Source organism: Pseudoalteromonas shioyasakiensis, assembly GCA_013391845.1.
GTDB lineage: Bacteria > Pseudomonadota > Gammaproteobacteria > Enterobacterales > Alteromonadaceae > Pseudoalteromonas > Pseudoalteromonas apostichopi.
On sequence record CP058414.1, the window covers coordinates 1,160,172 to 1,275,514 of the forward strand.

Below are 115,343 nucleotides of genomic sequence, written 5' to 3' on the forward strand. Positions count from 1 at the left end.
TATCATTTGTGACCAAGCTTGACCAAGGCGTCGGTTTGATAAAGTCGGCTGCATTCACGCTGCTAATCAACGCAAAACAGGCTGCGTAAACTAAGCGATGTGAGGGTTTTAAATTCATGCCGATATTACCTGAGTCATTAATTAAATCAGTGATTAACTAGGTTATCGGCAGTGTTTATTAAATATTTAGCGAATTGTCTTAAAACTCAGGAGCAGCTTCAAAAATCAGTGTTTCACCGCTGGCTGGGTGAGCTAAGGTTAGCATTTCGGCATGCAGTTGTAAGCGAGGAGCCATGGCGAATGCCTCGGGGTGAGCATACAACTTATCGCCTAAAATAGGGTGACCTAATGACAGCATATGCACACGCAGTTGGTGAGAACGCCCTGTAATTGGGGTCAGCTCAACACGAGTTGCATTACCTTCATATTCAAGCACTTTAAAATGGGTTAATGACGGTTTGCCATTGTCGTGATCAACCATTTGCTTTGGTCGGTTCGGCCAATCACAAATAAGTGGTAAATCTACCGATCCAGTTTCTTGCTCAAGCTTACCAAATACACGAGCAATGTAGCGTTTCGCGGTTTTTCTATCTTGAAACTGAATGCTTAAATTACGATGCGCTTCTTTGTGCATAGCTAAACAAATAATGCCAGAGGTAGCCATATCAAGGCGGTGAACAATTTTCGCCGTTGGAAAAACGCGATTAATGCGAGCAATAAGGCAGTCAGCGTGTTTTGGGTCTTTTCCCGGCACAGTAAGTAAACCACTTGGTTTATTCACAATAAGTAAGTCATCATCTTGATAAACAATACTTAAATAAGGTGTCATTGGGGGATTATAATTGAGTAACACAGCCAGCCTCGATGATATGCAAGGGCGCTATTTTAAAGGAGTATGAGCGCATACACAATGCCAGTGCTGGTTTTTGAGTAGTAGCTAAGATACAGTAAATTAAGGTATGGAGTTTAAAGAAAAGGACAAATGAATGTTTCGCCTTGGTTTAATTCGCTGTAAGCCTTGTACACGTTGTGGCTTAGAAGTAAATGACCGTGAGCCAGAGTGTCCGCATTGTAAAGGCTCTTCAGACCTACAAGCAGTATATTTGAAGCAAGCTTACAAAGACGATTTAATACAAAGAAATAAAAGCTTAGCTAAGTTATTTTGTAAGCTAGCGGCAGTGGCCGTAATTATTACCCTTGTGGTGTTTTTTGTATAAAAAAACGCGATGTGAAAGCACATCGCGTTTGTAGTTTTGAGTTTAGCTATTTAACGTTAGTGTGAAACGACAATTAAACGAATTGCATCCAGTTTAACTTGGGCTTTTTCGATGTAAGTCGTGAGTTCGCTACGCTGTTTATCAAAGAAGCTAAGCTCTTCATCACGAATATTCGGGTTGATCTGTTTAAGTGCCGTTAAACGAGCTTGCTCTTCACCCAGTGCAGTTTGCATTTTCTCTAGTGATTCAGCACGCAGTGCTTCTAGCTTGGTTTGTGCCATGCCTTGTGCGCTGGTGATCATTGGGTGAATGGCACTTTGTAGCGCGCTGGCTAATTTACTTGCAGTTTGGCGACCAACCGCAGACAACTGCTGATTGAAAGCGTCAAAAGCAACATTATCAGCCAGATTGTTACTGCCCTTATCTAATAAGATACGGATAGGCGTTGGTGGCAAGAAGCGGCCAACCTGAAGTGCTTTAGGCGCCATCGCCTCAGCAATGAAAATGAGCTCTACAAAGAAGGTACCAGCAGGTAGCTTTTTGTTTTTCAGTAACGCCACAGAGGCAGTACCAAAGTCATCATCACAAATCATGTCTAAGCTGCCTTGCACCATTGGGTGGTCCCAGCTGATGAAATGGGCGTCTTCTTGCGAAAGCGAGGTGCTGCGATCAAACGTTACTGTGATGCCATCATCTTTTAAACATGGGAAAGATGGATTTAGCATGTGCTCAGTTGGTTTTAAGATAATGGTATTTTCACCTTTATCTTCTTGGCTTACACCAAAGGTGTCGAACACATTGATCATATAACTTGGTAGCGTGAATTGATCGTCTAATTCTTCGATATCAGCAACAAGACTTTCGGCTCGGCCTTGGCCACTTGAATGCAGCTCTAGTAAGCGGTCACGACCACTTTCCATTTGCTTACGAAGCTTGGCATTTTGACCTGCCACTTGTTCTAGCAGTGGGTCTAGTTCTTCTTCGTCGCAATTGTGTGCACCAATAAACTCAAGTAGTTCTTCGCCATACTCTTTATACAGCATTTGCCCTGTTGTCGATGTCGTTTCAAACGCATCTAAGCCTTCGTTGTACCAACGTAATAACACTTCCTGTGCGGTGTTTTCAAAATACGGCACATGAATGTTTACGTCTTGAGTTTGACCAATACGGTCAAGACGACCAATGCGTTGCTCAAGTAAGTCAGGGTTGAGCGGTAAATCAAACAATACTAAGTGATGCGAGAATTGGAAGTTACGACCTTCAGAGCCAATTTCAGAGCAAAGTAGAATTTGTGCGCTGTCGTACTCGTCGGCAAAGTAAGCGGCTGCACGGTCACGTTCAACAATCGACATACCTTCGTGGAAAACAGAGGCTTTAATCGCTTCACGCTCACGTAGAATCTGTTCTAGGCTAAGTGCGGTTTCGGCTTTAGCACAGATAAGCAGTACTTTTTCGTGTTTAAGGGTTTTTAACGTTTCGATTAACCAATCAACACGTGGGTCAAATGCGCCCCAGCTAGCATTTTCACCTTCAAACTCTTGGAAGATCTTTTCAGGAAATAAAGCTCGAAGGGCTGTTAGCTCAGCATTTTGAATGCCGCCCATGTTACCCAGTACCGACATCGCCGTTTTATATTGTTTAGGCATTGCCATAGGGTATGCATGAAGCTTACGGCTTGGGTACCCATCAATACCGCTACGGCTATTTCTAAATAAAATGCGACCCGTACCATGGCGGTCTAACAACATTGATAAAATTTCGTTGCGCGCCGTTTCATCACCTTTCTCTGCTTCGGCTAAAAGATCAGTGATATCGGTTTCTTTTAATAGCTCTTTTAATGTTGCACGAGACGCATCATCAAGGCCTTTTTCACCGAGTAATTGGTTGGCTGCTTCGGCAACCTCTTTGTAGTTACTTTCTTCTTCAACAAACGCATCGTAGTCGTAGAAACGATCTGGGTCGAGTAATTGCAGGCGTGCGAAGTGGCTGCGATGGCCTAGTTGATCTGGCGTTGCAGTTAATAAGATAAGGCCTGGAATGTCTTGGCTTAACTCCGCTATACGTTGGTATTCAGTGCTTGGTTTACCATTATTGATACTTAAATGGTGTGCTTCATCAACAACCAGTAAATCCCAATCAGCCAGAGTTGCTTGCTCAAACCAGCGTTTTTTCTTACTTAAAAATTCAAGGCTAGTAAGTACTAACTGTTCTGTTTCAAATACGTTTGGTGAGTCAGCAAAGGCTTCATCGCAACGCTCTTCATCAAAAATAGAAAAATGTAAGTTAAAGCGGCGTAGCATTTCTACTAACCACTGATGTTGAAGGTTTTCAGGCACAACAATCAGTACGCGACTAGCGCGGCCACTGATGATTTGTTGATGTAAAATCATACCAGCTTCAATGGTTTTACCTAAACCCACTTCATCAGAAAGTAATACGCGTGGCGCAAAACGTTTACCGACTTCTTGTGCGATATAAAGCTGATGCGGAATAAGGTTTGCTCGCTGACCAATTAAACCTTTTAAAGGTGATTGTTGGCGCTCAAACTGATGCTGCCAAGTTTGGTAACGTAGAGTGTAGCGGTCAAAGCGGTCCACTTGGCCTGCAAATAAACGGTCTTGTGGTTTATTGAATTTGATAAAGTGATCTAAAAAAGTTTCTTTTAACTGTGCTTTTTCACCGTTATCAACGCGTGTGCCATGATAGCATAGTAACTCGCCTTGCTCTTCAACTGACTCAACTTCTAATTCCCACTCTTCAACGCTGCGAATAACATCACCTGGATTAAATGCGACACGAGTAACAGGTGCTTCTGTTAAAGAATAAACTCTGTTTTCTCCACTGGCTGGAAATAAAATGCTGACCTGGCGGCCTTCAAGGGCAACTACGGTGCCTAATCCTAAATCTGACTCAGTATCACTGATCCAACGCTGACCTAAGGAAAAATTCATGTATGTCTCGTCTATGAAGAAAAAAGGCGGCTATGTTACCTGTAACGCCATGCTACTTCAAGGCAGTAAACTCGCCGCACACAATTAAATTTAGTCAACCTTTTTAAGTCATTATTAAAGGTAAAAATTGTATGTATTCTAACCGGTTAAATAATTATATATTTGTTTGTCATAAAAAGGACTTTTGTCGTAAATAGACTAAACTGAGTATATACCTGACGAATAAACCATAGCTTCATCCGCCGCTTGTTTAGTTTATTGGGTATAGCATAAAAATCATAAAACGTAAGGAAAGTGCTATGGAAAAAGCTTCGAACCTTGATAGTAAAATGTATGTGCTTGATACCAATGTGTTACTCCACGAACCCCTCGCTTATTTATCTTTCCAAGAACACGATGTTGTTATCCCCATGACAGTATTAGAAGAGCTCGACCACATTAAAGATAGAAAACATGACGTTAGCCGTGACGCCCGTGTTGCTATTCGTGGTTTAGATGAAGTGCTAAAGGACGCTTCGCCAGAGCAAATGTTGCAGGGTGTCGCGCTCCCTAGTAACAAAAAGGCTAAAACAGATTCTCGTGGCCGCTTAATTATCGTTAATGACCATTTATTTGCAGACAGTATTTCAGGTTTACCAGGCAACGAAAATGACCACCGAATTATCAATTGTGCTGTGCATTTACAAAAGCAACATAGCGACAGCAAAGTGGTGCTTGTAACTAAAGACATCAATATGCGCCTCAAAGCGAAAGGGGCCGGGCTTAAATTTGTTGAAGATTACAGAACTGACCAATTAATTGATGACATAGCGTTGCTTACTAGTGGCTATAAAAAAATTGAAGGCGACTTTTGGCAACATGTTGGTGAGTGCGAAACAGAACAACAAGGCCGAGATACCTATCACCATGTTGCAAAAAGCACGATTAGCGATGTGTTCTGTAATGAATATATTTTAGATGAAAGCGACCACTTTGCGGCTCGAGTAACAAGCTACGATGATAAACAAATTACTTTAAAAGATATCAGTGTTGAACGTTTGATGAGTCATACTGCTTGGGGCGTTAAACCAAAGAATGTGTATCAAGGAATGGCACTTGATGCATTGCTTGACCCAAGTATTGAACTAGTGATCTTAACCGGCCCCGCTGGTTGTGGTAAAACCTTACTCGCGCTTGCCAGCGCCCTTGAAATGATTATAGAAAAAGGCATTTACGATAAAGTTATTGTTACCCGTAATACTCCTGAAATTGCTGAATCAATCGGCTTTTTACCTGGCACGGAAGAAGAGAAAATGGCGCCTTGGTTGGCTGCGATCACCGATACCTTAGAGGTACTACATAAAGGCGATGAAAACCCAATTTCGAGTCGCAATTACATTATGGAAAAAGCCAACGTACAGTTTAAATCAGTAAACTTTATGCGTGGTCGCAGCATTCAAAATGCCGTTGTTATTTTACAACCCCGAATTGGAAAGATTTTAAAGTTTTTACCCCCTTGTTTTTATTGGCCTGTAGAAAAAGTAAAAAGAATTTCTCTAAACATGGATTTTTGTAACGACTTTAAGCATTCCCACAATAGCCAATCTTTACAGAGTATTTGTTATTTGGGATGTAAGTACAACACGCATTCTAGCAACGATGCAAACTTTTGGAGGGCTGCGTCATGAAAAGCTCTGTTGAAAACCGAAACCCTCGTGTTCTTGACACGTCTGCGTTGGTTCATGATCCAAAAAGTATCCTGTCATATCAAGATGATATTTACATCTGTCTAACAGTTCTAGAAGAATTAGATAACTTAAAAGAAAGAACTAACAAATCGGTTAGTGCTGATGCTCGTGTATGTATTCGTATGCTTGAAGATATAATAAATGGGCACAGTGCAGAAGAGATGGAAGCTGGTATTCCACTGCCTTCTACTGAAACAGCTAAACGAGGAAAACTGTTTATTGGAATTGATACCCAGCTCGATATGGCTAAAGAGTTAAAGCACGGTATTGGAAGTGACGCTGACAATAGAATAATTAACTATGCACTGTATCTTCAGAAGGACTTAGATAAAGACGTAGTAATTGTTAGCCGTGACATTAATATGCGCTTGAAAGCTCGAACCGTAGGGGTCATGGCAGAAGACGTTGCCGTAGATAATCAAATATCAGATATTGATCTTTTATACACAGGGGTACAAGCCTTTAAAGGAGATCTTTTTGATCGAATTAAATCAGACAAAGACTTCAAGGTTTCAGGAGAAGTTTATACTTTCCCAATAAGTCTATTTAATGATGAAGTTCAGCCAAACATGTATTGGTACGATGAAGCTGGACACATTGGGCGAATTTCAGAAGTAACAGATACTGAGGTATTCACAAAGTTATTGCCTCGTAAACAAGAAAAAGTATGGGGCATTTTGCCTAAAAATCAGCGTCAGGCAGTAGCTTTAAGCCAATTAACAGATCCATATTATGACTTAAATATCATCCTTGGCCCTGCTGGCTCCGGAAAAACTTTTTTAGCAGTTGCTTCGGCGCTGCATCAAGTATTGGAGTTAAAAAAGTACAAAAAAATCGTTGTGGTGCGCTCCAGAGACTTTATGGACGATGATCCGGGGTTTTTACCCGGTGACCTGACAGAGAAATCAATGCCGTTATTAGCAGGTATAACAGATGCGCTTATATCAATGCATTCAGGTGATAACAATGAAGGTAATATTAGTGCAACTGTTGAGCATGTGATCGAAAAAGCCAATATAGAATTTACTAGTATGGCTTACTTCCGAGGTCGTTCAATAGACGATGCTGTTTTAATCATTGATGAAGCTCAAAACATGACTAGAGCGCAAATTAAGGGCATGTTAAGCCGTGGTGGCAAAAATTGTCGCACAATCGTGTTGGGCAACTTAGCCCAGATTGATGATAAGTTTGTCACACCCGCATCTTCAGGTGCTAGCGCGGCTGTTAACGTGTATAGAAACTATGAAAAAGGCTCAGTATTGATATTTGATGAAGTAGAGCGTAGTAGCTTGGCTGAATTCACTGAAAAGAACATGTAGGCATCAAACTACAATTCACATTTCCTTATAATATTGCGACAATAGCCACTGCTTTTTGCAGTGGCTTTTCAGAGAAGCCCGTTCCCACGAAAACAGGACGAAATGGATTTACTCTGAACTAAAAGATTAAATATTCACAAAAACTGAGTGACATAGGTGCGTGGCCTAGCGTTGCCGTTTTTTGGTGTATTGATGTCTTTTAATAAAGAAGACCTGCTAGTAAATATAAAAAGGCAGGCAAAACGATTATCTAAATTATTAACTATTCCCCTTGGACAAGCCCAAGAAGCCCTAGCTATTTGTCTGTATGACTGTAACAGTTACAGCGATTTACTAGTAAAAATAAAAGCTGAATCCTTTGACAACCCATTGATAGCACTGTCTGCTCTCTCACCAAACTCGGAAATATTTTTAGTAAAAATATTAGCTAGCCACCTAGATAGCATCATTGGAAATTTTGAAAAAAAATTTCCCGGTTCCAATATAAATGAAGAATTAGTCATATCCCTTTTCGGACTTAGCTTTGATGAGTTCAAAGCCAAAATTTCTGACTGATTTTGTACAAATCCGTAAGTTGCCATTTAAAAATTTAGCGATATTATGAGTGAAAGGTTGTGCGGACAGCCTACGCCTACACATGTTTTTCGCCTTGAAAAACGTGAACAGTGAAGCGGAGCATCCGTAAAAATTTGGTTATTTGAACAATAAATAAAGCAATGTGTTGGTAGGCCATTGTTTATTGGAAAGTTGTTTGGAGAACTAAGTGATCTCACTTTATCAATTAAAGAATAAGCTCAATAAACAAGCAAAAGAGTTTGCTGAGTTATTAGAGTTTCCTGATCTTTACGCCCAAGGCCTGTGGGCTAGAGGTGTTTATAACTGCCCTCATTTTTCTGATACCCATAAATATCTCTCTGAAGTATTTGAAAAGAAAAAGCTGGACTCAATTCTAAAGCACGATTCCCTGAAATATTTAATGATCAACGAATACGATGATCAAGAAATTATTGAATCGCTTCATAAAGAAATTGAGTCAATGGCAAACCGTATTGAAAGCCTGATGCTGGTAGATATCGAAACATTAGAGTTAGTTTCAGTGATATACCAAGTTTTAGGGTTGCCTGAAAATGCCAAGTTTATTGTAAATACAGGTGCAGACTTCCGCTTAGAGTGGCGACCATACTTTGATGCCTTTGATGATCCGTTGATAGTTCAATATGCAGATTTAAAAGTTCATGGTTGTTATTTCAGGCTAATCGCTTGCAAGTTTCCGTTTGAAAAGCTTTCCTTGGATGACATTAGAAAATACATGTACATCAATCATGTAAACCATAATGGTGAGTTTGAAGGCTGTATTTCTGAAGGAAATACATTTTCTAAGCATGTGCACTGGCTGGTGTTGACACTTGAATTATTCAGTAGCGGCAAAGTAAATAAGGCTCAGTTCAATCCAACAACCTTCAAAATCGAAGGTATGCGCTATTTGGTATATGGCTTCCCATTGATTCCTTCCTTTGTATCTGATTGGCACAAACCTGATTTATGTCTACGAGTCAAAAATCTAGATGGCGATCAGAAGTTCATTGTTCGTATCGAACAGCAAGATCTTGTTTTTTATGCGAGGCGCGTTGATACCAACTTTTTTAACACAATCGATTATGAAAAATACATTTCGTTGTATCAATCTAGTGTTCTGTCACATTTTGATGCTGACAACAATTTGCTTAAAGTTGATGGGGTTAAATATCTAAGTTTTTTTCGTCCTTTTTCTGTAGAAGATATGAAAGGAGTTCAAGCATGAGACCTAGAGTAAAACTAACCAACGCAAAACTTATCTCAATTCAATCTGATACAGAGGAAAAAGTTGAACGGGTGCTTTACGGCACATTTGCTGACGAAAATGAAAATGGTAAAGAAGGAGATGCTTTATTCACGATAAAGGTTTTGGAAATCAATGGTCTAGAAAGTAAGTGCTTTGGTGTTGACTTTTATATCTTAGATGCTGAATCTAAAGAGTTTGATGTAAATGCATTTGAGTTTAATTTAATGCATGAGTGTATGTATTCTCCTAATGAGTTATTAGAGCTGCGAGATATGCTCCCGGCTAGTTATTAGTAAGGGAATACGTTGGATAGAATATATTTAAAGGATGCCTACATAGTATCTGTTTACGACTATAAAGAATTTGAAAAAATATTTCTTGGCGAGTTTTTATCAGGGGGGGTTATTGAAGATGAAACATTCAGGTTTCGGCCATTTCAGCAAATCGTGACTTCAAAGATTGTTAGCAAATCTGCTGATGAGGATAAGTTAGAAATATACACACATAGTGGGAGTTGTTATGTGATTGATGCTGACCATAAGTTAATTGATATTTCATTTGTTGAACTGGTTGTTATGAGAGCAGGAGCTTATTCGGCAGATCGAGTTTTAGAAATGAGAGAGCAACTTAAGTCTCAAAATAAAAGCCATTGAATAGCGAAGATAAGAAGTCTGATGAGATTATTATTTGTCACTTACCTCTTTGAAAAATTTGACGATAATCAAATATTCATAAATGTTTATACAGCATCAATTGACTTAGTCAAAAATTTGCATTAGTATTAGAGATGTATATTTGTAAGAGAATTTTATGTCTAAAGCATTTTCAAAAGTCTTAGTAATGACGCTTATGCTGGTTGCCTTTGTAGGGCAAGCATTTGCGTATTCTGCTATGCCTTGCGAAATGTCATCAGGTTCTCACGAATCACACATGAACATGAACATGAACATGAACATGGATCATGGTGATATGAATAAAAGCAGTAATGGTCAATCAGAAGATTGTTGTGACGTTGAATGTATTTGTCCTGCAAATGCTTGCTCATCTACGACAGTCCTAAATTCCAGTATTGATTCGACAGATATTCAAATATTCAGTGAATCTGTAGCTGCTCTGCAATCTAAACAACCTCATTCAATTTCCACTTCCCTTTATCGTCCACCAATTTTTGCCTAATACAGGATTAGTGCGTCCAAATTTCTCGCACATGTAATTAATTTTTCTGTTAGTCAATATAGCGTCGTAGCGCTATAGATATTTTCCAGCGATGTCTGGGGGCAAAAATGATCAATAAGTATTTAAAAATAGCAGTAGTAATGCTGCTTTCACCTGCGTTTGCAAACGCCAACGAACATAACCATGCACACAATAACGACGTAACACCTTTGGAGTTAATCGTTTATAAAACCCCTACTTGTGGGTGTTGTAAAAAATGGATAACTCATATTGAAGACAAAGGGATCGTTGCGCATTCCAAAGATTTCCGAAACATCGGCAACATCAAAACTAAGTATGGTATCAAACCTAATTACCGTTCATGCCACACGGCAGTGAGTAGAAATGGATTTGCCTTTGAAGGTCATATACCTGCTAAATTTATTCAGCAGTTCTTATCAGAAGAACATCCCAATGCGATTGGGCTTTCAGTTCCAGCAATGCCAGTTGGCTCTCCCGGTATGGAAGTCGATGACCGCTTTATGCCATACAACGTGTTAATTCTATTTAAAGATGGAACGAGCAAAGTCTATGCAAAAGTTAAGACATACGAGGAGCAATTCTAATGAAATTGAACTCTTCAAACCTTACTTCACTTTCAACTGCATTAATACTCGGCTTATCTGTATTCTCAGCTCAAGCTGAGAAAGTAGTGTCGCTTGAACAAGCTATCACCTTAGCTCAGCAAAATGATCCTTGGCTTCATGGTAGCCGATTGAAACAAAGTGCAGTTGAAAATAGAAGTATTGCTTCAGGTACTTTGCCTGATCCGAAAGTATCGCTAGGGATAATGAATTTACCAACAGATACTTGGGATTTAGATCAGGAAGGAATGACTCAGCTAAAGGTTGGCGTCTCTCAAATGTTTCCGAGAGGCGACAGTCTAGAGATCAAGAAAGACCAGTTACAAATTGAGTCCACGAAATTTCCACTGTTACGAGAGGATCGTAAAGCTAAGTTGAAAAGCCAAGTGTCACAACTTTGGTTAGATGCTTACTTAGCCCAACAAACTATTAAATTGATTGAAGATGATTGGTCTCTCTTTGAGCAGATGGCGGAAGTGGCTAAAGCTAGCTATTCAAACGTTGTTGGTAAAACTAGACAGCAAGATGTTATTCGTGCTCAGTTGGAAATCGTGCAGTTAGATGACAGATTAACTTCGCAAAAGCAGAAACTAGAAACGACAATCGCTCGTCTCAATGAGTGGCTTCATATTTACGATGCGGATCGTTTGAATGAATCATTCAACTTTGACGCGCAACCATTAGAGTTTAGCGTCTCAAAAGAATTGCCTTCGATTCAATTGAATAATCCAACAGTCCTAAAAGCATCTAATTACTCAAGAAATCTATTGGCTCAGGAGCTTTCGAATCACCCAGCCATACTTGCGATTGATATAAAACGCAAAGCTTCAGAAAAAGGAATTGAGTTAGCCAAACAGCAATATGAGCCGCAATGGGGTGTTAATGCTAGTTATGCCTATCGCGACAATATGCCCTCTGGTGATAGCCGAGCTGATTTATTTTCTGTTGGGGTAACGTTTGATTTACCCTTGTTTACCGAGAACAGACAAGATAAGCAAGTTGCAGCTTCTATTGCAGATTCAGAGACTATTAAAACCGAGAAACTATTACTGACAAAGCAAATGATCAGTGTTTTAGAAAAAGAACTAAGACAGCTTAAACGCTTATCAGATAGACAATCTATCTATCAAGAACAACTCCTTAAACAAACTCATGACCAAGCAGAAGCGTCATTGACAGCCTACACAAATGATGATGGCGATTTTGCCGAAGTTGTTCGAGCAAGAATTGCCGAATTAAATACCAGAATATCAGCTTTAAGAATTGATGTTGACGCACTTAAAACAGTTGCTCGTATCAACTATTTCTTTGCGCATTCTCAATCTAACTCAAATGCTGAACATAAGTCGATGCAAACTTCACACAAAACTAATCAGCACTTATCCAGTCAGCAATTTGGAGAAAAATAATGTCAACGAATACAAAAACAATTATTGCCATCATCATTGGGGCAGCACTTGGTGCTGGAGCATTGAGTTTATATCAAGGTACTGGCTCAAACAGTAATAGTAATGAAGCAACATCAGGAGAAAAAAAGCCTCTGTATTGGGTTGCACCGATGGATTCTAATTACCGCCGGGACAAGCCCGGTAAGTCGCCTATGGGGATGGATCTAATTCCAGTGTATGAGGAAGGATCATCTGGTGATGACTTTGGCCCCGGAGCAGTAAAAATTGCGCCTCATGTAGTGAATAACCTTGGGGTTCGCACTGCACCTGTTGAACTGAAAAATATGCATACTGAAATCTCAACGGTAGGTTATGTTCAATATGATGAAGATAAGCTAATTCATATCCACCCACGGGTTGATGGCTGGATTGATAAACTTTACATCAAAGCAGCAGGTAACCCTGTAGAGAAAGGGCAGCCTCTTTATACACTATATTCTCCTCAGTTAGTTAATGCTCAGGAAGAGCTGTTAATAGCGTTAAAGCGCAACAATAGTTCTTTAATTTCAGCAGCCAAAGATCGCCTAAAAGCGTTACAGCTTTCAGCAGACTTTGTTCAAAAGCTAGAAAAGACACGAAAGGTTCAGCAAACAATTACCTTTTATTCACCACAAGCAGGTGTTGTCGATGGTTTGAAGGTTAGAGAAGGTTTTTATGTAAAGCCGGGAAACACCTTATTAAGCATTGGCCAGCTAGATCAAGTTTGGGTTGAAGCAGAAGTGTTTGAACGTGACGCAGCCTTAATTAAAAAAGGACTTCCTGTATCAATGACACTGGATTATTTACCCGGTGAGGACTGGGCTGGTGTCGTTGATTATGTTTATCCAACATTGAACAGTAAAACACGCACACTCCGAGTGAGATTGAAATTTGATAACACAGACTATCAATTAAAACCAAATATGTTTGCACAAGTCTCTATTCACGCTAATCAAGCTGATAGCACCATCCTCGTGCCTAAAGAAGCCGTTATTAGAACAGGTAAACAGGACAGAGTAGTACTTGCGTTAGGTGATGGGCAATTTAAATCTATTGAAGTGACTATTGGCCGGGTTGATATCGACAGCATCGAAATATTAGACGGCTTAAATGAAGATGACGTTGTGGTGACATCTGCCCAATTCTTGATTGATTCTGAATCAAGTAAAAGCTCTGACTTTAAACGAATGACTCATGATGAAGTGCCTAACTCTGTTTGGATGCAAGGGGATGTTAATAGTGTTATGGCAGGGCACCGCATGGTTAATATTTCACATGGCCCTGCTGAAGCTTGGGATTGGCCTGAAATGGTTATGGATTTTACTGTGGCTGAAAAAGTCGATATTGACTCATTAAAGTCAGGTCAATCTTTGCACTTTGAAGTGAGCAAAACCGAAGACGGTGGATATGAAATTACTGGAATTCATATCATGAGTGAGCCTGAAGTATCATCAGCAACAGTATCTGGTTTGATTAATGCGATTGATATTGATACACGGATTCTAAATATTAGCAGAGGCCCAATAGAGAAATGGGATAGACCTGCTGCGACGATGGATTTTATCGTCGCGGACAATATAGAAATGGTTGATTTCAATGTCGGTGATAATGTCACTTTCACTTTTGAGGTTAGAGATGACTTAGTTATCACTGACATTTCTCTTGAATCAGATGAACAACACGGCAAGGAAAATAAAGCTGCTGTTGATCATTCTAATCATTAAGTGGGAGAAAAATAATGATTGAATCAATTATTAGATGGTCTATCGGCAATCGTTTCTTTGTTTTGTTGATTACCTTAATTATCGCGTTTGGTGGTTTGTATTCATTACAAAAAACACCAGTAGATGCACTCCCCGATCTTTCTGATGTGCAGGTGATAATTAAGACGAGCTATCCGGGACAGGCACCACAAGTAGTGCAGGATCAAGTGACATTTCCTCTTACTACAGCGATGTTATCAGTGCCGGGGGCGCAAACTGTTCGTGGTTACTCATTTTTTGGTGATTCCTACGTCTACATTATTTTTGATGACGATACTGATTTGTATTGGGCTAGAAGCAGAGTACTTGAATACTTAAGCCAAGTAGCATCAAGCCTGCCTGATTCGGCAAAACCTCAATTAGGACCTGATGCAACAGGTGTGGGTTGGGTATACATTTACGCTTTAACAGATAAGTCTGGAAACCATGATCTAAGCCAATTAAGAAGCATTCAAGACTGGTTCTTAAAGTATGAACTACAAACTGTTCCGGGCGTGTCCGAAGTTGCCGCCGTTGGTGGTATGGTTAAGCAGTATCAAGTGCAAGTAGATCCTGATAAATTGAGAGCTTACGATATTCCTCTAAGTTTAATACAAATAGCCTTACAAAAAGGGAACAAAGAAACTGGCGCATCCGTTGTGGAAATGGCTGAAGCTGAATATATGGTTACCGCAACGGGGTATATTCAATCAGTTAGTGATATAGAGAAAATCCCACTTGGTATTAACGAACAAGGCACGCCATTGCGTATTGGTGATGTTGCTACCGTTAATTTAGGGCCTCAAATGCGCCGTGGTATCGCAGAGCTTAATGGTGAAGGCGAAGTTGTTGGTGGTGTTGTCGTTATGCGCTTTGGTGAAAACGCTCAACAAACCATAAACGGGGTAAAAGAAAAACTTGAATCGCTTAAATCTTCTCTACCAGAGGGGGTGGAGATTGTCCCTGTTTATGACAGATCGAAGTTAATAGATCGTGCTGTTGATAATCTTTGGAGCAAGTTGCTAGAGGAGCTTGCAGTCGTTGCTATTGTCTGTGTGGCTTTCCTATTTCATCTTCGCTCATCTATTGTGGCAGTTGTTACTCTGCCATTAGGTATCTTGGTGTCGTTCATTATCATGTATATGCAAGGCATCAATGCCAACATTATGTCTTTAGGCGGTATCGCTATTGCGATTGGTGCGATGACTGATGGTGCAATAGTGATGATTGAAAATATGCACAAGCATATGGAGAAAACACCACTAACAGATGAAAATCGCTGGCAAATTGTTGCTAAGGCTGCGAGTGAAGTAGGCCCTGCACTATTTTTTAGCTTACTGATCATTACAGTCTCATTCTTACCTGTATTTATCTTGGAAGCGCAAGAAGGAAGAATGTTCTCTCCGCTCGCCTATACAAAAACCTATGCAATGGCGGCATCAGCAGGTTTGGCGATCACATTGGTGCCTGTTTTGATGGGCTACTTTATTCGAGGCAAAGTTGTTTCTGAAAAGAAAAACCCGTTAAACCGATTATTGATTGCTATCTACATGCCTGTTTTAAAGCAAGTCATGAAGTTTCCAAAATCGACAATAGTAGCAGCAATATTAGTGACTATCGTTGGCTTTTGGCCTGTCGATAAAATTGGTAGTGAATTCATTCCGCCATTGGATGAAGGCGATCTCATGTATATGCCTACTACCTATCCCGGTATTTCAATTGGTAAAGCAAGGGAGTTATTGCAGCAAACAGACAAGCTTATTCGCACTGTGCCAGAAGTTGAAACTGTATTTGGTAAAGTAGGAAGAGCTGAAACTGCAACCGATCCTGCACCTTTAACCATGATTGAAACCTTTATTCAATTGAAGCCACGAGAGCAGTGGCGAGAGGGTGTGACTACTGAATCGTTAAAAGCTGAGTTTGATAAATTGGTTAAGTTTCCGGGCTTAACGAATGCTTGGGTTATGCCAATCAAGACCCGAATCGACATGTTAGCAACAGGCATAAAAACGCCTGTGGGTATTAAAGTCGCCGGACCAGAGCTTGATGTGATTCAGGAAATCGGCCAACAAATAGAGCAAATTTTACCCGAAGTTACAGGCACAGCATCAGTTTACTCAGAGCGAGTTGCAGGTGGACGATATATCAAGGTTGATATTTCACGCGATAAGGCAAGTCGCTTTGGGTTAAACATCGAAGATGTTCAACAAGTGGTTTCTACAGCTATTGGTGGTATGAACGTTACCCAAACGGTAGAAGGTCAAGAGCGTTACCCTGTTAACTTACGCTATCCGCAAGACTATCGAGACTCTCCTGAGCAGCTATCACGATTACCTGTTGTAACACCAAGTGGTCAACGCATTGCACTAGGTGATGTCGCAGATATTCGAGTTGAGAACGGTCCGCCGGGAATTAAGAGTGAAAATGCTCGTTTAAATGGCTGGACGTTTATCGATATAGACGGTGTTGACGTAGGTACTTATGTTGAAAGTGCAAAAATACACTTGGCTAATAATCTAAAACTACCAGCAGGTTATTCAATTACTTGGGCTGGGCAATACGAATATATGGAAAGAGCGAAAGAAAAGCTCACCTATGTATTGCCTTTAACACTCGCCATTATTGTTATTCTACTTTACTTAAACTTCAGAGCGTTTAGTGAGGTGGCTATCATTATCGTTACCTTGCCGATGGCGATGATTGGTGGCTTATGGTTGATGTATCTGGAAGGGTTTAACTTCTCTGTGGCTGTTGGCGTGGGCTTTATTGCTCTAGCTGGGGTAGCGGTTGAGATTGGTGTGATAATGTTGGTCTATCTCAATCAGGCACTTGCTGAGCTTAAGGAAAAAGCTGAAGAGCGAGCTGAACCTATCTCTGATGATGCATATCAAGATGCATTATTGCACGGTGCAGGCTTACGAGTTCGTCCAGTAATGATGACAGTTGCAACAATCATTATCGGCTTGATGCCCATTTTATATGGTACAGGAACAGGTTCGGAGATTATGAGTCGTATTGCTGCACCTATGGTAGGCGGAATGACAAGTGCTGTGCTACTCACTCTTATTGTGCTCCCAGTAATTTACTCAATCGTTAAAAAGCCAGAATTAAACGCCTTTAACAAGGAGCTTTCTAAGGCGGAGCTAAAAAGTAATGCTTAGCACGGCTAGAAAATATCACAAATGGCTAATGGCATTTGTCGGAATACAATTCCTCTTCTGGTCTATTACAGGCGTGTATATGGTGACTATGGATATTCACTATATACACGGCGAAACCTTGGCTAAGAGTGAGGAAGCCAAAATAGATTTAGCAAGTATGGATTACTCCATTGTAAAGCTAGCTGCGGATTATCCTAAAGCTAGCCAAGTTACACTTACTCAAAGTATGGGCCGTCCTTTGTATTCTTTTATTAATGGAGAAAATGGAAAAGTAGCAATAGATGCTAAAACTGGAGCTGTTCAGGCACTTGTAGATGAAATCAAGGCTAAAGAAATCGCACAATACCATTATGCGCTGAATCATCAAATCGACAGCGTAAGGTTGATTAAGTCAGCGACAAACTTGCCTGCTGAGTTGTCCCCAAGGCATTTACCTGTTTGGAGAGTGACGTTTGAGCAATTCTCCACACCGACATTTTATATAAGTCAACAAACAGGATCACTTGTTGCCAAGCGTCATGATTACTGGCGATTGTTTGATTGGATGTGGCGGTTCCACATTATGGATTACTATGATGGAGAAAACGTATCTAACTGGTTTTTGTTCTTGGTCGCAACTCTAGGTCTAATGGGAGCAATTACTGGCGCAGTATTGACTTATTACCGAGTGCTTTCCCCAAATAAAAAGGGAGTCATTTGATGCGACTATTTAAGTTAAATACAACGATACACAAGTGGCTTTCTTTATTTGTTGGTTTACAACTGCTTATTTGGTTGGGAACGGGCCTTTACTTCAATTTGATGGATCACAGTAAAGCCAGTGGTAATGAACTTAGAGTTCATTCTCATCATGAAGGTAGCATTACAGGCTTTGACCTATTCCCTATTAAAGACATTACTAGTAATGCTCCGCAGGAAGTAAACCTTATATGGGTTTTACATCAGCCTTACTATCATTTTGTGTTCGATAAGGGGCAGCATAGCTATCAAGAACGCCACTCAAAGCTATTTGATGCTGTAACAGGAAAGCCATTTAATTTGTCTGAAGAACAAGTACTAACTTTGGCAAAAAACTCCTACTCAGGACAGGGTAAGTTAACTACTCCAGTGTTATCTCAACCTCCGTTTTCTGATCACGTAAGGCAGCAAAATCCTATGTGGCAAGTTGCCGTTGAGGATGAGAACAATACAACTATTTATTTAGATAGTATTACAGGTCAAGTACTTCGCCATGCCAATGATGATTTCAGATTGAAAGATCTGATGATGAAGCTTCACTTTATGGACTATGGCAATTCTGGAGGATTTAACCATTGGTTGATCATTGCATTTGCTTTTGCAACGCTATTCCTTTCAATTACTGGTGTTACTTGGCTGATACAACAGTATCGAAGTGGTTTACTGAAGCTAGGTTGGGGCACTAACAGGCAAAAAGTGGCAGTGACGTTTTCCAATGAAAATACTATTACTGACATCTCAGCAGTTGGTCGCTCAACTGTACTAGAAGGGCTAGCTAGTTCACATGTATACCTTCCTTCAGGTTGCGGTGGTGGCGGTACTTGTGGCAAATGCGTGTTCTTAAGTTCAACTAAATTACCTATCACACTATCTGAACAGGAACATTTATCTCAGGAGCAACTTAAGGAAGGTTATCGGCTTGGATGTCAGCATAGGTTCTCTGAAATTAGTTCGATTGAAGTTAATACTGATCGCAATATTGAAAATCATGAGCTAGTTGTGGTTGCGACTAATTTCATTACTCCTTTTATCAAGGAAGTGAAATTTAAGCTGAAATCAGGCAAACAGTTGGCATTTAAAGCTGGTGCATATATGCAATTTGATGTGCCAGCAGGGATGAATAGCTTACGTCCAGATGATATGCCAGAGTGCTATGAAAAATACTGGGATAGCTACTATCATGGAAAATTTTCTCATAACGGTGTAACTCGCCACTACTCATTAGTTAACTTTGACGAGGAGTCTGATGAGTTAATGTTTAATATCCGTTGGCAGACCGCAAAGAATGGTTTTAAAGCAGGAATAGGTTCAAGTTATTTAGGTTCACTCCAAGTAGGTGAAACGATAACTGCAAAAGGCCCTTTTTCTGATTTTTATGCCACTTCAAATAAAAAAGTTAGTCGCGTGTTTATTGGTGCGGGTTCAGGACTTGCACCACTGAGGTCTATTATTTTTGAACAGTTGAAAAAGCATAAAGATAAAAGTGGTTTGACTCTTATCTATGGTGCGCGAACTGAAGATGACTTGCTATACCATAATGAATTGAAGTCACTGAGTGAGAAGCATAAAAACTTCTCTTATATTCCTACTCTTTCTAATCCTTCAGAAGAATGGCAAGGGCACTCAGGCTATGTTCAAAAAGTACTTCTGCCGTATATGAACCAAAAATCAGAACTGCTTTTGGCTGAGTTTTACTTGTGCGGTCCAGAAGCAATGATGAGTGAAGTGGAAAAAATAATTACAGATGCTGGGATTCCAAGTAATAAAATTTTCAAAGATAAATTTAGTCGTTAATCCATTAAATAAATAGAGGTATATATGAAAACATTAATTAAATTTTTAACCGTAATCAGTGTCGTTTTTAGTAGTGCGGTATTTGCGCATGTGCATCTTGAAAAAAGTGTGCCTGCTGATAATGCAATGCTAATGAATCCTCCAGAAGAGTTAACTTTGGTGTTCACCAAAGAGGTACGGGTTGTAAAAGTTTCATTGGCCAATAAACAAGGCGAAGAATTTAAATTTGGATTCGAGCCTTCTAAAGTCGCTACTAGCAAATTTACATGGAAACTACCTAAATTAGCTCCTGCAAACTATGCTGTGGATGTAACCTTCTTAGGTAACGATGGTCATAAAATGAAACATAGCTTCGGCTTTATGGTTCACTAAAATAGGCGGTGTGATTGATATGGAAATGTATATCTGGAATACAGTCATTGTACTGTCAAAAATTGTATTTTACGTCGGCTTTGCCTGTATTGCTGGTTATACATTTTTCAGGCAAATATTTGAGAATAATGAATCTCATACTAATGCTGTAATAGCGAATTTAACGTGGACAAGAACTTATATAGTTATGGCTTTGATCGCTAATATTACTTGGTTCTTTGCCAGTACTGGTGCAATGGCAGAAGAGGGAATTCAGGGGGCGATAGACGCTGATATATTGGCTATTATGTGGGACTCCTCTGTCGGCACTGGAGCTTTGCTTCGAGCGCTTGGGCTAGTTACCGCAATAATCGCTTTAGCTTTAAGGTTCAAACTCGCTGTGAACTCGTACTTAAAACAAAGCGCTTTAATGTTGAGTTTATTAATCCTTGCATACTCATTCACGTTACTGGGTCATATTTCTGAGTTAGGCACAATTGAAAAAGGCTTGCTTATTTTGCATGTGCTCGTTATGGCATGGTGGTTTGGGGCGTTATTGCCACTAAAACAGGCTTGCCATCAGCTAAGTTATGCAGAACTTCATTTGCTGATGGAAAGCTTTGGCAAACAAGCAAGTTTTACATTGAGCCTATTGTTGGTAGCAGGCCTCTGGCTCGTGATTCAATTGGTCGGAAGTCTTGATGCACTAATAAGCTCAAGTTACGGACAAACACTGTTGTTTAAATTGGCCCTTGTAGTGTCTATTTTGGCACTTGCTGCTAAACATAAACTAATACTCGTTCCACAACTTAAAAATAGTCAAGGCAGAGAGGCTTTATCTAAATCTATCTCGATAGAAATGGTAGTAGCTTTTGCCATTTTATCTGTAACGGCTGGGCTTACTAGTGTTGTTGGCCCTGCAAATTAAAACCTAAAAGAGAAAATGAAAATGAAAACAATAAATATCCTACTCGTTTTATTAATGACGTTTAGTTTCGCAGCAAACGCTCATGGTGATAAGAATAAAGACAAAGGATTGTTTAAAGGTGTAGATACACCAGCCGCAAAAGTTGTTTTGGCATTTCATCAAGCACTTGAAACTGGCAATCAAAAACAGGCTAGAGCGCAGTTAGCGGATGATGTCACCATTTTCGAGGGAGGCCGCGTTGAAAGGAGCGCTGATGAATATGCTCATCATCATATGTTGTCGGATATGAAGTATTTAGCAGCGATGAAGAGCGACACACTTGAACATCAAGTGACGATACTTGGAAATACAGCTATCTCTGCCTCGCGTAGTCAAACTAAAGGTACTTACAATGGTGAAGAACGTGATTATCAAGGGATGGAAACAATGGTTCTCGAAAAGCAAAACGGTGAATGGAAAATTAAGCACATTCATTGGTCACACTAATTTATTGGTCAAACCTCGGAGAGTAAAATGAGAATTAAAGATCCATTACATCAAATTTCTACACCGCGTAGACGCTTTGTACAAGGTTTAGCTGCTGGCGGTATATTAGCTGCTTTTCCAAGCATTCTTCATGCTGCTTCATCTTTAGTGGCTGGAACAATAACAGGTACTGTGCCCGAACTAAGTGGAGAAATAATAGATCTGGTGATAGATGAGTCACCCGTAAACTTCACAGGTGTTGTAAGAATGGCTACAACAATCAATGGCTCAATACCAGCTCCTACCTTGCGCCTCAGAGAAGGTGATGACGTTACTATCAGGGTAACTAATAAATTATCAGTGCCGAGTTCAATTCATTGGCATGGGATCATTCTTCCGTATCAAATGGATGGCGTACCGGGTATTAGCTTTAAAGGTATAATGCCGGGTGAAACCTTTGTTTATAAATTTAAGCTGCAACAAAGCGGCACATATTGGTATCACTCACACAGTGGCTTTCAAGAAATGACAGGTATGTACGGCGCATTAATTATTGAGCCAAGAGAAAAGGATATTATTAGTGCTGACAATGAGCATGTTATCCAATTGTCTGATTGGACTGATGATGACCCAATGGATTTGTTCCGCAAGTTAAAAGTACAGAGCGATGTATTTAACTTTAATCAACCTACTGTTCCAGAGTTTTTTGATGACATTTCAAATAGCAGCGTTTCAAATGCGCTACAACGCCGGGAAATGTGGAATAAAATGAGAATGAACCCTACAGATCTTGCAGACTTATCAGCATCTGCAATGACTTTTTTAATGAATGGTTGTGCGCCTTTGACAAACTGGCGTGGAATGTTTAAAGCTGGCGAAAAGGTTAGGCTTAGATTTATTAACGGTTCTAGCAATACGTTTTTTGATGTAAGAATACCTGAGCTGAAGTTAACAGTTGTACAAGCTGATGGACAAAATGTTGAACCTGTGACAGTAGATGAATTTAGATTTGGTCCCGGTGAAACTTATGATGTACTTGTCGAGCCAAAAAATGATGCATATACGATTTTTGCACAAAGCATGGATCGCTCAGGTTATGCTAAAGGTACTTTATCAATGGCACCTAATATTGATGCACCAGTACCTGCTCTAGATCCCGTTGAATGGTTAACGATGACAGATATGATGGGGAATATGGCCCAAGGTGGTGAGCATTCCGCGATGGCAGGTATGGCAGACATGTCGGGCATGAATTCTAATAAAATGGATCATAGTGCAATGGGTCATGGAGCGATGGCAATGGATCATAGTAAACATGGAATGACTAAAAACCCATTAGCTGTTGCTAGCACTAAAGTGCGTCATGCAAAAACAGAGTATGGAGCTTCTGTTGATATGCGTGTTGATATGCCTAGAACAAACCTTGATGATCCCGGTATAGGTTTACGTAAAAATGGACGCCGTGTTTTAACACTTGCAGATTTACATTCTCTTGAGGGAATTACAAACCAGCAAGAGCCAGAGGCTGAAATTGAATTACATTTAACTGGAAACATGGAGCGTTATAGCTGGTCATTTGATGGCTTGGAATTTGGAAAAAGCACGCCAGTTCACATGAAGCATAATCAACGTTTAAGAGTTATTTTACAAAACGATACAATGATGACACATCCCATGCACCTGCATGGTATGTGGAGCGATTTGGAGAATGAAAAAGGTGATGTACAGGTTCGTCGCCATACTATCCCTGTACAACCAGCGCAAAGAATTAGTTTTTTAACAACACCTCATGACGTAGGTCGCTGGGCATGGCATTGCCATTTATTATTCCACATGGATGCAGGTATGTTTAGAGAGGTAGTTGTATCATGAAAAAATTAATACTAACCAATACGTTAAGACTATTATTAATAGGTTTGCCCCTTATAAGTGTATCTGTATCTGCAAAAGATGAGATGACTGAGATGGGTGATTCTAAAATGCAAGCACAAGGTGGAGATGCACCTAAAGATGCTAGAGACCCCCATGCTTATGCAGCAGGTACAACTTTGACTGAAGGTCCTTATGCACTCAGTAGCGACAAACGACTGACTTTGGCAGATGAGCATTCATTTTACGCGCTACTAGGGGATCGTCTTGAATATAATGAGCAAACAAACGCAGGTGTTTTTGACTTTCAGGCATGGTATGGCACTACTTTTGATAGATTAGTCATCAAAACTGAAGGAGATTTTAGCGAAGGTAATTTAGAGGAGAACCAAACAGATTTTCTATGGGGCCACGCAATATCTGCTTATTGGGATACACAAGTCGGTATTCGACTTGATTACAATAACGAAGGTGAAAACCGCAAATGGCTAGCTTTTGGTTTACAAGGTCTAGCCCCCTACTGGTTTGAAATTGATATGACTGCGTATTTAGGAGAGCAAGGTAATAGTGCATTTTCGATCGAAGCTGAGTATGAGCTATTACTTACTCAAAAGTTAATTGTTCAACCACGAGCAGAGTTGACGCTTTACGGTAAGGATGACGTCCAAAATAACCTTGGTAGTGGCTTGTCTAGCAGTGCTATTGGTTTTCGGGTTCGTTATGAGTTTACCCGCCAGTTTGCTCCCTATGTTGGCGTTGAGTGGACAAATAAATTTGGTAATACAGCCGACTTTGCGAAGTTAAATGGGCAAAGTACTCGTGATACTGCTTTTGTTGCAGGTATCAAGTTCTGGCTCTGATATGAAGAAATACTATATTGACTTGATGAGAGCTACCGCAACTATATTGATGGTAGCTTTCGTTTTTTGGGATTTAAACCATTTTAGTTATGTTAGGAAAGGCCTAGCTAATAGTTTTTTTGGAAAGAACTAAGAGCAGTAATAGTAAGCTACTTCTTGTTTTCAATCGGTGCCAGTCTGGTGTATACCTATCAAGGTGGAATATCAGCTAAGAAGTAAAGTTGGCGAATGGTTAAGGTTAAAGAGTCAAGGCAAAAAACATCGCCATTGAAAGACGTACAATAGGCCATTTTATCACTTTTGATGAACGGGAATTGGATGTGCCCGGGATAGAACCGATTGTTGCAAAGTACTGCGCTTAAAGCTGAACAATTGGAAAAATGATCCATTACTCAATACCTAGTTATGAGCGTAGGGTTTTTATTTCTTTTAATGGTGCTCATGCTTGGCTTCAATCTCATGAGTATAAATTAGACACCCCTTTTATACTTGTGAAGTTAAAGCTGTTTAAAAAAGTAAAAAGTAAAAAGTAAAAAGTAAAAAGTTTAGGTTTTAGTTCAAAGGTTGATCAAGATCATAAAATTATTTTTATAAAGTGGCTAATATTGTAGGTGATAAATAAGGAATTAAAATGTTTGGACTTTTCAAGTGGTTTAAAATAGTGGTAATTACTCTGTTGCTTACGCAGCATGGCTTTGCTATTGCTAAACCAATGAATTGTGAAGAACATCAAAATGGATCTTCCGACACGCATATTATACAACCAAGCAAAAATATGCATCATCAATCAATGAATGACAATAGTCACTATCACACTGAAAATTCGCAAGATTCTAAAAACCGTCATGGTGATGAAGACTGTGAAAAATGTAAAGCTGGTGATTGTGTTTGTTGTGAAGGCGGTTTTTGTACAAGCTTTCATTTAAATGCCTATCTTGTGGAAGCGCAAGACGAAGGTATTTGCAATATTCATTCTGAGCTAATTCTACAGCGTATACCCCTACCAAAATCTGGTATCCATCTCTTACTTTATCGTCCACCAATTATTGGCTAATCACGGGATCAGTGCGCCTTTTTTTCGCCAGTCCCATCAAAAATAAAACGATTTACTGATTGGTTTAAATTACCAACCGTTTTGAACAATTAGCACAATATTTTTTGGAGGCATGATGAACATGCTCAAACTATTGCTATTTACAGTACTTAATGCTGTCGATTTTGACCGAGATTTCTCTTTTACCAAAAAATTAGTTTTTAGCTTATTCACTAGAATTAGTACTTGACCTGTGTCTTAGACACAGGTCTAAGCTGAAGATGAGAGTACAAACTTAGCTAAAAAACTGAGGAGTGAATATGAAAGTTGCGGAGCTGGCAAAAAGCCTTGGAACGACTGCTGATACGGTGCGCTATTACACCAGATTAGGATTGTTAAAACCTGCTAAGTCAGTGAACGGCTACAAGTCATACTCGAATAAAGAAGTATCGAGACTTAAATTCATTTTAAGTGCCAGAAACCTTGGTTTTTCCGTTGCAGATATCAAGGAAATTATTAATGAATCTGAAGATGGTAAAAGTGCGTGCCCATTAGTCAGAAGCCTGATCAAAGAGCGGCTTGAAGAAACAGAAAAGCAGTTTCAAGCAATGTTGGCACTTCGAGGAAAAATGTCTTCTGCGCTTTCTCGATGGGAAGAAATGGAAGACAAAGCACCGACTGCAAACATGGTTTGTCATCTCATCGAAAACTTTGAGCAAATTAAAAAAGCATAGGAGGAAAAAGGGTGGCTACTAACACAAATATAAAAACTGAATCAGGCTGTTGCTGTCAGGCAAAAGCTCAATCCTCTTCGTGTAAAAGTAAGGAGAATACGTTGGAGAAAGTATCACATAACCAACAGCTTATCATTGAAGGTGCTGGGTGTGCTAGCTGTGTAGGCAAAATTGAAGGGGCGTTGAAGGCAACTCTTGGAGTCGTCAGTGCGGAAATGAATTTTGCTGATAGGACAGTAACAGTTTATGGGACAGCTAAAACAAAAGAGTTGATCAAAGCTGTTGAGTCAGTGGGGTATAACGCGAAGCCAATTGATGATAGCTCAGCAACAGATGCGCTTGATGAGAAAGAGGCTGCGGATTTTGCATATTACAAAAAGCTAATGCGCGATACGTTTATTGCCCTTTCACTCGGCGTTCCTTTGATGATCTACAGCATTGTAGTTGGAGAAATGACGGTTGAAACAAACCTTGAACGAATTTCTTGGTTGGTTGTAGGCATTTTAACTTTTGGTGTTATGTATTTTTCAGGCAAGCATTTCTATGTAGGAGCATGGAAGAGCTTCAAAAATCATTCAGCCAATATGGACACCCTAATTGCTTTAGGAACAGGCACGGCTTGGTTGTATTCGATGGTTGTCGTGTTTGCACCTGACGCTGTTCCATTGATGGCACGGCATGTTTATTTTGAAGCTACCGCCATGATCATTGGCTTAATTGATTTAGGTTTAGCATTAGAAATCAAAGCCAGAGGTAAAACCTCTGAGGCCATTAAACGTCTTATCGGCTTGCAAGCCAAAACAGCAACCGTGGTTCGTGACAACAAAGAAGTTCAGATAGGTATTGAGCAGGTTTTATTTAACGATATTGTGAAGGTAAAACCGGGTGAAAAAATTCCCGTCGATGGCGTGGTATTGGAAGGACACACCTCTATTGATGAGTCCATGCTGACAGGCGAACCTATGCCTGCTGAAAAAGCTGAAGAAGATGAGGTTGTCGCAGGTACTTTGAACAAATCAGGCATGATTTTATTTAGAGCCACACGCGTTGGTAAAGACACGGCGCTTGCACAGATCATCAATATGGTGAAACGAGCACAAAATTCGAAACCGCCGATTGGCCGTTTGGCCGATGTTATTTCAGCTTTTTTCGTACCTGTCGTGATGATCACCTCTGTGTTAAGTGCGCTAGCATGGCTTAACTTTGGACCTGAGCCAGCCATTGCTTTTGCCATCGTTTCAGCAACTACTGTGCTTATTATTGCCTGCCCGTGTGCTTTAGGCTTGGCAACACCCATGTCTGTCATGGTGGGAGTAGGAAAAGCAGCAGAAGCCGGAGTGCTTATTCGCAACGGTGAGGCACTGCAAACCGCCTCTAAAATCACTGCCATGATTTTAGATAAAACGGGCACTATTACTGAAGGGGCACCTAAGGTAACCGATATTATTTTAGCAAAAGCTACTGACGAAAAAGACGTACTACAGCTTGCAGCAAGTTTAGAAAGCGGCTCAGAGCATCCTTTAGCGCAAGCGATTGTTGAAAGTGCGTTAGATCAGGATATTGAGTTACTAAAAATTGAAGCCTTTAACGCCATTACGGGTTTTGGTGTAGAAGCAAGCTGCAACAACAAAGCCCTGCTTTTCGGAAACGATAAACTAATGAAGTTAAAAGGCATAGACCTCACAGGCTTTGTTGAACAAGCACAGTCTTTAGCCAAAGAAGCCAAAACACCTATGTACTTTGCTGTAGATGGTGAACTTGCAGCAATCATTGCTGTTGCAGATCCTATCAAGTCAGACTCAATCTCTGCTATCAAACGGCTTCAGGCTAATGGTATACGCGTCATCATGTTAACGGGTGATAACAAGGAAACCGCTGCCGCCGTAGCTAAAAAAGTGGGTATTAGTGAGTTTCTTGCTGAAGTGCTGCCAGAAGATAAAGCCAACAAGGTGAAAGAGCTACAAGAAGGCGGCGAAATTGTTGGTATGACAGGAGATGGCATCAACGATGCTCCTGCGCTAGCGTTAGCCGATGTTGGCTTCGCCATAGGCACAGGGACTGATGTAGCTATCGAAAGTGCTGACATTACCCTAATGCGTGGTTCACTTCATGGCCTTGCTGATGCCATAGCGGTAAGCAAAGCTACTTTACGAAATATCAAACAAAACTTGTTTGGCGCGTTTGTCTATAACGTAGCCGGGATTCCTTTTGCTGCGGGGGTTCTATATCCCTTCTTTGGCATTCTGCTTAGCCCTGTAATTGCAGGTGCTGCAATGGCGTTTTCGTCATTGACTGTAGTGTCAAATGCAAATCGACTTCGCTTTTTTAAAGCAAAAGAGCATTAAGGAGAATCACAATGATGGTTATTAACTTATTAGGCTTAATGTTAATCGCGCTGATTGTTTGGTGGTTTTGGCTATATAAACCCAATAAAACAATCGTTCAAGGTAATGAAGTACTCATTGAAGTGAGGGATGGTGTGTATTCCCCATCCTCAATTCAGGTGTCTGCTAGCCAACCTGTCACTCTGAAGTTTATGCGCAAAGATCAATCCCCCTGCGCTGAAACAATGCTTATTCCTTCATTGGATATAAGCGAACAGCTTAAATTAAATGAAATTACTCAAATTACCCTATTGAACTTATCACCGGGAGAGCATGAGTTTCACTGTCAGATGCAAATGTATCGCGGTGTCTTAAAAGTCGTTTAGGAGGGCAATATGAAAAATCAACACCCTAATTTTTGGTCAACACCTACAGGCTGGGCTGCACTGGCACTTATTGCCGCAGTGACCTACTTCTTAGTGCTTGAGCATGGTCAACATATGCTGCAATTTCTTCCCTACTTGATTTTATTGCTATGCCCCTTGATGCACGTATTTATGCATGGCAGTCATGGTAAACATGGTCACGATCATTCACATGCGCCTGATGAAAAAAAGGAAGAGAGCTTTCAAGAACTCACGGATAAAAATGCAGCCTATCGCGATGGCTACATACAAGGGTTAGAAAAGGCACGTAAGGAATCACATAAAAAGGAGAGCAGTGATGAATGAAACATATGATTATGACTTATGGTCAATGGTGATACTGAACTCAGCAATTTTTATCTTTTTTGCCTTTAGTTTTGTCAAACCAAAAACATCAACTGATTGGAGAAGTCTAAGCGCGTTCTCTGCCTTTATTGTTGCCCTATTTACTGAAATGTATGGCTTTCCTTTAACTATCTATTTTCTGTCGGGGTGGCTGACGGAGACCTATCCAGAAGTAAATTTCTTTGCGCATGAAAATGGGCATCTATTACATACTTTCTTTGGATTTCAAGGTGATGCCCATTGGGACCCATTTCATATAGTGAGTATGGTGTTAATTGTTGCAGGTTTCTTTATGTTGTCTTCAGCATGGAATGTATTGCATCACGCGCAAAAACATCATCAATTGGCTACAACTGGATGGTATGCAAGGTGTCGCCACCCACAGTATGTAGCTTTCATTCTAATCATGTTCGGCTTTTTATTGCAGTGGCCGACAATCCCAACACTTGCGATGTTTCCGATCTTAGTCGTTGTTTACGTCAAGCTAGCGAAACGCGAAGAAGCACAAGCGATTGCTGAGTTTGGTTCGGAGTACCACAGGTATATGGAATCGACACCAAGTTGGATCCCAAATTTTAATAAAAGTGTAGAAGGTAAAAATCATGAAAACGTTAACTAAATCAATTTTATTTATTAGTTCACTACTTATAACCACTAGCTCATTTGCCCAAAACAATGAGCATAAGCATGAAGGTGCGAACAAAGCTGATATGCATCAAGGCATGGCAATACCACATGAGAACATGGGAGAAATGCACAAAAAGATGATGGAAATGAAAAAGGAAGTCCATGCCATTAAAACTGAAAAAGATCCTGAAAAGCAACAGCAGATGATGGTTGAACATCACCGTTCAATGATGAAGATGATGCAATCCATGCACAAAAACATGGAAGAAATGCCAATGCATCAACAAATCAAGATGGCTGAACATCATTTAGAAATGATGGGGAACATGATGCCGCAGATGAACCGTAAAATGGAAGAAATGAAAGATAGCAATCAACAGCATTCACACAAACATTAGGAGAAAAATTATGAGCGATTTAAATCATAGAGTTGGCGTTAAAGAGCAAAATTTAGTTGTTCGAAACCTAAAGCTTAGCAATGTCACAGAAGAAAGCTGTGACGAGTTAGTAAAAGAAATAGATCAGCTTTTTGGTATAGATGAAGTTAGTTACAACATCAAAGAAGGTGAAATACACCTTGCCTATGATGCCGCAAACGTAAGCCTTGATGGGATTGAGGAGGTAATCCGTAAGTATGGCGCAGATGTTCATGATGATTGGTGGACACATACTAAAGAAAGTTACTATAAATTTGTTGATCAGAACATCAAAGATAACTCTGTTCATAAGCCTTGGAGTTGTCATCAAGCACCTTCGGGGGCTGGCCGGAAAAACAAATGAATTCATAAAAAAGTGTATAGATAATTAGTTAGTCAAATGAGGTAACAGTGATGAAAACACCCTATATAAAAGCTCTTTTATTGCTTACATTCGGTTTATATTTAGTGGGTTGTTCCAATACCACTTTTTATCATAAATACATGATGAGAGGTCAGGTAGTAGAAAGTTCTGATAATCGAACTCTAATCTGTATTGGTGCTAAGCATGGCGCAGAGGTTGGGCAAAAATACAGTGTTATTAGATTCCATGAAAGAATAGTATTGAGTGAAGGTGAAGATCCCTACACTATCGAAAAGGTAGGAACGGTACAAATTACTAAAATTGTGAATGATCATTTCGCAACTGTAAAGCTAGTGTCTGGTGACATTGCAGCGAAAGATATGGTGGAACTTGAAAACTAATAAAGTGGTGGCGAAAGCCACCACAAGAGCATAACAATAAAACTTAATGAAAAAACTTTAGTGTTATTTTGTACAACCTTTGAGATTGTTTGCTCAGTTCTGGTTATCTTGATGCCAGTACGACAGAAAAAATGTTACATATGAATTAGAAAGGTGTGGGCTGGCATCCTAGGTCTAATCTTAACAGTTAAGGGGCCGCCGAATAGAGCTATACCTTTACATCAGCAGCATAATCAATGCTCCCGCGATCATAAATAAGTTTTCAGATAGCGATACAAATCCAAGTGGCACACTGCTATCGCCGCCTACACAGGCACACTTTAACTGGCGTTTGTCGATGTAAACGGCTTTGAAAACTGAAATTGCTCCAACTGTGCCGATAAACAATGAAAATGGTGCCACTGCGAGAGGCTGTAGTTGGGCAACCATACCAATACCTGCATATGCTTCAATGAAGGGATAAATATAACCATATCTTATCCATCTCATCGCTAGTAAATCATAAGTAATAAACGAATTTGTGAAACTGTATAGGTCTTTCAGTTTTTGCACCGCTAAGAGCGTCATTGAAAAAGCTATAAATAGCATCAGTGTTCTGATGGAGATAAATGAGCCGGAAGCAAAATGTTGAGACGCGACAGCAAGAAGTGCAGCTATCGAGAAAATGGCTACAACGGGCGTGTAGGTTGTGCCAGTTTGACCTGCTTCATCTTTACCAAAATACTCTCTTAAGTCATCGTATCCTCCGACACGCTTTCCTTCAATAAAGGTTTGTGGCGTAGTTTTGACATCATGCTTAGCTTTGAAGTCATCAGCTTGTTGTCTTGACGTGAGCTTATGATCTTCTACATCATACCCTTGCCTCTCCAGCAAATCTTTCGACCTTAAACCATAGGGGCAGATATGTTCGTCAGTGACCATTCTGTACAGGGTAGCTGTCTTAGTCATCTTAGTCTCCTTTGTTCAGTGTGCCTTCAAACTTTGGGAGCGGTCGTTGCTCAGCCTGAGCTTGTGAGCTGACCTTTCCATTTTCAGAAATATCTTTAATCAGCCATTCCATTTCTTTTATTTCTTTTCGTTGGGCTTTAATAATACCATTTGCCAATTCACGCACGCGTACATCCTCCAAAGTTGAATGCTCACTAGTAAGAATAGCAATGGAGTGATGAGGAATCATCGCTTTCATGTAAGCAGTGTCAGAAATTGTGCTTTGAGAGCGAACAAGATAAAGACATATGGCAAACAGTATTGTCGCCAATAGAAAAATAGCCATGTTGAGCTTCTTGTTACTGTACATGCCAAGCATAAAGGCCAGCATGATCATTGCCATACCTGCTCCCATATACAACGCCATATAGATACGCGTTTCACTAAACCATATATGTGATACTGCGTAAGTGTTGAGATACATCATGACAAACATAGCAATGGTTGAGGTGATGATCATTGCAGCAAATCTTGAGTATTTCATAAGTAATCCTTACATTGATAGTGTAAATATTTCCCACTGTTAGCCTATTATTCTCTACATGTGGTCATGTTCTCGAAAAAGTGCAAGTAATGAGCCAGTATCAATAAGAGTATTTGTAATACGATTGACTCAATTTCAGCTTATATCTAAAGTTTAAGTTTTGAACTTATGATAGACACAGGCTAAATTGGCTTTAGTTAACAATCTAATGGGAGAACTCAAAGCACTACAAGCTGAGCTTCAACAAATGGCAAGCTCGTGTACAAGTGAAGCGTGTGAAATAATTAAGTCACTTTATAGTTAGAATTGTCATTCATTTTCTATCCGTAGTGTACGAATTTCTATTTTTTATTACGTTCATGTACGAAATTTATTTAATATACTTTCGTTCATTTAATTGTTAAGGTGTGCGAAAGTTACAGGTTTCGTATATATGAAAGTTGGTTTTGCAAGAGTTTCAACTAAAGAACAAGATTTAAATGTTCAACTGTCCAAGTTGGACGCTCAGGGCTGTGAAAAAATATTCCAAGGCAAACAGTCTGGTGCTTCGATTCGAAATGAAGAAAAGCTTTAGGAACTCATCGACTTTATCAGGGAAGGTGATGAAGTTATTGTTACTCGCCTCGACCGTTTGGGACGGTCGTTAAAATCTATTCTTGAGGCAATTGAAAGCATCCATAAGAAAGGTGCTTGTTTGAATATTATCGACGGCTCTCTCAATACCAAAAATGATAATCCGTTTGCCACTGCCATGATCAACCTATGTGGAGTATTTGTGACTGTGCATAATGATTGAGATTGATCTCATTTTAGACTGAAAGGTTTTAAAGGGATGCCGCCAATCTCTCTTTTTATGAAAGTATGATTTTTTAATCATAATATCTGAGACTCAATCAGTTATATTACGATAATTTGATGCTATTTGCTAACGGCAGCTCCTCCGACATTGCGAACATTAGCATCAATGAATACCTTATGACTTCACTTAGCCAAAAGCGGAAGTTAGCTTTTGAGTTATTAACGAAAATTCAGAGTGTAAAGCAGACGTTGAAGAGTCAATAATAAACTTCAATTTAAACACTCTAGTGCATTAACGGCTGCAACTAATTTTGTCGTTCTAGAATTGGCGGAATTTTGCTGTTCCATATGAGAAGTAAACACACCAGTCACCATTCAATAGTTTGGCAAAACCTTGTGTGACTCATACTTGTGATACCGCTGACATGAATTTGTCAGCATTTCTTCCGTTTTTATCTGTCCACATTTAGGACATGCAATAGTCGATTAATGTTCTATATTCTGCCCGTATGCCTCTAACAGAGTTAACTATCTAGTGACTTAATGATCCCGCATGCTTCAATAGTATTGTTCGAACCACAAGCACTAGCCATCTGTTGTAATTCAGCTTTAAGCGCCCTTAATTCTTTCATGCGTTTATTCACTAGTGCAAGTTGCTGATCAATTAATGCATTAACGCTAGAGCAGCTTTCTTCTGGCTTATTTTTTAATTCGATAAGACGTTTAATATCATTGAGTGATATATCTAGGCTGCGACAATGTTTTACGAACTCCAATTGTTTAAGTGCTTTACTATCATACAGCCTGAAATTACCTTCTGAACGGTTTGGATTTAACAGTAATCCTTCTCTTTCATAATATCTAATTGTTTGTATAGAACAGCCCGATTTTTTAGACAATTCGCCTATTTTCATCAATTTCCCCCAGACATTTGATTCTATAGTTACTATAGAGTCTGTAGTATAAGTATGCAACGAAAAGGATATATAAAAAATGACCGAGAAATATTTAAACAATACGAATATCGTTAATTTTGAACACAAAGATATCCAATCCCTGATCGATCAGCGAGGATGGCAAAGCTTAGACGATTTCAACAAAATTGGAGCAGCATACCAATTTGTGAAAGATGAAATAATGTTTGGCTATAACAAGAGTGATGATATAGCAGCAAGCGATGTACTAGCAGATGGTTATGGGCAATGTAATACTAAGGGTAATCTGTTAATGGCGCTATTGCGTGGACTAGGTATCCAGTGTCGTTTCCATGGTTTTACCATTGATCAGCAATTACAAAAAGGGGCTATACCTAGCTATGTATTTTGGTTAGCACCTAAATACATCATTCATAGTTGGGTAGAAGTTTATTTCGATGGACGCTGGATAAACTTAGAGGGCTTTATATTGGATGAGCAATACTTAAGCTCACTACAGCAGAAATTTAGCCAAGCAAAAGATGACTTTTGTGTCTATGGTGTTGCAACAAAGTGTTTCTCTTCACCAAACACAAATTGGTGCGGCCAAGATACCTATATTCAAAAAGAAGGTATTCATGACGACTTTGGGCTTTATGATTCCCCTGATGAGTTTTATCTTGAAAAGGGTACTAATTTGTCGGGAGTAAAACGTTGGATGTATCAAGGTGTGATTCGCCATTTGATTAATATGAATGTATCAAAAATTAGAAATACAAAAGCACTGGAGGTACAAAATGCACAACCATAGTCACAGTCATCAGCATTCTAAAGATGATCGTATTGGTTGGGCATTTTTTCTGAATGTGACATTTACTATTATCGAATTTATAGGTGGTTGGCTCACTAACAGTACTGCGATAATGGCAGATGCAGTTCACGATCTTGGTGATAGTCTTTCAATAGGTTTTGCGTGGATTTTAAGTCGTTTTTCAGATAAAGAAGCATCAGATAAGTTTAGTTATGGTTATCGTAGACTTACTCTCTTTGGCGCATTGATAAACAGTATTGTTTTAATCATTGGCTCAATTTGGATTTTATTTGAAGCAATTCCAAGGCTGTCCAATCCTGAAATGCCTGTAGTCGAGGGGATGTTAGGGCTAGCGATACTCGGCGTTGCCGTTAACGGATATGCGGTATTAAAATTAAAAGCGGGTGAAACATTAAATGAGAAAGTGCTGACATGGCACCTTCTTGAAGATGTACTTGGATGGGTTGCCGTTCTTATAGTCTCTATCGTACTGTTGTTCGCTGAACTGCCGATATTAGATCCCCTTTTATCAATAGGGTTCACGCTGTTCATCTTGTTTAATGTTTTCAAAAACCTGAAATCAACACTCGTTTTATTTCTTCAAGCTGCACCCGATAAAGAGACTCAAAAGCGTATTAAACTATCACTAATGGAATTTCCTGAAGTTAATGGTATCCACCACATGCACTTTTGGTCACTAGATGGTGAAAGTCACGTTTTAACAGCGCACCTTGAGCTGAGTGACAACTTTGACGTTAAAGAATTAATTAGGCTTAAACAAGAAGTTGCAGCTAAATTATCTTCCTATCATTTATCGCATACAACGATAGAGTTTGAGTTTTTAAATGAAAATTGTCGGGATGAAGCGCAGTAAGCTTTATCAATAAAATGTTGGGCATACAATATAAAAAGCAGCTTAATTAGGCATAACCTATTAATTAAGCTGCTTTTTGGGCTTTAAATTTCGTCAGATTACTGTTTGTTACTCTCAGAGCCATGCGCCCATTGATATAAAACAGGTAATACAAACAAAGTTAAAATGGTAGAAGATACAATACCGCCGATAACGACTGTTGCTAGTGGTCGTTGTACTTCTGCACCAATTCCAGTGTTTAGCGCCATTGGAATAAAACCTAAACTAGCAACCAGTGCCGTCATTAAAATAGGTCTTAAACGAATGATGGCACCTTCAATGATCGCTACGTAAAGGTCGCCTTTTTCATGCCAAAGATCTCGAATAAAAGCCAACATAACCAAGCCATTTAATACGGCGACACCTGACAATGCTATGAAGCCGACACCTGCCGAAATTGATAAGGGCATGTCTCTTAAATAAAGTGAAAATACGCCCCCAGTTAATGCTAAAGGCACGCCACTGAAAATGATTAATGCATCTTTTAATGAACCAAATGCGATAACCAAAATACCTAAGATTACAACTAATGTGATCGGTACAACTAAGCTTAATCTTTTACTCGCTGACTCTAGTTGTTCAAACGTTCCACCATAATCAAGCCAGTATCCTGCTGGGATTTCTCCTTCCTGATTAATTTTAGCTTTCACTTCTTTTACAAAGCCGCCTAAATCTCTGCCACGAACATTGACGGTAACCACAACTCTTCTTTTTCCGTTCTCACGGCTAATTTGAGCAGGTAAAGACTCTGATTTAAGCTCTGCAACTTCTTCAAGTGGCACATAGTTACCACCCTCAAGTGGAAGCGGCAGGTGCTTCAAGCCATTGATATCTGTTCTTGTTTGCTCTGGTAGGCGAACAACTAACTCAAATCGTCTGTCACCTTCATAAATGATCCCCGCAGATTCTCCACCAATTGCAGTAGCAACCCAGTCTTGCAGTTCTGAAACGCTCAAACCGTATCGACCAAGCGCTTCTCGTTTAGGAATTACTGATAAAGATGGAACACCTGTGACCTGTTCCATTCGGGCATCAGCAGCACCGTCCACGGTTTTCACAATATTTAGAATATCTTTTGCGGTAAGTAATAATCGATCTAAGTCATCGCCAAATACTTTGATGCCCACATCAGCTCTAACGCCAGAAATCAATTCATTGAAACGCATTTGAATAGGCTGAGTGAATTCATAGTTGTTGCCCGGAATGTTTTTCAGTACTTCTTCCATTTCTTCAACTAATTCACTCTTTGGCTTTGAAGGTTCGGCCCATTCTTTACGTGGTTTTAAAATAACAAAGATATCAGCAATACTCGGTGGCATTGGATCAGTTGCTACTTCTGGTGTGCCGATGCGCGAGAATACTTTATCAACTTCAGGAAACGCTTTAATACGTTGCTCAAGTACTTCTTGCATTTCTACTGATTGCTCTAGGCCGGTAGAAGGTATTCTTAGCGCTTGGACTGTTATATCCCCTTCATTTAGCTGTGGAACAAATTCACTACCCAGCGTTGTTGCTAACCAAAGGCTATACCCCATTAAGAGCGTCGAAAATGAAACGATAACCCAACGAAATTTCAACGCCATTTTTAGCAATGGTTCATAAATAGACTTGGTTGAACGAATAACAACACTTTCTTTTTCGCTGATTTTACCTTTCATAAAAACAGCTACAGCAGCAGGAACCAGTGTAACTGAAAGGATCATTGCGGAAATTAACGCCATAACGACAGTTGCCGCCATAGGGTGGAACATTTTCCCTTCAACGCCAGTTAGCGTGAAAATGGGGATGTAAACAACAGTGATAATTGCCACACCAAACAAGCTTGGACGTATCACTTCTGAAGTGGCTTCAAAAACGGTATTTAGGCGTTCTCTTAAGTCTTGCCTATGACCGTTGTGTTGGGCCTGTGCTAACCTACGGACAGAGTTTTCAACGATGATGACAGCCCCGTCCACTATCAAGCCAAAGTCCAATGCGCCGAGACTCATTAAATTGGCAGATACTCCTGCTTGCACCATACCTGTGATTGTCATTAACATGGAAATAGGGATAACAGCAGCGGTAATGAGAGCTGCACGTAAATTTCCAAGTAGAATAAATAACACAACAATAACTAAAAGCGCACCTTCAACGAGGTTTTTGGTAACGGTTGCAATCGCTTTATCTACTAACGTTGTTCTGTCGTAAACAGGCTCTGCGGTAATGCCCTTTGGCAGAGATTTTTGTATTTCGCTGAGCTTATGTTCCACTTCTAAAGCAACGGTGCGAGAATTCTCACCAATCAGCATCATGGTTGTACCAAGCACTGTCTCAATGCCATTACGAGTAGCAGCCCCTGTTCTAAGTTCTTTGCCTATAGCAACATTGGCAACATCACTTATTTTTACAGGAATACCATCGTTCTTTTTGATGATGACATTGAGGATCTCATCTATTGTCGCTAGTTGCCCAATGGAGCGTACTAAAACTTGCTGTCCGTTTTGCTCGATATAACCCGCGCCACGGTTATCATTATTTTTACGTAATGCATCAGATATTTCTTCAAAGCTCACACGATAAAAAAGTAATTTTTCAGGTTTCGGTGTTATGTGATATTGCTTGTTGTAGCCGCCGATACTGTTGACCTCAATGACGCCTTTAACTTGAGCCAATTGCGGTTTAATGATCCAGTCTTGTATTTCTCTTAAGGCAATAGCGGTATAAGGCTCTCCATTAGGCATTTTAGCATCAGGAGAAGCTTGTACGGTATACATAAATATTTCGCCAAGCCCTGTCGAAATAGGACCCATTTCTGGCTCTAAGCCAGAGGGAATAACGCCTTTTATCGCAGCTAATCTTGCATTGATTAAGTTGCGAGCAAAATAAATATCGGTTCCCTCTTCAAAGATAACGGTTACTTGAGATAATCCATATCTTGACAGGGAGCGGGTGTGAGACAGCTTTGGCAATCCGGCTAAGGCTGTTTCTACAGGAAAGGTCACCCTTTGTTCCGCTTCCAAAGGTGAATAACCGGGGGCAGAAGTGTTTATTTGTACCTGCACGTTTGTTATATCTGGAACAGCATCAATGGGAAGTTTTTGATAACTCCACATACCAACGCCGATGATTACCATCAGCAAGCTTAATACTAAGTAGCGCCTATTTATTGCAAGACGCAAAATTGATTCAATCATATTGCGTCTCCTAATCGTCGTCTTCTACTTCAGATTTCAATATATCTGCTTTTATCAGATAACTGTTTTTGTTTACATATTCAGTGTCTTTACTGAGGCCACCAATAACCTCGATATAGTTCTTATCTGAACGTCCTAATACAAGCGGTGCAAATTCGTACTCTTCATCTTCTTTAACAAATACACCTAATTGTCCCCCCAGTTCTTGGATAGCAACTTTCTCAACGGCTAAATCCACCTTGAATTGATTTATTTTGACGTTGCCTTTTAATAATTGACCTGACGTTAGCTTTAACTCAGTGTTGTTTAAACGTACACGTGCTAAAACATAAGACTGATCTTTAGCTGGAATTATATTGGTGATGGTTGAGTTGAATGCCTGTTCACCATGCTCAATATCAACAGGTTGACCGACTTTAATTTGATTATATTGGCTGGTAAACACCTTAAATTCAGCCCACAAGGTGTCAAAATTGACGATTTCAAACAAGCTAGTGTTTTGCGTGATACCGCCAATATTTCCATTTCGCTGTAAAACAGTCCCAGAAACAGGCGATGTTATTTTATAAGTATTTAAGCTCTCATTAGATTCAATAACGGCTAATAGATCGCCTTTTTTTACCGTATCACCAACAGTGGAGTTTATTATCTTTATAACGCCGTTATATCTAGCGCCAACTTGAAATAATTGTTCAGCGCCTATCGTCGTAGAGCCGTATACAGGGATAGTTTGGTTCAACGTTTTTGAAGCTAAATAGGCTGTTTCAACACCAACCTTTTTTGCCATGTTATTGTCGATTTTGCTTATGCCTTCTTCGCCTTCATGTTCATCTTCACTAGCGAAAACACTTTGAATGGGTGACAAATACCCAATAAAAATCAATAGTGCGAGTAAATAGTTTTTCATTTTTAATTCCTAAACGATTCAGTTAATAACTGAATCAATAAATTGTTATTAAGCTTAAAGTGATGCTTTTTTTAGAGTGACAGCGCTTCGTTTGTTAGTTTTTCTATCTCTGCGCCATAAATTAGGGCAGCAGATGCCGCATCAATGAGGGTTCGCCGAGCATTTAACAGCTCTTGTCTAGCCGATACATAATCAAGATATCCATATCGACCTTTTTGATAGGCGTCTTGAGTATCTTCCAGTGCATCTTCAAGCATTGGGATAACCGACTGCTTTAATGAATTAGCTGTTAATATGGCTTGTTTTCTATTGGAGTATGCTCGTAGTAAGTGATTTCTAAACCTCAACTTAGTCGCCTCTTTCTCTATGGCAACTTGGTCACGCTCTGCTAGCGCACTAGCGATTGCACCAGAATTTCGCTTTTCAGCAAACAAAGGTAAGCTAAAGCCAGCGACCAGTGCCGTATCATTGGCTTCTTGAGAGCGCCTAACACCAACAGACCATTTGATATTGGCCGTTGACTCTGTTTTAGCTAACTGTATTTCAGCCTCTTTTAGTCGCTGTTCACTTGCATAGATTTGAATAGCAGGGTTCTTCTCTAACTTCGCAAAAAGGCTGTTAAAGTCACTATCATTGCCAAACTGAAAAAGATCCCCTTGTACTTCAGAGAAGGTTACAGAGTTTTCCCCCCAGTAGGCTGCTAATGAGAGCTTCAAATATTCCAAGCGCTTTTGTTCAGATTGAAGGGTGAGGTTAGCCTGAGCAATAACTGCTTTTGAGCGTTTCACTTCAGCCTCAGGAGTAGCACCTGCGCGGTTACGCTGAGATACAATCTCTAACGTTTCTTGTGCTAAGCTCAAAGCATTTTCTGCCAATATAACTCTTTGTTGGGCTGCAAGTACTTCCACGTACTTCTCAGTGACTTGAGCCATTAAATTAAGCGCAGAGACTTCTTTCTCAGCATTGAGTAGTGCTCTTGATTTTGAAACAAGTCCAATCCGCGCTGAGCGTTTATCTCCCATTTCGATAACCGAAGATAGAGCGACTGTTAATTCAGCACTGTCGAATGCATTAAATTCACCTGAGCCTGCAAAGTTCTCAGCTTCAACTTCTAGTTCATAAGCAGGATTTAAACTTGCTGTTTGTTCTTGTCCTGTTAATGCGGTTTGTTTGAAATCAAATATTTTGAGTTCAGGATTTTGTTTAAGCGTCCACTGAATTGCCTCTTGAAGATTTAACTGCTTTTCAAAGGCATAAACATTAAATGTAAAAAGTGACAACGCGAGAAACGCGATATATTTAAGCCGAGGTGTTACACACCTCAAAATTGCTATCTTGCGATGCACACAGGTATTAAGTGCCATGTATACTTTCCTATAAATTTATATGTTTTTTTCGGTCATTAACATTTGACCTTTCATAATTTTCTATAAAATTTAGGCGTATTTAGGTGGGCGGAATGGCACCGAGATATAGCCTTTTAGCTCAGGAGAAACTAAGGCGTAGGTAAGGAAATATTCTATTGCTTGGAAAATGTTACAGGAAGAATCAGCATTTAAAAATAAGTGACAACAGCAACAAAAATTACAATTATCAATTGAAGAGTTGCTATTATTCACCTCAAGCATATTGGAGTCTTCTGGAGCTTTTAGCGGGGTAATAGACTTAGTTAGTGATGAACTAAAAGAACTTTCACTTAAGTTTATTTCAAGCTCTTCTAGCGAAAAAAACACAGACTGCACCGCGATTAAAATCATTATCACGTATGATATATTTGATTTGATATACGATGAGTGCATTATTTTCATTTCTCTGCTTAATACTTTAGCTGTAAGATGCGGCGAGCACCGTTTAAAACGACAAGAGCAATTATCAAACCAATCACTAAATCTGGATAACGACTGCTTGTTGCTGTAACTAATAAGCCAGCTAAAATTACACCAACGTTTGCGATAACGTCATTTGCGGAAAAAATCCAACTCGCTTTCATATGAGCGCCGTCTTCTTTGTTGCCAAATATCAAAAACAGACAAGCAACGTTAGCGATTAGTGCTATTCCACCAAATATCATCATTAAAGAAGAGATCGGTTCACTACCGTAAACAAAGCGTCTTACGACTTCGCTCAAAGCACCTAGCGCTAGAATAACTTGAAGCACACCAGATATATGTGCTGCTCTAAGTTTCATGCTAATACTTTTACCTACGGCATAAATAGCTAAACCATACACAGCAGCATCAGCAAACATATCTAATGAGTCTGCAATTAGGCCAGCAGACTGTGCAATAATCCCAGCAATTACTTCTATAAAAAACATGACTCCATTAATGGCTAACAACCATTTTAGGGTTGATGCTTCTTTCATCTCATTTTTTTGGGCTAAGTCTTTTGCTTTTGCAGCTTCTGTACTGCAACTTTGTTTAGTTGACTCTAACTCTGCACCGAGTTTAAGTTGTTGTAACTTTTTTGTTATCTCATCTAAATTTTCATCATGAAAAACTTTGACTAAGCGATTAGGAATATCAAACTGCAATCCAACTGAAGGCTGAATTGAGTCAAGTGCTAATCTGATCAATCTCTCTTCTGAAGGACAGTCCATTTGAGGCACTTTATATGTACTGACAAACGCGCCACTATAGTTATCTAATTGTGTATCAATTTTTACGTCTTCGTTGGTAGGAGATGATTGACACTGACCACTACATTTTTCTGACATATTTAACATTCCGAAACAATATTAAAATAAGTATAAAATCTATAGTGGCTATAGAGTCAAATAAAAAGTTATTTAATTTGAAAAGATTGGGAAGTAACTCAAATAGCTATTCCAAGAAAATAATTGTTGGGGGGTAGTGACAGCAAACACTGCTAACATTATTTGGACTGCCCGTTTTATACCGATGTTTATCAAAGATAAAAAATAGAAGAGCTATCTAGATAGAATAAATTAACCGATGATCCTAATTCCACATTAAAGTCGCGTTGGTGTGTTACTAATTGTACAGAGGATCTAAAACAAGATTTAAATTTAAAAGTAAGAGCAACGACTATATTGTTGGAACACTTGTCATGAGATACGCTAAGCCTAATGTCCGGTTTCGTATCAAAGTGAATTTTAGCTGAAGTAATTTTGTACCATCGTTTACGACTGCTTCAGGCTCAAATCTGACGAAGATTTCCTAGTACTCACCCAATCTGGCTTGATGAGAAATAATCTCAAACATTATGCGTAGCCACATATTCGCTCAACTTGAGCGGGATCTTATAAAAGCCAGAACCACAGAAGGTCGTGAAGAGGCTAAAGCTAAAGGCAAACACATGGGCAGATTGCCTGCTTTATCAGACAAACAAGCGAAAGAATTATATAAAGATAAATTAAATGGTGAATCGATCTCTGCATTAGCGAAGAAATATTCTGTTAGCCGCCCCACGGTTCACCGAATTATTGAAAGAATGGAACAAAAGAAATAATAAATAAAAGGAGACGTTATGTGGTCTGATAAAGAATCAAAAATTGATTTCTTAAATTTTAATGAAACGGCTGAGTCAATAAAAGATCTTATAACAGAAAAGGAGTTAATGCCTATTAGTATAGGCGTTTTTGGTGATTGGGGCGCTGGAAAATCGACGATTCTTGAACTTACTAAGGCTTCTCTGGAAAGTGATGAACAAGAATATATCCAAGTACATTTCGATGCATGGACTTTCCAAGGGTATGATGACGCTAAAGCGGCGTTACTAGAAACAATTGCATCTACTTTAGTTAAAAAAGCAGCAGACGATAAAAATCTCAGTGCAAAAGCAAAAGAGTTTGCTGGACGAATAGATAAGATCAGACTGATGGGATTGCTAATGGATGGTGGTGCAGCATTAGCTGGTATACCAACTATGGGTGGTATACAGAAGATCATGGGACTATTCAGTGGTGGTGACGATGGTGAACTGGATGTTGATGATGTAAAAGGTGCTGTCGATGGCGCTAAGGATGTCGCGAAGAAAAACAAAGGTTTGATCAAAGATAATAAATCATTTTCACCTCCTAAAGAAATTAAAGAATTCCGAAAAGCATATTCTGATCTGTTAAAGGAGTTTGATAAGCCACTTATTGTCTATGTCGATAATTTAGATCGCTGCTCTCCATTTAATGCTATTTCGACCCTTGAGGCGATCAGGTTATTTCTATTTTTACCCAATACTGCATTTGTTATTGCCGCCGATGAGGACATGATCCGCTTGGCAGTGCCTGAGTATCACAAAGGTGCATCTCAACGACATCAAACTGATTATTTAGACAAGCTTATTCAAATTCCTGTGCATGTACCAAGACCCGGCGTTCTGGAGATAAGGGCATATTTAATGATGCTTACTGCTCAAGATCACGGCGTTACCGATGCGCAATTAGAAACGATAAGATGTGCCCTTGAAGAGTCATTAAGGCTGTCGTGGAAACAACCACAAATTACCGTTGACGAGCTACTTCAAGATCACGAGATTGAAAAGCATTCCGAACTCAGAAGTAAATTTGTGGTTGCTGAACAGTTAGCTCCACTATTAGCTGAATCCACAAACATTAACGGCAACCCTCGCATAGTTAAGCGATTACTCAATCAGGTTAAGATGAGAAAGAAAACCGCTCATCGCAGAGGAATGCAGCTTGATGAAAAAACTATCACTAAGCTGGTAATTTTTGAGAGGTGCTTAGGCACTCAGGCTACCAACAAGCTTTATGAATTAATTGATAAGGAAAACGGATATCCAAAAGTATTAGCGGATCTTGAAAATTCAGAAGTCGAATTTGACGAAATTAATTTACCTGAAGAGTGGAAACTCGACCTAGCTTTTATTGATAAATGGTCGAAATTACCTCCCATGTTCACTGAAATGGATTTGACACCAGCGGCATATCTGAGCAGAGAAAGCATTCCAATGGGGGCTGTTAATTCGGTAATGTCTGGAGCCGCTCAAAAACTCGTAGAAGAATTAATGAAGCAAAAGGTAAGGGTCAGTGGCGTTAACTCTACTGCGATTACCACAACTCCGAAGGAAGAATACATGTCAGTCATGGATGGTTTGATTGAAAACTTTAAGTTGATTGGTGATTGGACCGAAAGACCAACAGGCATTTATGGGGCTGTGTTACTTGCCAAGCAGGATGATAAATGTAGCTTAAGTCTTCTTACATTTTTAAAAAGCTTGCCCCGCCAAAGATGGCTTAATCCAATTTTAAAAGAACTAGAGGGAACTAAGTAATATGGGTACGTCCGCATCGTCAACAGGACCAAATAATAAGAGTCCACTTATTCCATCTTGGGCAGAGCAAGGAGATCCTGTCACAATAGAACCTGCATCAGGTACTGATGGGGATGAGCAAGCTGGCTCTGATAATAATCAAGCTGATGATCAGAATGACAATAGCAATGATATTGACAATGACAAGGTTCAACAAGAAATCGGTGGTTCACCTACAGCAACACCGCCTCCAAATAGGTTTGCCAGTGCCAGAAGAGCATTTGGTAAATATGCGCAAACAGGTGGCTCAACCTCAGATCTAAGGCGTTCATTAAAAAGTTACTCTAGAAAAGGCTCTGGCGGAGGTAAAAGCACAAGCAGGAGACTATCAAGCGGCATAACTGCTGGTTCTGGATTGCTTGGTGTCATGCGTGGCGACACCGTAACGGTTAATAATCAAAGCTTATCATTAGGTGATCTAACTGGGCTATCGACTGATCAAGCAATCGACAAAATTGCTAGCCATTTAGCGCCTGATAATGCCGATTCGGATGCTGTAAGAGTTGCGTTGGATTACGCACTAGAAGAAGCACTCCCCGATACAGAAGAATTTGACCCAAACAGTTTTACTGACGAAGTTATCCAAGAAGCCATAGGCTGTTATTTAACAGACCTTATTTTTCAGGATGTGGTTGAAGGCATGGGCAGAGCTTGGTTTCATGTTGAGCCAGCAAGCAAGCATCATCAAATGGAAGTTGAATTAAGGGAACTAATAAAAGTGATTACACAAGAGCAGTTAGACAAAGTAACTAATGGCAACCCCAGTACTATTAGCAAAGAAAATATTACTAAAATTCAAGCCGATGCTATTGCTATGACGGTTGATGAATGGGAGAGCTTTAATGACTAATTTTTACTTTAACCATGACCCTGCTAACTTGCCTGACTTTTCTGATGATTGTCATCCTGTCCAAATGTTTCATACGCATCAAAATGACATCACTAAGCACAGCTTGGTGTCAAAACAACTACTACAAACAGTTCGTGATTTAGGATTGAATGTAGATGCTGATTCAATAGATCTGATAACAATTGCTACCGCCGTTACCGCTGCTGATACATTTGAATTAAGGGATAATGCAGAAAATGCATGGGCTAGAAAAATGCATTTGCATGTTCCTGTAACTGATGAGGATATGTGGAATTTTGTAGAACCTGAACTGAGTTCTTTGCTCAACTTTCTTACAGGCGATCAATGGCTGTTTACTTTTGAAAAAACAACTATGCCGATGCCGACTCCTAAAACAAGTGAGCAAGCGAAAGCAAAAGCAAAATCATTAATTGGACTCAACTCTGTTTGCCTTTTTTCTGGTGGTCTTGATAGCGCAGTTGGTGCAATTGATATTTTGAACGGAGAATCAGATTTAAAGCCTCTCTTGGTTAGTCACGCTTATCGTGGTGATGGCGCTAAGCAAGAAGACATTAAGCAATTATTATCCCCGCCATTCGGCGAATTGTCCTATTCAATGTCTCCCCATATTATTAAGCACTTAGAAGGTAAAACTGACATTAGTATGAGGGGAAGAAGCTTTAACTTCCTAGCTATGGCGGTACTTGGTATATCAGCCTTAAGAAATGCTAATTGCGATAGCAGTATTGAAACTATTGTCGTCCCAGAGAATGGCTATATTTCTATAAATCCGCCGCTTACCAGAAGACGGATTGGTAGCCATAGCACTAGAACTACTCATCCTAATTTTCTAAGCAGGCTTGAATCTTTGCTTAGAGACACTGGGTTTCATGTCAAATTTGTAAACCCCTATCAATTCAAAACTAAAGGTGAAATGTTAGCGGAATGTGTTGATCAAGACGCAATTAGAAAAGCAGTTCCCCTAAGTGTTTCATGCAGTCATTGGCACAGAGAACATAAACAGTGTGGGCATTGTGTACCTTGCCTTATTCGAAGAGCGTCAGTTTTTCATGCTGGTTTTACACAAGATGCGCCATACAAGACAAAGCGGTTGAGAGATCTTATCAAAGAAAAAGATACTCGCGATGATCTCCAAGCGGTTCAAACTGCCATTATTAGATTGAAACAATCCGATAACTATCGTTCTTGGCTTCGAAGTTCAGGGCCAATACCACAAGAAAAAGATATACGAGAAAAATTAGAATCAACTATTAAGCGAGGATTGGCAGAGGTTGAATTATTTCTCCAAGCGGATAAATCGTCATGATGGATCTTCATTGCCACGTTGATTTATATCCAGATCATCAAGAGGTATTGAACGACATAAAAAGCAGTAATTATTACGTGCTATCAGTAACTACGGTGCCTTCAGCTTTTGAAGGTACTGTCCAGTTAACAAGTGGCATAAAACACTGTAAGACGGCCTTGGGGCTTCACCCTCAACTTGCTCATCTAAGAAAAAATGAATTAGCACTATTCGATAAGCTAGTTGATAGAACTAGATATATTGGAGAAATTGGACTGGATGGCTCAAAAGGTTACGCTGATTACTTTGATGATCAATTAGAGGTTTTCACGCATATTCTAAAAAAATGTGAAGGCTTTGATGACAAAATACTAACTATCCATAGTCTTAACGCGACTGGTGAAGTTCTTGAACAACTTAAGTTACATCCCAATGCTGGTACTTCTATTCTTCATTGGTTTTTAGGTACTAAGAAGCAAGTTCTAGAAGCCGTCGAGCTAGGCTGTTTCTTCTCTATTGGGCCAGCCATGCTAACTTCAGCCAGAGCTAAAAAAGTAATATCGTGGATACCTCAAGATAGAGTTCTACTCGAAACTGATGGACCTTTCGCCAAAGTGGCGGGGAATATTCTGTTTCCTTCAAGTGTTGGCACTGTTACTGAATATCTGGCTGAAATTTGGTGTAAAAATAAGGCTTTGATAATAGAAAAATTGTCAGTAAATCTTAGGTGTTTAACATCAGTCAAGTAACTAATTATACGTCACGTAATCTTATAACAATTTTATTCAGGTTTAATCGGTTTGTTTGAAGTATTTGTATTAGCTATAGCACTCAGTATGGACGCGTTTGCAGTATCCATAGGCTTAGGTTCTAAAAAAGTAGTAAATGCTGAAAAGCTCTTTATTAAAGCCGCTGCTTATTTTGGTTTTTTCCAAGGCTTTATGCCTCTTTTAGGCTATTACAGCGGTAAAGGTTTATCATCTTGGATTGAAGATTATGCACCTTGGATAGCTTTTATTTTGCTAGTATTTATCGGTGGCAAAATGATTTATGAGTCCCAATCTGAAGGAATTGAAGAAGATATTGCTAATGTTACTCATCGTGTGCTATTTGTTCTTGCTATTGCCACCAGTATTGATGCAATGGCGGCAGGTTATGCAATCACATTGCTTGAGGTAGATATAGCCGTAGCTTGCTTGATAATAGGCGTCACGACGTTTGCCTTTAGCTGGATTGGTGTGAATATCGGCGAAAGAAGTGGCGTATGGCTGGAATCTAAAGCTGAACTATTTGGTGGTTTAGTGTTAATCGCAATCGCATTTAAGATATTACTTGGTTGACACAGAACCACCGAATACTAGGCTACTTACCTGAGCAACATGCATTGCCTTCTTGAATAGGAGGACACTTAACTGTTCCATAAGAGCAATAAACGCAACAATCACCTTTTAACGGTTTAAGTAGTGCTTTACAGCTTTCGCATTCGTAATACCATTGGCAAGCGTTTGTAGGCATGGTTTCAACTTTGCTAAATCCACATTCAGGGCAAGTGATTTTAGATTCTAGTTCTATACCTTGCATACTGGTTCCTTAATGGGCTTAACAATATCTAAAATAGACATTACGACCATCCAAATGATCCCAAAGTAAAATAAGTAAGTGCTCCAGTCGTATTGCCATAAAGGATAAAGGGTCAGCAATACTGCAATTGGGCCAATGACACTTAAAACGCCTCTCAATGAATCTCGATGTTGATACCAATTATAGAAATTAACTAACAACGCTAGTGAAGCAAATAATGGCAATAAGGTGTTCACCGCTATCCCTTCAAAATGTGAAAGAAAACCTAACCCAAGAGCAGATGCCAATGAGCCGAGTGCAGGAAAACATGCTGTGCAGCTAAGGGCGGCTAGCCAAACGCCACCAGAACCTACTTTATCTAGAATTTTATTGATCATAACTATCTACCTCAATTTTTAAGGTAGTATAAACTCCGTACATAAGTACGGGGTCAATAGCTATTTAAGTGAATTTATTACCGGGCAGGATTGAGGGTCTTGATTGGCCTTGCAAGAATCTGTCATATCTTGAATTACTTTCTCTAATCGCTGTAAATCAGCAATTTTATTACGAATGAGATTAAGTTTTTGCAACCCCATCGACTCAATATCAGCGCAACTGTCACTTAGTGACATAAGCGATTCAATTTCTTTCAGCGTAAACCCTAATGCTTTAGCTTTCAGAATAAATTTGAGTTGACTGGTAAGGGCATCGCCATACATTCTGTAACCAGACTCTGGTTTTAAAGGTTGCTCTATCAGACCTTGGCGCTCATAGAAACGGATTGTTTCAACATTGATATCTAAATCTTTTGCCAGTTTTCCAATGGTTCTCATAAACATACTCTTTAGAAGCAGAAATATCATTATACAATTAATGCGGATTGCCTAAACTCAATTTTATTGCATGAACGGGGTCGCTAAGCGTCCTCTTTGTAGAATTAAGTTCACATATCCAGATCACTCTGACCGTCTCTTGTTCGCTCTTGCTGCCTGTCAGGTGAAGTCTAAGCCTAATCAACAAAACTGTAAGTTGAGATATGAGCTACTACATCTAATCTATTGTTTCGTTGAAACTAATTCAATAATTTCACCAGTAGACGTATCCACTCTTATTTCTGTATGTTGCCCTGAATGCTGAAGTTGATTTTGTAAATCGGCATTAATCAGTTTGAGCTTATCTATTTCTGCGTACATTTCACTCAACAACACTAATAACTTTGTATCTTTATTATCGATTTCCTTAGTGCCGATATTATTTTTTTGCTTTTCTTTAGCAAGCTTGCTTTTTAGTTCGGCTACCTTTGTTCTGAGTTGTTTTATTAAATTATCTTTATTTTTTTCTTCCCAAGTTAATTGAGCTTTTTCAATACTTTCTCGTAACTTTACCCATTTTTCTTCTTCTTTAGATAGATTCGCAATATTTCTTTTAGCTCTCGTTGCTACTGCATTTTTGGTTATCTTGCTGCCATCAGATTTCATCTCTTCAAAAGCACGTTTTATATCATCATATGCGCTACTCATGCTTGTTCTCCTTGGTTTGTATGCGCTTTGCCTTCATCTAATACATAGTCAGCTGCTGCTATATTATTTTTCCAGTGAATAGCAAATAGCTCGTAATCTTCTTGCTCTTCTGTGGTTGATGCTGCATATGCCTCTAGTTTCTGGGTCGCATCTTTTTTTATCACTTGCCAATTGACCTTGTGGCGTTTGGTAATGATTTTACTACCACAATACACACAGCCACTAGGGATTCCTGCTCCTTTTATCTTGCAAGCTTCTCCCGCAGTGCAGTACCCCGTAGGCAAGCCACGTATGTTTTTAATATTTTTGACGAGAAATTTTTTCAGTTCTTCAATTGAACTGAAATGGATCTGCTTAATCACAGTCGAATCTTTACTTTGACTATCAGTAATACCTATTATCAGATCTTTAGATGTTTTATTAATTTGCTCACCAGCACCACCTTTAAGTGATTGTGACTCGGCTTCATCTATTAACTCTTCTGCAACACGGTCAATTAAAATCTCATTAAACTCTTCAGTAGTTTTAATTAAAGTTGTTGAGGCCAAAAATGCTCTTCGAGTATAAACAAACGTCATTAGGCTGGTTAAATGTTTAAATTGATATCTAATATCATCAAGCTCACCTAATTTATTGGCAATGACAAAGTAGGCCAACGTATGTCGAAACATGTGAGCGGTTAATCTAAACGTATCGCCTTCTTCGTATGGGACACCTCTATTCTCTCCTCTAACTTCTTTGTAGTTAGATTCAAGGCGTTCAAGCTCTGCTATATCATCATCGTCTAGAGTTAAGTCAAAAAGCTCAATGTTTTCACTGTTTTTAACCTCAAATTTTGTGAATCGCCCAGCATCGCTAAAACTAACACTACAGCTACTATGTGAAACCCCGAAAAGACGGTTTCTTTCTAACCCTTCTTTCAAGTTGTGTGCTTGACTACTTGTTATATTGGCTCTGCATGAAGAAAGTACAGCTTTTGCCCTTTCTTGCATACCGAACACATATTTTTCGTAAATACCAACACACTCATGTACTTCAGCGTTTGAAAACCATTCCATCTCAACCTTACTGTTGTCGGTTTTGGTCATGATTGCCGTAATGTAATAAATATCATCTTTGTAATTGGCACAGCCAACCTTGCATGTAAGTACTTCGTTATATCTCATGCCTGTATAGGCCAAGATATTAATGTATGTGGCTAATTTTAAATCTTCTAATTCTTCGGATAATTGAATGAATTCCACTTCATCGGGTAAGTTTCTTACATGTTTTGCTATTAGCTCACCTGTACTAATTTTGGGCGGTGGTTCAACGGAGCCTTCATTTAAACTATCTATTAAGCGTGCATTTAATTCTAGCCATCGTTCTATCTTATCCTTAGAGTTTTCAACTATTTTTTCTGCAAACTTCAGAATTTTTTTCATTACTTTAGTAGGAATGACAGGGTGCGAATAAGTGACTGGTCTCGGATGGTGTAACTCGTTTAGTTGGTTAAGTACATCAATAAAAACACTACACACCTTAGGGCCAAAAAGACGAAAGCTGCGCTGCACGTCAAATAGTTTAGTAAATGAGTGTGATTGTCTGTAAATAGCTATTTTCCTGACTTCATATAAATAGTCTTTTATGAGATTCCTAATAACTAAGTCAGATTTGAACTCCAACTCATGAAATGAGTGATAACCTCTTTGTCTTAAGAAGGCTGCAAATAAATTTAGATACGTTACATCATTTTGAAGTGTAGAGATTTTTAGAGGTTTACCGCCTACAATATCACCATGTGTGAGTTTAATTAGTGAATAAATTCGAATTTGATATGCTAATTCATCAACACCTTTAAAATTCACATTTCTTTGCGTTTCTTCATAGCTTATCCAAGTGTCATCGCCAAAGTGAATAGTGCCATGTTTAGCAATATTCAATGCTCTGTTTTCCCACAAAGCAATCGAATTAAAAGCGCTAGTATCATCAACTTTAAAATCTTCTAACACCTGAACCAAAGGTTTTATAGTGATTTGACCTGTATGTGTTTTTACAACAGCGATATCAAGTAGTTTTGTTTTAGTTATCTCTTTGGTCATAGCAAACCTGTGTTTTTCCAATGAGGATGAATACCCTCTGTTCTCAATAGTTCTTTTCCATCAGTCACAGCTTGAGCATTAAGCTTGGCAATATCAGCTAATATTTCGTTAACCCTATTTTTCAACTGCTCTATGTTTTCCAGTTGCTCTGTTATAGAGTCAAATGTTGCGGCTGAGTTTTCCATATCAGCAACAACAAAATCCCGGTATGACAAAAGTTTCCAAACATGCAATGCGTCAGCAACACAGCGATAGAACGGACACCACAAGCATGCGTTAAAGTCGGCACATGCATGCTCGTTTGTATCTCGCTGGTCTAATAATTTCCTGTTTTGTGATTCGAATGCCACTACTGCGGATTTATCTTTTGAGTTAATGCATGTGCCATTCGGGACTTTTTTACCGTCTTCTGGTGGAGTCTGCAAAATGATTACTTTGTCGGTAACATCGCGAACAAAATAGTCTGCCATTGTTTTTGTCGCTCTGTTGATTGTCATTGCAACATCTTTGTTATCTTGCATTAAATAATGACGCAAGAACGTTTCATAAGAGTGCTTGCCAGCTTTTTGATACCACTTAAATTCTTTGGCAACTTTTCGGTAAATGTAGTTAAGCCCTGATTTTCTGATCTTTTGCGAATTAAATACGATATCACACCCAAGCTCAGTCAATATCCTATCTATAGTGGTCTTGAAACGTGATGCTGTTAATAATTGAATCTTTACTTCTCCAATACTATTTACTTTGGGAAAAACAAAAATTCTTTTTGATAGGTTCTCAATAGAAGGGCGGTAAATAGACGTAAGTTTAGTCGCAGCCTTAATATCAAATATTACTGGTTCGACAACGTCGCCGTATAAGACGCCTTCTTTTTCTAGATCTTCGGCTTTAATTTCAAATTTATGCCATTGTGTTTGATAATTAGCTCGGCGTTTAAATAAACGAAGAGCAGGAGTTTTACTTGAATGTAATGGCGTGTTAAAGAAAAATAAGTCGTCAGTATCAAGCTCTAGCGTAGGAGTTGAATTCCAACCAGTTTTCAATATGACTTTTGCTGCATAAAGTGTAACTTTGTCTTTAATTGTGAGTAAGGTCTCAGAAAGCCCTTTTTCTATGTAATATGCTAATTCTACTACTTCTCTATATGAGTAGAGCTTATCTTGATTCTGAGAGAGTTGCTCTTGATGTTGTGCAGTTAATTCGGTGTTGACCGGAAAGCTTTTAATAGTATCTAGACCATAAAACGATAGTAATTTGTCGATAGCGCTCTGATATTGATTACCAACAAAAACCGACAAATCGCCTTGTTTTGATTTTAGTTGAATTGCCTCTCTTATAGCCTTTAGTATCTCACAGTTATTTTCAACAAAAGCATGAACCCCATGATTGGCAATAAGCTTCATTTGTTCATCTGTTAATGATGATGCATTTTCTTTCAATGCTCTAGCCATACTACCTATGTAACCTTTGAGAGTGACGATGCCTATGCTCTCGCCATCAATTCGCTTTGTAAAAACTTTATGGTATTCGACTAGGTTTTGATAAAATTTATAGGCATTGTCATATACCCACTCATGCTTCTGCCATTCGGTAGTGTCACTTTCTTTAAGGTAATAGCCCAATGAGTAGGGTAATAAACTTTCCTTTGCGATTTTTTCACCCGTAACAAAGTGGTAAAGGTCCAATGCAGCGTTTAGTAGCAGTAAAAACTGCTGGTTATTTTGAGTTTCTTCTTGGTAATGCTTATAAAGGTATTTAAATCCCTGAAGGCCATTTTCTGCAAACCCTTGAATTCCACGCTCACTAAGCAGCTTAATTATTGGTGATGCTACGCTACCAGCACTATTCAACCACCTTGGAAATGATAAAGTTGAGGATCTAACTCTTGTTGTATTAGCTTCCGAAGCGCTTGCTATCTGATTTTTCAAAAAAGCATCAACTTCATTGCCAAATTTGGATGATATGCTTTGTGCATACCCTATCACTTCGGCTTCAGTTTTAAATTGATTGACTCTAGCTTTACCCCACACATCGGGTAGTATAAATTTTAAAAAAGTACGGAAGTTGTGATTGCATATAAATGATGAAACGAATTCCCTATCCTTTAATGTTGCCAATAATGGCAGTTTGACGCGTTCAGTATTCTTAAAAGTATCATGTAGACAAATATTTATAATAGCAGTCGCAGTTTTGAGGATGTTGTCTCTAATAGAAGAATCTTTGAGGCTTAATTCTGGAAGGACGAGATAGTCCAGATATTTTTTTAGTAATTTACGAGTCTCTTTTACTTGATGGAATTCAAGTTCGAATAATTTAGTTATGTCGATTGAAGTAGCCCCATTTACTAGCCTAAAAGGAGCGTTGATAGCGTTATCATAAAAATGAAACTTAGCTATGTTTTCTAAAGCTTCTTCTATACGAGTAGCATAACTAGGTAGCTTGACATCATTTATTTCATTAATGCAAAAGTATTCCAGTTCTTGCCAAATTTCAAAGTCTGATAGAGCATTTAATCCCGAAGTTTGAATTGATGTCGCAGTATCTGCACTAACCTTATTAAGGGCTAGAGGAAGAATGTGCTGTAAACTGACACAAGCATTCCGCAAGCGACTCATTGAAATAGCAGTGTCGTCACCTGTGCTAATATTGCTTTCTTTGTCATATGCCCTGTTAAATAAAACGTCTAACTGTTCGGCTAGAACAATTGAATGAGGTTTAAATCTAGCAGGAATACGATTGGACTTCCGCGTTTTAACTTGCTGTAGCATCTTCAGCCTCACGCATAAGCAATTCGTTAACATCACCGTAGATATCTTTTACCCACTCTGACATCGCTCCGTATGCATCCACTGATACACTTTTGGCAAAGTCGATGTAACGTTTGGTTGTTTTAAAGCTTTCGTGACTCATCAAAGTCATTAGTGTTTGTCGGATGGAACTTTCTGATTCACCTTTGTCAATTAGGTATTTAGCGACATAAGTAGCAAAGGTAGCGCGTAAGTCATGGAATGTGCGTAATAGTATTTCTAATCCCTGCTTCCTTTGTTCTTTTCTAACTATGGAAATAGTATTCCCCGGTGTATCTTCGCTTATCCGCGATCCTGAACTATTCATAAACAAAGGAAGCGGATGTTCGCTATTGTCCATACCATGATTAGTCTCATGTTTGGTACGTCGCTTCATATTTTGAATTGTCAAAGTGTGATTGTACAAAAGCTTCATTAGAACTCGCGCTATTGTTAATCTCACTGGCTTATGTCCTTTTCGTACAATGTTCAATTTTGGAATACGTTTCTCGTTTTCTTTTTCATCAGGGTTAAAGAGGTCTTTCTGGTCGATGGCCGAAATTTCAAAAGATCGAAGTCCACCTAACAAGGCACACTGCAAATAAAGTTTATAAGTCTCTTTTTGAGCTGTATTCGTCTCCAGTAACTGTTTAAGTTCTTTTGGAGAATATGGTTGTAGACCTTTGTCTGGTGAGTCTTCTTTTTGTTTCAATGTATTTGGAATGCTCAAATTACTGACCCATTTCCATAAGCCCCCAGAACGATTGTTGCTGGTAGGTAATTGAAACAACGAACTGACACCTGATTTAGCTTTCGATTTAATACGTACCTGTTTGTATTCAAGTGAGAAGGGGAGGCTATCTATAGCTCCGCGCTTATGGCTCCATATATAGAATGCTTTAACAGCTCTAATTCGTTCTTGAGCGCTGTTAAAGCTTATGCGTTTAGACTTATCTTTGGTTTCGACTCTTTCACATAAATGTTTGTGATATCTCCACACAGGTAACCTAGAAATATCATCATCTACAGATTGTTTTGAAAGTGGTGCAGCTATTACTTCAAAATAGGATGCATCATCTTTATCCAACCAATCTAAGAAAGCTTTTAAGTGCTTAGCTATACTGCGAACAGACTTAACATCTAATGGCTTTCCCGGTTGGCTGGCATGATAAGCGTCACTAAAAGCCTCATTGTCTATTTGATTCTTTTTGAGACTGAAATGACCTTCAAAGCGGTGCATTAAAAATAAGTTCATTTCTTGGCATTCGGTGAAGCGAGTCGGGTGATATAGCACTGGAAAATTAGGTTCTATTTTATCGTGCCTATATGAGTGAGTTCTGATGCCTTTTTCAGTCTTAATAGGTTGCCCTGATTTATCGAGGTGAAAAGACATTCCTTTTCCAAAGTTGACTGATGTTTTAATTATTTTAGTTTTTGTTGTATTTCGAAGTATCATTTTCGTTCACCTTTGATTCTTAGCTAGAGTATGTGTGTAAAAACTTTTTTGTTCAAGTTTATTGAGGGTATGATAGTATTATATCAATTCGGGGGTGATTTTGGATGAGAGTCAAAACTTAACTGCGTCGCAGTTGAAAACTATTATCACTCGCTGTGGCGAAGGCACTAAGCTAATTTGCTCAGGTAACCTTGCGCAAATCGATAGTAACTACTTGACCCCAGTGACCTCTGGCTTAACTTATATTGTTGAACGTTTTAAAGATTTTGAGGGCAGTGCTACTGTTAACTTAAATGGTGTAGTACGTAGCAGGTTAGCCAGCTTTGCTGAAGAAAATTTATAGCTTGCCAGTATACTTATGCCTCGTTAACCTAGCTGTAACGAGGTAAGGTACATATAAGCCAGTGAATTTTTTACCATTAAAGCATTATTATCGCTCTTTGGCAGTGGCACTTATTGTGCCGCTGCTGGTGGCGTTTTTTTTGTGTTTACACCTGTATAACTTAAAACTTGAGCGAGTGATAGAAAGCAGGCAAAACGGATTTAATAATATTACTGCTCAGCTTTCCCATGCGATGAATGCCGCGGATGGCCTCATAGACACCATGTTCAGGCTTTATGAACAGCCACTTTCTTATGATTTTGATCCTAGTTGGACACGTAATGTGAATCAATATGATCACTATTACTATCAAAGTGTGGGCGATGGAGTGGGGGAGATAGTCGGGCAAGGAAAGTTTGCCTCAACGGCTTATGCAATTAATCAATGGCGACGAGTTATTGCCCTCGGCCCCTCGTTTAATACCACTCTGTCACTTATTCAATCTTTAGAAGCCGTGGCTTATGTTAATGAGCAAGGTTTTGTTTATATTAAGCGCCGTAGCATAACAAAAAGTGAATTTCTGACCAGTGTGTTAGATAATAAATTTCGACCTTTATTAATAAATAGCAACAATCTTGCCTCTAGCTCAGTGTTGACCATTAATGGTCATGCCTATTTTGCAATTGGCAAGCAAAGAGCTGCTAATAGTCGCGATTACATTGTGTTGATTTATGATCTTGAAGCAATTTCTAATTGGTTAAAAAAAATAGCGCCTAACTATGGTGAGTATATTTTTATCAATCAAGATAACCAAGTTATTGCCAGCTCAAAGGCAACGCTTAATACGACCATTAGTGCCAGCGAACATTGGCCGCATGTCGCGGTAGATATGCGCAAAAATAACGATAGTCATTTAGTACAAGAAGCTACCAACTTACCTATTTACACTCGTTTCTATGAATCACAGCAAGCTCTTAGTGAACCAGTTGGCTATGACATCTTTTTAGAGTTCGCATTTTTGAGTGTTTTTTTAGTGATGATGTTCAGCGCTGTTTTTTGGTTGAGTCAGCGCATTTTTGTAAAACCGATGACGCACTTAATGAATTACCTTGAGCAGCATGATGAAGGCAAACAAGCGTTAGTTCATTATCGGATTCCTGTTGATTGGCAGCCTTGGTTCAGCCGTGTGAAAAAGGTGTTTAGTCGTAATGAGGAGCTCGTTCAATCTTTACAAGAGGCAAATAAAGCGCTTGATTCCCAAGTACAGGTAAAGTCAAAACAATTGCGCCGTAGTATTGATGCGAAAGAGCGTCACTTAGCGTTATTAAATACTATGCTAAATAACGTGCCGGATCTTATTTACTTTAAGAATATCGATGGCTCGTTTTTAGGCTGTAATAAGGCGTATGAGCGTTATATTGGCTTGCCACAAGAGAAGTTAGTGGGCCAGCAATTATGTGATATTAGTGATGATAACGGCGAATTAAACGAGCTTGAAAAGCAAGTGCTTAAAGACCGCCAAGCTTATCAAAAAAGATTGACCACAGAAGATAGTAGTTATCTGTTTAGCATTGTGCCATTTTACAACGAGCATCAGCAATTTCTTGGCACTATGGCGATTGGTCGTGATATTACCGAGCAGCATAATGCGCTTAATGCATTACAAAGCTCTGAAGCTAAATTACGCAGTGCTATGGAATATGCTGCTAATGGAGTGCTGTTGGTTTCGCTTGAAGATCAGGTGCTGCAAGCAAATAAAGCAGCACGTAGAATCTTTGCAATTGAAAACGCCAATGACCTCAAATTAATAGACTTATTTGCAGAGCCATCTTATCAGACGCTAAAGGATACCTTGACAGAGTTACTGCATGAGAAGAAAAAAGTTTATCACTTTAGTCTTGAGCAGCAAGAGCAACAGCGGTGGTTACAAATTAGCGTGTCATTAGTTTGGAATGCTGAGCAAACACCCGATTACTATGTTGTTCATGTACAGGATGTGACGGATTTAGTGCAAGCAAAAGATGATGCAGAGCGAGCAACATTAGCTAAAAGCCGTTTTATAGCTAACCTAAGTCATGAAATACGCACACCACTTAATGCTGTACTAGGCTTAATTGATGTGATTGCACTGCAAGGGTTAACACAGCCGCAGCGTAACCATGCCGAGCAAGCAAAATCTGCAGCCAATAGCTTGCTTACCTTATTAAATCGTATGCTAGATTTTGCCCGCGCTGAAAGCTCGCAAGTACAACTTAATAAAGCCCCTTTTAGTGTGCCTGATTTAATCGATTACTGTCAGGGGATCACAGCTCCCTTATGTGCGAATAAAAATATCGAGTTTAAAGTCAAATGTGACCAAAGTATTAGTGATAACTTGGTTGGTGATCAAATTTGCTTGCAGCAAGTATTAGCTAACCTACTCACTAACGCAGTAAAATTCACCGAGCAAGGTACAGTGACATTAAACTTAATGCTGGTGGAGGAATCTGCTGAGCAGCAACTTATTTGTTTTACAGTCAAAGACACCGGTATTGGTATTAGTAAGGCCGATCAAAGCCGCTTATTTGATGCATTTACCCAAGGCGATGAATCATTAACGCGCTCTCATCAGGGGGTTGGTTTAGGTTTAGCGATTGTTAAATACGAAGTTGCATTGATGGGAGGCGAAATTAAGCTTGAAAGTGAAAAAGGCAAAGGCAGTGAATTTTGCTTTTGCTTGCAGCTCGATAAAGCCGTAGAGCCTGTGAAAAAAGAGCTGGTTTCATTGCCTTCTAGTACTGATCTATCTGGACTTTTAGTACTTGCTGTGGATGATAATCCACTAAATTTAAGCATTATTAAAAGCATTTTAGAGCAAATTGATGTCACTGTTGTGTGTGCACACAGTGGTGAAAAAGGCATTGAGCTGGCAAAAAGCCTCAGACCTGATCTCATTTTTATGGATATTCAGATGCCAGAAATGGATGGTTGTCAGGCAACGCGTATTATTCGTCAGTCTTTCACTAAAGAGCAAATGCCTATTTATGCACTCACTGCACACAGTGAAAGCGAAGATATTGAGCATTCTATTTCGGCCGGTATGAATAAGCATCTCACTAAACCTATTGTTGCCAGTAAATTATTTTTAGCAATGAGTGAGTTGGATAGGCCAAAAGAAGTCTTTTTTGATCAAGCTTTTATAATGTCTCAGTTTGCAAATAATACTAAGTTAGTATTAACTATGTTGTCGAAGTTTGCGACTATGGCAGCTGAGCAGCTATTACAAATCTCTACATTAAAAACTACCAATGAGTTGGTTCGTGTAGTTCATAATGTTAAAGGATCAGCTGGCAATCTTGGTTTTAAGCGATTGTCAGCGTGCGCACAACAATGTGAAGCTAGGCTTAAAGCAGATGGCGAATTGCCCGAGCAATTAAATGATGAATTGCAATGGCAAATAAAACAGGTCATTGCATTTATCATTGAACAAGGATCTACTGATGTTGAAAAGAGCCAAGGTACTGATTGTTGATGACGATCCGTTAAATCGCTTGGTATTAGAGAAAACATTACAGCAAGACTATGATGTTTTTTGTGTAGAGAGTGGCGAAAAAGCACTGACGTTTTTAAAAACGGAGACTGTTGATTTATTGATCTTGGATATTGTGATGCCAGGCATTGACGGTTATGAAGTGCTAACTAAGTTAAAAGAAAACGCTGCCACCAGTATGTTGCCTGTTATATTCATTTCTGCAAATACCAGCCATGATGACGAAGCTAAGGGCCTTGAATTAGGCGCGATGGATTACATCACGAAACCATTTAGTGCTGCTATCGTTCGTGCCCGTGTACGCAATCAGCTGCTGATCAAACAAAAAAATGACTTACTCGAAATGCTCGCCTCAATTGATGGCTTAACTGAGATCCCAAATAGACGTTATTTGGATGAAAACTTAGCGCGAGAGTGGCGCCGGTGTCGTCGAGATCAAACTCCGTTATCAGTGTTATTAATGGATGTCGATCATTTTAAACGTTACAACGATTGCTATGGCCATCGTGCAGGTGATGACTGCTTAAAAAAAATTGCTCATGCCTTAGTTGGGGCGTGTGAGCGAGGCAGTGACTTTGTTGCTCGTTATGGTGGTGAAGAGTTTGCTGCGGTACTTCCAAATACCTTTGCCAATGAGGCTATCTCGTTTGCAAATAAACTACGAAATGCAGTGAATGAGTTAAACATTCTACACAAAGCGTCGCTAAATGCCGACCATGTCACAATTAGTATTGGTATTGCGACCACAGAAAATGGTCAGGTTTATGCAGAACAAACCTTGCTAGAAGAGGCTGATTTAGGTCTTTATCAGGCTAAAGATGCCGGGCGAGATCAAATTGTATCGAGAATGATCGCTGTAAATGAATCAGAGTAGGCAAAGCCTACTCTTAACTTTAGCTTGCTAATTAGCCGTTACTTAGCGATTTATAAATTGTATCACCCACACCAATTAACTTATCATTTTTAAATACGAGTGGCGTACACTCGTCTTTAGTCATCTTGCCATCAGAATGAATGCTATGTGTTACATAGAATAATACCTGATAAACATCATCACCTTGCTTTAACAACTCGGTAAAGTTAGGTGTATTCAGTTTGTTTAATACGGTTTGGTAGCTTGTATCTAATGCGAGATTAGAAATCACTTCACGGTTACTTTTATGCTGTTTTTCCCAGCTAGAAGAACTACCAGCCCAATGAGTGTCGGCTTCACCGTCAGAAACAGCGATGACACAGCCAGTTAAAAATGGTGCAGTTAGAGCGGCAATTAGAAGTGCTTTTTTCATGTTTTTTATCCCTAAGAAATTGTTTTATAGTTAAACCTTGATAGCAAACTGCTTGCCAAAAATTTTATTTCTAATAAAATCATTGGGTTAATGTTATTTTGCGCAATGGGGCTAAGTAAAAAGTCACTAACTACTTAGCTCTATTGACTAATATATTGCCTTTTAGACCAACCTGTTACGCATCTCGCCCTGATTAAATGCCTGAATATTTAAAGCTATTTCGTTAACTAAGCGAACAATAGACTCTTGGCTTGCCCATGCGATGTGAGGCGTGAGCAATAGGTTTGACCCTTTGTAGAGTGCTAGCGGGTTTGATTGCTCTGCGGGTTCTTTGCTGAGTACATCAACACCAGCTCCAGCAATGATATTATTAGCCAATGCATCTGCTAAATCAGCTTCATTGATGATACCACCACGGGCGGTATTAATAATGATGGCTGACGGTTTCATCATTCTTAACTCTTCCGCGGCTATTTGGTTGCGAGTTTCATCAGTTAGCGGGCAGTGAACACTAATAATATCCGCTGTTTTTAGGGCGTCATTAAAACTGACGCGACCTTCACGAGGTGCTTGGCCTTTACGCTCACTGATGATGACTTTGGCACCAAAGACTCGTGCTACGTCGGCAACGGCTTTACCCAGTGACCCATAACCAACAATTGCCAATGTTTTGCTGGCAATTTCATTAAAGCTGTAATCTAGGCGACAAAACATCGGGCTTTTTTGCCATAAGCCTTGCTGACAATCATTAATGTATCTGTGAGTATTACCCAATAAATTAGTGATTAGAGTAAAGGTATGTTGCACCACACTTGGTGTTGAATAGCCCGCTACATTTGTCACTGCAATGTTATGCTTCTTAGCCGCCTCTAAGTCAATGTTGTTAGTACCTGTGGCTGCAACGCAAATGAGTTTTAATTTAGTCAGCTTAGCCATGGCGTGCTGATCAATCACCACTTTATTACTGATAACTACATCTGCATCTTGGCTGCGCTCAACAACTTGTTCTTGGCTGGTTAAGTCATAACAGGTTAATTTACCTAATTGCGCTAAGGCATCTAACGAAGTGTTGGCTAATGTCGCTGCATCAAGGACAGTAATATTCATGTGCTTTCCTTTTTTAATTTATTGCTTGACCTTGGGGTGTACTCCAAGGTTTATAGTGAGCATAATAAATAAACGCTTCACAATGGAGACGGTGATGAAAATAGGTGAGTTTGCCCGTCAGTTGGGTGTCTCAACAGATACGCTAAGGTACTACGAAAAGCATGGTTTGTTAACGCCAAGTTCGCGTTCAGACGTAGGATATCGTTTTTACTCTGAGGATGATTATAAGCAAATGGCTTTTATTCTCAGAGCAAAGAATGTTGGCTTTAGTTTGGCTGAGATTAAAGAGCTACTTCAGATTAAATTTCATAAAGATCAGCACTCTTGCCATGAAGTTAAAGAGATGACGTTACAAAAACGTGATCTCGTTGCACAAAGAATTGCAGAGCTTACTCGCTTTTATGACTCACTTTCATTATTGGCAGATAAATGTTGTGGCGGTGAAGAACCTGCTGAAAACTGTTCGATACTAACGACGCTGGAGGATATCGATGGACTTACTCATTAATTTTTGGCACCTGTTTTTACTCTCAGCACCTTGGTTAATGCTAGGCTTATTCATCGCAGGTCTTTTAAATGTGTATTTGCCTGCCAACTTTCTTAATCGCCATTTAGGCAAAGAAGGCCTATGGACCACAGTGAAAGCGGCCTTTATTGGTGCCCCAATGCCACTGTGTTCATGTGGCGTAATCCCTGCGGCAATCGGTTTAAGAAGAGCGGGGGCGTCAAAAAGTGCCACCACAGCATTTTTGGTATCAACTCCTGAAACTGGGGTCGATTCAGTCTCCGTATCTTATGTGTTATTAGGTCCATTTATGGCGGTGATTCGCCCTATTGCAGCCGTATGCAGTGCGATTGTGGCAGGTGTTTTAGTAGGTAAAGACAGTGAATTTCATCAACAGCAAAGTACTCAATCTGATAAAGAAAGCACTAAAACAGACTCTTGTTGTAGCAGTAAACAACCAGAGCCTATGACCGCATCAAGCTGTTGCAGCAAAGAGGCACCTGTAAAGCCCGCGCAAAGTTGTTGTAATAAGCAAACGCTTAAAGAACCTGAGCCTGTTAAAAAAACAAGTTGTTGTAGTAGCAAGGAACTGCAACCAACACAGGGTCAGCAACACAGTTGCTCAACAGAAAAAGAAGCACCTTCGCAGAAAAGCTGTTGTAGCAGTGAGCACTCAACTAAAACCGTTGAAAGTCGTTTTAGCAAACTGAAACGCGCGGTGAGTTTTAGTTGTAACAAGCTGCTTGAAGACACCATGATCTGGTTAATGATCGGTTTATTCTTTGCTGCTCTAGTACAAACTTATGTACCAGAATCTTATTTAAGCCAGTGGGGTAATGGCATCCTTGCGATGCTGGTGGTCATTTTAATCAGTATTCCTATGTACATCTGTGCGACTGCATCGACACCTATTGCGGCAGGCTTATTACTCAGTGGTGTGTCCCCCGGTGCGGTGCTCGTGTTTATGTTAGCTGGGCCAGCAACTAATATTGCAACGCTTGGTGTGGTTGGAAAAGAGCTTGGCAAGCGAGCTGTATTTGCCTACCTATTAGGGGTAATTGGCACGGCGCTAGCATTTGGCTTTTTAACCGATTATTTAGTGGCGCAGTATGGTTTTGTGGTTGCGCCTATGATGGGCGAAGAGCATGAAGTTTTACCTCATTGGTTAAGTCTTGCAGCGGGTATTGTATTGGCGATTTTAATGCTTAGATTGGTCCTCAAAATGGTATTAAAAAAGTCGTCTCAAACTGGTAAGAGCATTACTTAATTATTTGTTATAAAAATATTTTTTTACATTGATTGGGATTTAAGTTGGTTAACTATCGCGTCTCGGTTCGCATTTAAAATTGTCTGAGTTATAATCCGCCAATTATTTTTAACGGCACGCATCGCGTGCCGTTTTTTAACTTAAGTAGTTTTTAATGAGTGAAAGTGTGGATAAATACGCCGACATAAGACCTTACAATGATGATGAAGTAGCTGATTCAGTAGCGCGTTTGATTGCTGATAATGCCTTTGTAGATGTAATCGCTAAGTATAACCTACCGCGCTTTTTATCGAACTTCCCATTTCTTACTCGTCCATTGGTACGCAGCCAACTGCGTAAAAAATGGGGTAACACCTCATCGGTTGAGCAAGTTCAGCATGAAGTGGCTGATTATTTAAATAAATTAATTACCCGTACGACTTCAGAAGTGACGTTTTCTGGCATAGATAAACTAGATCCAAAACAAGCCTACTTATTTATCTCTAATCACCGCGATATCGTGCTTGATCCTGCGCTGGTGAATTGGGGCTTGTTTAAGCACAATATGCCGACAGTGCGCATCGCAATTGGTGATAATTTACTGCAAATCCCTTATATCACTGAGTTAATGCGTTTAAATAAGAGCTTTATTGTGAAGCGTTCAGCGAAAGCACCCAAAGAGATGCTAAAAGCGCTGTCGCAGCTGTCTGCTTATATCTATGACTCACTCGCTGAAGGCCACTCAATTTGGATAGCGCAAAAAGAAGGCCGAGCAAAAGACGGTTTTGATCAAACAGATCCAGCCTTACTTAAAATGTTGCAGTTACAAGGTCGTAAGCAGAAGAAAGAATTTGCTGAGTACGTACGCGAACTAAAAATTGTACCTGTGTCTATCTCTTATCAATACGAGCCATGTGCGATTGCTAAAGCGAAAGAGCTTTATCATAAACAGCAACATGGTCAGTATGTTAAACAGCAGGGTGAAGACATTGCCAGTATTGTTGAAGGCTTTAGTACAGCCAAAGGACATGTACATTTAGCGTTTGGCGAGCCAATTGAGTCGGGCTGTGAATCGCCTGAGGAGCTTGCAAAAACGATTGATCAGCAAATAGTTGATTCGTTTTTCTTACACCCAGGTAACTATATAGCGGGTGGTTGCACGCAAGCTATAATTGATGAAGAAGATGCCGCTGCCTTTAATGAGCGCATGGCGAAAGTGCCAGAAGAGTTAAAACCTCTTGTATTAGCGATGTATGCAAAACCATTTCATCGTAAAGCAGAACTTGCTACAAGCGAGTCTGAGTAAGCGATACAGTTAGTTTAAGAGGCCACTTTTTAAAGTGGCTTTTTTTATGGTTAATTTTCAGGCTATACTTTTAATATTCTTTATTAACCGGCATTTGTGATGCAACAAATTGAAATATTTGAAATTCCAAGCCCTTGCAAAGGGATATGCCAAGTTAATAACCGAGGCTATTGTAAAGGCTGCTATCGCAGTCGGGATGAGCGTTTTTATTGGAATAAGTTTACTAACGCGGAAAAGCGTAAAGTGATTAGCTTATGCCAACAGCGTTACAAACGTTACCTTCAGAAAAAACAGCAAGCACAACAGCAGCAAACAAACCCTGAGCAAGGTGGTTTTGATTTTTAAAATTCAGTGAGGTGGTATTTTGATTTTAGAAAGTGCACCGTACCGTTTTCATCAAGCTTTTTGAGTACCATGGTCAGTTGTGGAATTATTGCTTTATGGCGTTTGTGAACAAAGTGATAGCTCTGCATTGGCATTAACACTTGTTTATGAAAGGCTGTTTGATTAAAGTTTGGGTGCTTAGTTGACAGTAAAAAGTCTAGCAATATTGTCCCTTCAACACGTTTTTGTGTTAGTAAATTAAGCTGAGCAGTGACATTTCTGACTTTGATAACATCACCATTAAATGGGTGACGTTCGATATAACTCTGTGCAGCTGGGTAGCTTGATTGAATTGCTAAAGACTTGAGCTCTTCGTATTGACATTGCTGGCAATTTTTCAGCAGAACTAAATTAAAATCAAAAAGCGGATAATCGACTTTCAATAAATTAGGATAATTATCCTTAACATCAGCAATGCGACCTAACTGTCCATCGAGCACACCTTGGTTAGCGGCCACTAAAGCATTTTGATGATTGAAATCGATAATATGGACCTCATAACCTATTTCCTTATAAGCCATTTTCATTAAATCAATAACATAGCGAGCTTGTGGTGTATCGGCAGGACGATTAAAAATCAGTAAGTTTGTGCTGGCGTTACTTAAGAAGCAAAAAAGCAGCAAAAATAAGGCAAATCCGTAATTAAGATACTTCGACAACGTGCATTCCTTGCGTACATAAATTGCTCGTTAATCTACTTATATGTGCCTCCAAAATCAAGTTTGTCGTGGTCTTTTTAGCCTAATAAAAGCGATTAAAGCGGTCTAATTTTGTTATACTTGTTAAATCAAAAAATTTATTGCTGAGAAAGTATGAGTTTCAATTTATGTAAATTGCCGCGAGAGCAAAAATATCAAATTCAATTGGATTACGAAGCGTCTTTTTGGGCCTATCAAATAAAGCGCGGAAAAAACACGCGTGAGGGCGTCTATACTGCAATAAACAATCGCCCTATCTCTGAGCAAGCTTTTCTTAAGCAGCAATTTGAGCATTACCTTTCGCTAATGAGCTAACATGGCAGACTTCAGATTTTGTTTACTTGAGCCGATTAAAACGCCCTTAGTAAATAAATTTTATGACAAAAACAATGCCCGTGGTCGAGCGACCAAAGCTGATCAGGTGTGGGTTGTTTACAAAGAGTTAGAAATAATTGCTGCCTGCCGGGTTCAAGACCAATCAGGACAATTGTTTTTGTCTACTCTTTATGTTGATGAAATGTGGCGGGGTCAAAAGGTAGCCTCACAATTGCTTACTACTGTAGCTGATGCACAAAAAGGAACCGTTTTTACCTTCGTGTACCAAAATCTGATTGATCTTTATCTACAAAATGGGTTTAACTATGCATTAACATTACCCAATTCTTTGCAATCGTTGTTTGAGGTATATGCGCATCGAAAAGTAGTTGCGATGCACTTTACGCGTGACACAGTGCCAAGTTAGCAATTTGGAACGTCAATGACTAAGTTCTTCTCCAGTATAGCGTTATTTTTTATTTTGACTTGTGGCTTGTTTAGCCATTCTGCCTTTTCCCAGGTAAAACGTTTATCAACAAGTGAAGGCTTATCACAAAGTTATGTTAACACCATGCTCATCGATAATAGTGGATACTTATGGTTATCGACTGAAGGGGGCCTCAATCGTTACGATGGTTATCAGGTTGTGCATATCAAAGGCCCTAATGGTGAACTTGAAGACTCAATCATTGACCGTATTTACCAAGACCCGCAAGGTTATATCTGGATAGCTTCCCTACAAGCGGGTTTATTCCGTTATGATCCCACCACCGACACTTATCAGCAGTTTATTGCTAAACCGACCACTGAAGAGCAAATTTTTATTGAGTCAGTGTTTAGTATGGTGGCGGTTGATGACAAAACACTATGGCTAGGGCGTGGTTGGGATTTTGCCAAGCTAGACTTAGAAACGAAAAAAATCACCTCTATTTTTGAAATTCCTGAGCGGGTAAAAAGCAGTGTTATACGTGAACTTTACGCGTATCAAGGTTTTATCTTTATGGGCACTAGCAATGGCGCTTATGTTTATGAACTTGCATCTGGCAAGGTCCGTAAGTTAGAACATTTGCAAAATGAGCCAAGCCACATCTACCAAAACTATGTGAAGTCATTCTCGGTGATAAACAACAATACTTTGTTAGTTGGGGCTGTGAGAGGACTATATCAGGTAGATATTAGTAATTTGCAAGCCATGTTTGATACTCCTGACATCGCCTTTAAAAATAAATCACTGATCAGTGATTTGAATATTTGGAAGATTATTCCAGAGGCTAACTCAGTTACCTTAGGCACTGATAAGGGCTTATTTGAATATAACCTAGAAACTGGCGAGTTAGTTAAGAATATGCGCTTAAAAGAAAGTGGCTATACTCTAGCTGATACCAGCATTATTGATATAGTGAAAGACCGTTCTGGTGGGATGTGGCTAGCAACCAAAAATGACGGTGCCTTTTACCAATCTTATGATAACTACAACTTTATCAATGTTACAGCCAATACATTAAAGGGTGATGGATTATCTCATCATTCAATTTGGAGTATTACAGAGTTTCAAAATCGCCTTTGGCTTGCTACGCATAATGGTTTAACAGCGGTTGATTTAGAAACTTACGAAAGCGAGGTTTTCTTAAAGGATTATCAAGTCGATCTTATTACAACTGAGTTTAGTATCTACCAAGTAATGCCCTATAAAGATAAGCTATGGTTACATACCAATCGAGGCGTTTTAAGTTTTGATCCGAAAACAGGGCAGGCAACACCAGTAAAAGCGGCAGATCCAGAGAAACAGGTTTTAATTAATGATTGGGTTCATGGCATATTGTTGATGCCATCGGGTGACCTTTACTATGTTCATCCTGATTACGGCATGTTTGTTTATAATATTGATAGCCAAAAAGTCACCCGGTTAGGCGGTAAATTTGATGAGTTTGAGCCGTTCTTAGCTTACGGTTTTTTGCCTGCATTATCATCTAACCCAGAGGCACCTCTATTTTATAATGCAGGTATTCTCTATCAAGTAGATCCTAACACATACGAACTAACCACGATTTATACAGTCCCAGAGCAACACGAAAATGTGGCTGTGAATGTGATGTCATACATCATAGATAACAACAATGTACTGTGGTTATCATTATCGAATTTTGGTTTGATTGGTTTAGATGCCGATACTTATGAACATATTTACACAATTGATTTAGAAAAGAATAAGTTAGGTACATTGCTTTACGATATGGTACTTGATGAAGCGGGCATGATATGGATGAGTAGCCACAAAGGATTATGGCGACTAAATCCAAATAATCTGCACTTTCAACAGTTTACTGGCTCAGAGGGGTTATTCTCAACCGAGTTTAATAGTGGTGCATTTACTAAGCTTGAATCAGGGCAAATTGTCTATGGTACGTTAAAAGGATTTACTTACTTTTATCCAATGGATAACCACTATCAGCAAGCTTTAATTGATCACGTTAATATCACTAATCTTGATTTGATGTCTCGTGATTTACCCGCTGAGTTAAAACAGCCAATCGACAGTGTTGTCCTTGAGCATGATGATATAGGATTAGAAGTTGCGTTTTCGGCAATGGCATTCAATTATCAAGAGCGTATTATTTATGAATATCAGCTTGGGGATGGCCAAAAAACGTACACACGAAATAACAACCGTGTGTTATTCCCAAAACTCAGCGCAGGAAAATACCATCTTAAAGTTTGGGCTAAAGATCCATTAACGGGAGATTTAACGCCGCCCGCTATTTTGAATATCGAAGTAAAATACCCACTTTGGCGCGCACCACACTTCATTATTTTATATGTGATTCTGGTTGCACTATTTGTAGCTGCTTGGATATTTAGACGTAATCGAATGCAACAAATATTGCTAGCAGCTCATAAAGAAAGTAAAGAGAGTGAAGCGCGATTAAAGCTCGCTCTTGAAGGTAGTCATTCAGGTGTATGGGATTGGTCATCGCAAAGCCCAATTATTTATCAACCACGTCTTAAAAATGAGCTCGGCTATGAGACCGATAGCGTAAACTTAGATGATTATTTAGCAAAGATTCACCCACATGATAAGCAAACCTTCCGTTTAGAGTGGTTAGAGTTTTTATCGACTCAAAAAGGTTATTTCAATTGTACTTACAGGCTGCGTCATGCCGATGGTAATTGGCGTTGGTATAAAGACTTTGGCAAAGTGGTTGAATGGCAAGGCAATGCTCCTGAAAAAGTAGCTGGCACTTATACGAATATGACTCGTGAGTTAGTATTTGAAGAAAATGCTCGCTTGTTTGGTGCGGCATTCGAACAAACACGAGACTGGGTATTTATCTTAGATAAAAACTTACGTATTCGAGCTACCAATAAATCCTTTCAAGATGCATTTGGTTTTCCGGCTGAGCCGCGTTCTAGTCGCTCGTTAACCTTAGGGATGCCAATTCCTACACGAATTCATTACTTGCGCATTATGCAAAAGCTTAAATCTGGTGAGCACTTCTCTGCAGAAGATGTAGTTTCAGTTGCGAGCGGTGAAAAGCGCCAAGTATTGATAAAAATAAGTGCAGTAGCAGGTAATAACCGCCAACTTGATAGCTATGTGATTATTGTTACTGATATTAGCGCGCAAAAGCTGGCTGAAAGTGAGCTACATTTACTCGCTAATTATGATGCTTTAACCGGCCTACCTAATAAAACCTTGTTTAATGATCGGGTGGTCCACGCTATTGAACAGGCTGATTATCATCAAACAAAAGTGGCGTTATTAAACGTTAATATTAAGCGCTTTAAGCATTTTAATGATTCACTTGGGCGCGAAGAATCAGATGAACTAATCAAGCGAGTTGCTAAGCGCTTAAAGCATGTACTTCGCCCGCAAGATAGTGTGGCACGTTTCGATGGTGATGAGTTTGTGATCCTTGCTGAAGATTTTAAACAGCTGGATGAATTACTATTATTATGCGCTAAAGTAATGGATTGTGTTGATACACATATTGAACTGAGCCAACAAGCGGTAAAAGTAAACCTTAGCGTCGGTGTTGCTGTTTACCCAGATGATGCAAAAGACACAAAAGCGTTACTAAAAGCAGCTAATGTGGCACTTTATCACGCGAAAAGTCATGTTGAAGGGTGTTATCAGTTCTATAAGCAAGAAATGAATTTACAAGTGCAGCGCACTTTGCATTTAGAATCTCAGTTAAGTAAAGCTTACCAAGAGCACGAGTTTTGTAATTTTTATCAGCCAATAGTAAGCGCAGAAACTTGCCAAGTTGCAGGGCTTGAAGTGCTTCTACGTTGGCCGAGTAATGATGAATATAAACCTGAAGACTTCGCTAATGCCGCAGAAAGTTCAGGGCTTATTACCAAAATTATGTTGCAAACTCTATCGAGAGCATTGATTGAATTGCGCCAGTGGCGTACTACGCATCCTGATTTATATATTTCAATTAATCTCTCCGCCCTTGATTTTGAAAGCGAAAATCTGGTTGAAAAAATACATCAATCAATAAGCGCAATTAATGTACCTGCGAGTGCATTAGTTTTTGAAATCACCGAATCAGTTATGATGCATGATTCGGATAAAGCGCAGCAAAGTATGGAAAAGCTCAAAGCGCTAGGTTGTCGTATTTATATGGATGACTTTGGTACGGGCTATGCTTCACTGACCTATTTAAAACGTTTCCCGGTCGATGTACTGAAAATAGACAAGAGCTTTGTTAATGACATCGGAGTCGATAAAGGCGATGAGGCTATCATTAACTCAACACTTACCCTTGCAAAAAGTTTAGGTAAAGAGTGTGTAGCTGAAGGAGTTGAAAATCGCACCCAGTTACAATTCTTACGTTCTTTAGGGTGTGAGTATTTCCAAGGTTATTTGTTCAGCAAACCTGTGGCGGGAGACGAAGTGAAAGCGCTTTTAGATACACAGTGGAGCGATGAGTTTTTAGGGTAAAGCTAAACGCTTTACCCTTTTAGTTAATCTTGGCGCTTTCCGCAATGGCGGCAATAAAGGCTACGATTACGGTTTTTCAGTTCGTTATGAATCGCTTTGTTCGCCTCTTGCTGACTTAACCCTAGTTTATAACGCAAGTTTTCTAAGTGTTCCTCTTCAACGGGTGAAAGATGGCCATCTTCAATAGCTTCGTGTACCGCATCGGTAAAAACTTGTCTACGTTTTCGTAGCTGCTCAGAAAAACTCGAAGCTAACAAACCAGTTGGAATTGCCACCATGCCCATACTAACGAGTGTAATAGCGCCACCAAATAAGCGACCAAGGGGGGTCACAGGCACGACATCGCCATAACCAACGGTTGTTAGTGTGACCATTGCCCACCACATTGCAGCAGGGATAGAGCCAAATTTATCGGGCTGAACATCATGTTCAATTAAATAAATACCACATGAAGCGATGATCAGCACCACAGCCATTATAAAAAATGCCGCAAGCAAGGAACTGCTTTCTTCTTTAAATGAGTTTAAAAGTAGTTGCATGGCGCGTGAATAACGAGTGAGCTTAAAGATCCGCATCAACCTAAGTACTCGTAAGAAACGTAAATCAACACTCACAAACACCATTAAAATGGTGGGTAAAATGGCAATGAGATCAATCAGCGCCATAGGCGAAAAGAAATACTTAATACGAATTTTTGAGTTTGTTAACGGGCTTTCTTTATGTGCGCTTTTATCAACACAACACCAAAGTCTAAGTACATACTCTAAGGTGAAAATACCGACAGAAATCAGCTCAATCATTAAAAATTCGTGATGATATTGTTTTGCTAAAGGGCCGACTGACTCTAAAACAATCGCCACTACATTGATCATGATCAGTGACATTAAGAACACGTCAAGTGTACGACCAATACGCCGATACTTGCCGTTGCCTTCAAAAACGCGCGCTGTGTAATTTCTTAACCGCTGCAAAATAATGATCCATTTATTAGTTTAGTTTTAGCACCATATTAATGCTGCCTTCTTCAAAATCGCGGGTGATCTTAAACCCTAGTTTTCGTGCCAGCTCAATCATGCCAGTGTTTTCCGGCAGGGTGATCCCGGCAATTTGTTTAACGCCTTGGTTTTTACAATGCTCAATCGCGGCATTCATTAGTATTGTACCGAGCCCTAAACCTTGGCAGTCAGAGCGCACCACAATTGCAAACTCTGCATCTAGCTTGTCAGGATCCATCAACACCCGAGAAACCCCTAGTGTGCAGGCTGAGCCGTTTTGCTCTTGACTGACAATAAATGCCATTTCTCGGTCATAATCAATTTGCGTCATTTTTGCCAGCTGATCATGATTAAATTGCGGTAACTCACCAAAAAAGCGCTTATATCTGTCTTCTTTACTCAGTGACTGATCAAACTCTAAATGTGCTTGTTCATCTTCAGGTTTTATAGGTCTTAATTGTGCTTGAGTGTTATTTTTAAGAGTAACTTCTTTGACCAGTTCAATAGGGTAGGGGCGAATACACAAACGTTTACGATTTGCTTTTGCTTTATAACGGCTCAGGCCAATTGTCGCATCAAGTACTAAAAATTGTCCATTGCTGGCTAAAATAGGATTTAGTTCGACACTGGTGATATCAGGTTGATCGATTACAAGCTGCGAGATACGTGTTAGCAAGGCGCATAAGCGATACTTATCGACTTTTTCTGGTAGTACGCGATCTTTAAGTACGCCTTTATCGTGCGCTGCAGCAATCAGGTATTTTGCCAAGTTCATATTCAGTGGTGGTAGTGCCACTGCAGCTTGAGCGAATTCAAGTCCGGTGCCTGCTTCACCAAGTAAGATCACTGGGCCAAAGTTAGGCTCTGTTTTAATAGCGATACGCAGCTCATTAGCACCTGCTCGTGGCGCCATCTTTTGCAATGAAAAGCCTTCAATATGGGCATCAGGGTAGGTGTTTTTGATTCGTAGCAGCATGGCAAAAGCTGTTTGCTCAACTTCTTGCGCATCATTTAAGTTAAGGACAACACCACCGACTTCTGATTTAGAGGGAATACTTGGGCTAATTAGTTTTAACGCTACCGGAAAGCCCAGCTCTATGGCTTGTTCTTTGGCTTCGGTTGGTGTGTAAGCAACTTCAGTTTGAATACAATCAATACCATAATGAGTGAGTATTTGGCTTGCTTCATGGGTTGATAAATAGCTTTGCTCTTCGGCTAAAAATTCATTCACCACAGCGCGAGCTGCGTCTTTATTTATCTTCGCATCATCAGTATTCGATTCAGGGGTTTGCGTTAAGTGCTTTTGGTTACGACGATAGCTCACTAAGTGCATAAATGCACCAACCGCACCTTCAGGTGTACGGTAAGTTGGAATGGCATTATTAGCGCAGACTTTACGTGCGGCATACGCAGCATCTTCACCCATAAAGTTTGTCATAACATAAGGGCGAGCCATCTTCGGGATTTTTTCTAAGGTTTCGACAATAATCTCAGCATAGTCTTCACTCGGTGCAAGCGCAGAAGGGGTATGAATGATCAGCAGGTTTTTGACTTCTTTGGCTTGCAGCAAAATTTCTAAGGCTTGTTGATAGCGCCTTGGTGCTGAGTCACCAAAAATATCCACCGGATTCGAGGTCATCTCTGATTGCGGGATCACTTTATTAAGCGCCGCTCTGGTCTCGTCGCTAAGCTCAGCTAGTTTTCCTGAGCTCTGTAATAGCGTATCCACTGCCATGACACCTGGGCCGCCACCATTTGTTAAGATAGTCAGTTGTTCGACTTTTAGTAATTTTGGGTGCATTGCCAGTGTTTGTGTAGCAGCAAAAAGCTCACGTAAGTCGTTTACCCTTAGCATACCTGCTCGCTGGAATAGCGCATCATAGACTGCATCTGAGCTTTGCTTGCCACCAGTATGGATCTCTGCAGCAAGAGCGCCCGCACTGGTTTTACCGGTTTTAATGGCAATGACGGGTTTACTAAACGCAGCGGCTCTAGCTGCGGAAATAAAGCTACGAATATCTTCAATATTATCGATATACAACAAGATAGCTTTGGTTTTTGCATCTCGGCCTAAAAAGTCGAGTAACTCATCAAAGTCGATATCAAGGCAGTCACCGACAGACACAAAATATGAAAAGCCAATCTCTTTATTTTTGGCCCAATCAAGGATTGTTGAACAAACGGCAGCTGATTGGGATACAAAGGCGAGTTTTCCTGGACTGGCAATCGTATGTGAAAAACTGGCATTTAAGCCGATATGAGGAATGAGTAAGCCTAAGCAGTTAGGTCCTAGTAAAGACACATTTGCTTGAGTTGCAGCCTCTTTTAATGCTTGTTTTTGTTCTACATTTAAACCCGCAGCAATCACCACCGCATGTTTACAGCCAAGCTCACCAAGTTCATTAATGATGTTGATTAAGGTATTTTTGTTAGTACAAATAACGGCAAGGTCGGGTACTTTTGGCAGTGCAGCAATGCTTGGATAGGCTAATACCCCGTGTACAGCGCTGTGATTTAAACTAACCGGCATGATCGGGCCTTTAAAGCCCCCTTGTAGCAAATTGCGCATCACCACAAAACCCGCTCGATTAGGGGAATTTGAGGCGCCAATGACCGCGACCGATTTAGGATTAAAAAAATGGCTAATACGTTTAACGCTCATGCTGTTTCCTTCGCTTGCGCTGTTTGTTAAAACTTCAGGGTCTGTTAAGTTTAATACACCCAAACTAGAACCGACACGCTTCTAAAGTATTAAAAGTGATACTCATAAGATAACCTGTTTATAACTACTTTTCGAGTCAAAAACAGTGACCTACATCAAGGAGAAAAGCATGAATAAAGCGCAGCCATTTAATATCGTTATTGCAGCGTGTGCATTAGCGGTTGGTTTACTTGGATTAGGTTTTATTTTGAAAAGTGCGGCCCTTGATGTAAAGGGTATGGAGCGCACTGTCCACGTTAAAGGTTTAGCTGAAATGGAAGTGCCAGCTGACACCGTTATTTGGCCATTACAGTTTTCAGATGCCGACAATAATCTTGAAAAATTAGTTGGTCGAGTTGAAGAGAAAAGCGATGCGGTTGTGGCTTTTTTAAAGTTACATGGTTTTAGTGATGAAGAAATAAGTCTTGGTAGTCAATCCATTATTGATAAGCAAGCCCGTGAATATGGCGGCGAGAATCAGCAGTTTCGTTATATTGCCCGTAATAATGTCATTGTTTATTCAAATGACATCGAAAAAGTGCAACATGCCTTAGGTGCAGTAAGCCAATTAGCGAAGCAAGGCATCGCGATAGTACAAGACAATTACGAAACGCGTATTCAATATTTATTTAATGGCTTAAATGAAATTAAGCCAAATATGATTCAAGAAGCAACCGAAAAAGCCCGCGAAGTGGCAATGAAATTTGCCAAAGATTCACAGTCTAAATTAGGTAAAATTAAAACAGCGCGTCAGGGGCAGTTTTCAATAACAGATAGAGATTCAAACACACCTCAGCTGAAAAAAGTGCGTGTTGTTACCAGTGTTGAATATTATCTATCTGACTAAACCCAATACCACAGATAAAGGCAGCCGCATGCGTGTGCATACAATAACCATGCGGCAAAGCGCACCTAGCATAAAGCCACCACTAAATGCCACAGCCACCCCCAATAAGCCAAACTGATCTTTTAACAGTACTGCCATTAAAACCGTGACACTGGTTGCGCCAAGCAATACGTACAAGTTGATAAGCGGGTTCCCTTTTAACTTGATCATGCTACTGGCTAAAATTCTTGCTGGTAATAACAGCTGCCCGAGTAACAGCAGCATTAAAATCGAAAACCCTTCTTGCAATTGGCTTTCGCCATAGAGAGTGAGTAGTGGCTTTGCGAGCAGGGCGAGTAGAAAAATAGCGGCAAAGTTAAAACGCCATACCACTTTCATTAACTCGCTAAGTTGCTGCTCGGTCGTCTCATCAGCCATTAAAATGGGTTTTAAATATTGGTTGGCAGCATTGCCTAAAATAGTCAGTAAGCCAGCAATCACTACCGCAGGAAAGAAGATACTCACGCCTTGTGCACCAAACCAGTGATGCACCAGTAAGACATCGAGTTTTGCTACCAACACGGTTCCTGCGCCACTGGCGAGCATGATCAATGAGTCTTTACACCATTGCTTGGTTTGGTAGCGGGCAGTGCTTGCGACGATCATTTTTTTGATTAACCAATATTGATAAATGACTACACATAAGATGCTACAAAACAACAGGATACAAATCTCGACTAAAGATAAGTCACCACGTATTAGATAGACTAAAAAGCAAAACCCAGCCGTTAGCAATTCAAAAATACACTGCTGCGTTATCAGGCCAATTTGGGGTTTGTTTAAAGCCACTAAAAAAGCAGATTGGCTTTGCATAATGGCGCCAATTGGCACCAGTAATAGTAAATAAACCACATGCTCTTGGGCGCTTTGGTGTGGTGAAATAGCCTGAAAGCTAATCACCACAGCAGCGACAAAAATCACCCCGAATAAACAAGATGCAGCTAAATAAACATGTTTTAAGCCGCGTAATAACTCATGTTGCTGAGCCTTGAAGAGCGGATAGCTAATACGCATTAATGACGATGCAAAACCCATGCTCGCGGGTAATAAAAGAATTTCACAAAGTGCGAGTAATGCCGCGAACGTGCCAAACTCATCAGTACTTAATAACCTTGCAAGGCACAAGGTAAGTACAATACGGCTACCGTGGTTAAGGGCTGTAAAGCTGCTGAGCGATAAAAACGCTTTAACAACATCCTTATTCATGGAGTTATTGATTGAGCGCGTTTAATAACTGCGCCGTTGGCACCTGCAAATAGGCCGCACACAGTAGAACTTTGCTATCAGTACTCGTTGGTTTATTGGCACTGTAAAAATGCTTGAGAGTATTTATCAAGGCACTGACAGCAGTTGGGCTATGGCTTTGGTCTACTTCCATCATGGCTAATAATGCTGAAAACTCATGTTTTGCTAGCATTTGGGTTGTCGTGTTTTGCGCTATAAAGCAACCAATAGGGGTGAGCTGCTGCTTATTTAATGTTTTTAACGCACTTCCTAGGCTCTCGTTGCTTTCAAATAACATTAACGAGCGCAAATAATTAAAGGGCAGTTTATCGGGCTGACACTGAGTAAATAAATGATGTAGTAGGGTATTCCCTTGGTTGTCTGTTACGCAAAAGGCATTTTGAAACTTAAGGCCTGGAGTGAAAAAACTCAATTTATCGATATCATCAATCAAGCCCACAGCTTCACTTGGTAGCGGGCTTGCTTCGAGTAAATGCGCTGCAACATTTTGTAAAAACAAATATTTAACTTCACTACTGCAAGCTAATTGATAGATATGTTGTAATTGTGCCGCTTGCAAAACCCCCGATAAACTTTGGTAATCGGCAATGAGTTCTTTTAACTGATGATGTTGTAGTCGGCTGTTCAATTGCTCAATCGCGCTTTGCATGGAAATACTCGCTTTTTATTATTTATACATTTATAGCTCAACTACTTGTTTAAATAAATAAAAAAGGCCGCTGAGCGGCCTTTTTCAAGTCTTTATTGTTTAAGCTGCCTGTTTCTTAGCAACCCATTGGTCAACAAACTTCTCAAGTACGTTTAATGGTACTGCACCATTTTTAAGTACTACGTCGTGGAATTCACGAATATCGAATTTATCGCCTAGTTTTTCTTTAGCCGCTTCACGAAGCTCTAAAATTTTCAGCATGCCCACTTTGTATGCCGTTGCTTGTGAAGGCATTACAATGTGACGCTCAACCATTTTAACGCCATCAGACGTCGCATTTGGTGTGTTATTTACGTAGTAGTCGATACCTTCTTGACGAGTCCACTTCATAGCATGGATACCTGTATCTACTACTAGGCGACATGCACGCCATAATTCCATCGCAAGACGACCAAAATCTGAATATGGGTCTTCGTATAAGCCCATTTCTTTTGGTACTAGCTCAGAGTATAAACCCCAACCTTCAACATAGGCTGTGTAGCCGCCAAACTTACGGAACTTAGGCACACCTTCAAGCTCTTGCGCGATAGCAATTTGCATGTGGTGACCTGGAATACCTTCGTGGTATGCAAGTGCTTCCATTTGGTATGTTGGCATTGCTTCCATATCGTAAAGGTTTGCGTAATAAATACCTGGGCGTGAACCATCTGGTGCAGGTTGTTGGTAGAACGCTTTACCTGCTGCTTTTTCGCGGAATGCTTCAACAGCTTTAACCTTAAGGTCTGCTTTTGGCTTAACTATGAATAGCTCGTCTAGACGAGACTTCATGTTATCGATAAGCGCTGTTGCCTCATCAAGGTAACGTTGTTTACCTTCAGCGGTATTCGGGTAGTAGAACTGCTTATCAGTTTTCATGAATTGCATGAATGCTTTAAGGTCACCTTTAAAGCCTACTTTGTCCTTAATCTCACGCATTTCGTCGTGAATACGCGCGACTTCAGCTAAACCGATTGTGTGAATTTCTTTCGCTGTTAAATCAGTTGTTGTGGTACGTGCTAGCGCATTGTTGTAGAACGCTTCGCCGTCAGGGAATTTCCAAGCACCATCACGGTCATCAGCGCGCTTTTCTAACTGAGCTAAGAAGTTAATTAGTTTAGTGTAAGAAGGTTTTACTGCTGCTTTTAAGGCTTTTTCTGCATCGCTGATAAGTGCTGATTTTTCGCTGTCGGCAATCTCTAATGCGTTTACTTTACGTTTAAAGTCAGCAAGTAACGTTGAGTCTTCACCATCATGGAATGGTGCGCCGCGTAAGATATTATTGCTTGAATCAATTACGTGTGGGAAAACAAACTTAGGGGCGATAATGCCTTTATCTGCACGTACTTCAAGGTCTTTGATTAGTTGATCAATAACCGTTGTAACACCATTTAAACGTGAGATATACGCTTTAGCATCTGACACATCAGCAATTTGATGTTGGTTGATTAAAAACGCTGGGATCATCGAGTGAACACCAAACATTTGGTTCACTGGGTAGTTGTAATGACGCCATTTGAAATCAGCAATTTCGTTTTCTAAATCTTGCTTTTTAAGGTCGTAGCTTACTTTCGTCGCGTCATCTAATAGGTCACGGTTAATTGCCTTAAGCGCAACTAGATCAGCTTTAGTTTGTTCAAAGTCTTCTAAAACGCGCTCTTCACTGCCATCGTCCCATTTGTCGTAATCTTTTTTGATGCCCATGTATGTTTGATAGATAGGGCTTTTCATTACATCACGGTTAAAAGTATCTTCGAAGAAAGCATTTGCTTTATCGATTTCACTTTGTACAGGTTGGCTTTGTACACTTGGTGCAGGCTTCGGTTGCTCTTGCATTTGTTGGCAGCCGCCAAGTAATGCAACACTTACCGCTGCAGCGATGAAGGTCAGTTTACGCATTATCGTTCCTTTGTAGTTGTTAGAAATTTAATTATAATTCTTAAACGAATAATTCTAGCAGGTCATTTAAAAAGCGGTGGCCTTTTTGGCTTACCTGCCAGTTATCTTTATCATCAATTAGTAAGCCTTTTGCAATTGCATCAGTCAAGGCTTGTTCCTGACTTGGCAGTGACAAACTTGTAAGCAAAGGTAAATCAGCTTTGGGGCAGGGTTCGACTAAACGAAAACGATTCATAAAGAATTCAAAAGCTAAGTCGTCTTCTGCTACTTGCCATTGTTCGTATAAATACGGTTTGGCAAGATCCATATAACCTCGTGGGTGTTTTACTTTCACCGTACGGGTGATGACTTTATTTTCATCGGTAATTTTACCATGTGCACCGCAGCCGATACCGAGATAATCGCCAAATCGCCAATAATTCAAGTTATGACGGCATTGGTAGCCGGGCTTCGCGTAGCCAGAGATCTCGTATTGCTCATAACCTGCAGCTGCCAGCAATGCTTGACCTTGTTCTTGAATATCCCACAGAGTGTCGTCATGCGGTAAGGTCGGTGGCTTAGAAGCAAATTGAGTATTCGGCTCAATCGTTAGTTGATACCAAGATATGTGTGGAGGATTAAGCGCGATGATTTTTTCAAGGTCGCTTAAGGCATCTTCAAGAGATTGTCCGGGTAAGCCATGCATTAAATCAAGGTTAAAGCTATTTAACCCCGCTTGGTGTGCCTGTTTAGCTGCATAGCTTGCTTCGTCAGCACCATGAATACGGCCAAGGGCTTTTAGCTTGTCATTTTGCATGCTTTGTACGCCAATCGAAATACGATTGATACCAGCGGCAACATACTCTTTAAAGCGACCTGTTTCGACGGTACCGGGATTAGCCTCTAGGGTAACTTCACAGTCATCACTTAGGCCAATTAATCTGTCGACTTCACCTAGTAAGCGGGTATAAGCGTCACCCGTTAATAAGCTTGGGGTACCGCCACCAATAAATATGCTGTGGATTTTACGCCCTTGCACCAAGTGCAAGTCGGCCTTGAGATCATCAATTAGATGCTGAACATATTCTTTTTCGGGGATTGTGCCTTTTTGGCCATGGCTATTAAAGTCACAGTATGGGCACTTTTGCACGCACCAAGGCACGTGCACATATAAACTTAAAGGCGGTAAACTCACAGGCCGCCTTTTTGCTGCAATTGCGCAAGTAGTTGTTTTAAAGCTTGGCCGCGATGGCTAAGGGCATTTTTTTGCTCCTTAGTTAACTGAGCGCTAGTGCATTGCTCAGACGGTACGTAAAAAACAGGATCATAACCAAAACCACCCTGACCATCTTGGCTATGGGTGATTTCGCCTTCCCAACTGGCACTACAAATAAGTGGTGTAGGGTCGTCGGCGTGGCGCATTAATACCAAAACACACCAAAAACGCGCACTGCGAACTGGGTTATCAGCAAGCTCTTTTAATAGCTTGTCGATATTATCTTGATCGCTTGCACCCGCTCCGGCAAAGCGTGCAGAGTATACACCCGGTGCACCATTTAGGCCGTCAACTTCAAGACCTGAGTCATCAGCAATAGCAGGCATGCCAGTGATCTTTGCAGCATGGCGCGCTTTAATAATGGCGTTTTCAACAAATGTGGTGCCTGTTTCAGGCACGTCTGGTACTTGAAAATCGCTTTGTGGAACCACGTTAATATTAAGAGGGCTGAGCATACTTGCCAACTCTTTTACTTTGCCAGGGTTACCCGTGGCTAAAACCAAGGTGTTATTCATAGGTCTATTAATCTACGTAAAATTTTTGCTGAAACTTCAGCGTTTGTACTTTGCCATTTTGATTTATTTCGATATCAAAACGGTAGATTTCTTCGTTGCTATAATCGATTTGAGCTAGGTAATAAATTGCATCGCCTTCAACAACTTCTTTAAATTTAAGCTGCTTTTTATTGCCAAGCAAATTACGTGCTGTGCCTGTTAAAGTTGCAGTCTGTGCTGTTTTATCGCTGTTTTTTAATACCGAAATATTAATAATCCCTTTGCTAGGGCTACGCTCTAAATCGTAGTTTTTGGCAATATTAGGCTGGATAAAGGTCGATGGAAATGCAATGTAGTGAACTTCCCAAGGGCCAAGTACCTTGTACTGAGCGCCTGCCTGTTCATCCGCTTTGGCATAGCTTGTAAATAAACTTAATACAATTAAAGAAAAATAAATAAATTGCTTCATGGTATATCTCACTTAACAAAAGAGGCCTTTCGGCCCCTTACTGCGTCACGTTAAACGTTTAGCCAATTAAATCCAACAATAGAAACTGTAAAAACTGTAGACCAATAATCAACACTAAGATTGATAAGTCTAAACCACCTAGTGGTGGAATAACCTTACGAATAGGGCGTAACATAGGTTCAGTTAGCTGGTGGAATACAGCTTCAATTGGGTTGTAACCCTGGCTTACCCAGCTTAGTAAAGCACGAATAATTAAAACCCAAAATAGTAAGTTTAACCCTTCTTTAACGACAGTTATTAAAGCCTGAATAAATACCGGACCTGGAGCCCAAGCATTATAAAACATCAGAAAAATAACACTGAGTTTCGCTACTGCAACTAAATAAGCAAGCACTAACGAAGCAATATCAAAGCCACCCACTCCTGGAATAATTTTACGAAGCGGGTTTACTGCGAACGAAGTGGCTTTCACCACAAACTGGCTCATAGGATTGTAAAAGTCAGCTTTTGCCGCTTGTAACCAAAAGCGTAAAAGGACCACCATTAAAAAGAGATCAAAAATAATCCCAACTAAAAAGTGCATGGCTTGCATAATTTTACCTTAAAAGTAAGCTTAAAGTTCTTTTTCCATCGCTTCAGCGCGGGCTATACAGGCATCCATTGCATCTGCAACAGTACCTACTAAACCTTGTGATTTTAAATGCTCAACCGCTTCGTGAGTGGTACCCCCTTTAGAGGTTACATTTGCACGTAGCTGAGCAATACTGATGTCTGGTTGCGAAAGTGCCATTTCGGCTGCGCCTAGTGCAGTTTGTTGTACTAAACGGCGCGCATCTTCATCACTAAAGCCAAGTGCTTTAGCTTTTTCTTCGATAGCTTCCATAAATAAGAAGAAGTAAGCAGGTGATGAACCTGTAACAGCGATGATGTCGTTGATTTGTGACTCTTGCTCAACCCAAACAACAATGCCTGTACACTCAAAAACTTGTTGTACAAACTTGTGCTCTTCAGCGGTTTCGCCTGCGCCATATAGACCTGAAACACCACGACCGAGTAATGATGGTGTATTAGGCATACAACGCACCATTTTCACGTCTTGACCTAGCATTTCACGTAAACGGTTTACGCTAAGGCCCGCTGCCACTGAAATAAATAGCTTGTCGCTAAAATCAACGCCAGAGTCTTGGAATGATTGGCAAAGATCGCCCATCATTTGTGGTTTAACAGATAAGACAATTACATCAGCATCGCGAAGTGCCGCGTTGTTATCCGCGGTAGTTTGCACCCCGAAATCAGCAGCAACCTTAGCTAATTTTTCTTGGTTGCGATTGGTTGCAATGATGTTTTTAGCTGCAAAACCGTTCTTTACCATGCCGCCAATGATGGCGTAGCTCATGTTACCCGTGCCTATAAATGCGATTTTTTTGTCTGACATATGTCTGTTATCACCTTTTAATTTCGTTGGCCAAATATATCCGTGCCAATGCGTACCATGGTTGAACCCGCAGCAATCGCTGCTTCAACATCGTTACTCATACCCATCGACAAGGTGTCTACTTGGGGATATTGGGCCTTTAGTTTATCAAAGCAAGCGCTTAATTGCTCAAAATATTGTAATTGTAGCTGGGCATCATCGGTTTTGGCAGGAATAGCCATCAAACCTCGCAGGCATAAATTAGGGCATCGACTGATAAATTCGGCCAATGCCATTAGCTCGTCTGGGTGGCAGCCTGACTTAGCCTCTTCTAAACTAATATTGACTTGTATTAATACATTGAGTGGCACTTTATCGGCTGGCCGTTGCTCATTAAGACGTTTTGCAATTTTTGTGCGGTCAACACTTTGCACCCAATCAAAATGAGAGGCTACTTGAGCACTTTTATTTGATTGAATAGGGCCAATAAAGTGCCAAATAATGTCTTTATAATCAGCCAATGCTGTTACTTTTGTTACCGCTTCTTGGACATAAGATTCGCCGAACTGGCGTTGGCCATGCTCATAGGCAGCAATAATATCGTCGGCAGGTTTTGTTTTTGAAACAGCCAATAGGTTGATTGATTGCTCATCGCGGCGATTATTTTTTGCAGCTTGAGCAATTCTTGCGTAGGCGGATGTAAGTCGTTCTGCTATTGTAACCATATAATTATCAGTTGGTTGTGGAGTCATAAATGGATATTACCGAATTATTGGCCTTTAGTGTGCAACACAAAGCCTCGGATTTACACTTGTCATCGGGCGTATCACCTATGATACGTGTTGATGGTGATGTGCGTCGTATTAATATTCCAGCATTAGAACAAAAAGATGTAAATAGTCTGGTATACGATATTATGAACGATAATCAGCGTAAGGACTACGAACAAAATCTCGAAGTGGATTTTTCTTTTGAAGTACCAAACCTTGCGCGTTTTCGTGTAAACGCATTTAACTCAAACCGTGGCCCAGCGGCGGTGTTTCGTACTATCCCAAGTGATGTTTTAACGCTTGATGACTTAGGTGCGCCTGATATTTTTAAAACCATTTCCGATAATCCGCGTGGTTTAGTGTTGGTTACAGGCCCGACTGGTTCTGGTAAATCAACTACCTTAGCGGCGATGGTTGATTATATTAATCAACATAAGCATCACCATATTTTAACTATCGAAGATCCTATCGAATTCGTGCACGAGAATAAGCTGAGTCTCATTAACCAACGCGAAGTTCACCGTGACACGCATAGCTTCTCTAATGCACTTAGAAGCGCATTACGTGAAGATCCGGATGTAATCTTGGTGGGTGAGCTTCGTGACCTTGAAACAATTCGCTTAGCGATGACCGCGGCAGAAACAGGTCACTTGGTGTTTGGTACCTTGCATACTACTTCTGCACCAAAAACTATCGACCGTATCATTGACGTATTCCCTGGTGAAGAAAAAGACATGGTGCGTTCAATGTTGTCTGAATCACTACGTGCCGTAATATCACAAACCTTACTTAAAAAAGTGGGCGGTGGCCGAGTAGCAGCCCATGAAATCATGATAGGTATTCCTGCTATCCGAAACCTAATCCGAGAAGATAAAATCGCGCAAATGTATTCATCAATTCAAACCGGTGCGTCCCATGGAATGCAGACCATGGATCAATGTTTAGCAAGCTTAGTTAACTTCGGTATTATTACAACCAATGATGCGCGTGCTAAAGCACAGGATAAAACCCAGTTTGGTGGTTAACGGAGTTATTTAAAATGTCTTTACCTTTAAATCATTTTTTACAAGTTATGATCGACAAAAAAGCGTCTGACTTGTTTGTTTCTAGCCAACTGCCTGTCAGTGCAAAAATAAACGGTGAGCTAGTACATCTTACCGACGAAAAGCTTTCTGATGAAGCTTCACTCGATTTGGTTGAGTCAGCCATGAGCGATAAGCAGCGTAAAGAATTTCATGATACTAAAGAGTGTAACTTTGCGATTGCAACTGATGAGGGGCGTTTCCGTGTTTCTGCTTTTTGGCAGCGTGACAGAGCTGGCATGGTTATTCGTCGTATCGTGACTCAGATACCTGATGTCAATGAGCTAGGATTGCCGTCAACCTTAACCGATGTGATTATGGCTAAACGTGGTTTAGTTCTGTTTGTGGGGGGGACAGGTACGGGTAAATCGACTTCACTCGCAGCACTTCTAGGTTATCGTAACCGTAACCAGCGAGGTCATATTTTAACGATTGAAGACCCTATCGAATTTGTTCATGAGCATCGTAAAAGTATCATCACTCAACGTGAAGTAGGTTTAGATACAGAAAGCTTCGAATCAGCGCTAAAAAGCTCGTTGCGTCAAGCGCCTGATGTAATCTTAATTGGTGAAATACGCTCACAAGAAACTATGGAGTATGCATTAAGCTTTGCAGAAACAGGTCACTTGTGTGTGGCAACACTGCATGCGAATAATGCTAACCAAGCAATCGACCGTATTATGCACTTAGTACCTAAAGAAAAGCACGATAAGTTAAAATACGACTTAGCACTTAACCTTCGCGCTATTGTTGCTCAGCAGTTGGTTCCAACTGCCGATGGCGAAGGACGTGTAGCTGCTATCGAAATTTTGCTAAATTCGCCTATGGTGGCAGAGCTTATTAAAAAAGGTGATGTTGGTTCTATCAAAGAAACCATGGCGAAATCGAAAGAAATGGGTATGCAGACCTTTGATCAAGCATTGTTTGAGCTTTATAAGCAGCGTCGCATTAACTACGCCGATGCGTTGCATCATGCTGATTCGCCAAATGACCTACGCTTAATGATTAAGCTACAAAACAATGAGCAAAGTGGCGCAGGCTTTTTACAAGGCGTGACTATCGATGGTCTTGATGGAAAGAGTGACACATAAATGGGATTGCGAGTAAGTTTAATCAGCTGGTTATTATTATTAGTGAGTACGTTTCATGTATACGGTAATGATAATAAAGGTGTGGTTATTTTTATTCGCGATGATGTTTATGACGATTACAGTCGCTTTTTGAATGGTCGTAAGCCTATTGAAGTTAAAGACTTCAGTGGTGCTTACATTCGTCGCGATGTAGTCGATATGATCATAGCTCAACAAGCATTGAATATAGGCGGCTACACTAAGCCATTTCGCTACCACAAAGGTAATGCTAATTACCGTAATACCAAGCTGTTAGAAGATGGCCAGCTTTTACTCAGCTTTGATAGTGTATGGTCTGTTGATGCAAAGTCGCTTGCAGAGTCGGTGTACATATCAGATCCTGTGATTCGAAATGGTGAGTATTTTGCGGGCATTTTTACCTCATCGAACAATAAAAAAGCGCTGCAAATAAAACAGCTTACTGACTTTAAGCAATTAACTGCGGTGTCAACGCCACGCTGGCAAACCGATTGGCAAACGTTATCGGCTCTGCCACTGAAAGAATTACTTAGAGAAGACGAGTGGCTAGGACAAGTCCGCACTGTATCGATGCAGTGGGTTGATTTTATGATGATGCCCCTGATGCCCAGCCTCAATAATCGTTATTCCTTAGAGAATATTGAATTGGTTGCTGTGCCTAACCTTTTACTTCAGCTTAAAGATAGCCGCCACTTTATCATTTCGAAGAGTCATCCCGATGGCAAAGAAGCCTTTGCTGCAATTCAAAAAGGGCTTGCACAACTTCGTCAATCAGGTGCAATTGAAAAAGCCTACCGAGAGGCAGGCTTTATTCCAGATTTAAAAGACTATATTGTGATTAACGAAGAGCGCTAGTCGCCGTAAAATTGTTCAAAGAAGCTTTCTAAGATGATCACTGCAGACATGTTATCAACATTGCCTTTACCAAGGTTTCGATAGCCACCTTGTTCGAATAAACGGGCTTTGGCATCTGCAGTCGTTAGTCGTTCGTCTTGAGTTTCAACCGGAATAGCAAAGTGGTTGTGTAAGCGATTAGAGAACTTCTTCGCTTTAAAGGTCACCTCTTGATTCGTACCATCCATATTAAGCGGTAAACCAACTACCATTAAATCAGGTTGCCATTCGTCCACTTGCTTTTTAATGAGCTGCCAATCAGGAATACCATCTTTCGCTTTTACTGCTTGTAAGCTTGATGCTGTTCCTGTGAGTTTCTTGACCTATAGCTATACCAATGCTTTTGGTTCCAAAGTCAAAACCCATTACGGTGCGTTCACCCACCGGCTTAAAAGTTCGTTTTGTCATAGTCTTAAAATTTTAAATGTTAAGCGTGGCCTGCTTCAGAGCTTAATTGCCCGACATCAAAACCGAGCATAGAAACCGCTTTTTCCCAGCGTTTTTCGACTGGAGTATTAAAGATGATTTCAGGATCAGCTTTGATAATTAACCAGGAGTTTTCTAACAGCTCTTGTTCTAATTGGCCTTGATCCCAGCCAGCATAGCCAAGAGTGATAATAAATTGATCAGGTGCCTCACTTGTGGTTAAGCTTGCTAACACATCTTTTGAGGTAGTGATCATAATGTCACTGCTGAGCTTTTGACTCGCTGCATAACCAGGCTTTGGCGAATGTAAAACAAACCCGCGATCGGTTTTTACAGGTCCGCCAGCATACACAGCTAAGCCTGCAGCTTGTTTGCTTTTGTCGTTATCAATTTCGATTTTATCGAGTAGCTCGCCCACAGTGATGTTGATAGGCTGGTTAATCACCAAGCCCATTGCACCATCTTGATTGTGCTCACAAATATAAGTGACAGCACGCTTAAAAAAAGGGTCTTGCATGCTCGGCATCGCGATTAAGAAATGATTCTCTAATGACTGCATAGGTCGCCCCTTTTGTTGTTTAAATTAAGTATGGCTCAGTTTTCTTTCAATGGCATCAAATAAGTGACCAGTGATTGAAATATCATAAGCAGCTTCAATCTCTTTTACACACGTTGGCGCAGTGACATTGATTTCAGTTAAGCGGTCGCCAATGATATCTAGACCAACAAAAATAAGGCCTTTTTCTTTCAATGTCGGCGCAACTGCTTCAGCAATTTTGCGGTCAGAGTCGCTAATAGGGCGTGCTTCGCCACGACCACCCGCTGCTAAGTTACCGCGCGTTTCGCCATTTTGTGGAATACGCGCTAAGCAATATGGCATCACTTCACCATCAACTACAAGTACGCGTTTGTCGCCTTGTTTGATTTCAGGAATATAATTTTGTGCCATTGCAAAACGGTTACCATGCTCGGTTAATGTTTCGCAGATCACACCTATATTCGCATCATCCTCTTTAACACGAAAGATAGATGCCCCTCCCATGCCATCAAGCGGCTTTAAGATAATATCTTTATGCTCAGCTAAAAATGCACGAATGTCTGCTTGGCTTCGAGTTACCAACGTATCAGGGGTATGTTCGCTAAACCAAGCTGTAAATAGCTTTTCGTTGGCATCACGTAAGCTTTGAGGCTTGTTGATAATAAGAGTACCGGCTTGCTCGGCACGCTCTAAAATATAGGTTGCGTAGATATACTCAGTATCAAAAGGTGGATCTTTACGCATTAAAATTACGTCTAAATCAGCTAAAGCAATAGCGGCTTTTTCTTCTAACTCGTACCAGTGATTTACATCATCAAAAACACGGGCTTTGGCTGCAGTTGCATAGCCTTGACCTTGACGCAGAGACAGGTCATCCATTTCCATGTAGTAAATTTCGTAACCGCGCTTTTGTGCTTCCATCATCATTGCAAAGCCAGTGTCTTTTTTAATATTAAAGCCACTTATTGGATCAGAGATTATGCCTAACTTAATTGCCATTATTTTGCCTTAGAATCGTATGCCATACTGTGTTTTGTTACTTTGATATATGGGTGTTTTTACGGTTTTCAATTCGCTAAATCGCCAAACTGTAATTGCAGTGCGCTTAACACAGTCAGGGCCGCTGTTTCTGTCCGCAAAACACGAGGGCCTAAACGAATATCAACAAAATTTTGTTGTTTAGCTATATCGATTTCTTCATCGGTAAAACCACCTTCAGGACCCACTAAAAAACGCACGCCCTCGCTAGGCACATGAATAGTTTTAATGCTGTGCTCAGCACGTGGATGTAAGGTGAGTTTTATTGCTTCACTTGCTTGCTCTAACCATTCTTTTATATCGATAGGAGGATGTACAACAGGTACATAATTGCGGCCAGATTGTTCTGCTGCAGCAATTGCAATTTTTTGCCATTGTTGGTGTTTTTTCTGCAGTCTATCGCCACTGAGTTTTACACCACAACGTTGACTAAAAATAGGAGTGATTTCTGTGATACCTAACTCTACAGATTTTTGAATAGTGAAATCCATTTTATCGCCACGAGAAATACCTTGGCCCAAGTGAATTTTTAAAGGCGATTCAACATTATGATCAATAAATTCTTGTGGCTCGACCACCACATTTTTTTTGCTGACTTCAATAATCTCACTGAGGTATTCACCTCCTTCACCATTAAAAATCGAGACCTTATCACCGACTTGCATACGTAATACACGGCCAATGTGACCTGCTGCATCATCATCAAGTGCTAATGGTGTGTTTAAAGAAATCGCTGAGGGTTGGTAAATATGTGGAACTCGCATGGCTGTCACTTATCAATAATTTTAGCAATATGGTAAGTATACAGCGGTTTAGGTGCAATTATTTATTTGTTATTTAAACTCATCTTTGGCAGTTAAGGCGTGGGCAGTTGTTTCGGCTATTTCAGATTGGCAAGATAAGTGATTAATGTGAGCTGCATCAGGGCAGGGAGTAAAGCCAAATCCTTGTCCTTCTTGCTGCACTAAGTAACGTATTTTGTGCAATGAGTTATAGATAAACTTTTGTGCGTCGTCTGCCAGTTGGTAGTCAGTTTGGTTTATCAATACACCTTGTATGTTGTGATGTTCATGTAAATAGCTAGCTAATTCTGAAACACTAATCTCATTACTAAAATCACAGTAGCAATAATCTTTAACGAGTTGATCGAACATGAGCTTTACCATGCTACGGCTATTAGCTCCAGCCACCACAAGGGTTGAGTTTTCGGCATTTGCAAAATAGTGCTGAGCAAATGCACGACTAAACTCATTATCGATATCAACTAATAAATAATTATTAACTTTAAATGGCATAACGCCTCACGATTCAAGAACTTCCGTATCAAATTGAAAACATACTTATTAGTAAATAGCCTATTGCACCGAAAACGGCAAACTCAATACAGGCTATGCCAATGTTATCTTGGTGGTCTACTTCTAACGATGTGTCGATATTGGGTAAAGATATATATTTAATAATATAGCTCAAAATATACAACAATACCCACATTGCACCGCAATGAGATACTAGAGTGAATAAATTTTCTACCATCTTACCACTAATAAAGGATGCACTGGCAAGACCAGCATAACCCGCAAGTGCTAGGCCAATAGACTTACCCGCATAGCGAATACCAATAGAAGTATTTTCAAGATTAAAATTACTTTGTAGCGATGCACCTTGGTTGGCTTTGGCAAAGCGATACTCTCGGATTTTACTATCAAGGGCAAACATACCTTGCAGCACAAAAAAGCTTACAGTGGCGATCAGCAAGCTGCTATAGCCTTGGGTATGGCACCAGTTATATAGACCAAGAGCAATAATACAGTTTGCGATTAACATGCCTGAGTCGACTAAAGCAGCACAGACATTTTGTTTTAATATGGCCGCTTCTTCGTTAAAGCGATGCAAAATCCATTTACGGTGAATTAAGTGACCTATTTTGATAAAGCTAAATAACAGCACAATAAGTAATAGGACCTTGAGCGGGTTAGACTGCGCTGCACTTAAGCTAATTTCATCAAATATATAGGCAATGGTAGCAATAACAACCATGATCTCACTGGCAAAGCTGATCCCCATAGCAAAGTTATCATGCTGTGCAAGCTCTTCTTTAAGCGCTTGTTTTGCTTTGATTTGCGTTAGAATACGTAGCAGTACTATAGTGACGCAAATTACAGCGAAACTAATAGCAATCGCGACTAAACTAGTGTTAGATAGTGATAAATATGACATGCAGGTCCCTGCTAAATAATTCTTTGATAATCATTCTAGTACGGTTATTGGCAAGTTAAAAGAGAGTATTTAATGAGTAATTTACACGCGCTTACCGAGTCACTACATCAGTTAGGCCAAACCCGCTTCGAGAGCCTGTATAAAGGGCAAGCGGAGCAAGAGAAAATTATTAACTTATTGTCTTTAAGTGACTTTGCGTGGAATTGCTTACAGTCTCAACCAGACCTAAAAGATTGGTTACTAGATGATAATGAACTCACTAACCGTAAGATTGAAGCTCCGTTAAACAGTGCTGAAATTAGCGAACTTGACGACAATGCAGCGATGGCAAAGCTGCGCTTATATCGCGAAAAGTACTGGTTGAAAGTGGCTTTTCTTGATTTGTGTTGTGCTAACCCAATTGCTGACAGTATTGCTTATATCTCAGCGCTTGCAAACCAGCTTATCGATAGTGCTAATCAATGGGCATTTGCACAAGTAGCTAAAGTCAGCGGCATGCCGCTTGATGATGACGGTAATGCAATGCCAATGTTAGTTTTAGGCATGGGGAAACTTGGCGGAGGAGAACTTAACTACTCATCTGACATTGATTTAATTTTCTCTTATCCACGCGATGTTGCAACACAAGGTGGTCGCCGCTCCATTGAAGCCCAGGTGTTTTATACTAAAGTGGCGCAAAAACTAATTATGGCGCTTAACCAAACTACGGTAAATGGCCAAGTATTTCGGGTCGATATGCGTCTGCGCCCATTTGGTGAAAGTGGGCCTTTGGTGATGAGTTTTAATGCAATGGAAGACTATTACCAAGAGCAAGGGCGTGAGTGGGAACGTTATGCCATGCTAAAAGGGCGTTTAATTGGTTCAGAAAATCGTTATTGGGACGAGTTTTATGAATTGCTTCGCCCGTTCGTTTATCGTCGCTATATTGATTTCTCGGTGATTGAATCGTTACGTAAAATGAAGCAAATGATTGCTCAAGAGGTACGCCGAAAGCGCCTTACAAACAATATTAAATTGGGTGCAGGCGGCATTCGAGAAGTGGAGTTTATAGTGCAAGCTCTGCAAATGGTGCGAGGAGGGCGTGAAGCTAATTTACAAACTCAGTCATTATTGGTTGCTTTAAAAGAGCTCGTAAACAACCAAGTTATGTCGAATAAAGAAGCTGAGTTATTAACACAGAACTATTTAGATTTACGTCAAATTGAGCAGTACCTACAGATTTTCGATGATAAACAAACGCAAACCTTGCCTGATGACGAGCTAAACCAACAACGTTTATGTTATTTGCTCAACAAAGAAGATTTTAATCAGTGTTTAATTAGCATTGAGCAGACCATGTCCCAAGTACATAGTGAATTCGAACAAGTGATTGGCTTTGAAAGTGAAACGGCGGATCCTTGTGAAAGTGAGTATATTAGCGCTTGGGAAATGACTGATGTTAGCCTGATGTGTGAGCCGAACCTTGATTGGCAACCGGCGCTTGAAGATTTTAAAGCGCGATTAACTAAGGCGAAAATTGGCAGTCGAGGTCGTGATATCCTCGATAAATTAATGCCGCTTTTACTTAAACAACTCACTGTAACTAAAGCGAGCTGTGATGCCTTTACCATGATTTGCCAAGTACTGAATAAGATCATTTCACGAACCGCCTACTTGGAGCTGTTATACGAAAATCCCGGTGCGTTAAATCAGCTGGTTTCACTTTGTTGTCATAGTAAATGGATAGGTGAGCATATTTCTCGCTACCCAATTTTACTTGATGAGCTGATCGATCCTCAGGTGCTCTATAAACCGACGCCTCTGTCTGCTTACAAAAATGAAATTAGACAGTATTTCTTACGCATTGAGCATGGTGACTTAGAATTGCAAATGGAAGCACTTCGTCAGTTTAAACAAACACATCAATTACGTATTGCCGCAGCAGATGCAACAGGTGTTCTTAGTGTAATGAAAGTAAGTGATCACCTTACAGCGCTTGCTGAGGCTATTGTAGAGCAAGCTGTAAATATAGCATGGCATGCCTGTGTTGAGCGCTTTGGTCAGCCAGCGAATACTTCAGAGCAAGAAAAAGGCTTTGCAGTGATAGCGTATGGCAAAACGGGCGGTTTTGAAGTCGGTTACGATTCAGATCTTGATCTTGTGTTTGTGCATAACCACGATGGTAGCAGTTACACTGATGGTGATAAGTCGATTGATTCTAGGCAGTTCTACTTAAAGCTGGCGCAGCGCTTAATGCACTTATTCAATACTCGCACCGCTTCTGGCATTTTGTATGAGCTTGATACTCGCTTAAGGCCTGAAGGAGCGTCTGGGTTACTGGCTATTAATCTAGAAAGCTTTTATCACTATCAACAAACTCAAGCATGGACTTGGGAGCATCAAGCACTAGTCCGCTCACGAATGATTTATGGGCAAACCTCATTGAGCGAGCGTTTTGCACAAATTCGCAAAGACGTTTTATGCCAAGCCCGCGATAATGAAAAGCTGAAAACAGATGTCGTTGAGATGCGTGAAAAAATGCGCGCTCACCTTGCTAAAGGGAATGATGAGCTATTTGACTTAAAACAAGATAGGGGCGGTATTACAGATATTGAGTTTATCACTCAGTACTTGGTGTTGAATAATGCTATGCAGCACCCTGAGCTAACTACTTGGTCTGATAATGTGCGTATTTTAGCTGATGCAGCTCGTTTGGATTGTATCAGTGAACAAATGCAGCAAGAGTTAATCGCTGCGTATATTGCGTATCGTTCACGCTATCATGTGATGAGTTTGAATCAGCAAGGGCGTTGTGCGCCACGTGCTGAGTTAACTCAGCACATCGACTTAGTAAGTCAGGCGTGGCAGCAGGTGTTTTAGCTTTTTAAGCGACGGCAGTTTTCGCGCACATAAGCAGAGGGCAGCTCGGTTATTACCGCTGCTCTTTGCTTAAAGCAGAAGTAAGTGTAAACCTCATTTTCGAAATCATCGTTGATGGCGCGGCCAACTTGGTAAAGTGTTGAGACAAAATTACTATCAACGCGAAAATGGTCTTTTACCACATAGTCTTTACTTAAATACCAGTACAGCACGATATCTTCGTGGCGGGCATAATCCGCGAGTACATCTTTTAGAGTATTACCACTTTCAAAACGACGTGGTTGAATCTCTCCAGTCCAGTTTGGCGATGAAGGATCGACTACTTTTTCACGTTCAAAAAGTGCTACATCAAGGCTGGTTTCTGGCGTAGGCAATTTAAGAACGTACTTATCTCGTTCGTTATTTTTGTCATTTACTTGGTTACGTAGTGCTGCATAAAAGCGCGATAAGCCTTGTGCCGCAGCATTCTTAGTATCTTTCATGTCCATTACTGGACCACTACCGAATAAAAAGTAAATAGCAGCAGCAATTAAAATAAATGCTAGTGATAAATGCTTAACCCAGAACCACATTTCTAATACTCTTGTTGTTGATTAGCTTTATAAAACCATACAAACAGCAAAATGTCACTCTACTTGTAATAAGAAGGGGCATTCTTGTCTGGACGGGTTTTAAAGCGGCGATGTAGCCACATGTACTGTTCTGGCGCTAAATCGATGGCTTGCTCCATACGTTGATTTACATGAGTAACATCAACAAGATCATCACCACTTGGGAAGTTTTCAAGAGCAGGTAACACTTCTAGGTGGTAGCGACCATTTTCATCACGACGACTAGTTAAACTCACCGTTTCGCAGTTGCGGCTACTTGAAAATAGCAGCGTCCCCGTTGTTGTTGCAGCTTCTTTTACCGCATAAAAGGGGGCAAATTCACAGCGTTTACGGCCGTAATCTTGATCTGGCAAGTAGTAGCAAACTTTTTTATTTTTAAGTGCTTTTAATAAGCCTTTGACATCTTTTTTGCCAATTAAGTATTCGTTTGAACGAAGACGACCGTTAGTCGTGAAATATTCCATCAAAGGGTTATTGTGTGGGCGATAAAAGCCAATACCTTGGTGTTTTACACCCATAATACGGCTCGCCATTTCTAAGTGTAAAAAGTGTGGCACAAGTAACAGCACACCTTTACCTGCTTGCTGAGCCTTTTCAAAGTGCTCAAGACCTTTAACTGAACCAAACACTTTATTGATACGCCACTGGGGCCACCACCAAGCCATGCCGGTTTCCATCATTGCAATACCGGTATTTTCCATATTTTTAAGTACTAATTCACGTTGTTCATGTTCTGGCATATCAGGAAAACATAAACGAATATTCACTTCAGCAATATGACGGCGGCGCTTCATAAAACGGTGTACTAAACGACCAAGTAGTTTTCCAAGCGCTAGTTGTAATTTATGTGGTAACCAAGAGATAAGATATAAAAAGAACACGCCAACCCAAGTTAACCAGTAACGAGGGCCTAAAAAAGACGCCTTAAAAGGAGATGAACTAACCACAAAAAAATCTCTGAAAATAAAAAAGCTAGTTTAACTGTATGTCTTTAAAAATACAAAAAAGCCAGCACGAGGCTGGCTTTTAAATAAGGACTCATTAGAAGAAATTACTAGATTTCTTTTAAACCTTGGTTAATTGCCGCAAGGTCTTCGCTTGTTAGTGTACCAGCAGCTTGCTTCAAACGAAGTGTTGAAACAACATAGCGGTAACGAACGTTTGCTAAATTACTTTTTGCATTATAAAGGTTTTGCGTGCTGATCAGTACGTCTACGATAGTACGTGTACCAACTTCAAAGCCTGCTTCAGTTGCTTTAAGCGCACTTTCAGCAGAAACAACAGCTTGTTGTAGAGCTTTATAAGTTGCGATGTCAGATACCACTTGGTTGTATGATGTGATAACTGAGCGGGTTACTGCACGTAAGCTTGCTTCTAAGTCTTCACTTGCCGCGACATAGTAAGCACGAGCTTGCTCAGTTGCAGCGGTAGTTGCACCACCTGAGTAGATAGGCAGGCTAAAGTTTACGCCAATTTTAGCACTATCTTCACGTGGCTTATGTGAGTTACTGTTTAAGTCAGTTAGGCTGTCACCATATGAAGCATTTAATGTTAGCTTCGGATAATGCCCCGCTTTTGCTAAATCGATTTGATCTTTAGCAATATCAACCGTGACTTTTGAAACTTGCAGATTTAAGTTGTTGTCTTTTGCAATTTCGATGTAGTCAGTTGACTGTTTTTTAGGTGCAACCGTTGAAAACGTTTCGGTATTCAACATATCTAATTTAGCGTGGTATTTACCTGTGATTTCGCGAAGCTGCTCACGAGCTGTTTCAACACTATTCTTAGCAACAATTTCTTGCGCAACAGAGTTATCGTACTGAGCTTGCGCTTCGTGAACATCAGTAATCGCTGTTAAACCAACCGCATAACGTTCTTTAGTTTGTTGCAATTGGCGCTCGATAGCGCGCTTTTCTGCTTGTACGAACTCAAGGTTATCGATTGCACTTAGTACGTTGAAGTAACCCTCAGCAACACGAACGATTAAATCTTGGCGAGCAAAGTCGTACTGAGCATTTGCTTGTAGTGCTTGTTTATCTGCAATACCAAGTGAATTCCATGCGCCTAAATCAAACAGTGTTTGGTTTAAGCTGATACTACGGCTAAATTCATCAGGATCATAGTCATAACCAGTATAACCCGTTGCATCATTACCGTCATAAAGATCTGATTTGGTTGATTGATAACCAAGGCTTAAACCAATTTGTGGTAATAGTGCACTTAACGCGCGATCGCTCTCATAGGCTTGCGCATCTGCTTGGGCTTTTGCTTTAAGTACGGTAGGATCGTTTGCCGTAGCAATCTCGTATACTTGCAGTAAGTCTTCAGCATAACTAGCTGTTGCAGTCAGTGCGCTTGAAAACCCGATCAGCGCAGCGAGTAGTGTTTTTTTCATTGTTCGTTCAGTCCTTAGACAATTTTGTACTGTCACCATGGTACTCTTTTTTAATGAATAACCAAAAAAAAATTACGTAAATCTGCATGTCCAAGTGTAACAGAATATAATTGGCCGTAACATTTACTTAAAACGTAAAGGAAATAGTGAATGAAAATATCAGCAATCTCACAATTTAACCATGATGACATAGAGTTAAAGCCGATTGAGCGTGTTTATGATGGTTTCTTTAAAATTAATACCTATCGCTTTCATCATGCATTGTTTGCTGGTGGTAAATCGGTAGAAGTTAAACGCGAAATATTAGAACGTGGTCATGCTGTTGCAGTACTTCCTTATGACCCTACGACCGACCAAGTTTTATTAATCGAGCAAATCCGAATAGGTGCGTTAGCATCCAAGCAGTCACCTTGGTTGCTTGAGTGTATTGCAGGCATGGCTGATGGCAGTACTGATTACGAAGATGTTGCTAAGCGAGAAGCATTTGAAGAAGCGGGCATTGAGCTTAATGAGCTAGAATTTATGATGTCTTACCTTTCAAGCCCAGGTGGTACAACTGAGCGTTTGTATTTATATTTAGCACGCACTGACTTAGCTGGGTATCAAGGTGGAATTTTTGGTCTAGATAATGAAGATGAAGATATCAAAACTCATGTAATGTCATACGATGAGGCTATGTTACGTTTAGAGCAAGGTGAAATAGACAATGCTGCCACAGTTATCTCATTACAGTGGTTAGCACTGAATAAGCAACGTATACTGTCTGATTGGAAAAACTCATAGGGGATTATTTTGTCGTATGTCAGTGCCCAGCAGCGTTATATTCAAAGCTTACCTAAGTATTTAACTTTGTGTGAGCATAACTATGTGCGTGCGCTTAAACTATTACCACATGAGCGTCGTGTAGGTCAGGAGCGAAAGGTGCAATTAGGCCATAGTACCTTTGCTGTTAAAGTTGACGATACAGCAAAATACACCACAGATATTTCTATTAGCCAAGAGGCGGGTAATTTAGCCTCAGTTAAGCCTTTGTATTTAACTGTGCGTATGTACCATGATGCGAAAGTAGCCGAAATTGTGCATCATGATTTTCATCAGCGTATTAAGCCTTCTTACGCTTATCCAAACCCGAACATGCATCAAAAAGATGAAAAATATCAGCTTAATGCCTTTTTGTATGACTGGCTGATTGCTTGTGTTGAAAATGGCCGAGCAGTTTTAAATTGGGATGTAAACAATGGCTTGGTTTAGTAATGCCTACCATTTTGATAAAACAGCGCTAAAAGTCGCTCATATCACTGACTGCCATCTATCAAAAGATACTAGTGGTGAATACTTTAGCGTGAATACGGCAGCATATTTTGCGCGTTGTTTACAGGCTATTGCTGAGCAAAATGCGGATTGTGTGGTGTTTGGTGGTGATTTAACACAAGATCACAGCAGTGAGTCTTATCAGCTTTTTGCTAAGTTAATAGAAGACGCAGCGCTCAATTGTCCGGTATTTTGGCTGCCGGGTAATCATGATGAACTTTTTGAATATGAAGCGCTTACAAGTTCACAAATTCTAAGTAGTAAACGTATTACCTTTTTAGGTGGGCAACTACTTTTGGTAAACTCAAAAGGTTCGACCCCTGCAGGCTGGGTAACACAAACACATTTAAATGAATTAAGCGAGGCGATAGGACAAGTCCCGAGCGTAGTGTTTTGTCATCATAATCCGCTACCTATTCAGGCTTACTTAGATAAGCATATGTTAGAAAATGGTCCGCAGTTTTTAAATACCTGTGTCAACAGTCAGCAGTGTATTGGCGTGTTCCATGGCCATGTTCATCATGAGTACACTCAAAACTACCGTGATCTCAGCGTGTTTGCGACACCAGCCAGTTCGATACAATTTACTAAGCACACCATGGCATGGCAGCAAGAGGACTTAGGCCCTGCATTTCGACTCATCAACTTAAACATTGATGGGCAACAAAATTTACTGTTAAGCACGGATGTAGTATGGCTAAACGAGTAATTTATATACACGGTTTTAATAGCTCTGAGCAATCTTATAAAGCAGTTCGTTTTGGTAAGCATATGGCGCAATTCGATGTAGATTATCAGGTGCCGCGACTAACTCATGAGCCGTTACATGCAATTTTACAATTAGAACAACTGTTAAATGATGATACTGTATTACTAGGTAGTTCATTAGGCGGTTTTTATGCGACCTATTTGTCGCAACGTTATTCGATACCCGCGGTGGTAATTAATCCTGCGGTTCGCCCATTTGAGTTACTCGATAACTATTTAGGGGAAAATTATAACCCGTATCAAGATAGTCACTATGAACTTGGTACTCGTCACATGGATGCATTGCGCAGTTTATATTTGCCGCAATTAGACACCCCTTCATTGATTTATTTGTTACAGCAAACGGGCGATGAAGTACTGCCTTTTCAGCAGGCGGTTAAATATTATTCTCAGTGTAAGCAACACGTTGAATTTGGAGGCGATCATAGTTTTATCGGCTTCGAACAAACCTTTGCAAGTATTGTGGATTTTCTTAAAATCACGTAAAACATAGCTAAGCGCATAAAAGATATAAAAACTATGAGTCAGCAAAATTATAACGCCGAAGCAATTGAAGTCTTAAACGGGTTAGAGCCCGTAAAACGCCGCCCAGGTATGTATACCGATACGGTTCGTCCTAACCACTTAGGTCAAGAGGTTATCGATAACAGTGTCGATGAAGCAATGGCAGGTCATGCAACAAAAATAGATGTCATCCTTCATGAAGATAACTCGCTTGAGGTTATCGATGATGGCCGTGGTATGCCAATTGATATACACCCAGAAGAGGGTATTCCGGGTGTGGAACTTATTTTTACCAAGCTGCACGCTGGTGGTAAGTTCTCTAATAAAAACTATCAGTTTTCAGGTGGTTTACACGGTGTAGGTATTTCGGTTGTGAATGCGCTATCGACTCGTGTTGAAGTTACCGTCCGTCGTGATGCACAGCAATTTCGCATGGCCTTTGAAAACGGCGATAAAGTTGAAGACTTAAACGTGATTGGCACTGTGGGCAAACGTAACACAGGTACAACCGTGCGTTTTTGGCCTGATGCCAGCTATTTTGACTCAGCTAACTTCTCTCTTACTAAGCTTAATCATTTATTAAAAGCCAAAGCGGTATTATGCCCAGGCCTGCGCATTAAGTTTACCAACAAGCAAACTAAAGAAAGCCAAGAGTGGTATTACGAAACGGGCTTAAAAGACTATCTAGTTGAAGCAGTTAAAGGCTTTGAAGTATTACCAAAAGAACCTTTTATTGGTGAGTTTTCAAGCTCAACAGAAGGCGCTGACTGGGCTGTTGTGTGGCTACCAGAAGGTGGTGAATCGATCGCTGAGAGTTATGTTAACTTAATTCCTACCGCTCAAGGCGGTACGCATGTCAATGGCTTGCGTCAAGGCTTGCTTGAAGCGATGCGTGAATTCTGTGAATTCAGAAACTTATTACCACGAGGCGTAAAGCTTACCCCAGATGATATCTGGGAGCGTTGTAGCTACGTATTGTCGGTTAAAATGCAAGACCCGCAGTTTGCAGGCCAAACGAAAGAGAAGTTATCATCTCGCTCATGTGCTGCGTTTGTCTCGGGTGTGGTGAAAGACTCATTCAGTTTATGGTTAAACGAACATACTGAAACCGCTGAATTATTAGCTGAGCTATGTATCTCAAATGCACAGCGCCGTTTACGTGCTGCTAAAAAAGTAGTGCGTAAGCGCATTACCTCAGGCCCTGCATTACCCGGTAAATTAACTGATTGTAGCGCTCAAGATAATGACCGCACTGAACTGTTTTTAGTAGAGGGTGACTCTGCAGGTGGTTCAGCAAAACAAGCGCGCGACCGTGAATTCCAAGCAATTATGCCGCTGCGCGGTAAAATATTAAATACGTGGGAAGTTGAGTCAGGGCAAATTTTAGCATCACAAGAGGTGCATGATATTTCTGTGGCCCTTGGTATCGACCCTGACTCAAGTGATTTATCTGGTCTGCGTTATAACAAAATTTGTATTTTGGCCGATGCTGACTCGGATGGATTACACATTGCCACCTTGCTTTGTGCGCTGTTTGTTCGTCACTTTCCATCGCTAATAAAACAAGGCCACGTGTACGTAGCTATGCCTCCGCTATTTCGTATCGACATTGGTAAAGAGGTTTATTACGCCCTTGATGAAGATGAAAAGAACGGTATTTTAGCGCGCATTGAAGCCGAGAAAAAACGCGGTAAAGTCAATGTTCAACGCTTCAAAGGGTTAGGTGAAATGAATCCGTTACAATTACGCGAAACGACCATGGATCCTAATACACGTCGTTTAGTGCAATTAACCTTGGACGAAGAAGAGCAAACTATGGAAATGATGGATATGTTACTTGCGAAGAAACGTTCGTCAGACCGCCGTCAGTGGTTAGAAGATCACGGTAACCGCGCTGAAGTTTAATAAAGTGTGTGGCAATCTAGTTTCTAGCAAAGAATTAAAGGGCAAGACAAAAATGAAAAAAATACTGACCTCAATATTATCGCTGAGCTTGTTATCAGCGCCTGTAATGGCAAAAGATATTCTTGATAAGTTAACAGTTACTGATGGTTTTTCTATTAGTCTGTTTGCTGATGATGTTGAAAATGCGCGTCAAATAGCGGTTTCAAAAAGAGGCATTGTTTACGCAGGTTCCCGTAAAGCAGGAAATGTTTATGCTCTGATTGATCACAACAGTGATGGTGTGGCTGATAGAAAAATGGTTATTGCCACAGGTCTTGAAATGCCATCAGGTTTAGCAATCAAAGACGGTGACTTATATGTGGCTGAAGTGTCACGCATCATTCGCTTTAAAGACATCGATAAAAACCTAAAAGATCCAAAATTCGATGTGGTTTACGACAAGTTTCCGACTGATCGTCACCATGGTTGGAAGTTCATTAGTTTTGCGCCAACGGGTGAGCTAATTGTGCCTGTGGGTGTGCCATGTAACATTTGTGCTGAAGACGACAAGTACGGTCGTATCTTTTCGTTAGATGTGGATACAAAAGAAATTAAAACAATCGCCAAAGGAGTTCGTAACTCAGTTGGTTTTGATTATCATCCTACAACTAATGCATTTTGGTTCAGTGACAATGGCCGTGACATGATGGGTGATGATATGCCACCTTGTGAAATTAACCGTGTTGGTGAAGGTGAAGAGGGCGCCCATTATGGTTTCCCTTATGTTCACGCAGGTGCAATTTTAGATCCTGAGTTTGGTAAAGGTAAAAGTATTGCCGACTACAAATCACCAGCTCTTGCATTAGGTGCTCATGTTGCACCACTGGGTATTCATTTTTATAACGGCAAGCAGTTCCCTGCGAAATACAAAGAACAGCTGTTTGTTGCTGAGCATGGCTCTTGGAACCGCAGTAAAAAATCAGGCTATAGAGTGATGCTAGCGAATGTTGAGCAAGGTCGTATTACTAAGTACACCCCGTTCATCACAGGCTTTATGCAAAACGAAGAAACATTTGGTCGCCCAGTTGCATTTGCAGAGCTTGCAGATGGCAGCTTATTGATCTCAGACGACTTTGCTAACGCGATTTATCGTGTTAGTGCTAAGAAAAAATAGGTAAGCGTTAATGAGTGATACAGATACCTTGCTGATGCAAGGCGTAGAACAACAAACAATGGGGCGCTTTACTGAAGACGCCTACTTAAACTACTCAATGTACGTCATTATGGACCGTGCTTTACCTCACGTAGGTGACGGTCTAAAACCTGTACAGCGTCGTATCATTTATGCAATGAGCGAACTGGGGTTATCGGCGCAAGCAAAATATAAAAAATCAGCGCGTACCGTGGGTGATGTACTAGGTAAATACCACCCGCATGGTGATAGTGCTTGTTACGAAGCGATGGTGTTAATGGCACAGCCGTTTTCTTATCGCTACCCGCTGGTGGATGGTCAAGGTAACTGGGGGGCTGCGGATGATCCTAAGTCATTTGCTGCAATGCGTTACACCGAAGCGCGTTTATCTAAGTTCTCAGAAGTTCTACTAAAAGAGCTTGGTCAAGGCACCGTAGATTGGACCGCAAACTTTGACGGCACACTCGATGAGCCAATGGTATTGCCTGCGCGTTTACCGCATATCTTACTTAATGGTGTAACCGGTATTGCAGTGGGTATGGCAACTGATATACCCCCACATAATGTTCGTGAAGTTGCCAGTGCTTGTTGTTTATTACTTGATAAGCCAAAGACTGAAATCGAAGAGTTGCTTGAGTTAGTGCATGCGCCTGACTACCCAACAGAAGCTGAGATCATCACACCGAAAGACGATATTCGTAAGATTTATCAAACTGGACGTGGCTCTATCAAGATGCGTGCAATTTACACTGAAGAGCAAGGCGACATTGTGATCACTGCGCTGCCTCACCAGTGTTCAGGTGCAAAAGTGCTCGAGCAAATAGCAGCTCAAATGAATGCTAAAAAGCTGCCGATGGTTGCGGATTTACGTGACGAATCTGATCACGAAAATCCAACCCGTATTGTAATTGTTCCACGCTCAAACCGCATTAAAGCTGAGCCATTAATGGCTCACTTATTTGCAACCACAGATTTAGAAAAAAACTACCGTGTAAACCTAAACATGCTTGGCCTTGATGGTCGTCCGCAAGTTAAAGATTTACGTAGTATCTTAACAGAGTGGTTAACGTTCCGCCGCGAAACAGTTCGCCGTCGCTTACAACACCGTTTAGATAAAGTACTCGCACGCTTACATATTTTAGAAGGTTTATTAACGGCTTTTTTAAACATTGATGAAGTCATCGAAATTATCCGTACTGAAGATAAACCAAAGCCTGTTTTAATGGAGCGTTTTGGTTTAACTGATATTCAAGCGGAAGCGATTTTAGAGTTAAAACTACGTCATTTAGCAAAACTTGAAGAGTTCAAGATAAAAGGTGAGCAAGATGAGCTTGCGCTTGAGCGTGACAAGTTAGAGCAAACTCTTGGTTCAGAGCGTCGTATGTCGACCTTGATGAAAAAAGAAATCCAAGAAGCGGCTGAAATGTACGGTGATGAACGTCGCTCGCCAGTCGTTGAGCGTGTCGAAGCTAAAGCACTTAGTGAAAAAGATCTTATCCCTTCAGAGTCAGTCACCGTTGTATTATCTGAAAAAGGCTGGGCTCGTGTCGGTAAAGGTCATGATTTAGATGTTGAAGGACTAAGTTATAAATCAGGCGACAGCTATAAAGCCTCTGCGCGAGGTAAGAGTAATCAGCCAGCAGTGTTCCTTGACTCAAGTGGTCGTGCTTTTGCGACTGATGCGCATAGCCTACCTTCAGCACGAAGCCAAGGTGAGCCTATGACTGGGCGTTTTAATTTAAGTTCTGGCGCTAACTTTGAGCATGTGGTGATGGCAGAAGATAACCAAGTGTTGTTAATGGCTTCAGATGCGGGTTACGGCTTTATTAGCGACTTTAAAGATCTTGTGAGTAAGAACAAAAACGGTAAAGCGCTGGTTAGCGTACCTAAAGGCGGTGAATTACTCGCGCCAATTAGAGTTACTGATGTAGCGACAGATTACTGTATGGCTATTTCTAACGAAGGCCGAATGTTGTTATTCCCACTGCGCGATCTACCTAAGCTTAGTAAGGGTAAAGGAAATAAGATTATTTCTATTCCTAGTGCGAAAGTACAAGCTCGTGAAGAGTTCGTAAAAGTGCTCGCGGTTGTACCAGAAGGCAGTAGTGTAACCTTACATGCAGGAAAGCGAAAACTGACACTTAAACCAAGTGATCTTGAGCATTACCATGGCGAACGGGGTAGGCGAGGTAACAAGTTACCGCGTGGTCTACAACGGGTAGATGAAGCTGTTATTGAATTTACACAAGTTGATGATAATGAAGAGCCAACTTCAGAAGTAACAGAATAAAAATAAGGCCCGAAAGGGCCTTATTTTTTCATCAATTCGCTATAACTTTCATTGATGCCGGTTTAGAAAAGTTAAGATAATGACCATTATCAGCTTTTACTTCCATTAATTCCTGATGACTTGTATGCCCGGTAAATTGAGCTGTTCGTCGATAAGAGAGGTTCGGCCAATCTGATAATACAACGGCTACACCGGGGGCTGCTTTTATATAAACTGGGTGTTTATAAATAAAAGAAGGTAGTTTGTAATCAGAGCGTTCATTTGCACTGAGGCAGTACTCACTTTGATCTATTAAGCTCACAATACAACCTAAGGCTTCTTTTGAACTAAAAACGCGCATTGATCTTGGCTTAGAAAAGTCAAGGTAATGGCCATTTTTAGCAAGTACTTTTTTAAGTTTTTCATGTTCAACAGTTCCATTGAACGTAGCTATACGGTTATAAGACAAATTAGTGTAATCAGATAACATGACTTGCAAACCTTGTGGTGCTCTTACATAAATTGGCTTTTTGTGCACAAATGCAGGTAAAGAACTTACTTTTTGCCCATCCTCAAGACAAAACTCCTCATTTGTTTCAATATTAACAATACAGGCTTTTGGCTTGTCGAATGTACTGACTATCGAGGTTGCTAAATTTTGTTTTGCGGGTTTTAAATTTTTAGCTGCTAAGATATTTGAACCACAGTGAATCGAAGCAAAAACAGGATTAGCAGACTGTTCGATATTGATATGAAACTTATTCATTTTATCTGTATTTAATCGATTCTCAGGCAAATTAAAAGTTTTTGTACCTGCTTTTTCAGTGACCACAATTAATTGGCAGCTAGACTTTGCAAAGTTATCTTTATACACCGCACCAGATGAGCCATGAAGCGCAGGATAGATAAAGCTTGAAAGTTGCTTGTTGGGATCATAAAAGCCAATCAGAGTCGTAATGGCAACATCTTGCTTGTAAGGTGTTCTTTGCAAATTACTCTTCGTATTTGTATCTACTACAATATTACTCCACGGTTCCATTTTTTTACTAACAGGATTCCATTTTGTGAAACCTGTCATTGAACTTGGAGAAAAATTAGCTTTGCTTTCAAAAAAACGCTGAATACGATTTAGCTCATATGGAGTGTGTAACGTATATTTATTGAATTCGTAATACATTGGCCCACCACCAGACATTGATCCTTTACCATATTGGTGGCCATTAAAAGACGCAATACACGTTTCCTTATAGCAACGGTCTTTGTAAGTTACTATAGATGAAAAGTTAGGTATAAATTTATCTAAATCCGCATCCCAACCCCAGGTTGAGTTACGTTCATCCGCAGGACGATGCAACACACCATCTACACCACCAGGGTAGTGTCCCATACCATAATTATGGCCAAGTTCATGGCTAAACTCATTTCCTTCAGAGCGGCGCAAGGTGACCATTCCAGCCCCTCCGGATAAACCATGAACAAAAATACCGTTACTATATTTACCGATAGCATTATGAGCGGTTAATTGTGCACTACTGAATGGATGTGAAGTGGGACCAGACATTCCTGAAGCGTTAATTCCATAGTTAGCGTTATTAATACCGTGGGAAAATAAGTTCTTTGCGATTTGATGACGCATATCACCGCTATAAACCCCTCCTTTACTCGGATCTGAGTCGGTAAGTAAGTTACCATTTGGCAACATTACTTCAGTAAGGTAAATCGGCTCGAACTTATTAACTGTTAATTTACTGAGCGGGACTTGTTGGAAATACTGTCGATGTAAGTCTGGATCATTTTGAAATGTGAATTTGTCACGATAAGGCGTAAGTAAACCAATATCTATTGTGTTAATGATTAAGTTTGAGCTTCCACCTACAGTAACGTTCTTCAGCTCTCCTTGTTTCTCTTCAAACTGGAAAGAGAGGCGCATATTTGGTTTAACAACAGATGCGGGGACTATAGTTGAAAATGTGTCTTCACTATAACTAATTGGATTGTCACTATCTTCAAACCCAAAAGGTTTAGTGAAGTTTTCTGGCGAGCGCATATATGTTTGGTAAAGCAGGCTATTATTGTGATCAAGTACGCTTAATATAATTTTTGCATCATTATTCAATTTATCATGTGGCTTAAACATGATCATCGTTCTTCGTTCGGCTACCAAGTGAGGTTGAATGTCGTCTTCAACCCCATTTTGTGATGGCGTAATTGAGTTTTGTGCAAAAAGGACCGTGGCTGGGAAGTTTCCTGTTGTGTCACTATGAAACTCGTTTTGATTAAATGTATTGGTCTGTAAGGCCGATGCATTAAAGGAGTGACACAAAGCAAATGAGCCAAGTAACGCTATGACTATAGGAGTTTTTTTCATTAGCACTTACCGTTTTTTGTAGTTTATAAATAGGGTAGGGGTATGAAAAAGTTAGCATTTTAAAAGCCATTACTCTTTAAGAGGCTTCATAATTTTTTTTGAGAAAAATCTGTAAATACAAAGAGGCCTCTCACGTTTGTTTGTCGTTTTTATGCTCATTATTTGTAGTGAAATGATGATATATTGCTTAGGCTTACACATGTGCGCTTAAAGCTATGGCTATGGCACTTTTCACGTTATAATGCGCGCTGTTTAGTACGAGGAGAATTCGTTTGTTAGCTTTTTTTCGCATCATTTTCATGGCTTTATTTATAATTTTAAGCTGTGTGTTTGGTTTGCTCTTATGTATTGTTAAGCCATTTCATACCAATAATGTACATATTATTTCAGGTTGGTTTTGCAAGGTAGCTAAAATTTTAGGTGTAAAACTTGAGCTTAAATACCACGATGATCCAAAAAATATAGGCCCTGCTGTATATGTGGCAAATCATCAAAATAACTATGACCTATTCACTTTACCTGCCATGGTGCCAGAGAACTGCGTAAGCCTAGGTAAAAAAAGCCTTAAATGGATCCCGTTTTTTGGTCAGCTGTATTGGTTATCGGGTAACATATTGATTGACCGTGCAAATCGTTCAAAAGCCGCAGGCACAATTTCTAAATCAGCTGAGAAAATAAAACAAAAAGGTCTATCTGTTTGGATGTTTCCTGAGGGCACACGAAGCTATGGTCGTGGTTTATTACCTTTTAAAACAGGGGCATTTCACACAGCAATGAGTGCTGATGTGCCCGTTGTGCCAGTTTGTATGAGTACAACGCACAAAACTATTAAGCTAAATCGCTGGGATAATGGTACAATTTACCTCGAAATGTTAGCGCCGATTTATCTTGATAAAGACGTATCTGCTCGTGACCATGCTTCACATGTTCATCAGATTATGGCTGCTAAAATAACTGAATTAGATGCTCAAGTGAGAAACAAATAATGGAAAATTGGCGCGAAATTACTGAAGACATCGTTACTTCATTACTTGAAGATGGCTCAGATCCTGAAGTACTTTATGAAGTGGAACACCACTTTGTTAGCGAAAATTTTGAAAAGTTAGAGCAAGCAGCTTTAGCCGCTTTTAAACTAGGCTACGATGTTGAAGAGCCAGCTGAACTTGAGCTAGAAGACGGCGAGAAAGTATGGAGCTTTGACGTGGTTGTTGAGTGTGAGCTTGACGTAGAAGCTATTATGGAAGATGTCGATAAGCTAGAAGCACTTGCTCAGCAAACAGGTGTTGAATACGACGGCTGGGGCACTTACTTTCAGGAATAAACAGCTAGAGAGCTGTCAGCTATCAGCCGTCAGCTTTCAGGGATAAAGTTAGCGAGTTGCTACTTTCTAACTTTCCCCTAGAAACTTTCTAACTTCCTCCTTTCTAACTCATACCTATTTCGTATTCGCTAGCCAATCTATAGACATTTGTAATCAATTAGCGATAATAAAAAACTCGATGTTTTTATGCGCTAAGCTCACATATGCTTATTACCTTACCCATTGCCGAACTTGTACCAGGGATGTTTGTTGACAGTGTCAGTAAGCAACAAGAGCATGTAAATAGTATTAAGATCAAAACACGTGGTTTAGTGCGTGATAAAACAATTATTCAACGCCTGATCTCTGAAGGGGTTGAAGAGCTACTCATCGACTTTACACAAAGCGATGTTGCACTGCCTAAAAAATACCAACCAAAACCTGAACCGGCTAAACCGAAAGTTGAACAAAAGCCTGCAGCTAATGGCTCACCGCAAGGGATCACGGTTCAACAAGAGTTTCTAAAAGCCAGCGTGCATTACGAACAACATAGCCGAAAACTGCAAAGTTTCTACTCTGATATTACATCGGGTTTGAAAATGAATGTATCGGTGCTTGATGATATCGCCGTTGATATAGTCAGCTCGGTATTTCGTAATCACAATGCATTAACTATTTTAACTCGCCTCAAAGATAAGCATATTTATAACTGGCGGCACATGATCAACACCGCGATTTTGGTGAGTGTGTTTGCCAAGTATTTAGGCTACAAAGAAAAGACAATTAAAGAGCTGGCAATGGGTGCATTGATGCACGATATCGGTCAAGCGAAAATGCCACAAGGTGTACTATCTAAACCAAGCGCTTTGAATGACAATGAAATGCAAGTTGTTAAAAAGCATGTGGCACAGAGCCTTGGCTTAGTAAAAGGTGAAAAGGGCATTACACCATTAATGCTCGATATGATAGTAAATCACCATGAGCGTTTAGATGGTACAGGTTACCCACGTGGTATTGCTGCTGAAAAGCTTAGTCGCGCAGCACGAATGATGGCCATTGTTGATGTTTATGATGCGATGACGGCAGATAGACCTCATCAAATGGGTGAAGAGCCAATCTCAGCTCTGCGTTATTTACTTGCTAATAAACAATTGTTTGATTCTGAATTAGTACAACGTTTTATTAAATGCTTGGGTGTGCATCCAGTTGGCACAATCGTTAAGTTAAACAATGAGCGCTTAGCGCTAGTTATGGAAGGTAACCACGAAAATCCTATTAAGCCAAAGATAAAGGTTTTCTATAATGCTAAGCACAAGCACCATATTACAGCTAAAGATGTCGATCTAAGCGTAGAAAAAGAACTAAAAATCATGGCTAGCATCAAACCATTAGATTATCAGCTTAATTTGGCTCGTTTGTTAAAAGAGCATCTGCTTGTTTAGACTTAATACAGCGTTTTTTGGCGCTGCGTTTTGCTGATATAAATGCACCACTAAAACAACTTGTCATTAATACCAACCAAAGCAAAGAGCCTTTTTCCACATGTAAGGCCACGCAACAGAATAGAAGCGATAAAACAGCACTCAGCATAGCACTTAGCCAATAGTGATTAACTGGGTTATCGCAATCACCTGCTTTAGTACAAGCGCAATAGTTTGCTTTACAAAAATAATGAACGCTGACACCGCATAACATCAGTGCTGCAATAATCAATGCGATTTCCATACTCAAGCTCTACAGAAAAACCTTTATTTTTAGTCTAATAGGACGTGAAATAGATGTCAATGCAAATGATAATTACTACCACTTTGGGTTTTTGTAATCAGACCTCTGATGAGTTTTAATAAGTTGTTATCTTGTTGTTAAAATGTCGGTTTTTTACCTAATTCTAACGAAAAATTACAGTTTTTTGATCTTAATTAAGGTAATGTTCGAAAGTTTGTAATTATTAGAATAAAACATCTAATACCAACATACAGCGCTAATCTTTTATGCTTAACTAATAGGTTGCCCTCGTTGTTGGATTAGCTTTCGCACAAGTTTGCAAGAGGACACAGATTTATGAAGTTCACTAAAACACTTATTGCAGCATCACTTGCTGTTGTTTCTGCTGACAGCTTTGCTGCAGCTTTCCAATTAGCTGAGCAAAACGTATCAGGTTTAGGTCGTGCATACGCTGGTGAAGCAGCTGTTGCTGATGACGCGTCTGTTGTTGCTCGTAACCCTGCACTTATGTCTTTATTCAAAGACAAGCAAATTTCAGTTGCAGGTATTGCGGTAATTCCAGATGTAAGCTTAAAAGGTGAAAGTGCTGCGTACGGCTTAGATAAAAGCTCTATCGATGATGATAGTATCGCTCCATCTGCATTTATACCTGCAGGATACTTCACTATGCCTTTAAACGACAAAGTGTCTTTAGGCTTTGGTGCTTTTTCAAACTTCGGTCTTTCAACTGAATTTAAAGACGATTACGCAGCGGGTTCTATCGCAGGTGAAACTGAAATCGTTACAATTAACATGAATGCAAGCGCTTCATACAAAATTAATGAACAGTTCAGTCTAGGCCTTGGCTTAAACTATGTTTATGCAGATGCTAAAGTTGTTCGTAATGCAGGTACTAACCCGTTTGGTTTACCAGCTAGCACGCAAATCGCTCACCTTGAAGGTGACGACTACGGCTTTGGTTGGAATATTGGTGCAATGTATCAGTTAGACGAAAACAGTCGTTTTGGTTTTAACTACCGTAGCGAAACTGATATCGACTTTGAAGGTGAGTACTCAAACCAACTTCCAGCAGCTGTTGGCGGCTTAGCGGGTACTGTAGTACCTGGTGAGTTAAAATTAACTTTACCAGCAATTGCTGAGTTCTCAGGTTCACACCAAATTGATAAGAAGCTTGGTGTACATTACAGCATCTTATGGACTGGTTGGGACAGCTTCCAAAAGTTAGAAGCTTATACACCAAGCCAAGAAACGCCAGTATTCTCTAAAGCAGAGAACTTCTCTGATTCAATGCGTTACTCTATTGGTACTGACTACCAATACAGCGATGCACTTTTACTTCGTGCAGGTATTGCCTACGATGAGTCGCCAGCAGACCAATCACACCTTTCAATCTCTATCCCTGATACAGATCGTTTTTGGTTCTCATTTGGTGGTAACTACGCATTTAGTGAAAACTCAAATGTTGATTTAGGTGTAAGTATCCTTCGTGGTAAAACACAGAACTTCTCAGAAAAAGACAGCTTAGCGGCTTCTTTAGGCCAAGATGTTTCATGGGAATATGAATCAAAAGGTCACGCAGTACTAGTTGGTGCTCAGTACAACTACAAATTTTAATTGTGACGCGACGTAAAGTCGCTGCTACAGAGCATTAAAAAGCCGCGCTATAACAATGTCATAGCGCGGCTTTTTTGTAAGCGTGATTTTATATCACGCTTAATTACTTGTAAGTTATAGACTTTCGATTTTCGCTTTTTGCGCTAATAGTTTGTCTTTCGCATCTGTAAATTCAGCCAGTTTAGCATGCTCTTTAGCAAGCACTGCTTCTGGTGCGTTATTTACGAACTTCTCGTTAGCTAACTTGTTTTGAACTTGTGCTAAGCCTTTTTCTGCTTTTTCAAGCTGCTTCGCGATACGAGCAAGTTCAGCTTCAACATCGATTAAGCCAGCCATTGGGATCATGATCTCAAGGTTGCCAACATACGAAGTTGCACACGCTGGTGCATCGTCTTTGTTATCAAGTAGCGTGAACTCCTCAAGCTTAGCAAGAGAAGCTAAGAATGCTTCGTTTTCCGTTAAGCGGCGCTTGTCTTCATCAGACGCGTTAGCAAGCAATACAGATAGAGGCTTACTTGGGCTGATATCCATTTCACCACGGATGTTACGAATAGCAAGAATGAATTGCTTAACCCACTCTAGGTCAGCCATCGCTTGGCTATCAACATTTGCTTCATTGTAAAGAGGGAAACCTTGAACCATGATGCTAGTGTTGGCAGTTTCGATACCTGCAAGTGGCGCAACACGTTGCCAAATCGTTTCAGTGATGTAAGGCATTAACGGGTGCATCAAGCGTAGTAGGCTTTCTAATACTGTGATTAAGGTATGACGAGTACCACGTTGTTGTGCTTCGTTACCTTTAAACAATACTGGTTTAGTAAGCTCTAGGTACCAGTCACAGAATTGGTTCCACGTGAACTCATAAATGGTGTTTGCTGCTAGATCAAAACGGTAGTTTTCTAGATGCTCAGTATAGGTTTTAACAGTTGCTTCAAATTGGCCTAAAATCCAACGATCAGCTAGTGAGTACTGTTTTTCAGCATCTGTAGCGAAGCCACAGTCTTGCTCTTCTGTATTCATTAATACGTAACGGCTCGCGTTCCATAGTTTGTTACAGAAGTTACGGTAACCTTCAAGACGATTCATATCCCAGTTGATATCACGACCCGTTGAAGCCATTGCCGCAAGGGTGAAACGCAGTGCGTCTGTACCGTGTGCTTCAATACCATTTTCGAATGTTTTACGGGTATTTTTCTCAATCTTCTTCGCCAGTTGTGGCTGCATCATGTTACCAGTGCGCTTTTCAACCAGGCTTTCAAGGTCGATACCGTCAATCATATCGATAGGATCAAGTACGTTACCTTTCGACTTAGACATCTTATCGCCGTTTTCATCACGGATAAGGCCAGTTACGTAAACGGTTTTAAATGGTACTTGTGGCTTGCCGTCTTCATCTTTGATGAAGTGCATGGTCATCATGATCATACGAGCAACCCAGAAGAAGATGATGTCGAAACCTGTTACCAATACGTCAGACGGGTGGAAAGTTTTTAAATCATCAGTGTTTGCCGGCCAGCCTTGCGTTGAGAAAGTCCAAAGCGCAGATGAGAACCAAGTATCTAAAACGTCTTCGTCTTGTTTAAGTGCAACATCATCAGCAAGGTTGTTATCGCGGCGTACTTCAGCTTCGTCACGACCAACGTATACGTTACCTTCGTTGTCGTACCAAGCAGGAATGCGGTGACCCCACCAAAGCTGACGTGAAATACACCAATCTTGTACGTCGTTCATCCACGAAAAGTACATGTTCTCGTATTGTTGAGGTACAAATTTAATATCGCCATTTTTAACTGCTTCTTTCGCAGGCTCTGCTAGAGGTGCTACGCGAACATACCATTGGTCTGTAAGAAGTGGCTCAATTACTACGCCAGAACGGTCACCGTAAGGTACCGTTAGGCTGTGATCTTCGATTTTTTCTAGTAGGCCAAGTTCTTCAAATTCAGCAACGATTGCTTTGCGAGCATCAAAGCGGTCAAGGCCGTGTAAACGCTCTGGAATTGGCGCATCTAACTCAAGCTCTTTACCGTCGAATGTGTAGCTTTCGCCTTCGCTTAATACAGCAGCATCTTTATTGAAGATGTTGATCATTGGTAGTTGGTGACG

102 protein-coding genes and 3 pseudogenes (2 of these 105 cut by a window edge) are annotated in these 115,343 nt (G+C 40.2%); 63 read left to right on the top strand and 42 right to left on the bottom strand.

Features of this window, described 5'->3' with window-relative positions; genetic code table 11:
• Both HYD28_05325 and rluA read right to left on the bottom strand, forming a co-directional pair.
• Positions 1–118: the beginning of a DUF3530 family protein gene (locus tag HYD28_05325; protein ID QLE08430.1), read on the bottom strand. 803 nt of this gene lie to the left of the window's left edge; only the first 118 of its 921 coding nucleotides appear in the window; it begins with the start codon at positions 116–118; its stop codon lies off the left edge, out of view.
• Positions 119–199: 81 nt separating this feature from the next.
• Positions 200–853, bottom strand: coding sequence for a bifunctional tRNA pseudouridine(32) synthase/23S rRNA pseudouridine(746) synthase RluA (gene rluA, locus HYD28_05330; GenBank protein ID QLE08431.1), 654 nt, complete (start codon positions 851–853; stop codon positions 200–202).
• 133 nt (positions 854–986) lie between these two features.
• Between rluA and HYD28_05335 the strand changes: the two genes are divergently transcribed.
• Positions 987–1,217 carry a hypothetical protein gene (locus HYD28_05335; GenBank protein QLE08432.1) on the top strand — a complete coding sequence of 77 codons (231 nt, stop codon included), beginning with the start codon at positions 987–989 and terminating at the stop codon, positions 1,215–1,217.
• A gap of 56 nt (positions 1,218–1,273) precedes the next feature.
• Here HYD28_05335 and rapA read toward each other — a convergent pair whose 3' ends face one another.
• Positions 1,274–4,168 (bottom strand): RNA polymerase-associated protein RapA, encoded by a 2,895-nt coding sequence (gene rapA / locus HYD28_05340; protein QLE08433.1) that lies wholly within the window; start codon positions 4,166–4,168, stop codon positions 1,274–1,276.
• A 299-nt stretch (positions 4,169–4,467) separates the two neighbouring features.
• On the opposite strand from rapA, the gene HYD28_05345 reads away from it, so the two are divergent.
• From HYD28_05345 to HYD28_05475, 27 genes are all read left to right on the top strand, one after another.
• Positions 4,468–5,835: a PhoH family protein gene (locus HYD28_05345; GenBank protein QLE08434.1), complete on the top strand. Its 1,368-nt coding sequence runs from the start codon at positions 4,468–4,470 to the stop codon at positions 5,833–5,835.
• Positions 5,832–7,214, top strand: a complete 1,383-nt coding sequence (locus HYD28_05350) for a PhoH family protein (protein QLE08435.1) — start codon at positions 5,832–5,834, stop codon at positions 7,212–7,214. Before HYD28_05345 ends, HYD28_05350 begins: the two co-directional genes overlap by 4 nt.
• 192 nt (positions 7,215–7,406) lie before the next feature.
• The gene (locus HYD28_05355) at positions 7,407–7,769 is read left to right on the top strand and encodes a hypothetical protein (protein ID QLE08436.1); all 363 of its coding nucleotides are present in this window, start codon (positions 7,407–7,409) and stop codon (positions 7,767–7,769) included.
• A 208-nt stretch (positions 7,770–7,977) separates the two neighbouring features.
• Positions 7,978–9,015: a hypothetical protein gene (locus HYD28_05360; GenBank protein ID QLE08437.1), complete on the top strand. Its 1,038-nt coding sequence runs from the start codon at positions 7,978–7,980 to the stop codon at positions 9,013–9,015.
• The gene (locus tag HYD28_05365; protein ID QLE08438.1) at positions 9,012–9,329 is read left to right on the top strand and encodes a hypothetical protein; all 318 of its coding nucleotides are present in this window, start codon (positions 9,012–9,014) and stop codon (positions 9,327–9,329) included. The genes HYD28_05360 and HYD28_05365 overlap by 4 nt, the downstream gene beginning before the upstream one ends.
• Positions 9,330–9,341: 12 nt before the next feature.
• Entirely contained in the window at positions 9,342–9,689 is a 348-nt protein-coding gene (locus HYD28_05370; GenBank protein QLE07477.1) for a hypothetical protein, read from the top strand.
• A 157-nt stretch (positions 9,690–9,846) separates the two neighbouring features.
• Complete coding sequence (locus HYD28_05375) at positions 9,847–10,212, top strand: hypothetical protein (protein ID QLE08439.1); 366 nt, start codon at positions 9,847–9,849, stop codon at positions 10,210–10,212.
• 107 nt (positions 10,213–10,319) lie between these two features.
• Positions 10,320–10,817 carry a DUF411 domain-containing protein gene (locus HYD28_05380; protein ID QLE08440.1) on the top strand — a complete coding sequence of 166 codons (498 nt, stop codon included), beginning with the start codon at positions 10,320–10,322 and terminating at the stop codon, positions 10,815–10,817.
• Positions 10,817–12,244: a TolC family protein gene (locus HYD28_05385; GenBank protein ID QLE08441.1), complete on the top strand. Its 1,428-nt coding sequence runs from the start codon at positions 10,817–10,819 to the stop codon at positions 12,242–12,244. The genes HYD28_05380 and HYD28_05385 overlap by 1 nt, the downstream gene beginning before the upstream one ends.
• The gene (locus tag HYD28_05390) at positions 12,244–13,986 is read left to right on the top strand and encodes an efflux RND transporter periplasmic adaptor subunit (protein QLE08442.1); all 1,743 of its coding nucleotides are present in this window, start codon (positions 12,244–12,246) and stop codon (positions 13,984–13,986) included. Before HYD28_05385 ends, HYD28_05390 begins: the two co-directional genes overlap by 1 nt.
• A gap of 14 nt (positions 13,987–14,000) precedes the next feature.
• A complete protein-coding gene (locus HYD28_05395; protein QLE08443.1) occupies positions 14,001–17,165 on the top strand; it encodes an efflux RND transporter permease subunit in 3,165 nt (1,054 codons plus the stop codon).
• The gene (locus tag HYD28_05400; protein ID QLE08444.1) at positions 17,158–17,865 is read left to right on the top strand and encodes a PepSY domain-containing protein; all 708 of its coding nucleotides are present in this window, start codon (positions 17,158–17,160) and stop codon (positions 17,863–17,865) included. Before HYD28_05395 ends, HYD28_05400 begins: the two co-directional genes overlap by 8 nt.
• The gene (locus tag HYD28_05405) at positions 17,865–19,697 is read left to right on the top strand and encodes a 2Fe-2S iron-sulfur cluster binding domain-containing protein (GenBank protein ID QLE10492.1); all 1,833 of its coding nucleotides are present in this window, start codon (positions 17,865–17,867) and stop codon (positions 19,695–19,697) included. Before HYD28_05400 ends, HYD28_05405 begins: the two co-directional genes overlap by 1 nt.
• A 24-nt stretch (positions 19,698–19,721) precedes the next feature.
• Positions 19,722–20,069 carry a copper resistance protein CopC gene (locus tag HYD28_05410; GenBank protein ID QLE08445.1) on the top strand — a complete coding sequence of 116 codons (348 nt, stop codon included), beginning with the start codon at positions 19,722–19,724 and terminating at the stop codon, positions 20,067–20,069.
• 19 nt (positions 20,070–20,088) lie between these two features.
• Entirely contained in the window at positions 20,089–20,976 is an 888-nt protein-coding gene (locus HYD28_05415; protein ID QLE08446.1) for a CopD family protein, read from the top strand.
• Between the two features lie 15 nt (positions 20,977–20,991).
• Positions 20,992–21,462 (top strand): nuclear transport factor 2 family protein, encoded by a 471-nt coding sequence (locus HYD28_05420; protein ID QLE08447.1) that lies wholly within the window; start codon positions 20,992–20,994, stop codon positions 21,460–21,462.
• A 27-nt stretch (positions 21,463–21,489) separates the two neighbouring features.
• On the top strand, positions 21,490–23,313 hold the full coding sequence (locus HYD28_05425; GenBank protein ID QLE08448.1) for a copper resistance system multicopper oxidase: 1,824 nt from the start codon (positions 21,490–21,492) through the stop codon (positions 23,311–23,313).
• Complete coding sequence (locus tag HYD28_05430; protein ID QLE08449.1) at positions 23,310–24,170, top strand: copper resistance protein B; 861 nt, start codon at positions 23,310–23,312, stop codon at positions 24,168–24,170. The genes HYD28_05425 and HYD28_05430 overlap by 4 nt, the downstream gene beginning before the upstream one ends.
• 631 nt (positions 24,171–24,801) lie before the next feature.
• Positions 24,802–25,224 carry a hypothetical protein gene (locus HYD28_05435; GenBank protein ID QLE08450.1) on the top strand — a complete coding sequence of 141 codons (423 nt, stop codon included), beginning with the start codon at positions 24,802–24,804 and terminating at the stop codon, positions 25,222–25,224.
• A 299-nt stretch (positions 25,225–25,523) separates the two neighbouring features.
• Positions 25,524–25,937 carry a MerR family transcriptional regulator gene (locus HYD28_05440; protein ID QLE08451.1) on the top strand — a complete coding sequence of 138 codons (414 nt, stop codon included), beginning with the start codon at positions 25,524–25,526 and terminating at the stop codon, positions 25,935–25,937.
• A 101-nt stretch (positions 25,938–26,038) separates the two neighbouring features.
• A complete protein-coding gene (locus HYD28_05445; protein QLE08452.1) occupies positions 26,039–28,282 on the top strand; it encodes a copper-translocating P-type ATPase in 2,244 nt (747 codons plus the stop codon).
• 11 nt (positions 28,283–28,293) lie between these two features.
• Positions 28,294–28,647 (top strand): cupredoxin domain-containing protein, encoded by a 354-nt coding sequence (locus tag HYD28_05450; protein ID QLE08453.1) that lies wholly within the window; start codon positions 28,294–28,296, stop codon positions 28,645–28,647.
• 9 nt (positions 28,648–28,656) lie between these two features.
• Entirely contained in the window at positions 28,657–28,992 is a 336-nt protein-coding gene (locus HYD28_05455) for a DUF2933 domain-containing protein (protein ID QLE08454.1), read from the top strand.
• Entirely contained in the window at positions 28,985–29,650 is a 666-nt protein-coding gene (locus HYD28_05460; GenBank protein ID QLE08455.1) for an isoprenylcysteine carboxylmethyltransferase family protein, read from the top strand. Before HYD28_05455 ends, HYD28_05460 begins: the two co-directional genes overlap by 8 nt.
• Positions 29,634–30,056 carry a hypothetical protein gene (locus HYD28_05465; GenBank protein QLE08456.1) on the top strand — a complete coding sequence of 141 codons (423 nt, stop codon included), beginning with the start codon at positions 29,634–29,636 and terminating at the stop codon, positions 30,054–30,056. The genes HYD28_05460 and HYD28_05465 overlap by 17 nt, the downstream gene beginning before the upstream one ends.
• Before the next feature lie 10 nt (positions 30,057–30,066).
• Positions 30,067–30,438 (top strand): cation transporter, encoded by a 372-nt coding sequence (locus tag HYD28_05470; protein ID QLE08457.1) that lies wholly within the window; start codon positions 30,067–30,069, stop codon positions 30,436–30,438.
• Between the two features lie 50 nt (positions 30,439–30,488).
• A complete protein-coding gene (locus tag HYD28_05475) occupies positions 30,489–30,839 on the top strand; it encodes a hypothetical protein (protein ID QLE08458.1) in 351 nt (116 codons plus the stop codon).
• Positions 30,840–31,055: 216 nt separating this feature from the next.
• Here HYD28_05475 and HYD28_05480 read toward each other — a convergent pair whose 3' ends face one another.
• Both HYD28_05480 and HYD28_05485 read right to left on the bottom strand, forming a co-directional pair.
• Entirely contained in the window at positions 31,056–31,787 is a 732-nt protein-coding gene (locus tag HYD28_05480) for a glutaredoxin (GenBank protein ID QLE08459.1), read from the bottom strand.
• Between the two features lies 1 nt (position 31,788).
• The gene (locus HYD28_05485) at positions 31,789–32,310 is read right to left on the bottom strand and encodes a DUF305 domain-containing protein (GenBank protein QLE08460.1); all 522 of its coding nucleotides are present in this window, start codon (positions 32,308–32,310) and stop codon (positions 31,789–31,791) included.
• Positions 32,311–32,743: 433 nt separating this feature from the next.
• Here HYD28_05485 and HYD28_05490 point away from each other — a divergent pair.
• Positions 32,744–33,085 (top strand): annotated as a pseudogene (locus HYD28_05490) (recombinase family protein).
• A gap of 547 nt (positions 33,086–33,632) precedes the next feature.
• Here the strand turns inward: HYD28_05490 and cadR are convergent.
• Entirely contained in the window at positions 33,633–34,022 is a 390-nt protein-coding gene (gene cadR, locus HYD28_05495) for a Cd(II)/Pb(II)-responsive transcriptional regulator (GenBank protein ID QLE08461.1), read from the bottom strand.
• 79 nt (positions 34,023–34,101) lie between these two features.
• On the opposite strand from cadR, the gene HYD28_05500 reads away from it, so the two are divergent.
• Together HYD28_05500 and HYD28_05505 are read left to right on the top strand one after the other, a co-directional pair.
• Complete coding sequence (locus HYD28_05500) at positions 34,102–34,833, top strand: transglutaminase family protein (protein QLE08462.1); 732 nt, start codon at positions 34,102–34,104, stop codon at positions 34,831–34,833.
• Positions 34,820–35,707 (top strand): cation transporter, encoded by an 888-nt coding sequence (locus HYD28_05505; GenBank protein QLE08463.1) that lies wholly within the window; start codon positions 34,820–34,822, stop codon positions 35,705–35,707. Before HYD28_05500 ends, HYD28_05505 begins: the two co-directional genes overlap by 14 nt.
• A gap of 98 nt (positions 35,708–35,805) precedes the next feature.
• On the opposite strand, the gene HYD28_05510 is transcribed toward HYD28_05505, so the two are convergent.
• The 4 genes from HYD28_05510 to HYD28_05525 all read right to left on the bottom strand — a co-directional run bounded on the left by HYD28_05510 (position 35,806) and on the right by HYD28_05525 (position 42,542).
• On the bottom strand, positions 35,806–38,919 hold the full coding sequence (locus tag HYD28_05510) for a CusA/CzcA family heavy metal efflux RND transporter (protein ID QLE08464.1): 3,114 nt from the start codon (positions 38,917–38,919) through the stop codon (positions 35,806–35,808).
• A gap of 10 nt (positions 38,920–38,929) precedes the next feature.
• Complete coding sequence (locus HYD28_05515; GenBank protein QLE08465.1) at positions 38,930–39,826, bottom strand: efflux RND transporter periplasmic adaptor subunit; 897 nt, start codon at positions 39,824–39,826, stop codon at positions 38,930–38,932.
• Between the two features lie 71 nt (positions 39,827–39,897).
• Positions 39,898–41,190 carry a TolC family protein gene (locus HYD28_05520; GenBank protein ID QLE08466.1) on the bottom strand — a complete coding sequence of 431 codons (1,293 nt, stop codon included), beginning with the start codon at positions 41,188–41,190 and terminating at the stop codon, positions 39,898–39,900.
• A 452-nt stretch (positions 41,191–41,642) separates the two neighbouring features.
• Positions 41,643–42,542, bottom strand: a complete 900-nt coding sequence (locus HYD28_05525) for a cation transporter (protein QLE08467.1) — start codon at positions 42,540–42,542, stop codon at positions 41,643–41,645.
• Positions 42,543–43,144: 602 nt separating this feature from the next.
• Here HYD28_05525 and HYD28_05530 point away from each other — a divergent pair.
• From HYD28_05530 to HYD28_05555, 6 genes are read left to right on the top strand one after another with little or no spacing between them, the layout of a single operon-like run.
• Positions 43,145–43,297, top strand: coding sequence for a helix-turn-helix domain-containing protein (locus tag HYD28_05530; protein QLE10493.1), 153 nt, complete (start codon positions 43,145–43,147; stop codon positions 43,295–43,297).
• A gap of 18 nt (positions 43,298–43,315) precedes the next feature.
• Positions 43,316–45,076 (top strand): ATPase, encoded by a 1,761-nt coding sequence (locus tag HYD28_05535; protein ID QLE08468.1) that lies wholly within the window; start codon positions 43,316–43,318, stop codon positions 45,074–45,076.
• Between the two features lies 1 nt (position 45,077).
• Positions 45,078–45,965 carry a hypothetical protein gene (locus HYD28_05540; GenBank protein QLE08469.1) on the top strand — a complete coding sequence of 296 codons (888 nt, stop codon included), beginning with the start codon at positions 45,078–45,080 and terminating at the stop codon, positions 45,963–45,965.
• The gene (locus HYD28_05545) at positions 45,958–47,292 is read left to right on the top strand and encodes a hypothetical protein (protein ID QLE08470.1); all 1,335 of its coding nucleotides are present in this window, start codon (positions 45,958–45,960) and stop codon (positions 47,290–47,292) included. Before HYD28_05540 ends, HYD28_05545 begins: the two co-directional genes overlap by 8 nt.
• Positions 47,289–48,020 (top strand): TatD family hydrolase, encoded by a 732-nt coding sequence (locus HYD28_05550; GenBank protein QLE08471.1) that lies wholly within the window; start codon positions 47,289–47,291, stop codon positions 48,018–48,020. The genes HYD28_05545 and HYD28_05550 overlap by 4 nt, the downstream gene beginning before the upstream one ends.
• A gap of 51 nt (positions 48,021–48,071) precedes the next feature.
• Positions 48,072–48,611, top strand: coding sequence for a manganese efflux pump (locus HYD28_05555; GenBank protein ID QLE08472.1), 540 nt, complete (start codon positions 48,072–48,074; stop codon positions 48,609–48,611).
• A gap of 228 nt (positions 48,612–48,839) precedes the next feature.
• On the opposite strand, the gene merC is transcribed toward HYD28_05555, so the two are convergent.
• From merC to HYD28_05585, 6 genes are all read right to left on the bottom strand, one after another.
• Entirely contained in the window at positions 48,840–49,229 is a 390-nt protein-coding gene (gene merC / locus HYD28_05560) for an organomercurial transporter MerC (protein ID QLE08473.1), read from the bottom strand.
• Between the two features lie 60 nt (positions 49,230–49,289).
• Positions 49,290–49,667, bottom strand: coding sequence for a MerR family DNA-binding protein (locus tag HYD28_05565; GenBank protein QLE08474.1), 378 nt, complete (start codon positions 49,665–49,667; stop codon positions 49,290–49,292).
• 222 nt (positions 49,668–49,889) lie between these two features.
• Positions 49,890–50,354: a hypothetical protein gene (locus HYD28_05570; GenBank protein QLE08475.1), complete on the bottom strand. Its 465-nt coding sequence runs from the start codon at positions 50,352–50,354 to the stop codon at positions 49,890–49,892.
• A complete protein-coding gene (locus HYD28_05575) occupies positions 50,351–52,435 on the bottom strand; it encodes a hypothetical protein (GenBank protein ID QLE08476.1) in 2,085 nt (694 codons plus the stop codon). Before HYD28_05575 ends, HYD28_05570 begins: the two co-directional genes overlap by 4 nt.
• The gene (locus HYD28_05580) at positions 52,432–55,203 is read right to left on the bottom strand and encodes a hypothetical protein (protein ID QLE08477.1); all 2,772 of its coding nucleotides are present in this window, start codon (positions 55,201–55,203) and stop codon (positions 52,432–52,434) included. Before HYD28_05580 ends, HYD28_05575 begins: the two co-directional genes overlap by 4 nt.
• Positions 55,187–56,677, bottom strand: coding sequence for a site-specific integrase (locus tag HYD28_05585; GenBank protein ID QLE08478.1), 1,491 nt, complete (start codon positions 56,675–56,677; stop codon positions 55,187–55,189). The genes HYD28_05580 and HYD28_05585 overlap by 17 nt, the downstream gene beginning before the upstream one ends.
• Positions 56,678–56,762: 85 nt before the next feature.
• Between HYD28_05585 and HYD28_05590 the strand changes: the two are divergent.
• The 3 genes and pseudogenes from HYD28_05590 (at position 56,763) to HYD28_05600 (ending at position 61,402) form a co-directional block, all read left to right on the top strand.
• Positions 56,763–57,020: pseudogene (locus tag HYD28_05590) on the top strand (PhoH family protein).
• A gap of 61 nt (positions 57,021–57,081) precedes the next feature.
• Positions 57,082–60,510, top strand: coding sequence for a response regulator (locus HYD28_05595; GenBank protein QLE08479.1), 3,429 nt, complete (start codon positions 57,082–57,084; stop codon positions 60,508–60,510).
• Complete coding sequence (locus HYD28_05600; GenBank protein ID QLE08480.1) at positions 60,479–61,402, top strand: diguanylate cyclase; 924 nt, start codon at positions 60,479–60,481, stop codon at positions 61,400–61,402. Before HYD28_05595 ends, HYD28_05600 begins: the two co-directional genes overlap by 32 nt.
• Positions 61,403–61,433: 31 nt before the next feature.
• Here HYD28_05600 and HYD28_05605 read toward each other — a convergent pair whose 3' ends face one another.
• Positions 61,434–61,814: a DUF3192 domain-containing protein gene (locus HYD28_05605; protein ID QLE08481.1), complete on the bottom strand. Its 381-nt coding sequence runs from the start codon at positions 61,812–61,814 to the stop codon at positions 61,434–61,436.
• A 162-nt stretch (positions 61,815–61,976) separates the two neighbouring features.
• Positions 61,977–62,921, bottom strand: a complete 945-nt coding sequence (locus HYD28_05610; protein QLE08482.1) for a D-2-hydroxyacid dehydrogenase — start codon at positions 62,919–62,921, stop codon at positions 61,977–61,979.
• 94 nt (positions 62,922–63,015) lie between these two features.
• Between HYD28_05610 and zntR the strand changes: the two genes are divergently transcribed.
• The 4 genes from zntR (at position 63,016) to HYD28_05630 (ending at position 66,323) form a co-directional block, all read left to right on the top strand.
• A complete protein-coding gene (zntR, locus tag HYD28_05615; GenBank protein QLE10494.1) occupies positions 63,016–63,429 on the top strand; it encodes a Zn(2+)-responsive transcriptional regulator in 414 nt (137 codons plus the stop codon).
• Positions 63,413–64,693, top strand: coding sequence for an SO_0444 family Cu/Zn efflux transporter (locus tag HYD28_05620; GenBank protein QLE08483.1), 1,281 nt, complete (start codon positions 63,413–63,415; stop codon positions 64,691–64,693). Before zntR ends, HYD28_05620 begins: the two co-directional genes overlap by 17 nt.
• 154 nt (positions 64,694–64,847) lie before the next feature.
• On the top strand, positions 64,848–65,978 hold the full coding sequence (locus HYD28_05625; GenBank protein QLE08484.1) for a 1-acyl-sn-glycerol-3-phosphate acyltransferase: 1,131 nt from the start codon (positions 64,848–64,850) through the stop codon (positions 65,976–65,978).
• Positions 65,979–66,077: 99 nt separating this feature from the next.
• Positions 66,078–66,323, top strand: coding sequence for a DUF1289 domain-containing protein (locus HYD28_05630; GenBank protein ID QLE08485.1), 246 nt, complete (start codon positions 66,078–66,080; stop codon positions 66,321–66,323).
• On the opposite strand, the gene HYD28_05635 is transcribed toward HYD28_05630, so the two are convergent.
• Positions 66,320–66,889 (bottom strand): hypothetical protein, encoded by a 570-nt coding sequence (locus tag HYD28_05635; protein QLE10495.1) that lies wholly within the window; start codon positions 66,887–66,889, stop codon positions 66,320–66,322. The two genes, HYD28_05630 and HYD28_05635, sit on opposite strands and share 4 nt — an antisense overlap.
• A 285-nt stretch (positions 66,890–67,174) precedes the next feature.
• Here HYD28_05635 and HYD28_05640 point away from each other — a divergent pair, with 285 nt between their 5' ends.
• From HYD28_05640 to HYD28_05650, 3 genes are read left to right on the top strand one after another with little or no spacing between them, the layout of a single operon-like run.
• A complete protein-coding gene (locus tag HYD28_05640; protein ID QLE08486.1) occupies positions 67,175–67,375 on the top strand; it encodes a DUF3283 family protein in 201 nt (66 codons plus the stop codon).
• Between the two features lies 1 nt (position 67,376).
• Complete coding sequence (locus tag HYD28_05645) at positions 67,377–67,802, top strand: GNAT family N-acetyltransferase (protein QLE08487.1); 426 nt, start codon at positions 67,377–67,379, stop codon at positions 67,800–67,802.
• A gap of 15 nt (positions 67,803–67,817) precedes the next feature.
• Complete coding sequence (locus HYD28_05650) at positions 67,818–72,323, top strand: EAL domain-containing protein (GenBank protein QLE08488.1); 4,506 nt, start codon at positions 67,818–67,820, stop codon at positions 72,321–72,323.
• 23 nt (positions 72,324–72,346) lie between these two features.
• Here the strand turns inward: HYD28_05650 and HYD28_05655 are convergent, their stop codons facing one another.
• Positions 72,347–73,297, bottom strand: a complete 951-nt coding sequence (locus tag HYD28_05655; GenBank protein ID QLE10496.1) for an ion transporter — start codon at positions 73,295–73,297, stop codon at positions 72,347–72,349.
• A 13-nt stretch (positions 73,298–73,310) separates the two neighbouring features.
• A complete protein-coding gene (locus HYD28_05660; GenBank protein ID QLE08489.1) occupies positions 73,311–75,980 on the bottom strand; it encodes a bifunctional acetate--CoA ligase family protein/GNAT family N-acetyltransferase in 2,670 nt (889 codons plus the stop codon).
• Positions 75,981–76,149: 169 nt separating this feature from the next.
• Between HYD28_05660 and HYD28_05665 the strand changes: the two genes are divergently transcribed.
• Positions 76,150–76,866 (top strand): SIMPL domain-containing protein, encoded by a 717-nt coding sequence (locus HYD28_05665; GenBank protein QLE08490.1) that lies wholly within the window; start codon positions 76,150–76,152, stop codon positions 76,864–76,866.
• On the opposite strand, the gene HYD28_05670 is transcribed toward HYD28_05665, so the two are convergent.
• The 9 genes from HYD28_05670 to HYD28_05710 form a co-directional block, all read right to left on the bottom strand.
• Positions 76,855–78,111, bottom strand: coding sequence for an oligosaccharide flippase family protein (locus HYD28_05670; GenBank protein ID QLE08491.1), 1,257 nt, complete (start codon positions 78,109–78,111; stop codon positions 76,855–76,857). The genes HYD28_05665 and HYD28_05670 overlap by 12 nt on opposite strands.
• A 4-nt stretch (positions 78,112–78,115) precedes the next feature.
• Positions 78,116–78,799 (bottom strand): hypothetical protein, encoded by a 684-nt coding sequence (locus HYD28_05675; protein ID QLE08492.1) that lies wholly within the window; start codon positions 78,797–78,799, stop codon positions 78,116–78,118.
• Between the two features lie 99 nt (positions 78,800–78,898).
• Positions 78,899–80,734 carry a DUF885 family protein gene (locus HYD28_05680; GenBank protein QLE08493.1) on the bottom strand — a complete coding sequence of 612 codons (1,836 nt, stop codon included), beginning with the start codon at positions 80,732–80,734 and terminating at the stop codon, positions 78,899–78,901.
• Positions 80,735–80,774: 40 nt separating this feature from the next.
• Positions 80,775–81,908, bottom strand: a complete 1,134-nt coding sequence (gene hemW, locus HYD28_05685; protein QLE08494.1) for a radical SAM family heme chaperone HemW — start codon at positions 81,906–81,908, stop codon at positions 80,775–80,777.
• Positions 81,905–82,504: an XTP/dITP diphosphatase gene (locus HYD28_05690; protein ID QLE08495.1), complete on the bottom strand. Its 600-nt coding sequence runs from the start codon at positions 82,502–82,504 to the stop codon at positions 81,905–81,907. Before HYD28_05690 ends, hemW begins: the two co-directional genes overlap by 4 nt.
• Before the next feature lie 7 nt (positions 82,505–82,511).
• Positions 82,512–82,952 (bottom strand): DUF4426 domain-containing protein, encoded by a 441-nt coding sequence (locus HYD28_05695; protein QLE08496.1) that lies wholly within the window; start codon positions 82,950–82,952, stop codon positions 82,512–82,514.
• 58 nt (positions 82,953–83,010) lie between these two features.
• Positions 83,011–83,544, bottom strand: a complete 534-nt coding sequence (locus HYD28_05700) for a YggT family protein (GenBank protein ID QLE08497.1) — start codon at positions 83,542–83,544, stop codon at positions 83,011–83,013.
• A gap of 21 nt (positions 83,545–83,565) precedes the next feature.
• Positions 83,566–84,387: a pyrroline-5-carboxylate reductase gene (locus HYD28_05705; protein QLE08498.1), complete on the bottom strand. Its 822-nt coding sequence runs from the start codon at positions 84,385–84,387 to the stop codon at positions 83,566–83,568.
• A 17-nt stretch (positions 84,388–84,404) separates the two neighbouring features.
• Complete coding sequence (locus HYD28_05710; protein ID QLE08499.1) at positions 84,405–85,118, bottom strand: YggS family pyridoxal phosphate-dependent enzyme; 714 nt, start codon at positions 85,116–85,118, stop codon at positions 84,405–84,407.
• Positions 85,119–85,120: 2 nt separating this feature from the next.
• Between HYD28_05710 and HYD28_05715 the strand changes: the two genes are divergently transcribed.
• The 3 genes from HYD28_05715 to HYD28_05725 are packed head-to-tail and all read left to right on the top strand — an operon-like array spanning position 85,121 to position 88,182.
• A complete protein-coding gene (locus HYD28_05715; GenBank protein ID QLE08500.1) occupies positions 85,121–86,161 on the top strand; it encodes a type IV pilus twitching motility protein PilT in 1,041 nt (346 codons plus the stop codon).
• 14 nt (positions 86,162–86,175) lie between these two features.
• The gene (locus HYD28_05720; GenBank protein QLE08501.1) at positions 86,176–87,309 is read left to right on the top strand and encodes a PilT/PilU family type 4a pilus ATPase; all 1,134 of its coding nucleotides are present in this window, start codon (positions 86,176–86,178) and stop codon (positions 87,307–87,309) included.
• Complete coding sequence (locus HYD28_05725; GenBank protein QLE08502.1) at positions 87,310–88,182, top strand: hypothetical protein; 873 nt, start codon at positions 87,310–87,312, stop codon at positions 88,180–88,182. It abuts the gene before it with no gap.
• Here the strand turns inward: HYD28_05725 and ruvX are convergent.
• The 6 genes and pseudogenes from ruvX to HYD28_05755 form a co-directional block, all read right to left on the bottom strand.
• Positions 88,179–88,629, bottom strand: a pseudogene (ruvX, locus tag HYD28_05730) (Holliday junction resolvase RuvX). The gene HYD28_05725 and the pseudogene ruvX overlap by 4 nt on opposite strands.
• Positions 88,630–88,648: 19 nt before the next feature.
• Positions 88,649–89,206, bottom strand: coding sequence for a YqgE/AlgH family protein (locus HYD28_05735; protein ID QLE08503.1), 558 nt, complete (start codon positions 89,204–89,206; stop codon positions 88,649–88,651).
• Positions 89,207–89,230: 24 nt separating this feature from the next.
• Positions 89,231–90,184 (bottom strand): glutathione synthase, encoded by a 954-nt coding sequence (gene gshB, locus HYD28_05740; GenBank protein ID QLE08504.1) that lies wholly within the window; start codon positions 90,182–90,184, stop codon positions 89,231–89,233.
• Between the two features lie 68 nt (positions 90,185–90,252).
• Positions 90,253–90,987, bottom strand: a complete 735-nt coding sequence (gene rsmE, locus HYD28_05745; protein QLE08505.1) for a 16S rRNA (uracil(1498)-N(3))-methyltransferase — start codon at positions 90,985–90,987, stop codon at positions 90,253–90,255.
• 69 nt (positions 90,988–91,056) lie between these two features.
• A complete protein-coding gene (locus HYD28_05750) occupies positions 91,057–91,518 on the bottom strand; it encodes a hypothetical protein (GenBank protein QLE08506.1) in 462 nt (153 codons plus the stop codon).
• A gap of 28 nt (positions 91,519–91,546) precedes the next feature.
• On the bottom strand, positions 91,547–92,440 hold the full coding sequence (locus HYD28_05755; GenBank protein QLE08507.1) for a hypothetical protein: 894 nt from the start codon (positions 92,438–92,440) through the stop codon (positions 91,547–91,549).
• Between the two features lie 72 nt (positions 92,441–92,512).
• Between HYD28_05755 and glnE the strand changes: the two genes are divergently transcribed.
• Positions 92,513–95,299 (top strand): bifunctional [glutamate--ammonia ligase]-adenylyl-L-tyrosine phosphorylase/[glutamate--ammonia-ligase] adenylyltransferase, encoded by a 2,787-nt coding sequence (gene glnE / locus HYD28_05760; protein ID QLE08508.1) that lies wholly within the window; start codon positions 92,513–92,515, stop codon positions 95,297–95,299.
• Here glnE and HYD28_05765 read toward each other — a convergent pair.
• The 3 genes from HYD28_05765 to tolC all read right to left on the bottom strand — a co-directional run bounded on the left by HYD28_05765 (position 95,296) and on the right by tolC (position 98,305).
• On the bottom strand, positions 95,296–95,871 hold the full coding sequence (locus HYD28_05765) for a TcpQ domain-containing protein (GenBank protein QLE08509.1): 576 nt from the start codon (positions 95,869–95,871) through the stop codon (positions 95,296–95,298). The two genes, glnE and HYD28_05765, sit on opposite strands and share 4 nt — an antisense overlap.
• Positions 95,872–95,930: 59 nt before the next feature.
• Positions 95,931–96,857: an LpxL/LpxP family Kdo(2)-lipid IV(A) lauroyl/palmitoleoyl acyltransferase gene (gene lpxL / locus HYD28_05770; protein QLE08510.1), complete on the bottom strand. Its 927-nt coding sequence runs from the start codon at positions 96,855–96,857 to the stop codon at positions 95,931–95,933.
• A gap of 107 nt (positions 96,858–96,964) precedes the next feature.
• The gene (gene tolC / locus HYD28_05775; protein ID QLE08511.1) at positions 96,965–98,305 is read right to left on the bottom strand and encodes an outer membrane channel protein TolC; all 1,341 of its coding nucleotides are present in this window, start codon (positions 98,303–98,305) and stop codon (positions 96,965–96,967) included.
• A 150-nt stretch (positions 98,306–98,455) separates the two neighbouring features.
• On the opposite strand from tolC, the gene HYD28_05780 reads away from it, so the two are divergent.
• From HYD28_05780 to parC, 7 genes are read left to right on the top strand one after another with little or no spacing between them, the layout of a single operon-like run.
• On the top strand, positions 98,456–99,088 hold the full coding sequence (locus HYD28_05780; GenBank protein ID QLE08512.1) for an NUDIX domain-containing protein: 633 nt from the start codon (positions 98,456–98,458) through the stop codon (positions 99,086–99,088).
• A 9-nt stretch (positions 99,089–99,097) separates the two neighbouring features.
• Entirely contained in the window at positions 99,098–99,556 is a 459-nt protein-coding gene (locus HYD28_05785; GenBank protein ID QLE08513.1) for a DUF1249 domain-containing protein, read from the top strand.
• Positions 99,543–100,325 (top strand): metallophosphoesterase, encoded by a 783-nt coding sequence (locus tag HYD28_05790; GenBank protein QLE08514.1) that lies wholly within the window; start codon positions 99,543–99,545, stop codon positions 100,323–100,325. The genes HYD28_05785 and HYD28_05790 overlap by 14 nt, the downstream gene beginning before the upstream one ends.
• Complete coding sequence (locus HYD28_05795; GenBank protein ID QLE08515.1) at positions 100,310–100,870, top strand: esterase YqiA; 561 nt, start codon at positions 100,310–100,312, stop codon at positions 100,868–100,870. The genes HYD28_05790 and HYD28_05795 overlap by 16 nt, the downstream gene beginning before the upstream one ends.
• Positions 100,871–100,903: 33 nt before the next feature.
• Entirely contained in the window at positions 100,904–102,793 is a 1,890-nt protein-coding gene (gene parE / locus HYD28_05800) for a DNA topoisomerase IV subunit B (GenBank protein QLE08516.1), read from the top strand.
• A 52-nt stretch (positions 102,794–102,845) separates the two neighbouring features.
• On the top strand, positions 102,846–103,946 hold the full coding sequence (locus HYD28_05805) for a PQQ-dependent sugar dehydrogenase (protein ID QLE08517.1): 1,101 nt from the start codon (positions 102,846–102,848) through the stop codon (positions 103,944–103,946).
• A 10-nt stretch (positions 103,947–103,956) separates the two neighbouring features.
• A complete protein-coding gene (gene parC / locus HYD28_05810; protein QLE08518.1) occupies positions 103,957–106,254 on the top strand; it encodes a DNA topoisomerase IV subunit A in 2,298 nt (765 codons plus the stop codon).
• 31 nt (positions 106,255–106,285) lie between these two features.
• Here the strand turns inward: parC and HYD28_05815 are convergent, their stop codons facing one another.
• The gene (locus HYD28_05815) at positions 106,286–108,601 is read right to left on the bottom strand and encodes a hypothetical protein (GenBank protein ID QLE08519.1); all 2,316 of its coding nucleotides are present in this window, start codon (positions 108,599–108,601) and stop codon (positions 106,286–106,288) included.
• A 272-nt stretch (positions 108,602–108,873) separates the two neighbouring features.
• On the opposite strand from HYD28_05815, the gene HYD28_05820 reads away from it, so the two are divergent.
• From HYD28_05820 to HYD28_05830, 3 genes are all read left to right on the top strand, one after another.
• Positions 108,874–109,587: a 1-acylglycerol-3-phosphate O-acyltransferase gene (locus HYD28_05820; protein ID QLE08520.1), complete on the top strand. Its 714-nt coding sequence runs from the start codon at positions 108,874–108,876 to the stop codon at positions 109,585–109,587.
• Positions 109,587–109,922, top strand: a complete 336-nt coding sequence (rraB, locus tag HYD28_05825) for a ribonuclease E inhibitor RraB (protein ID QLE08521.1) — start codon at positions 109,587–109,589, stop codon at positions 109,920–109,922. Before HYD28_05820 ends, rraB begins: the two co-directional genes overlap by 1 nt.
• A gap of 203 nt (positions 109,923–110,125) precedes the next feature.
• Positions 110,126–111,343, top strand: coding sequence for an HD-GYP domain-containing protein (locus tag HYD28_05830; GenBank protein QLE08522.1), 1,218 nt, complete (start codon positions 110,126–110,128; stop codon positions 111,341–111,343).
• Here HYD28_05830 and HYD28_05835 read toward each other — a convergent pair.
• Positions 111,303–111,626, bottom strand: a complete 324-nt coding sequence (locus HYD28_05835) for a hypothetical protein (protein ID QLE08523.1) — start codon at positions 111,624–111,626, stop codon at positions 111,303–111,305. The two genes, HYD28_05830 and HYD28_05835, sit on opposite strands and share 41 nt — an antisense overlap.
• Before the next feature lie 336 nt (positions 111,627–111,962).
• On the opposite strand from HYD28_05835, the gene HYD28_05840 reads away from it, so the two are divergent.
• Positions 111,963–113,240, top strand: coding sequence for an outer membrane protein transport protein (locus HYD28_05840; GenBank protein QLE08524.1), 1,278 nt, complete (start codon positions 111,963–111,965; stop codon positions 113,238–113,240).
• A gap of 114 nt (positions 113,241–113,354) precedes the next feature.
• On the opposite strand, the gene HYD28_05845 is transcribed toward HYD28_05840, so the two are convergent.
• On the bottom strand, positions 113,355–115,343 hold the 3' portion of the coding sequence (locus HYD28_05845; protein QLE08525.1) for a valine--tRNA ligase. Its footprint extends 867 nt past the window's final position; the window shows 1,989 of its 2,856 coding nt (coding positions 868–2,856); the start codon falls outside the window, past its right edge; the stop codon is at positions 113,355–113,357.

Coding starts and splice junctions, on each gene's coding strand:
- HYD28_05335 (QLE08432.1), top strand. CDS start 987: ATGTTTCGCCTTGGTTTAATTCGCTGTAAGCCTTGTACACGTTGTGGC.
- rapA (QLE08433.1), bottom strand. CDS start 4,168: ATGAATTTTTCCTTAGGTCAGCGTTGGATCAGTGATACTGAGTCAGAT.
- HYD28_05345 (QLE08434.1), top strand. CDS start 4,468: ATGGAAAAAGCTTCGAACCTTGATAGTAAAATGTATGTGCTTGATACC.
- HYD28_05350 (QLE08435.1), top strand. CDS start 5,832: ATGAAAAGCTCTGTTGAAAACCGAAACCCTCGTGTTCTTGACACGTCT.
- HYD28_05355 (QLE08436.1), top strand. CDS start 7,407: ATGTCTTTTAATAAAGAAGACCTGCTAGTAAATATAAAAAGGCAGGCA.
- HYD28_05365 (QLE08438.1), top strand. CDS start 9,012: ATGAGACCTAGAGTAAAACTAACCAACGCAAAACTTATCTCAATTCAA.
- HYD28_05375 (QLE08439.1), top strand. CDS start 9,847: ATGTCTAAAGCATTTTCAAAAGTCTTAGTAATGACGCTTATGCTGGTT.
- HYD28_05380 (QLE08440.1), top strand. CDS start 10,320: ATGATCAATAAGTATTTAAAAATAGCAGTAGTAATGCTGCTTTCACCT.
- HYD28_05385 (QLE08441.1), top strand. CDS start 10,817: ATGAAATTGAACTCTTCAAACCTTACTTCACTTTCAACTGCATTAATA.
- HYD28_05390 (QLE08442.1), top strand. CDS start 12,244: ATGTCAACGAATACAAAAACAATTATTGCCATCATCATTGGGGCAGCA.
- HYD28_05395 (QLE08443.1), top strand. CDS start 14,001: ATGATTGAATCAATTATTAGATGGTCTATCGGCAATCGTTTCTTTGTT.
- HYD28_05400 (QLE08444.1), top strand. CDS start 17,158: ATGCTTAGCACGGCTAGAAAATATCACAAATGGCTAATGGCATTTGTC.
- HYD28_05405 (QLE10492.1), top strand. CDS start 17,865: ATGCGACTATTTAAGTTAAATACAACGATACACAAGTGGCTTTCTTTA.
- HYD28_05410 (QLE08445.1), top strand. CDS start 19,722: ATGAAAACATTAATTAAATTTTTAACCGTAATCAGTGTCGTTTTTAGT.
- HYD28_05415 (QLE08446.1), top strand. CDS start 20,089: ATGGAAATGTATATCTGGAATACAGTCATTGTACTGTCAAAAATTGTA.
- HYD28_05420 (QLE08447.1), top strand. CDS start 20,992: ATGAAAATGAAAACAATAAATATCCTACTCGTTTTATTAATGACGTTT.
- HYD28_05425 (QLE08448.1), top strand. CDS start 21,490: ATGAGAATTAAAGATCCATTACATCAAATTTCTACACCGCGTAGACGC.
- HYD28_05430 (QLE08449.1), top strand. CDS start 23,310: ATGAAAAAATTAATACTAACCAATACGTTAAGACTATTATTAATAGGT.
- HYD28_05435 (QLE08450.1), top strand. CDS start 24,802: ATGTTTGGACTTTTCAAGTGGTTTAAAATAGTGGTAATTACTCTGTTG.
- HYD28_05440 (QLE08451.1), top strand. CDS start 25,524: ATGAAAGTTGCGGAGCTGGCAAAAAGCCTTGGAACGACTGCTGATACG.
- HYD28_05450 (QLE08453.1), top strand. CDS start 28,294: ATGATGGTTATTAACTTATTAGGCTTAATGTTAATCGCGCTGATTGTT.
- HYD28_05455 (QLE08454.1), top strand. CDS start 28,657: ATGAAAAATCAACACCCTAATTTTTGGTCAACACCTACAGGCTGGGCT.
- HYD28_05460 (QLE08455.1), top strand. CDS start 28,985: ATGAATGAAACATATGATTATGACTTATGGTCAATGGTGATACTGAAC.
- HYD28_05465 (QLE08456.1), top strand. CDS start 29,634: ATGAAAACGTTAACTAAATCAATTTTATTTATTAGTTCACTACTTATA.
- HYD28_05470 (QLE08457.1), top strand. CDS start 30,067: ATGAGCGATTTAAATCATAGAGTTGGCGTTAAAGAGCAAAATTTAGTT.
- HYD28_05475 (QLE08458.1), top strand. CDS start 30,489: ATGAAAACACCCTATATAAAAGCTCTTTTATTGCTTACATTCGGTTTA.
- HYD28_05480 (QLE08459.1), bottom strand. CDS start 31,787: ATGACTAAGACAGCTACCCTGTACAGAATGGTCACTGACGAACATATC.
- HYD28_05485 (QLE08460.1), bottom strand. CDS start 32,310: ATGAAATACTCAAGATTTGCTGCAATGATCATCACCTCAACCATTGCT.
- cadR (QLE08461.1), bottom strand. CDS start 34,022: ATGAAAATAGGCGAATTGTCTAAAAAATCGGGCTGTTCTATACAAACA.
- HYD28_05500 (QLE08462.1), top strand. CDS start 34,102: ATGACCGAGAAATATTTAAACAATACGAATATCGTTAATTTTGAACAC.
- HYD28_05505 (QLE08463.1), top strand. CDS start 34,820: ATGCACAACCATAGTCACAGTCATCAGCATTCTAAAGATGATCGTATT.
- HYD28_05510 (QLE08464.1), bottom strand. CDS start 38,919: ATGATTGAATCAATTTTGCGTCTTGCAATAAATAGGCGCTACTTAGTA.
- HYD28_05515 (QLE08465.1), bottom strand. CDS start 39,826: ATGAAAAACTATTTACTCGCACTATTGATTTTTATTGGGTATTTGTCA.
- HYD28_05520 (QLE08466.1), bottom strand. CDS start 41,190: ATGGCACTTAATACCTGTGTGCATCGCAAGATAGCAATTTTGAGGTGT.
- HYD28_05525 (QLE08467.1), bottom strand. CDS start 42,542: ATGTCAGAAAAATGTAGTGGTCAGTGTCAATCATCTCCTACCAACGAA.
- HYD28_05530 (QLE10493.1), top strand. CDS start 43,145: ATGGGCAGATTGCCTGCTTTATCAGACAAACAAGCGAAAGAATTATAT.
- HYD28_05535 (QLE08468.1), top strand. CDS start 43,316: ATGTGGTCTGATAAAGAATCAAAAATTGATTTCTTAAATTTTAATGAA.
- HYD28_05540 (QLE08469.1), top strand. CDS start 45,078: ATGGGTACGTCCGCATCGTCAACAGGACCAAATAATAAGAGTCCACTT.
- HYD28_05545 (QLE08470.1), top strand. CDS start 45,958: ATGACTAATTTTTACTTTAACCATGACCCTGCTAACTTGCCTGACTTT.
- HYD28_05550 (QLE08471.1), top strand. CDS start 47,289: ATGATGGATCTTCATTGCCACGTTGATTTATATCCAGATCATCAAGAG.
- merC (QLE08473.1), bottom strand. CDS start 49,229: ATGATCAATAAAATTCTAGATAAAGTAGGTTCTGGTGGCGTTTGGCTA.
- HYD28_05565 (QLE08474.1), bottom strand. CDS start 49,667: ATGAGAACCATTGGAAAACTGGCAAAAGATTTAGATATCAATGTTGAA.
- HYD28_05570 (QLE08475.1), bottom strand. CDS start 50,354: ATGAGTAGCGCATATGATGATATAAAACGTGCTTTTGAAGAGATGAAA.
- HYD28_05575 (QLE08476.1), bottom strand. CDS start 52,435: ATGACCAAAGAGATAACTAAAACAAAACTACTTGATATCGCTGTTGTA.
- HYD28_05580 (QLE08477.1), bottom strand. CDS start 55,203: ATGCTACAGCAAGTTAAAACGCGGAAGTCCAATCGTATTCCTGCTAGA.
- HYD28_05585 (QLE08478.1), bottom strand. CDS start 56,677: ATGATACTTCGAAATACAACAAAAACTAAAATAATTAAAACATCAGTC.
- HYD28_05600 (QLE08480.1), top strand. CDS start 60,479: ATGTTGAAAAGAGCCAAGGTACTGATTGTTGATGACGATCCGTTAAAT.
- HYD28_05605 (QLE08481.1), bottom strand. CDS start 61,814: ATGAAAAAAGCACTTCTAATTGCCGCTCTAACTGCACCATTTTTAACT.
- HYD28_05610 (QLE08482.1), bottom strand. CDS start 62,921: ATGAATATTACTGTCCTTGATGCAGCGACATTAGCCAACACTTCGTTA.
- zntR (QLE10494.1), top strand. CDS start 63,016: ATGAAAATAGGTGAGTTTGCCCGTCAGTTGGGTGTCTCAACAGATACG.
- HYD28_05620 (QLE08483.1), top strand. CDS start 63,413: ATGGACTTACTCATTAATTTTTGGCACCTGTTTTTACTCTCAGCACCT.
- HYD28_05625 (QLE08484.1), top strand. CDS start 64,848: ATGAGTGAAAGTGTGGATAAATACGCCGACATAAGACCTTACAATGAT.
- HYD28_05630 (QLE08485.1), top strand. CDS start 66,078: ATGCAACAAATTGAAATATTTGAAATTCCAAGCCCTTGCAAAGGGATA.
- HYD28_05635 (QLE10495.1), bottom strand. CDS start 66,889: ATGAAAATGGCTTATAAGGAAATAGGTTATGAGGTCCATATTATCGAT.
- HYD28_05640 (QLE08486.1), top strand. CDS start 67,175: ATGAGTTTCAATTTATGTAAATTGCCGCGAGAGCAAAAATATCAAATT.
- HYD28_05645 (QLE08487.1), top strand. CDS start 67,377: ATGGCAGACTTCAGATTTTGTTTACTTGAGCCGATTAAAACGCCCTTA.
- HYD28_05650 (QLE08488.1), top strand. CDS start 67,818: ATGACTAAGTTCTTCTCCAGTATAGCGTTATTTTTTATTTTGACTTGT.
- HYD28_05660 (QLE08489.1), bottom strand. CDS start 75,980: ATGAGCGTTAAACGTATTAGCCATTTTTTTAATCCTAAATCGGTCGCG.
- HYD28_05665 (QLE08490.1), top strand. CDS start 76,150: ATGAATAAAGCGCAGCCATTTAATATCGTTATTGCAGCGTGTGCATTA.
- HYD28_05670 (QLE08491.1), bottom strand. CDS start 78,111: ATGAATAAGGATGTTGTTAAAGCGTTTTTATCGCTCAGCAGCTTTACA.
- HYD28_05675 (QLE08492.1), bottom strand. CDS start 78,799: ATGCAAAGCGCGATTGAGCAATTGAACAGCCGACTACAACATCATCAG.
- HYD28_05680 (QLE08493.1), bottom strand. CDS start 80,734: ATGCGTAAACTGACCTTCATCGCTGCAGCGGTAAGTGTTGCATTACTT.
- HYD28_05690 (QLE08495.1), bottom strand. CDS start 82,504: ATGAATAACACCTTGGTTTTAGCCACGGGTAACCCTGGCAAAGTAAAA.
- HYD28_05695 (QLE08496.1), bottom strand. CDS start 82,952: ATGAAGCAATTTATTTATTTTTCTTTAATTGTATTAAGTTTATTTACA.
- HYD28_05700 (QLE08497.1), bottom strand. CDS start 83,544: ATGCAAGCCATGCACTTTTTAGTTGGGATTATTTTTGATCTCTTTTTA.
- HYD28_05705 (QLE08498.1), bottom strand. CDS start 84,387: ATGTCAGACAAAAAAATCGCATTTATAGGCACGGGTAACATGAGCTAC.
- HYD28_05710 (QLE08499.1), bottom strand. CDS start 85,118: ATGACTCCACAACCAACTGATAATTATATGGTTACAATAGCAGAACGA.
- HYD28_05715 (QLE08500.1), top strand. CDS start 85,121: ATGGATATTACCGAATTATTGGCCTTTAGTGTGCAACACAAAGCCTCG.
- HYD28_05720 (QLE08501.1), top strand. CDS start 86,176: ATGTCTTTACCTTTAAATCATTTTTTACAAGTTATGATCGACAAAAAA.
- HYD28_05725 (QLE08502.1), top strand. CDS start 87,310: ATGGGATTGCGAGTAAGTTTAATCAGCTGGTTATTATTATTAGTGAGT.
- HYD28_05735 (QLE08503.1), bottom strand. CDS start 89,206: ATGCAGTCATTAGAGAATCATTTCTTAATCGCGATGCCGAGCATGCAA.
- gshB (QLE08504.1), bottom strand. CDS start 90,184: ATGGCAATTAAGTTAGGCATAATCTCTGATCCAATAAGTGGCTTTAAT.
- rsmE (QLE08505.1), bottom strand. CDS start 90,987: ATGCGAGTTCCACATATTTACCAACCCTCAGCGATTTCTTTAAACACA.
- HYD28_05750 (QLE08506.1), bottom strand. CDS start 91,518: ATGCCATTTAAAGTTAATAATTATTTATTAGTTGATATCGATAATGAG.
- HYD28_05755 (QLE08507.1), bottom strand. CDS start 92,440: ATGTCATATTTATCACTATCTAACACTAGTTTAGTCGCGATTGCTATT.
- glnE (QLE08508.1), top strand. CDS start 92,513: ATGAGTAATTTACACGCGCTTACCGAGTCACTACATCAGTTAGGCCAA.
- HYD28_05765 (QLE08509.1), bottom strand. CDS start 95,871: ATGTGGTTCTGGGTTAAGCATTTATCACTAGCATTTATTTTAATTGCT.
- tolC (QLE08511.1), bottom strand. CDS start 98,305: ATGAAAAAAACACTACTCGCTGCGCTGATCGGGTTTTCAAGCGCACTG.
- HYD28_05780 (QLE08512.1), top strand. CDS start 98,456: ATGAAAATATCAGCAATCTCACAATTTAACCATGATGACATAGAGTTA.
- HYD28_05790 (QLE08514.1), top strand. CDS start 99,543: ATGGCTTGGTTTAGTAATGCCTACCATTTTGATAAAACAGCGCTAAAA.
- HYD28_05795 (QLE08515.1), top strand. CDS start 100,310: ATGGCTAAACGAGTAATTTATATACACGGTTTTAATAGCTCTGAGCAA.
- parE (QLE08516.1), top strand. CDS start 100,904: ATGAGTCAGCAAAATTATAACGCCGAAGCAATTGAAGTCTTAAACGGG.
- HYD28_05805 (QLE08517.1), top strand. CDS start 102,846: ATGAAAAAAATACTGACCTCAATATTATCGCTGAGCTTGTTATCAGCG.
- parC (QLE08518.1), top strand. CDS start 103,957: ATGAGTGATACAGATACCTTGCTGATGCAAGGCGTAGAACAACAAACA.
- HYD28_05815 (QLE08519.1), bottom strand. CDS start 108,601: ATGAAAAAAACTCCTATAGTCATAGCGTTACTTGGCTCATTTGCTTTG.
- rraB (QLE08521.1), top strand. CDS start 109,587: ATGGAAAATTGGCGCGAAATTACTGAAGACATCGTTACTTCATTACTT.
- HYD28_05830 (QLE08522.1), top strand. CDS start 110,126: ATGCTTATTACCTTACCCATTGCCGAACTTGTACCAGGGATGTTTGTT.
- HYD28_05835 (QLE08523.1), bottom strand. CDS start 111,626: ATGGAAATCGCATTGATTATTGCAGCACTGATGTTATGCGGTGTCAGC.
- HYD28_05840 (QLE08524.1), top strand. CDS start 111,963: ATGAAGTTCACTAAAACACTTATTGCAGCATCACTTGCTGTTGTTTCT.